A 94818-nucleotide genomic window follows, 5' to 3' on the forward strand; every position below is an offset into this window, starting at 1 on the left:
GCGCGGGCGACTCAGTCCTCGTCGTCCTCGGGGAGGTCGAAGTGGCTGCGGACGACTTCCTTGAAGTTGTTGAGGTGGTCGAACTCGTCGTCGTTGCTGCCGTCGTCGCCGGTGACTTCTTCGGTTCGGTCGACCATCCGCTTGAGTGCGGCGTGGAACGACGGCTGCTGCTGCCCGTTGGGGCCGGTGACGATGCTGTCCAGGTCGAGCGTGCCAGCACGGCGGTGTGCTTCGAGGTACCCCTCCGCGGCGGCGTTCAGGTCGATGAGCGCGTCGTGCTCGTCGTCGTTCGAGTCGCCGTTCGCGGCTCGGTCTGCGTCGCGGACGGCGTCGGCGAAGTCCTGGTGGAAGTCCTCCGGCTTCGGCAGTGGACGCACAACGCCGGCGGATGCTTCTGCGTGCTGCTGCTCACCGAACTGACCACCGTTGGTGCGGGCGTTCTCTCGTGCCGCGGCGGCCGCGGGCGTGATGTTCGTCATGCTCGTGATGTGTGCGGCAAGCGCGTGGGGTCAGTAGTTGCGGACCGTGGAGTCGTCGCGGCTGAGCTGCTCGGCGTGGGCGGCGCCGCAGGCTCCGTTCCACATGCTGCCGTTGTCGTAGACGACAGCGCAGGTCGGCTTCTTCCCGCAGACGGCGCACGTGGAAGCGGCGTACCGGCTGGCGTTCGGGATGCTGATGCCGTCGTCGTCGACCTCTCGACGGTCCGCAGCGGCGAAGAGGTCGGCGGCTTCGTCGTACGCGGTGATGTCGCTGTCATCGCCGAAGACCTCGGTCAGGCGTTCGGTGATGGTGGCGCGGTCGTCCTCGCTGGTGGCGTTGAACAGCGCGACGACGCGCTTGCCGGGGCTGTGAATTGCGCCGTTCACGGCGTCGAAGTTCCCATCCGTGCCGTCCGGGCGGATCGCACCAGCGGCGACGTCAGCACGGAGGTCCTGGAAGGAACCGTAGGTGGTGGCGTCGGCTCCGGGCCAGGCGTTGTCGATGACCTCGGCGAGGTCCCAGTCGGTGGTTCCGTCAGGGAGGGTGAGCGTGACGGCGACGCGTCGTTCCGTGGCGTAGAACCCGAGCTCGTCGGGGGCGTCGTCGTGGCGCTTCTCGGTGAACTTCCCGGTGGTGCTGCGGGGGTGGTCGTGTTCGTTGAACGTCGTCATGCCTTGACTGTGCGCGGCGCCCGCCCTCCGGCGCAGCTCACCTGGCCGCCTTCAGGGGATCAGCTCAGGCGCCGGCGTTGCGGAACTCGCGGACGGTGTTGACGAGAGCTGCTGCGGCGTCCTCGACGCCGTCAGCAGCAGCCCTCCTGGCATTGACAGCGTCCTGGAGACGGTCGTGACAGGACGGCTGCTCCGGCGTGCCTGCGACGAAGGTGCCGGTGCGGTCGAGCTCGTCGAGGTAGTCCTGGGCCGAGTCGCGGAGGTTCTCGAGGGCGAAGCCGAGCCGGGTCGGGTTCGTTCCGTCGCGGAGTTCACGTTCCGCGGCGGCGACGTCGGTGTCAAGGTTCTCGGTGTCCGGCAGCTGCCGGACGAACACGGCCCACCCTTCCGGGGCTGCGTTGTCGTACCGGAGCGGAACTCGCTGCATCAGGTACGGGTAGCCCTCCTCATCGAGTCGTGCGAACAGGGTCTGCACGTCCGGGTCGTTGAACGGGTCCGCGCCGGTGCCGATGACCTTCGGTTGCGGTTGCACCTCGACGCGGCCGCCTGGGGTGGGGGCGTAAACGACGCCGTCGCCGATGATGTCGTCGCCGAGGGTGCCGTCGTCGGGGACGAGGACTACCCACTGGTCGGCGGGGCTGACGCGGACCGCCGATCCGATGCCGTAGTTCTGGTCGATGTAGGCGGTGGCCTTCCGGAGGCCTTCCACTCCCCCGCCGAACTGCGATGCGTGGTGCATCACGTTCGCGGGCTTGCTGATGATGTCGTCCGGCGCCTGGCTGCGGTGCTGAGCGCCGAACTTCCCGTCGCCCATGCGGGCGGTCTCCCGGGCATTCTCCGCTGCTGAGTTCACGGTCATACTTGTGCTGTGCGCGGCGGTCAGATGTCGCCGCGGCGGCCGGCGTTGAACGCGGCGTCGAGCATCTGCCTGACGGTGGGCCCGTCGAGGTGCCCCTCGGTGACCTTCGTGTCGAGGCCGTCCGGCGTGGCGGGAACGTCGAACTTGGTGAGGACGGTGCGGAGCGCGGCGATGTCGTCCCCGTCGGTCGGGTGTCCGCCAGTGGCGCGGCCTGCATGGGTGGCCCCGAGGATGAGCTCGGCGATGCTGTCCCCGTCGATGTCGCCGGCGGCGATGTCGTTGTCGAGCGCGCCGGGGTGCTCGTCGCTCGGGTAGTGCGCGGCGAGGACGGCGATCGTCGCGTGCTGCGCGTCACCGTCGCGGGGGTCTGCGGGGAAGATCGTGTCGAACGAGACGTCCTCGACCTCGCCGTTGTCGTCCCAGCGGACGGGCACGTCCGCGGTCGGCTTGTCGAAGGCGACGACGGTGCCGTACGTGTCCACGAGCTCATCGGGGACGTCGTAGCGGACGCGGGTGCCGACGGGGAGGGTGTCGATGCTGTCGTGGAAGCGGCTCATGCTGACACTATGCGCGGACCGTGCACGGCGTCGTGAATGTCAGAGGCTGCCGGTGGGTCGGGCGACGTACGGCAGGAGTTGCCAGGGCCACCAGATTTCGCGTTCGACGACGCCGACGCGGCTGTTCGCCGCTTCGACCATCATCCCGTTCCCGGAGTAGATGCCGTTGTGGTATCCGCCTGCGGCGGTGCCGTCGGTGGAGTAGAACAGGATGTCGCCTGGCTGGCGTTGCGCGAGTGGGACGAGCCGGCCGATGGACTTGAAGTGGTTGTACTGCAAGACGACATTGTGTCCGCCGGTGGCGACGCCGACGCTGTTGTACGCCGCCATGACGAGGCCCGAGCAGTCGTAAGCGTTGGGGCCTGCTGTCGCGAACACGTACGGCTTGCCGACCTGTGCTCGCGCGTAGGAAAGCACCCGTGCCGCCTGCGACGGGGTCGGTGCCGGCTTCGTCGGGGTGAGAGTGGGAGGCTTCGTCGGTGCGGGCCGCGGCGCCGGCTGTTCGGGTGCCGACTGTGACGGGACGGGCCTCGGCGCCGCCGTCGGCTGCCGTGCGGGTCGCGCCGGCGGCGTGGTCGGCCGCTCGACTGGTGGGGTGGCGACGGCTGGTGGGTTCGACGGCGGTTCGCTGACCGGCGCGTTGTCGCTTCGAGGCGGTGTCGCGTGCACGGCCGGGAGAGCTGCTTCCGCGGCGGTGACGCGTTGGGTCTGCCAGGTCTGCCGTTCCTCGTCGACGGTGCTGTCGTGGAGGTAGGCGAGCTGCTCGAGGACCGTCTGTTGCTTCCGCTGCTGCTCGGCGACAGCGGTTTGCGTGGTCGTCGCCTTCGCCGTTGCGTCGGCGAGGGTGGTCTCCGCGGTGCGGCGTGCAGCGTTGAGTGCACGTTCTGCAGTGGTCGCCTGGCGCTGGAGCGCCGCTGCGGTGCGGCGGTCCGCTTGCGCGGTGGCGAGCCTGTCGGCGGCGTGTTCGGTGAGGCGGGTGGCAGCGCTGACACGGTACAGGGTGTCGTCGGCGGACCCCGGTCGGGTGATGAGGGCGCTGGTGACGCTGGTAGATCCACCGGTGCGGGTCATCTCGACGGTGAGCGCTGCCGCTTCCTTCTCGGAAGTGTCGGCTTCGGTTGCTGCGGTGGTGGCGCGGCGGGCGAGGGTGCGGGCACGGTCTTGCGCGTCTCGCTGCTTGCCGACGGCGACGGCATAGTGCTGTCCGGCCTGCTGCTCACCTACAGCTGCCCGGTCGGCGGCGTCCTGCAGGGTGTTCAACCGGGCGGTGAGCTCGGCCGTGGTGCCGGCCACGTCACCGGCGCTCTTGGCGACCTTGACCGCGTCCCACGTCGGCGCTGATGGTGCTGCGGATGCAGGTCCTGCGATACAGGTCAGCACTACGCCGACAGAAGTCAGCCCGACGAGCGCGAGGACGGTGGGGCGGGTACTACGGAAGTGCACGACGGAACCTATGCGACGAGTCGTGCACTCCCTGGGTTACTCGGCCAGCCGCAGCGACGCTGACGGGTAGGAGATCAGACGACCGTCGGCGCGGCGAACATCGACGAAATCACCGTCCGGTCGGTGACCGACAACGGTGCCGTACTCGTCTCCGAGTCCGTTGCGGACGATGGCGACGGGAGCGTCGAGGACGAGGGATGCCCGGTGGCGGGCACGCTTCGCATTCAGCGACGCTGCGTAGAGCCGTTCGATGTCGTCGTCCGAGATGCGGATCGCACCGTCACCCGTCTCGATGTCGACCGTGCCGTCATCGTTGAATCCTGCGAGGACCGGGTCGCCGTCGGTGCTGCCAACGTCGACGAACGCTGGAGCGTCGTTCGTGGGTTCCGCCGCGCGTGGGCTGATGTCATCTGCGGGGACGCTGCGGAGCACTCCGTGGTCCTCGTGGCCTGGCTGGTCGATGCGGACGACCGCCCACATGTCGCCGGGTTCTCCGTACGGTGGCGTTTCCACCGTTGCGGGCAGTCCTGCTGAACTGCTGTCCGCGTCGGAGCTGATGGTGACGGCGACTCCGTGGTCGAGGCCCTTGTGCAGGCTGCTCAGGTCCCGGTCGAACAGTCGGACACTGTCACCGCTGAGTGCGAGGTTGCGAATGGGGACGATCTGGATGTGGTCGTGCCGGTCACTTCCCGGGTCGTTGACGCGGACGTACGCGGTCATCTCCCCGTACTCGAAGCCGAGGTCGCCTTCGACAACTCCGACGACGGGCCGCTCGCCGTCTGCGCGCTTTCCGACGACTTCTGCACCCGGGTGGAACTCCGCCCCTTGGCCGAGTGCTGTGTCCCCATCGGGGCGGTGCTGCTCGGCGAACTGCCCGCCGACACCGCCTGGGGTGCCCGCCTGCTGACGTTTCTGGTTCATGCGTTCGGTCCTTCCATGACCTCGTCGTACGCGTGGCTCAGCGCCACGTCGAGCAAGGCACGTCCGTTGCGGCGTGCCCGCTCCTCGGCGTCGTGCCAGGCGGCTGAGTTTCGGATGGCGATGAGCGCGTTGTCGCTGCCGCCGGCTTTCTCGACGAGGCGGTCCCAGTCGCCGTCATCGAAGCCGAAGTGGTCCGGGTCGTCCTCGATGCGGTCCTGCACTTCGAGGATGTCGGAGTCGGGGCCGAGGATGCCGAGCGCTTCGCGAGCCCCACCGATGGCCGCGGACGCTTCGGCGAGCGTCCAGTCGTCGTCCCCGGTCGGGCGGTCGTAGGCGTCGGCGACGGTGATCTGTACGAGGTCGTCGTTGATGACGGTGACACCGTCGCGGGTGTGCAGGTCCTTGGTCAGCATCGCAGTCGCGGCGCTCAGGTCGGGGACTTCCTGCATCTGCATGTTCTCGTCGCGGGCGGCTGTGATCTGCCACTCCCCGAATCGTCGGCTGACCTCGAGCGTGTGCACCTTCGGCGCGTGCTCCTTGAGCGTGGCTCCGATGACGGACAGGGCTCGGTTGTCGGTCCGTCGGAGGACCCCAGCGAGTTCAGTCCGTGCATCGTCGAGTAGGAAGTCGTGCTTCAGCGTCGGCTTCGCCGGCGTCAGGGTCGCCTCCGCTTCCGGTCGGTGCTGCTCGCCGAACTTGCCGTCGTTCTTCCGGGCGCTCTCGCGGGCGCTCTCGGCGCCCGGGGTGATGTTCGTCATGTTCTACCTGTGCGCGGCGGGTGCCGGCGGTCCAAGCCGGTGGCGGTCGCGGTCGTAGCCTTGCTGGCTAGCGACCCCAGGAGAGAAGACGGGTGTGGATTTCGCGCTCCATCTCGCGGTGAACCTCGTCCGGGTCGTCGTCTGGACCGGTGGCGAGGGCGGCCGCAGTGGTGACGAGCCCGTCCCAGTAGTGCGGTGGGAGCACGTCGACGTCGGCGAACCCTTCATAGGTGCGTCCGACCATTCCGCGCGCCTCCTCGACGACCCGGTCGCTGTCGATGCCGTACGTGTGGGTGCGGCTGTCTGCGTTCGACGTGCCGTTCATGATGTCGTCCCAGATGATCTGGCGCGTCTGTTCGAGGTCCTCGTCCGTTCCACCGTCGGAGATGAGGCGCGCGATGAGGCCGGTGGATGCATCGATGTAGGCCTCGCCCTTTGCGACGGTATCGGGCGTGTGCACGGTGGCTGTGACGCGGACTGCGGAGGCGGTGTCGAAGTCGTTCGGGTTGTGGCTGACCGGGGCTCCAACGAGCGCGCTCTCACTCTCGGGGCGGTGCTGCGCACCGAAGCGGCCTGAGGTGGAGCGGGAGGATTCGCGGGCCGCTGCGGCGGTGTCGGAGATGTTGACCATGCACCGCATGTGTGCGGGAGGATCGGGAACGGACCGGCGGCGCTTTGTGCGCGGGGCCGGGCCGTTCAGGGGCGGGGTGTCAGAAGCGGATGCCGTACCGCTTGTCCGAGCTGCTGTAGTCGATGTCCGGGGTGAGGTCGACGGCGTCCATCCCGAGCCGGTCGAGGACTGGCGTGGTCTCTTCGAGGGAGATGTACACCGGGTCGTCCATGTCATCGCTGGCCCAGAGGGTGTTCCCGTCGGCGTCGGCGATTCGCTTCGGCGCCCAGTACGGGCTGCCCGGGCCGTCATTGGTGTCGTCGAGCTCGAGTTCCGCAGCCGAGGGGAACTGCTCCTTCACGATGTTCGTGGCGTCCTCGACGGCGGCGACGAACTCGACCTTGTCGATGTCGTCCTTCAGCGAGGAGATGTCGGCGAGGGTCGTGTTCGCAGCCTTCGCCTTGAACGCGGCGAGCTCGACAGCTGCTTCCGACCGATGTTGCTCACCGAACTTGCCGGACGTGTCGCGGGCTGATTCGCGGGCGGCGGCCGCGGCGGGGTTGAGGTTGGTCATGCCTCGGATGTGTGCGGGGTGCGACGTCACACCTGCCGGCCGGCGCGCCGGCCTCTCAGAACAGCTTCACGCCCGGGCGGATGACGCCGACGTTGCCCTTGGGGAGGGTGAGTTCCCCAAGTCGGTTGAGGTCGTGGCAGGCGTCGTCGAGGTCTTCGATGAAGTCGTACTCACCGTCGTCGGTCAGCGCTTCGACCTTCTCCCTGGACCAGAGGCGGAGGCCGTCTCGGTCGCGGATGTTCTTTGCTCGGTACCGCAGGTTTTCACCCGGCTGCTGGATCTCTTCGAGTTCCAGTTCCTCAGCGTCTGGGAAGCGGTCCTTCACGACTCGCGTCGCGTCGCCCTTCGCGACCTCGAAGAGAGTCGCGGCCAGGGAACCCTCGAAGGTGCGGAGCTGTGCGACGAACTCTCGGTGGCCGTCCTCGTCGGTCCGCTTCGCGGCGGCGACGACCTTCTTGTAGAACAGGTCGAGGTTGCTGAGTTCGCCTGCCGACAGCGAGGGCTTCGGCTGTTGCAGGGTGACGGCAGCCTCGTCGCGGTGCTGTTCGCCGAACTTCCCGTCGCCGTGCCGTGCGTTCTCGCGTGCGTTCTCGGCCGAGTTGCTGATGGTCATGCCCGGCATGTGTGCGGGCGTTTCAGCGGAGACGGATGGCGTTGCGCGGGTGGTCGCGGAACCCATCGGCCGGGACGGTGATGGTGTTCTCGTCCAGGTCGAGCATGGGTTCGGTGATGCGGAACTCCCAGGGCTGCGCCCGCTCCCCCGGCTTCCGGTCGTCTGAGTTCCACAGGACGGTGCCGTCATCGGTGCGCACTGCGGTGGGGACGAAGTGCGGCTCGGAGGACGAGCCCCAGTTTCCCAGCTCGAGCGTTGCAGCTGTGGGGTACTCGGTGCGGATGGTGTCCCCGATGACTGCCCGGGCGAGCTCGCTGCGCGCTTTCGTCATCGCGTCGGTGGCGCGTTTCATCGCGTCGTAGGCGACTGTGAGCTTGGCTGTCTCGCCGCTGTCGAGCATGTCGCGGATGTCTTCGAGCCGTTCGGCAACGTCGATGGTGAGATGCGTCGCGGTCTCGTGCGCCGGCGGCTGGGCGGAGGCCAGAGCGATCGTGTCCACCTCCTGCTGCTTCTCGGTGAACCGGCCGCCGGTGGCCCGTGGGTGGTCGTGCTCGTTGAACGTCGTCATACCGTGCTTGTGCGCGGCACGTCCCGGCCCGGGTGGAGGTTTCGGCCAGCGCTTCGGCCGGGCCACAGCAGCTTCCGCTGGTGACGATCGAACTGTTCGTGGATGACCCGGCATGGGTGGCATACGCACTCCAGGGGCATCGGTGGGAACACCTCGATGAGGTCTGGGACCTCGCGGAGGTGCTTCTGCGTGTACTGGTCGATTGCCGTGGTCCGCTGGTGGGCGTCCTCCGGCTGCTGACCCCACCACGGTGGGATGGGGCCGGAAGGCCCGGTCTTGCCCGACTCGGCCAGGTACGCATCAAGTTCAGCGGCTGCTGCGCGTTCACGAAGCCGGTTGAGGAACTGGGTGCTGCTGTCGCCGCGTCGGGCGGCGTCAGCTTCGAGGCGGGTGAGAGCTTGCGCCATCTGGTCCGCTCTCCACCGTGCAGACCGGATCTGTGTGAGCCGTTGCTCCTCACGTACTGCGGCTGCCGCCTTCGCTGCGTTGTAACGGCGGTCTGCTGCTGCGGTGAGTTCGATGACGGTCCTGGTGTCCGCGGGGGCTGGCGAAGGTCTACGACGGACGCCGTCGAGGTATCCGATGACGTCGGCAGGTGTGGCCAGCGCTCCTTCTGGGGCGCACCAGTGCCCGCGGAGGGTCGCCTCACGGAGGGTGGCGACGTCCCGGACGTAGTCCCCGCCTGGTCCTGCGAGCGTCGGGAGGATGTTGGGGCAGTTGGAGCACCGGAACTCCCGTTCGCCGAGCCAGCTGGTGCGGTGCGGTGCGGATGGGGCGGTGACGCCGCGGGCTGCTTTGAACCGTCGTGGCTCCCCTGCCCCGCGGATGGTGTGACCGGCCTGTGTGACGAGGCACCGACCGCAGTGGACGGTGCCGTGTTCGTCGGCGTCCCAGGTGACGCTGTACTGGTCGCATTCGATGCAGCGGTGGATGCCCCATCGGACGGCGGCGTCCTGTGGTGCGGTTGCTTCCGGTGCCCATCGGAGGTCACCGTTCAGGACTGCGGCGACGAACGTCTCGAGTGGCCTCCGGTCGGTGCTTCGTTGCTGGGCGGCGACGGTGATGTCCGGGTCGGTGTCCTTGACACGGACGTGGAGGGCTGGAACCTGTCGGAGTTCGGCGGGTGTGGCTCGTCTGGTCAGCCAGTAGCACTCGATGCCTTCGGCGGTGTACCGCTGCTGCCGGTGCTGGTAGCCGCCTTCGACCTGGCCGGAGAGTTGCACCTCGAACGCGATACGACGACCGTCTCGTTCGACGAGGACGTCGGCGATCCAGCTGCGATTGTCGGCGGGGACTTCCGCTCGAGCGTTCCAGCCGAGGTTGGTGGCGACGGTGATGATGGCCGCTTTCACCTGACGGTGCTCGGGTGTCTCGCCCTTGTGCTCGGCGTCGCAGTTGACTTTGGGTGCGTGAGCGAAGAACTGCGTGCCGAGTTTGGAGGTCTTCGCGTGGCCGTCTCTACCGCATGAGAGCACTGGCCACGGTTTCCGGCCTTTGTACGCCGCCCAGTCGTCGGCGCTTACCTTCGTCGCAACGACTTCGTCGCCGTTCACGGTTGCTGTCAGCGGCACCGCTCATCCCCCGCTCGTATCCGGTGTCGGTCAGGATCGTAACGACGATGACCGACACCGGATGCGGGACCTACTGGCTGGCGGTGATCTGCACGCGGACGGTGCGCTCGTGTCCGTTGCGGAGGAAGACGACGTCGGCTTTTGTTCCGGGGTCGGTGCCGCGGACGGCGGCAACGAGTTGCGCGGCGGATCCGATTCGCGCCCCGTTGTAGGAGACAATGGTGTCCTCGTCGCGCAGGCCGGCGCTCTTCGCCGGGCTGCCGTCGGCGACGTCGGTGATGCGCGCGCCGAGCACTCCGGCGGTTTCGTCGGTGACTTCCGCACCGATGTGTCCGTGGAGGGCGACGCCTGTCTTGGCGATGTTCCGTGCCACGGTGACGGCGATGCCGGCGTCGATGCCGTACTGGCGGCCTTCCGGGTCGGAGTCCCGTCCGGTGGTCACGCCGGAGACGGCGATGCCGACGAGTGCGCCGCTGTCGTTGATGATGGGGCCACCGGTCGCGGTGGGGTCGTCTTCCGTGGTCAGGCGGACGGCGCTGGTCCAGGTGCCGACGCCGACGGTGCCGGTGATGGTGTTCACCGATTGTCGTGGTGACGCGACGGCTGTCGTCGCGGCGTTGTTGTTCTGGCCGATGACGGCGACCCGGGCGCCTGCCGCGGCGTCGCCGCTGGTGGCGGTGAACCCGACGACGTCGAGCCCGCGGACGCGGAGGACGGTCAACCCGGTCGTCTGGTCTGTGCCGACGAACTCCCCGGTGAGGGTGCGACCGGTGGACGTGGTGACGCGGATGGTGCCGCTTGGGCTGCGGACGACGGCGTTGGTGGTGATGACTGTGCCGTCCTTGCCGATGACGGTGCCGGCGCCGCGGCTGGTGACACTGTCGCTGCTGTCGACGGTGATGGTGACGGTCCGCTGCTGCGCGTCAGCGATGGTTCGTTCGAACGTCGCTTCGTGCGACACGACCGCGGGTGCCGCGAGGGGGACGGTGCCCGTGGAGCCGATGGTGACGCCGGACGCGACACCGAGGGCGAGGAACGCGAGTGCGAGACCGGCTTCACGGCGTCCGAGTTCTCGACGCTTCGGCGGAGCTGGCACGGTGTCAGCTGCGGGCTTCTCGTCGGGCACTGTGGGCGCAGGCCAGGCGATGTCAGCGGTGCCTGTCCACGCTGCCATGGCGGGCGGTTCCGGCTCGTCGCCGAGGCCGGGCCAGGCACGGTCGGCGGTCTCCCGTCGCCAAGCTGCCGCCGTTGATGGCTGCTCGAGAGTCGGCTCGTCGTCGTGCTGCTCGCCCGGCGCCTCGGGTTCGTCGTCACTGACGACAGTCACTGGCGCCTCAGCCTCGACTGCAGTGTCAGTCGCCACCTCGTCTGCGTTCGAAGGAAGTTCTACTGCGGCGGACGGGACATCCTCGGTCAGAGGCTCCGCATCCGGTTCCTTCTTGACCTCCGGCGCCGGCATGCTGTCTTCGGACGGCACGACGACTGGCTCATTCGTGACGGCCGGCTCCCGCGCGCTCTCACCGGTTGATGCCGCGTCCGGCGCGCTCTTCTTCACCGTGGTCCGCTTCCGCTTCCGCTTCGACGTCGGGGTGGTGGCGGGTCGGTCCTCGTGCGCGTCGTCGGGGGCCTGATCGGTCATCTGCGGGTGGTTCCTTCCGTCACCGGACGGAACTGCCCGGCTACCGGCCGCAGATGCGGCGGAACGCGGTCAGCGGATCTGCGTGAAGGTGAGGTTGGACGCCCACCAGGGGGTGCCGCTGGTGGGGCTGATGTTGGTCGTGATGTGGGGCCCGGCGGTGCTGTCGGGGGTGAATGTGATCTCGTGGCGGAGGTACGTCCACGTTCGGTACTTGTCAGGCCACGCCTGCCCGGCGTAGTAGTACATGTTCTCCACGCCGTCGTTTGTGTACCGGTTACCCCAACGGACGCCGAGATTCATCGCGCCGGAGTCGGGCACCTCCGGTGGTGCAAGGAACCATCCAGCGATGACCCACGTCTGCTGCTTCCCTGGCGTCATCGGCGCCCATCGGGCAGGGTCTCTCATCCCCGCGTCCAAGCCGATGCGGACCGCGGTCGGGCCAGGCGTGCCAGCGGGTCCGTCCTTCTGATCGACGACCCGGTTGAAGTCGTCCACCGTGATTGGAGTCGGGAAGACCTGGCGCAGCGTCGGCACGGTGTTGACGAGGTCGGTGACGGTGGCCCGTGTCGCGCAGGAGGGCAGCTTGATGGTGGCTGCCGGCGCTTCCTCAGTGGCGGTACTTGCTGACGTGGAGACGAACGTCTTCCCGGTTGGTGATGTTGACGCGGCGACCCATCCGTCGGTGCACGCGGTGGCTCGGACCTTGCTGCCTTCCGTCGCGTCGTAGGCGACGCCGGGAGGCGGTGAGCTCAGGCTGTCGTAGTTGATGAACCCACCGCTGTTCGCTGCGTCGGCTTCGATGACGCGGACGGCGGCCAAGTCCTTCTGCGCGTTGAGGTCCTTGCTGCGGTCGATGAACCCGGTCACGGCGAATGAACCGCCGACGAGTAGGACGAGGCTCACGGCGATCGCTGCGATGACCAGGATCGGGTCCGTCGCTGCACGGTCGGTGAGGACCAGGCGGGTCAGCCAGGTGCTGCGGTGCCGCCGCATCGGATCTCCGTTCGCCGAGGCTTCGCCGGCGGGTGCCAGCAGGCGTTGGAGATGCGGCGGATGCGGCAGCTAGTGCCCGGTCTGCTCGAGTGCGGCGGTGAGGTCGTCTCGGAGTTGAGCTGCCTCATCCGGGTCGAGACTGAGGTGGAGGGTCGTGCCCCACTTCACCTGGATGAGATGGCCGCCGGCCGGCAACGGCGACGCAGCCACGCTCGCGGGCCTCTTCGGGTGCTTCGTCTCGGAGAATGTGATGGACGCCATGCGTTCAGGATGCCTGGTTCGGGTCGTGGGCCTTCCACCAGACGGCAAGCTCGTCGTGGAACTCGACGTGCCGCCACGTCCAGCGGGCACCACGAAGGCCTCCGCCTTCCCAACGGACGAGCGCGGAGTAGAGGTTCCGGCCCTGGAACACTTCCCGATTGACCGCCATGACGTCCACGTGCTTCGTTTCCACGGTGGCACGGAAGGTGACAGTCACCTCCCGCTGTCCACCTTCGGGCAGACCGCGAGGTTCCTCGTGGCGGGATGTTGGACGGTACGGCGTCATCGTCTGGAACGCCACCTGGTCCCCGCTGATCAGCGCAGCGTGCACGACTTCCAGGGGGACGTCATTGAGGATCCGCTCGACGTTCGGGGTCAGCGATGCGTTGAGGTCCACGCTCACTTGTCAGCCCTCCTCGTTGAACGATCGGATGGTGCGCTTGAAGGCTTCGATGTCAGCGAGCGCCTTCACAAGCTGCTTCTCGAGCGGGGACTTGTACGTCTTCTCGACGAAGAGGTACTGCTGCGCTGCGTCGGTGAGACGTGCCCGGTGGTGGGAGGGCGTGTCGGTCCACACCTCGACGATGCCACGCTCACTCAGTGCGGTGAGGGCCTTGTCGAGGCGGATGTCGATGGGGAAGAACGGCTCCCCGAGGCGGTGGCGAGCCATCAGCACCTCGACGATGAGGTCCTGCTTCGTGGGGAGGTTCTTGAAGTCCTTCGCGGTCAGCTTCGTCGGCGCGGCGACCGGTGTACCGATGTGGTTCAGCATGCTCGTCCTATGCGCGGGCTACTCCTTCAGCAGTCGCTGCTTGCGCAGCTTCTCCTTCGCGGGACTCAGACGGTTCTCCTTCGCGAGGATCACCCCGCAGGCGGGGCAGCCCTTCCACTCGCTGTGCGCTCGAGGTGCCTGTTCGAAGGGGGCGTCCGGGTGGCTCCTGCAGGTAATGAGCACCTTTGAGTCGTCGTCGACGTAGATGACGGACGAGTAGTCGTACTGGCCGTCGTGCAGGGTGGTCACGAACTCAACCCAGTGGTCGCCTCGCTCCGACGCCGATGCGTGACGCCCGCGCGAGCAGTCGGGGCAGCCGGCTCCCGCCTTGTGCTTGTCGGCGCGTTGAGTGAACCAGCCGTGACCGGCGGTGCAGAAGATCGTCACCGGGTCCTTCCCCGCGGTGGTGAACGACGACTCGTCGTACACGTACCGGTATCCGTGACGTTCGCCAGCCTTGGTCGCGAACGTCTCGAAGCGCGATTGCGCGGAGGCGCCACGGCGTCCGCTGCAGTCGGGGCAGCCAGCGCCTTCCTTGTGTTCCTTCGGCGGTTGAGGGAAGAGCCGCTGGTGTTCGTTGCACCAGATGGGAATGGGTTCCTTGTCGTTCACGAAGTGCTTCCGCGCCTCGTCGTACCCGTACCGGTCACCGTGGACGTCGTGCGCTCGACCGAGAAACGCTTCCCACCGGGCGTCCGCGTCCTGCGTTCGAAGTTTCGGCCCTTGCTCTTCACCCATGCCGCCATCATCACGCCGACAGGGCGTGATGGGAACGATTCAGAGCGCTCGGTGGGCGGCGAGTCGGGCGATGACGTGAACGGCGTGGCGGAGGAGGTTCCCGATGTCTGCCCGGGCGGTGTACGCGTCGGGTGCGCTGCGGGAGGTGCGGTCGAGGATGGCGTCGACGCGGCGGGTGACAGGGCCGGCGGGCATGGTGTGCTTGCCGGTGAGCAGGAACTCGTTGGCGCGGGTGAGTGCCTGCAGCCAGTCGAGGATGAGGTGGTCTTGGCTTCGGAAGCCGGAGTCGTAGCCGCGGCGGAACGCGACGAGGAGCGGGTTCACCGGATGCGCGGTGGGGCGCGCGTACTCAGGTCGGGGTGCGAACTCGAACCCGTCCGCGGGGCGCGGGAGACGTGCTTCTGAGTAGTCGTAGTCGATGTGGACGTACGGGGCTGGGTCGTCGTTGAACGTGTCCGGGTGCACGGAGGCGAAGATGCTCACCTGCGCCCTATGCCGTAGGTATCCGGTCTGCAGAGAGGAACGACTCGATGGCGCGCAGGTGATGCGGTTCGAGGCCTGGGCTCGTCGCCCATGACCCGTCGGTGACGACGGGGAGGAAGCGGATGTGATGGGTGTCGGCGTACTCCTCGAGCTCTTCCTGCCACTTCCAGAGCTCGTCGTCGAGGACGACGAAGTCGGTTGGGCCGTGCTCGTTCATGTACCGCACGATGCGTTCGGCTTTCCACCCGTGGGTGAGTTCGCCGAGGCCGTTGCGGCGGGGCTTCTTGACGAAGTCACCGCCGTGCAGGCCGCGGATCAGGCTGGTGAGCCGGACGATGTCGTCCGGTTGTTCCACCCAGGTGGAGTGCCACACCCAGTCGGCGCCGCTGTCTCTGCGGATCCGGTCGAGGGTTCGCACCACCGTCGGTGAGAACGTCACGTTGATGTGGGTGCGGAACTGGATCCGGTTCCGCTCGGTGCGGAACGTCTGCTCCCGGTACGTTTCGTCGGGCCATGCGTCTCGGACGCGGGGTGCTTTGAGAACGAGGTCGATGTCGCCGAAGATGCGTGCCGGCCGGCGGTCCCGCTTCCGAGGCATGAGGGCCCTCCCTTCGTCGTGTCAGCAGATGCTGATGCGGCGACCGGGGTCAGGAGTAGTTCGACAGCAGCCCGAAGCCGGCGTCGACGATGGTCGCGAGTGCTGGCTCGTGGGTGAGGTTGAGGTGGCCGTCGTCGTGCAGGGCGATGAGCCTGGCGGCGGCGAGCATCATCGCCCGGTGGTCGTGGTCGGCGACGCTGACCGCAGCAGCGGCGATGAGTTCTGCGTGCCAGGTTGTGAGGTCGGCGACCTGCGTGTCGAGGATGTCGTCGCCGTTGCCGTTCAGGTGCCGGTCCTCCTCGGCGGGGACGGGGAAGCAGTCGGTGATCGCGTCGCTACGGGGCATGCCGGAGCTATGCCGTCAGCGTCGGCCGGGGTGCGCTCCGCCCTTCCACGCGCCGCCGTGCTTCGCAGCGTGGAGGTTCGCCGGCTCGTGGTCGGCGGGCTCGTCGCACACCCAGCCGTGCGGGCCGTCCATGCCGCAGGTCGGCTCGGTTCCCTCGTGCTCGGCGATGATGGCGGCGATGTCGGAGCCGAGGTTGTACGAGGCGCCGCTCGTGAGGCGCTCCTTGATGGCGGAGAGGGTCGTCGCCTCGGCGCTTGACGATTCAGACCCGAGGACGTCGAGGGCGTCGTCGGCCTGCGCGTAGAACCGCTCCTTGTAGTGGTCCGGTTCCGTCTCCCACGTCAGCGTCCCCGGGCTCCGGAGGCGGTACTTCGCGTACAGGCCGGCGGCGAGACGTTCACGGGTCGCGTCCGTGACGGCGATGAGGTGCGGCATGGTGGGGTCCTTCCGGGACGGTGCGGTCGGAAGGTCTATGCGCGGACGTTCGTCGGGTCGTCTGGCGGGTGGTCGAGGTCGTGCTGTCGTTCAAGTTCGGCCGCGCGGCGGTGGAGTTCGTCGCGGAGCCTGCGTTGCGCTTCGAGGTCGTCGAGTCGGACGGCGTGTACTTCAGCGCGGACGGCGATCATCGCGGTGATGGCTTCGTCGTTCGGTCCGTCACCTCGGTCGTCGCGGTTGATGGCGGCGCAGAGTCGGCGCTTCGCGTCGTGGAGCAGGTCGTACAGCGTCGACGGGTCGGTCATCGGGGAGACCGTGTCCCACCGCTGTTTGAACCGGGCGGCCGCCTCGCGGATGACGGCGATGTTGGAGCGCGGGACAGCAGCGGCTTCCTCGCGCAAACGCGCAGCCGCTGCCGGGTCGGCCGTTTCGATGTGAGTGGCGAGCCGTTCCACGATGGCGTCGAGAACGTGAGACGCGACCGCGGGGTCAGTGACCGTGCCGACGGTTCGTTGCATGCGTCCTCCTTGGTGCAGCGTACGACGTATCAGTGCTCCGCGGCCCCGAGGACGGTACCGACGTCCGGGTTCTGCCGGAGCTCCTTGGTGAAGCCGAACAGCATCTTGCTGATGACGTCGCGTGCGTCGTCGCGGGCGGCCATGATGTTGACCTGGTCGTTGAGGTCGCCGAGGAACCCCTGGTAGGTGTCGAGGAGACGACGGGCGGCGGCGTCTCGGGTGATGAGGCGTTCGACCGCGCTGACAGCGGCTTCGTCCTCGGGTCGGTACGAGTCCTGCACGGCGGTCTCGATGAGCGCCTGCCCGTGGCGCAGGGCATCGCGGTCGCCGTCGCCTGCGGCTGTATACGCGCCGGTCATGCGGCGGTGGCCGTCGGCTGCTGGTTCTCCGGTGCGGCTTCGAGGAGGGCGATCAGCTGCTCGAGCGTGTCGGCGGTGTACTTGCCGTGGTAGACGCTGACGTTGAGGTCGCGGAGCCGGTGGGATGCGTCGATGACGCGGGCTCGGGTGTTGTACTCGTCGAGGGAGTGGATCTTCGCCTCGGGGCGGCGGTCATCGTTGCGGTGCCCGCCCTCGATGCGGAAGCCGTTCGGGTACCGCTTCGTGCGGACGATGCGAGTACCGACAGCGGTGACGACGTCGTCGAGGTACTCGTACGCGTCGGGGCTGTAGTTACCGATCGACGCGTCGTCGCGGCGGGCTCGGATCTTCACCGGGTCACCGGGTCGGTAGGTCGGGGTCTGCATCGTTCTGCTCCTCAGGTCTGCTGATGTTGGTCTGGTCAGGAGACGGCGACGGCGCCGTCCGCTTCGAGAACTGCGACGACCTGTTCGAGCGCTTCGACCGACCGGTTCCGCAGGACCGGTCCGGAGACGCCGAGGTTGTGCAGGCGGCGGTGGACCGCGGCGCGGCGCTCGCGGAGCTCCCACTCCTCCACCGTGTAGATGTGGCCGTACATCGGGTAGAGCTTGTCGTTGAGGGCGCCGGTGTCGACGCGGTAGCCCTTCGCGTCACCGGGGGAGCTGACATGGACGATGGTGCGTCCGACGGAGGTGACCGTGGCCTCTCGCCCCTTGGTGTTGTTGCTGGTGGTGACGATGACGGGCTGGCCGGTGGTGAACTTCTTCGGGGCGGTCATCGGGGTCTCCTCGTGGCGGCGGCCGCGGTTCGGCCTCTCGACGCTCCTATGCGCGGAGGAGGTGCGAAGTTGTGCGGGCCACCGCTGCACCGCAGTCAGGCGGTCGGCGTAGGGGGCTGAAGGATGGCGCGGGAGAGCAGGTCCGCGGCGGCGTTGAGGTTCGCGTCGCCGTACGCGGCGAGCACGGCTCGGATGGCGGTGAGTGTGTCCGGGTGGCACAGGCGGATGATGAGGGCGGCGTCGGCGGGGTCGATGTCATCGCCGACCATGCCGGCGAGGTCGACGGTGGCGATGCCCGGGTCGTGGCCTTCGTCCTGCACAGCGGTCCACGCCTGGTGGCGGTGCGGGGTGAGGTTGCCGAGGGCGAACAGCGCTTCGGTGCGTCGGCCGCGGCCGACAGGCTGCGCCTTCCAGCAGTCGCACTCCCCCAGCTCGTCCGCTGCCGTGTTGGTGGCGCAGTCGTCGCCGTGTTCGGCGTTGGCGATGCGGCGTGCGAGTTCGTTCCGCTCCTCCGTCACCCGGCGGACGGTGGCGCGTTCCTCCTGCCGGGACTCGTACATGTCGTCCCGGTTCTGCTCGAGCTCCTTCGCGTGTGTGAGGAGGGCGGCTTGGTCGAACCCGGACACGACGTTGAGCGCGCGGACGTGGTCGCGTGCCTGCTGGACGAGTTCGCCTCGCAGCTGGTCGCGGTGCTCTGCGATGGCGGTCACGTCGGTGAGGACGGTCTGGATGTCGGATCGGAGTAGCGGTACGCCGGCGGCGGTGCTGACGGTGTCGTCGGCGTCGATGCTGCCGCCGAGCCAGTCGGCGACGCGGTCGTACACGTCGGTGTTGTCACGCATGGGGTGGTCGGTCCTGTCGAGGTCAGCGGATGTGGGCGAGGAGACGCTTCAACTGGTCGATGTCCTCCTCGTAGACACCGGTCGGGTCGGTGGCCGCCCACCAGCTGTCGATGACGGCGTTCACGGCTGTGGCCCGCTCGGCGGTCGGACGCGCACCTGCTGGAACGTCGGAGAGCAGCAGGTTGCGGGTCAGTTCCTCGGTGGCGGTGTCGTCGTCCCAGTGCACGGGGGTGGTGTGCGGCAGATCCGGGTTCTTGTTGAACCGGTCGGCGCGCTGCCAGATGTCGGCTGGTTCGAGGACCGTTCCGGTGATGGGCAGGCGTCCAAGCCGGACGCGCTGCCCCTTGGCGAGGACGAGGTCGTTGGCGTTCAGGCGGATGCTGAGGTGCTTGTAGCCGACATCGACGGTCTCACCTTCACCGTTGACGGTGCCGGTCTCGTTGTGCAGATCGGTGTTGCCGGAGCCGATGAAGGTCACTCGCATGCCGTCCTGGAAGGTGCGCATCGGGGTCTGCTCTCGTGTCGTTGTCGGGTCGGTCACTCGTCGTCCTCGTCGGCGTCCGTGGCGGCGTCGGGGATGAGGCGGATGGCGTCAGCACGCCAGCAGTTGCACTTCGGGTCCTGAGCCATGTGCCCGAGTTCGCAGTCGTCGCCGTGCCACGCCTGCTCGAGTGCCGCGCGGAGCACCTTCCGGAGAGCGTCGTTCTCAGCACGGAGCGTGTCGGCGCCCTCCGTCTCGACTTCACCGTCCGGCTCCTCGTCGAGGACACGGGTGATGGTGGAGATTGCCTCGTCGTACCGGTTGATCTTCCGGAGGAACTCGACGTCGAGTGTCCTGTCCGAGTTGGTGTGCATCGCCTGCGCGACGAACGCCCGACGGCCGAGCGCGCGGGGAAGGACCTGCGCATCGTTCCGGAACGCAGCAGACTGCTGCAGGTCCGCGGTCTGGATGCTGGTCACGTCGCCGTCGTCCCAGAGGACGATTGTCCGGTGCACTGGTGACCGGTCGTCGTCCTGCACGTCGCTGGTGACCCCGTTGGGCTCGTGCTGGCCGAGGGTCACACGCTGTCCTCCGGCGAGAACCAGGTCGGTGTCGGGCACGACGTGGTCGCCGCGCTCACCGAAGTCCACCATCGTCATCGTCTCGGCGGCGGTGTCGCACACGACTCCACGCTCCCGGTGGAAGTCGAGGCCCAGGCTGGTGCCGACGTAGATGACGGTCATACCGAGTTGGAACGTACTCACGATCTCCTCTGTGCGCCGCGACGGTCACGGCATCTGACGGGGTCTATGCGCGGTTGCTAGCGGTGGTGGGATCGGTTACTTCGGGGCGCCATCGACGTACCGTTCCGCGGCCGGGTGCAGCCGCCAGACGTAGTCGTCGAGGTAGACCAGTCGGTGCTCGTTGAGGCGCCAGAGTAGCTTCGCGGCGTTCATCGGCATGGTGCCGCCGAGCGCGCCCTGGTTGCTGGTTGCGCGGAAGCGGGTGCGCGTGCCCCAGGCTGGCGAGTCGGGCCACAGCAGTTCCGCGAGCTTCCGCGGGGCGATGCTGTACGTCGCTGGCGGCCGGCCGCTGGCGCGCATGTCGGCGACGATGAGGCGGATGGCTCGGTCCTGCGCTGCGGTGAGCTTCACTACTTGGACCGCTTGTCGGTCTGCTTCTCGAGCTTCTTCATGCACGCGGAGCAGTCGTCAGGCGCCGGGGTGAACCCGCCCATGTGCGCCTCGAATGCGTCCGCGGGTGCGAACATCGCGAGGTACCGGCCGCAGAGGCTTCGGGCGTCGTGTCCGTAGAAGTGGTACTTGCGGGCTTCGGCGAGCTTGGCCCACCCCTTGTCAGCTGCTGGCGTGGTGTCGGTCATGCTTTCCCTATGCGCGGATCTGCCGCCGACCGTGTTCAGCGCGTCGCCGTCAGAGGACGGTGGTCGCGCCGGATGCGACGAGCATCGCGATGAGGACGCGTTTCGCGCCGGTGAGGTCCACGACCTGCATGAGGTGCTTCTCCACCCGGTCCTCGTGTCCTTGCGACCAGTCGGATCGGACCATGTTGAGGATGAGCTCGGCGATCATCGGGTTGGTGTTCGGGGCGATGTCGTGGAGGGTCTTCGCGCCGGCGGTGAGGCCGGCGTCGGTGATGACGGTGACGTTGTACCCGTCGATGAGGTGCGTCTTCACGAGGTCGCCTTCTTGCGGTTGGTGAGGATGCGACGCAGTTCGTCGCGTGCGGTCGTCGGCAGGATACGAGTGGTGAGCCGTTGCTGCCCGACGGTGCCGTCCTTCTTGATGATGAGGCCGGTGCCGTACCACCACTGCTCAGCGTCGTTCTCGAGTGCGACGAAGTTGAAGGCCTGCATCCGCTTCCCGCCGTCGGAGACGGTCTCGAACGGTTCGACGCGGACGAACGCGTGGTCGTACGCGAAGCCGCTGCCGGTGATGGTCGGTTCGGTGCTGCCGTCGGTGCTCACGCTGCGGCCTCCTCGTCGGTGTTCGCGCGACGCTGCTCATCACGCTGCTCCACCTCAGCGGCGAGCTGCCCGACGAAGCGGTGCAGGGTCAGGCTGTCGGACTTCTCCGCGACTGCGCTCGCTCCCTCGAGCATGCGACGCTTCGCCCAGACGACCTCTCGCTCCACTTCATCCGCGGCCCGCCGAGCGACGTCGAGGAGCAGCTCGTAGAGGGCGTCCCCATCGATGCCGCCCTTGGCGATGTCCGCGGCTCGGCGCTCATCGATGCCGTACCCAGAGCTGCCTCCGCCAGGGCTCAACCGGAACAGCAGGGAACTCCCGACCGCGTCCCTCGCGACCCGCTCAACGACTGGGTTCTGTTCCGGCAGTGGGTACGGCATCGGCTTTCCTTCGGTTGGGGGTGGTGGGCCACTCCCCCTATGCGCGGACGGTCGTCGTCGTGGGCGGATGTCGCCGCAGCCCGCCATGATGAGCACATGCCCCTCGTGCCCGAAGATGTGTTCTCCGCCGTGATGGTCGCCCTCGAGGGGAAGTACCCGGATCTGCTGCACCCGGACCCGTTCTATGTCCAGCTCGCCGAATCCGCTGCGGACCTCGTCGACCCGGACGTTCCAGGTGACGACATCACCGATGACGATGAGGACACCCGGTGGGCGGCGGACTTCCTCGCCGTGAACGGCAACTTCATCCGCGACAACGTCGCCGAAGACGCGACACCGGACCAGTTCGTCGTCCCGGACGTACCCGACCTCATCGACGAGGACGCCCGAACGCGGGAACGGTTCGACAAGCAGCTGTGGACCGCGGTGCAGGACCTCGGGTTCGAAGACCACGAGGTGGATGACCCGACGGAGGACATCGACCACGTCGAGGTGCTGTTCTCCGGCGACGGGCTGCCGACGATTCGGTACGACGAGGACCTCGTCGAGGAGACCACGGAAGTGCTCCTCAAGGACGGCGACCGCAGCCCGGAACGCGTCCGGTTCATCCCGAAGGGTGTCTCCGACGAGGCGACCATCCGCAGCGTCGTCCGCGCCATCCAGGAGCTGGTCACGGTCGCCAGCCGGTGAATGACGAACCGCCGCCGTCCCGGTGTCGGGGCGGCGGCGGTTCGGTACCGAGGGGGTGGGTCAGAACGAGTCGTCCTGGTCGTCCGGCGCGGGGACGCCAGCGAACGGCGGGACCGCTGCTGGCGAGGACTGCACCGTCGGGGTGGCGGCTGCTGGCGCCGGCGCGGGGGCGGTGAGGACTGCGGGGCGGTCGTCCGTGGCAGTGCGGAGGAACCCGTCCACCTCGTAGCCGATGCGGGTGACGACGTCGGTCTGCTGGTCGAGGGTGTCGAGGTACTGGTCGAGGACCCCGTACGTCTGCGCGTGACGGAGGTCGGCGAGGTTCACGACGACGTGCTTCTCACGCGGCGGGGCGACACCGATGGTGCGGTGCTCATCGACGGTGAGAGCTGGGACGTGGTCGGCCGGAGCCGGAGTGAGAGCTGCGGAGCGGATGGCGAGCAGGTCACGGACGGTGAGCTCGACGGTGGCGTCGAGGGAAGCGAGGGTCATGGGAGCCTTTCTGTTCTCCCCTGACCTATGCGGCGGTTCAACCCGCCGACGCCGCTCGCCGGCGTGCTCGCATCCGACGCAGCCGCACCTTTGACGTGGGAGCCACGTAGAAGTGGCCGCCGTACCCTGCTGTGTACGAGTGCGCGTGCGTGCGCTTGTCGACCCCGCAGTACGCGCAGCCATCCGGAGTGGGCGCCTGCTTCGGGTGCTCCTCTTCCAGGTGGACGAGGAACTGCTTCACAGCCCGACGTTCACCCCACGCATGCGGCTTCGGCGGGACGACGTCGAACGCGCTGGCAACCCTCGGGCAGAGGTGACAGGAGAACGTGAAGCCGCCTCCGAACTGCTCAGGAACGATGCGGCCGGGCAGGCGGGTGAACGTCATCGAACAGCCTCTCCAACCACTCGGAGATGGCGCGTCTTGATGGGGAGCGTGTGCAGCCCGTGCGGCGGGCTGACGTACGCCCAACCGGGCTTCGACCGCCGGTTGATGACGACACCGGAGTCGCCGCCGAACACACGCCGCACGGACGGAGCGGTGCCGACGTACTCGACCGCGGCCCCGGTCGGCAGCGGCGGTTCCGGCGCCGCGGGCTTCGGCGCCTGCTCGACTCGGCGGAGCTGCCTGGTCAGCATTCGGACTGGCTTCCCGTGGCCAGAGACGGACACCCACACCGTGTTCCATCCGCCGGTGAGGAGGTGTCCGGTCGTACCGGCAAACCATCGCAGCCGGGACGGCGCCGTGCCGGTGTCACCCTCGCGGAATAGCAGCGGCCGGTACTCCGGGAAGAACCCGTCGGTCAGAAGGTCAGCGGTGGTCACAGTGAGCCCTATGCGCGGACGGCGACTTGTGCCAGGTGCTCTGTGGCCTTCTCGAACGCCCGGCCCGGCCAGTCCTGCCCGCAGGCGCAGAACACGCCGGTCTCGTATCCGGCGGGTCCTTCCGTCCACTGGCGGTGCTGCGCGAGTCGTGCGGCGACCTCCGGCCACGGGTGCAGGTGCTTCCCGACGGTCCGGATGTCCCGCTCGAGGTCGTCGATGCGTCGGAGGTAGACGCCTCCCTGCCATCGAGGTTCCTGGTTCGTGACAGCGATGTCGTACTTCGTGACGAGCTCCCCGACGGCGATGCCGAGGTCGAGGGCGTCGTTGAGGTAGCAGTCCATGTCGAAGTCGTCCGGCGCGGCCTCGGAGGGCACCGGCCCGGTTGGTCCGGTCAGCGACGCGACCTGCGCGTTCAGTCGTGCGTTCTCCGCGCGGAGTTCCCGCATCTCCTCCTCGAGCTGCTCCTCGGTCGCGGCGCGGGTCGAGTCGGCGTACCGGCGCATCTTCTCTGCCTGCCGGGCATGCGACTCGAGTTGCCGGAGCGCTCTCCGCTGGTTGCTGATACGTCGGTGTTCCGGGGTGTCGTCGGCGGGGATGAACTCCTGCGTCGGGGCGGGGTTCCCGCCGGTTTTCCAGACGCGGTCCCGCTGCTCGGACTGGTACTCGGTCGCCTGCGCGATGGTCACCGCCCAGAGGTCCGGGTCGTCGTCGGTGCGGTGCCGCAGCTCCGCGAGGAGCGCGTCGAAGAGGTCCGCGGGGATGACGACTTCGTCGTCCTGAGCGCGGGTTGGGCGTCGCTCGCCCAGCTTCGGCGGGGGAAGGTAACCGGCCTCGGTGACGGCGCGAGCCATGTCGAGGAACGCTTCCGAGGACGACGCCGGGTACTTCGTGATGTCGGAGTTGGGCTTGGCCTTCGCGCACGTCTCGGTGAGGATGCCGTGGAGGGCGATGACGGCGTCGTGGTGCGGGAACCGGCGGGAGGTCATGCCGACCCTATGCCGCGCCTGGAGCGGCGGCGCTACTGCTCGACTTCGCCGGTGAGCGGGTCGACCTTGGTGATGGGGTCTCCGCGGAGGGCGCGGACCTTGGTGACCTTGTCGATGACGTTCGCTGCGTGTTCGCCGGGGTAGAGCAGTTCTCGTTTGCCGTGTTCGGCGGCCGCAGCGCCGGACGGGAACAGCGGCACGGTGGTGGTGTACTCGGCGGCTTCCGGCGCGACGGTGCCGTTGCTGATGCCGACGCGGACGGCGAGAAGGTCCTCGGGGTGTCCGGAGTGGGCGAGCCACCCGGAGCACAGCTCGTTCTGGTTCCCCTGGTGGCAGCCGAACGGGACGAACGACTGCTCGTACGTCTCCCCGTCGTAGCGGGTGAGCTTGTCGTATTCGTCAGCAGCCCACACCCCGGACGGTACGTCGCACCGGTACGGGCATGACGCGCATGGCCGCGGGCGGGGCTTCATGGGCTGGTCGGTCATGCGTCCACTCGCCGGTACGCCTTCTGCGCCTCGTGTGCGGCACGGTGCACCACCTCGAACTCGGCGGCGAGTTCCCGGCCGGCGTCGGTGATGGCGAAGTTGAACTTCTTGTCGTCGCCGGGGATATCGGTCTTGGTGATGAGGCCCGTGAGGACGAGCTCGTCGATGGCGGTGCGCTGCTCGTCGCCGTTGTAGAGCACGAAGCTGACGAGCGGCTTGCTCTGCTGCGCGAGACGGCGGAGGGTGGACTGCTTCGCGTGGACGATGTTCTCCTGGTGCTGCTTCGCATTCACCGAGTCGATGGCGCGCTGCAGGGTGGCAGCTGCGGCCTTCACCTCGGCGGTGATGTCGCCGATCTCGGGGTCGTCCTGCGGGAAATCGCCGAGCCGGTCGAGGACCTGCGTGGTCTTCTCCGTCGCGGTGCGCAGCGGGTAGAGCAGGTCGTTGACGTCGATGGCGATGCGGTCGGTGAACATCAGCAGGGGTCCTTCCTCAGGGTTCCAGGCTACGGCCCGGCTACGTCACCCCTATGCGCGGACGTTCACCGGTTCTGTGCGACCACCGCCCTAGGCGACCTTCCGGACGAGCGACTTCGGCGCGGTGAGGATGCCGGCGTTGTTGTCGAGGCGGATGCGCCACGACTGCCCGGCCTCACCAGCCTCACGTTCGATGGTGCCGGTGACGCCGTTGTACTTCGAGCGAGGCTTCACGATGATGACCTTGTCATCGGGCTCGATGGTGGCGCCGACCTGCACGTCCACCTTCGGCTGGAACGCGCCGGGTGCGCGGAAGATGTGCTTGTACGGCATGCGGATGCCCTCACCGGTGACGTCGCGGATGATGACCGCGGTCTTGTCGCCGCCGCGGCGCTTCGACGGCTGCACCTCGATGAGCAGGCCGGTGAACTGCTTGTACAGCTCCGCGGGGCGGACGTGCTCGCCGACGAGAATGGCGCCGTCCGTGCGCAGCCCGGTCCGCTTCGACGCTGCGATGGCCTTCTTCAGCAGCGCGTCCCGTTCGGTCTCCTTCGCGGACTTGCCGTCGCCGTTCACCCGGGCGAGTTCGACGAGTCGCGCAGCGAAGAGGCGCTCGGACCGCTGATCCCAGATGTGCGCACGGGTGTTCTTCTTCTCGATGAAGATGCCCTCGTGGCTGCCGATTCGGACGCGTTCACCGGCGAGGAACTCCCCCTCGGTGCGGTCCTGCATCGCCTCCACCTGCGAGAGAGCTTTCGCGACGGCCTCGTCCCGCTTCGCTGCGTGCGCCGGGTTGTGGCCGGTGGTCCCGCCCTTGTAGCCGAGGCTGGCGGCGACGGACTTCCATACCGGGCCGTGCTTCGCGGCTGAGCCTGCGACGACGTGCGCAATCTCGTGGAGGACGACCTGTTCGACCGCGTACTCGTCAGCGGACTCAACGAACGCCGGCGACATGGTGATGGTCTTCGTCCGGTAGTGGCAGGCGCCGAGCCGCTGCTGCGCCCGGTCGAACTCGAACGTGTACCCCTTGTGACTGATGTGCTTCTCGATGAGCGTTTCAGCGAGGGTGCGTGCTGCGGTGAGGTCCATGGTGTTCGACGTCCAGTCTGCCGGTTCGGTGCGGTGCTGCTGGACCTATGCGCGGACTCTGCCGGAGCCGGTGCGACTGTCTGCGGTGCGGGAGAGGATGCACGTCATGACCGATGGACAGGGCGACGAGGGGCTGGCGGGGATGCGAGCTGAGCTACGAGAGATGAATCGGCGCATCAACGAGCAGCCGCAGGTGTTCACCGAGGTGAAGGACCGGGACCTGGTCACGTTGATGGACCAGTTCGCCGGTTCACTTGAGTTCCATTCGATGCTCGTTGCAGCGCAGCTCATGCGAGAGGTGTCACGCCGGAATCTCTGGGACGCGGTCGTGGAACGACGCGCCGCGCTGCTCGCCCGGGCCGTTGAATCAGCGGACCCGGAGAAGCTCCGCCAGCAGGCGAAGGCGTCGTTGGACCGCTTCCGCGACGAGCATTTCCCGGTGGACCCGGACCTGTTCGACGAGCCGGACGGACCGGCCGCGGAAGCCTGGAACAGCTACATCCAGTTCTGACCCGGTCAGGACTACTTCCGCAGGTGCCGGCGGACGGCAGCGACGCCCAGCGCCACGGCGGGTGTGACCTTCTCGATGAGGTCCGGGACCTTCTCCGCGGCGGCCTTCACGTCCTCGACGGACGGCAGCGTCATCTCTTCCAGCAGCCACGCCGGCTTCGCCGCGGGGTCAGCTGCGGCAGGGATCTGCTCAGCGGCGCCTCGCGCGACCTCCACCAGGGTGCGGAGGTCGGCGGAGACGACACCGCCCCTCCAGGTGAGGAACGGATCGTCGTCGAGGGTCCGGCGGTACTCGGTGATCCCGGCGAGAAGTGCGTCACGTTCCGCGCGGACGGAGGCGAGCTGACGGGCGGTGGTGTCGGTCATGCCGGCCCTATGCCGCCGCTGTTGCCGGTGGTGCCTGGTTACCCCAGGCATCCCATCCGTCTCGGCCTCGCCGTGCGAACATCTCGAGCTTGCGGGCGTTCGGGTACATCCGCTCAAGCGCTTCGTGGACGTCGTCGGGTTTCCTGCTGTGCTCCTGCCGGGGCGCGAGAACGACTTGCCGAACCGCTTCGTCGTGAAGTGGCAGCGGTCGGCCCTTGCGAACGCGTGAGGCGGCGAGGACGAACTCTGTCGTCGGTTTCACCGTTGACGGCCGCACCCCCTGCGCTCCGACCGGTGTTCCGTCTCGTCGCGTCTTCACCCACACGAACGCGACCCCGCGGAACGTGAGCCCCCACGAGGTGAGGCACTCCATGGCGAAGTCCAGCCGCGGCCCAGTTGCCCACATGAACAGCAGCCCGCGAGGGGAAAGCCGGTCCGTGATGCCGGTGAACTGGAGCAGCTCCTCGTCGGGCATCGTGTCGTAGTGCTTCGCCGCTGCCGCCGGCTTCGTCTGTGACCCGTGGTACGACCAGGGCGGGTCGGCGAGGATGACGTCGTAGCGCCCGTAGTCGGCGTACGTCATGCGGCTGCTCGTGCGTCGGCGCGGAGGATGTCTCGACCACGCTCAGTGGGCTTGACCTCGAGGAGCTGACTGCCGGGCGTGCGTGCGGGCGCCTCGTAGACGAGGCCTCGGCCGAGGAGGACTCGCATCGCGTGGCTGCGAACGACTTCGGGGAACACCGTCGGGGCGGGGTTGGGGACCGCGTCGGACCATTCGGCGATGCGGTGGGTGAACTCCCGGGGGATGTAGAACACACGGTGTTCAGCGGCGAGGGTGAGGATACGGTGCTGGTAGTCGCTGATCGTCGTCGTCATGCTGGTGGCTATGCGTCGGACGGCTCGGCGGCGGCTCGCTCCGCGAAGTAGGTTTGCCACTCGGCCCAGGTGCGGCCGTTGACGGTGATGTCGTCTACGTGCTGGCGGGCCATGGCGAGTGCTTCCTCGCGGGTGTCCCAGCGGTACTGATGCTGCTGGAACCGTTGCGGCCACCCCCAGTTGCCGGCGCGGGAGAGCTGGTTGCTTTCCCCGCCGTTCATGACCGCCCATCCGCCCTGTCCGTTCTCACGTCGGGGTCCGCGGAAGGTGACATCGACGGTGAAGTGCCGGAGGTCGTGGTACGCGTCCTCATCGGCGAACGGGTCGGCACCGGCAGGGAACACCTTCGTGCCGGACAGGATCTCGACGTGCTCGGTCATCGCGTGCCCTCGAGTTCAGTGAGGCGAGCGGTGAGGTGGGCGATGAGCTGCTCGGATGCGTCGATGCGGATGGCGGCGGCTTCGAGGGCGTTGGCTGCGTGGTGTCGCGCGAGGCCCTTGTCGGTGCGGACCTCGTTGGCGACGCGGCGGAGGTCCTTCGGTGCGGTGAGGGAGCGGGTCAGCCAGTCGATGTGGAGCGCGGGGATGGGCATGGTCGTCCTATGCGGGCTGGACGATGCGTGCGATGCGCAGCGGGACTCGGTGGCGGTGGGACACCTCGACGCTGTTCCGTGACGGTTTCCACCGGGTCAGCCCTGCGGCGCGTGCTTCGACGGCTGCGGGGTCGTCGGTGAGGTGGTTCTCGAACTCGACGAGCATCTCCTGGCACTGCGCGGGTGTGTACGTGCCGTCGCCCCAGCCGGTGCCGACGAGGTTCGCCGGACCGCGGATGTTGTTCTGCCAGTCGATGACCGTGTACCAGAGCGTGTTGCGTCGGAACGGCGCTTTCCGGGTCAGGGCGGTGAAGTGTTCGGAGCTGGCGATGACGTCCCAGAGGAACCGGTCGTCCGCGAACTTCACCCGGTCGCCGACGGACGGGCGGGGTGCTGTGGTGTCGGTCATACCGGTGCACATGCGGCGGGCCCGACGCAGCAGGAACTACTCCCTGCTGCGTCGGGCCCGTTGCGGTGTTGCCTGCTTACTCGGTGGTGGCCGGTCCCCGCGCCTCGAGCTCGGACAGCTCGTCGATGGCGTCGTACAGCGCCGTCTGAGCGGCGTCGGCCACTGCACGGGCGGCTTCGAACTTCTTCTCGGCGTTGAACGCGTCGTCGCTTGCGGCGATGGCCGTCTTCTGGGCCTCGGTGTAGGTGTTCTTCGCTGCCGTGGCGGCGCTGACGGCCTTCACCTCGGCGGTCTTCGCCAGAGCGAGGACCTTGTCCGCTGCGGGTACCGCGGCGACGGCGGCCGTGTAGGCCTTCTTCGCCTTGTCAGCGGCGGACTTCGCCGATGATGCAGTCGAGGTTGCCTTCTTCAGTGCGGCCTGCGCGGAGGTGTTCGCCTTCACCGTGGAGCGGTACGACGACAGTGCGCGGCTGGCCGATGTGCGAGCAGCGGCCTTGGCGCTGTGGGACGCGTGACGGTTCTTGAGCAGCTTGTCGTAGCGGCTCTTCGCCTTCGTGTAGGACGACTTCGCCTTCGACTGGGCGGATGCGGCCTTGGAAGCCTTCGACTTCGCGGTGGTCACGGCCTTCGCGGCTGCTGCGGACTTGGCGTTCGCAGCGTCCGAGGCCTTCTTCGTGCTGGCGACCTTCGCGTGTGCGGTCGCGGCGGTTGCGGCTGCTGCGGTGGTGGTCGAGTGGGCGGCCGCAGCGTCGCGGGCTGCCGCGTTGCTGTCGGCGAGCGCTGACGATGCGTCGAACGCTGCGTCCGACGCCTTCGAGTCAGCGTCGGCGGAAGCAGCGGCCGCAGCCTCTGCCTGTGCCTCTGCGGCGTCCGCCGCGACCTGCGAGTCGGCGACCTTCGCCTGCGCGGCCGCGAGCTCCGCTTCGTACGCCGGGTCGCCAGCGCCCGGGGTCTCGGTGCCCGGCGTCTCCGTGCCGGGGGTCTCGGTGCCCGGCGTCTCCGTGCCGGGGGTCTCCGTGCCCGGGGTCTCCGTGCCGGTGCCCGGGGTCTCCGTACCCGGCGTCTCCGTGCCCGGGGTCTCCGTGCCGGTGCCCGGGGTCTCCGTGCCGGTGCCCGGGGTCTCCGTGCCGGGCGTCTCCGTGCCGGTGCCGGGGGTCTCCGTGCCCGGGGTCTCGGTACCCGGCGTCTCGGTGCCGGTGCCCGGGGTCTCGGTGCCCGGCGTCTCGGTGCCGGTGCCCGGGGTCTCGGTGCCGGGGGTCTCCGTGCCGGTGCCCGGGGTCTCGGTGCCGGTGGTGGGGGTCGTGCCGCTGGTGCCGGTGTCCTGGCTGGAGGCGGGAGGGGTGTCGAGCTCCGCGGCGTTGGCGGTGCTGATGCCGGCGCCGGTGAGGACGGCGGCGAGGGTGAGGGTGGCGACGCCGTTGCGGATGGTCCTGCCGCGGCTCGTTTTGTTGTTTGACATGCTGGTGATATATGCGGCGGAGGGCCGTTTCTTGCGATCTGCCGTGTCGGACTGGTCAGTCGGCGTCGAGGCGGTTCGTCCGCTGGTGCTCAGCTAGGAGCGCGGCGCCTGCGTCGGTAGGGACGGCCTTCTCAACGCCCTTCCACCACCACTGCACGTCGACGAGCCCGAGGTCGATGAGCGCCTGCATCGTCTTGCTGTTGACGGGGACTCCCGCTGCGAGGTCCGGCTTGCCGTTCGTCACCGACTTCGGCAGGCGGACCATGTCGCCCTTCATTGGTCGGAACACCTGGCCTGCCGAGACACGGCGGAGCAGCTTCCACTGGGCCGGCGTCGGCTGCTGCACGCCCCCGGGCAGGATGGCTTCAGCGAGTGCGGACGCGTTTACCGCAGGACGTCCACCCCGTCCTCGTGGCGGAGCGCCTCGGCCCAGATGTGTTCCGTGAGCGACTGGTCGAGGTGGTCGATGACCGTCCCCGAGGTCAGCAGCTTCACGAGGGCAGCCGCCGGCGCAGGAACATCTCGTGCCACCCGATCGCCCGACGCCGTCATGAGAGTCGCCCACTGCTCGCCCCGGTAGTCGTCGGTGCTCGCGGTGAACGGTGCCCCTGCACCACTGCGGAGGGTTCGCAGACGTTGCCGTGCGGCGATGACGCGGCTGAGGGTGGTCATGCGATGTGGCCTCCAGCTGCATCAAGGCGCGCCTTTCCGTCCCGGATCTGTCGCCCGACGAACGTGCCTGGGTACGCCCCGCCGTGTCGGTGAGCTGCGACGACTCGAGCGACGGCCGTGCGGACCCGGTACTCGACCTCATCCTGCGCGGTCTTGAGCGGGACCGTTGCAGCCGCGTCATCCGCTGGTGCCTCGTCGTCGGAGACGGCGGTGGTGATGCGCGCCCCGACCGCCATCGCGTATCGCTGGATGATGCTCTGCGTCGGGTCAGCGTCATACGCCTCGAACGCGGTGACCGTCGTGGTGCTGACACCCATGCGGTCTGCGACCGTCTCGACGGTGAGTCCGCGCTTGATGCGGAGTGCGATGAGCGCTCGGAGGGTGGACTCCGTCGAGCTGATGAGGGCGTCGGCGCGGCGGTCGAGGTCGGAGTCAAGCGTCTGTCCGGCACGGTGCATGGCGTTGACCATGTGCTGCTCGACCGAGGCGAGGCCGCGGGCGTAGCCGGCGTCCCAGGGGTCGCCGGCGGACTTGCCCGGTTCAGGTGCGCGGATGTGCGCACTGGCGGCTTCGATGCCGGCGATGGCGTGGCGGATGGCGTCGTGGTCGCCGGCGCGGAGCCGGTCGAGGATGTCGGCGATGGCGGGTGCGTGCTGCGTGGTCATCGGAAGCCTTCCTGAATGGCGTCGTCGAGGTGCTGGCGGCAGTAGACGACGTAGTTGTACGGGTTCGCTGCGACCTGCTGCTGTTCCGCGTATGTGAGGACGCGGACGGGTTCACCGCAGGTCTGGCAGTCGAGTGTCGGGTCGTCGTGCATGAGGTTCCTCATCGTGGGCGGTCAGATGCCGAGTCGTTCGCGGACGGTCAGCGCCGAGGTGTGGATGACCTGAGCGGTGGGGTTCTCTCCGATGAGACGGTGCAACAGGCTCGGGCCGTTTCCACTGGCGAGGATGGCGCGGCGGCGTTCCTGCGGGTTGTTGCCGATCGGGCTGATGGCGGCGGTCACACGGTCGATGCGCGTCTGGTGCGCCTCGGTCGGGGCGCGACCCTGGGCGTAGCCGGCCAAGGTGCGTTCGCCGCATCCGACTGCACGGGCGACCTGTCTGCGGCTGAGGCCGGACAGGTTGATGAGGTGCTGCACCTGCGTCGTCACATCGTCACCAGTGTGACGATGACGCCGACGATGACGACACCGGCGAGGATGCTGAGACCGGTCATCTCGCGGCGAAGGTCAGCCTGCTGCTGCGGTGACGGCTTTGCGCCGGCCTCGATGGCCCGCTGCACGAGCCAGGCCTTCCGTGCTTCGGAGACGGGCTTTGAAGGTGTGCCGAGGGACTGCGCCTGCGCGCGGAGCCACGCCAGGCGACGGGGGTCGGTGCTGTCCATGCTGGGGCCTATGCGCGGACGGACGCCGAAGCCGCCCACCGCAAGGCCGGGTGGTCGGCCACGATGTCGGCGGTGGGGACGGCGCTGCACTCGCCGGTCCAGGTGGCCGTCAGGCGCCACCACTGGTCGTGCTGCTTCTGGAACACGCTGCCGGTGCGGGTGGTGGCGACTGACCCGTTGACAGCGGCGTCGAGGTCGTCTGCGGTCGCGGCGGTGCCAGCGGGAAGGAGGGTGAGCTGGGCGGGGTCCGGTACGGCTGAGGCTTGGCTGCCCGGCTGGTCGCTGAGGGTCACCCAGCCGGAGCGGGTGAGCGCCGCAACGGTGGGGATGCTCGTGGACTGGTCGATGGCGAGCTCGCCGACGTTCTGGTGCATGTGGACGCCTATGCCGGCTGCACCCAGCTGGGCCCGGTGCTTCCGCCCGCTCCACCTGAGGAAGCGTCGAAAATCCGGTCCGACCGGGGGTTTCTCCCGTCAGCCTTCCCGCTTCCGATTCCCGGGGGTGAGACACATAGGGAGAGGGGATGTATATGCCATAGGGAGACTAGGGGAAATACATCTACTACTACCTACCTATCTTTACCTAATGAATAAGTCTGTCTGTCAAGAGGGGCCCACTGCCCCTACTTCCCCGGAACGACGCGGATGCCGGTGACTTAACCGTCCCGGCCGTTCGGTGAGCAGAACCGGGTTACGCGGAAGCGAAAGGGGTCGCTCGGACTGGTCCTGCTTGACCGTCGCAGATTTCCGGTACGGTCGACGCTTCCGACCTCGGAGGTAGATGTGTGGTTCAGCAGGCGGCGTTCGCCCGAAGTGTCGACCGCTGAACCGTTCGGGCCCGCCCCTACGCTCAACCCTGTGCCCGCTCATCTGACAGCCGACGACGTCCGTGGTCGCATCCGCACACAGCTGTTCCGGGCAGACCACGCCAACCGGTTCGCCGATGCGACGTTCCGGTACGCTCGGCCGTTCTCCGACGGAATCGTCGTCGGACTGTGTTTGGACTTCCCCGACGACGTCGTCACCGTGACGGACGACAGCCTCGACGGGCTGCCTTTGACCGTGGACGAGCTGTACGCGTACGGGCAGCTGAACACCGACAAGGAACCGGTCGACGAACGCCGTGAGGTCATGCCAGGGATGCACCTCGTCGCCGGGGAGTCCTTCTTCACCGCGGCGAAGGCCGCGAACCTTCCCGGCGTGCTCGGTGCTGCACCATTCGGGACGTTGTTCACCGTCCCGCAGCGGCACCTGCTACTCGCTCTCCCTATCGCTGACGAGCGGACTCTGCCGATGGTGGAGCACCTGCTGGGCGCGACGATCCAGGTCATCACCGGCTCGCCGGCACCCGGCGGGGTCCTCTCCGCCGACGTCCACTTCTCCCGCGGTGGAGAGGTCACGAAGATGACGTCCGTCGGCGATGACGGCCGTGTGGTGTTCGCAGCTGACGCGCGCCTCGGTCAGGCGTTCGAAGACGCGCTCAGCAGCCGCTGACCCTCCCTGTGGGAGGCGAACAGCACCTCGGTGAGTTCCCGCTCCGCGCGACGGTGCGCTCGCTCTGCGATGCGTTCCAGCCGACGGGCTTCCTCGGTTGCCGCCATCGCGTCGAGGTACGCCCGTTCGGTGGTGTTCCGGCGGTCCCGCAGCTCCTCCACGGTGACCTCCCCGCGGTCGTCTTCAAAGTGGTCTCGGCTGAGCGAGCACCGGCATGCTTCGTCGGTGCCGGCGGTCGTGTGCGACTGGTGCAGTTTCATCGGATGGTCCTACATGCCGTTGCGGACGAGGGTGTTCCCGGCCTGCTCGAGGTACCGGCGGGCGGTTCGCAGGTCCTCCAGCGGGGACCCGTCGAACCCTCCACGGATCCTGCCGGTGAACACTTCGGCGAGGGTGTACATGGACGCTGGGCTGACCACTGCGCGTTCACGTCCGGCAATCGCTGCGTCTGCGCTGCGGAGCGCAGTTGCGGCGGCGAAGAAGTCGTGAGCGATGCGGCCGGACCAGTGGTGGCCGATGCTGTCGAGGTGGGCGGCCTGCTCGGCCAGGCTGAGTGTGGTGTCGGTCGGCATGATGTGCTCCTGGTGCGGCAGTGGTTGGTGTGCACGATGCCTATGCGCGGACGTCCGGCGCCGAGGCGTTGCTTGACTGGTTGTTGCTGCAGTCGTCGGGGTGAAACAGAAAAGCCCCGGTCAAGACGATGCGCGTTGCTTGACTGGCGGTTGCTCAGAGGTCGAGGTCGAACCCGCTGATGGCATCGCCGATGCCTTCTGCGATCCCGCCGACGACTTCGACGACGCCGGCGAGGAACTCCCCCACCCCGTCAAACGGTCCCGACGCCGCGGCCTTCTTCGCCTCTTCCTTCGCAGGCTCCGTAGCGGCGTCCACGGCTGTCTTGTCGATACTGACCATGCCTGTCGTCGATGCGACGAACGCCCCGCCGACAGGACGTCAGCGAGGCGTTCGGAGATGGTTCGGGTCAGTCGCCCCCTGCCGGGAGCACAGCGGGCGTGAACCAGGGCCCTGGCCGCCCAGCAAGCATGTCTTCGGCCATGATCTGCGCGAAGGCACGGTTGATGGCCCAGCAACGGTCATGGATGAAGTCCGGTGCCCAGCCGACGAGCTCCTGCTCGGCAGCTTCCATGGTCTTGGCGTAGAGCTGCTTCTGCCGGCGGATCTGCTTGTCGCATTCCCGGCAGCGGCCGTACTGGACGGCGAGGAGCCGCCCGTGGCGGTCCTGTTCGACCTTCTTCGCCCCCATCAGACGCCGACGTGGCTGATGGTGGTCCGGTGAAGGTCGCTCGGATCGATGATGTCTGAGTCGTTCATGACGCGGGCGGCGTCGAAGTTGTCGTTGAACGCTGCGATGATCTGCTCGCCGACGGTGAGCTTCCAGGGGAGGTTCTCCGCGGGGGCCTCGGTGACGGTGATCGCGGCGTCATTCATCGCCTCCGCCTCGATGACACGGCGGATGGCTTCCGCGGACAGGTCGGCGCACGGGCCAACGGTGACGATGAACGTGCGGGGCTCGTCGAAGGTCTTCACTTGGCGGCCTCCTCAGCGACGACGACGGAGATCGTGGAGTCGACGGCGAGATCCCGTGACAGGGCCTCGTACACGTCCTGCGCGACGAAGTCAGCGCCGCCCATGGTGCGGACGGTGACGGTCAGCGTGTGCTCCACGTACGTCCGGTCGAGCTCGTCAGGTCGCATGCGAACGACGGCGCCGCTGTCCCAGGTGACGGTGTACGTGCCGTCGTCGTGAGTGTCGGTGATGGTCCCGGCGTTGTTCGGGGTGAGCTGGTGTTGCGTGTACAGCGCGATGCTGGGGTTGCTGAGCACGACAGGGGTGCCGTGGTCCGGGCGGTGGTTGAGCAAGGTCGTCCTTTGGGGGTCGGCGGGCGGGTGCTGACCCTATGCGCGGACGTGGCGTCAGCGGAGTGCGGCGAGGACGGTCGTGTCGAACGTGTTGGAGTCGGTGACTGACAGCGTGGCGGGGGTGGTGCCGGCTGCTGCGGTGTACGCGAAGTTCCAGGTGTGCGTGGAGCCGTGCGGCAGGTACTCGTTGCAGCCGGGGTTGCCGGCGATGCTGGACGTTTCGTAGATGGGCGCCATCTCGTTGCCGTTGCTGTCGTACGCCTGGATGTAGGTGCCGTCCCCGCCGGAGCAGGAAAGGTCGACAGCTGCGGAACCGGAGACGGTGTAGCTGGTGTGCACGAGGATGAGCTGCTGACCGGCGTCGGCGGCGAGGGTGGTGCCGTCGATGGTGGGGATGCTCGGTAGCACTTCCGCTCCGGTGACGGTCATCGTTGCTCCGCCGACGGTGAACTGCGTGTTCAGCGGCAGGACCTCCGGAGTCGGAGTCTCTGTTGGCGTCGGCGCTGAGACGACGTCCTCCTCGGGGGTGGGGGCGTCGGTGGCTTCCTCGGAAGGTGCTGCTGCCGCGGCGGCAGCAGTGGGCGACGCTGCCGTCGGCGCGCTTCCCTTGCCGGCGTTCATGGCGAGTGCGCCGATGATGCCTCCAAGGCCGAGGAGGACGACCACTGCGACCGCTCCGATGACGATGAGGGTCCGCTTCGACAGCGTCACACCGGTGCTGCGTGGGCGGTTGTCGTCGGGCTGCTGGTCGTCAGTCACAGCAGGAGAGTTTAGGGATGCTCACAGGTCCGCCGGTACGCCCACATCCGAGGGGCGTACCGGCGGGCGAGGTCACTCCTGCGCTGCGACGGCGGCGGCGATGCCGAACTGCGGCTGCCGGCCGAACTGGTGGTCGTGCGGCGTGAACCAGAGCGACAGGATGCTCTGCGCCATCACGACGGCATGTTCGTGCTGGGTGATGGTGTTCGCGCCGAGGGCTCCGAGGTTCTCCATGGAGATCCGGACCTTCTGACTTGCGTCGGTGATGGTCTGCTCGATGGCGGTGAGCAGGGCCGGGTTCCCGGCGGTGATCTGGATGAGGTTCCGGTCGGCGACGGCGCGTGCTCCGCGGGCGTCGTGGTCGTCGTCTTCCCGGCCGACTTCTCCGCCGTGGCAGGTGACGATGTCCCATCCGCTGCTGGAGACGACGTTCGCCGTTTCGACCTGCTCGTGGTTCTCGCGTCGGAGGATCTCGTCGCCGTTGTACCAGGCGCCAGGGGTCGCGCCTGCTCGTACCGCTTGCAGGGTGACGACGGCGAGTTCCATCTGGTCGAGCAGCGGCATGCTCCGCCACTCGCCCGGGTCGAAGTCGGTCACGAGAGAACCCCTTCTTCGGTGAGGCGACGCTCGATGTCGGCTCGTCGCTGCTCGTCCTCGAGGCGCAGCCGCTCCGCGCGCTCCGCGTTCCACCGCTGCTCCTCGATGGTGGCGCCGGTGAGCAGGTGCGGGACTGTGAACACGTCCGACTCGGGGATGAGGACGGGGCCGCCGATGTTGCGGTAGTCGGGCGAGTTCCGCATGGACACAGCTCCCTCTCCGTGGTTCTCGGGGACCTGCCACGTCTCGGTGTAGCCCCACTTCCCGGACTCTTTGAACAGCTCCACTTCGACGGTGAGTTGGTCGGTCATCTACTGGTCCTCTCGCCGGGTTTCCGGGCACCGGTCAGGGCCCTGCTGCCCCTATGCGCGGAGTGAGCCAGCTGAGGTGTGAGAGAGGTGTGTGCGCTTCGTTAGCTGCTGATGTTGGTTTGAAAGCGGGGTGACGTCGGGACCGCCGCAACGGCCGGGGTTGGGCTCTTACGCGATCTCGATGAGAAACGCTCTCTGCTGCTCGGCGAACTGCTGAGCGGCAGCGAGTGCGGTCGCCCGGTCGTTGCTTGCAAGATTGCTCGCCGGGTAAGCCTGCGGCCCGGAGCACATGACGCCCCATTTGATAGCTCCGGTTGCTTCCCGGATTCCGAAGAAGTACATGACAGTTCGGCCCAGCCCGTCGTAGTCCGTGTTGGCCTCGTCCACCAGGGAGTTCATCGCTGGCTGCTGCTGGAAGCCGTTGCTGACGTCTCGAACCGTCGCCGCTCGTTCGGCGGTTTTCGCCTTGATCTCCGCGATGATCGCGTCGGGTACCGGCTTGTCGGAGCGGACCTGCACCTGCTCGCCGGACGCGAGTGTGTAGACCGTCGTCCGGTATGTCGGTCGTGGTGTCGGCGTCGCGCTCTTCGTCTCGGCGACTGTGGACGCTGCGAGAGGCCCGCTTTCGTTGGACTGAGCACAGCCGGCAAGGGCGGCGGTGACGGTCATGGCGGCGGCGAGGAAGATGACGGTGCGTCGCATACTGCTCAGCCTAGGGGTGTCGAGAATCACTTTCAGGACACCAGTTCGGGGTGGTTTGTGACCCGCAGTCGCTGGCGCCGGCCGGGCGCTTTCTCAGCGTTCTCGGGCGCATCAAACCTGCTGCGCCGCAGTGGTCCTCGTCAGGTGCTGCGGACCAGTCAGCGAGCTCCGGACCGGACCTCGGAGGGTAACGGCGGGCCGGGCACCCTCTACGCTGACGTGAACATCGACGTTGGAGGGGCCATGGGGCTGCTGGATCGACTGCTCGGCCGGGACCGGAAGCCGGAGCAGGCAATCGACGAGCCGGCGCCGGGTATGGCGGACTTCGACGCTGAACGGCGCCGCGCTGAAGCGGCCGGTTCGTTCGACGGGAAGCACTTCACCGAGTGGGCGCCGGTCGTCGACGAGCTGCGGAAGGACGGTCGCACCGAGGAGTCGTTGGCGCTGGCGTACCGGTGCATCGACGCGACGGAAGCGCAGGACGCCGTCGACGGTCACGGCATCGCACCCGGCTACTACTGGGACGCCGCAGTGGCGCTTCGAGCGCTTGTCCGGCATGACGAGGAAGTGGCCGTCCTCGAGCGGTACCTGAACCGTGCCGGCGGTCGGAACCCGAAGTTCGAGGACCGACTCCGGACTGCCGCGGAACTCCGGGACGCCGCCGCGAACGCAACCGACCCGGCATGCCCCACGTGCGCGACGGTGCTCGATGCGCCGCCGAAGAGCCGCGGGAAGTGCCCGTCGTGCGGGCAGCAGCTGGTGATGCGGACGGTCGCCGGTCAGCGGGTGGCGTTCACCCCGGAGCAGGCCGCCGAGCAAACAGCAGCGGACAAGGCGGCGAAGCAGCGGGCGAACTTCCTGAAGCGGCTCGGCTACTTTGACGTCACTGAGGAAGGCTGGGACCGCACGCAGCAGGAACTCACCGGCCAGTTCGGTACCCCGGCGAAGGACGGCGACGTGTACTGGCGGCTCGCGAACGAGGCAGCACTCCGGTACGAGCAGACCCGCCAGTGGGCTCTCGGCATGCGGGTCCGGAACGACATGGCGAAGTTCAACGTCGAGGAGGGCCGCGATTGGGTCGGCTCTGCCCGTCTCGCGGCGCAGGACGCAATGCGGGACCTGCAGGAGTACGACGACGCGAAGCAAGCGATGATCCTCATCGCCTGCCCCTGCGACGTCTGCCAGGCGGACCACCTGACGGTGAAGCCGCTCGGGACGTTCGCCGCGGCGTGGCCGCTGCCGCACGCGGACTGCAGCCGGCCGCCGTGCCGGTGCCGCATCCAGCGGCAGATGTACTGAACTTCAGCGGCTACACGGCGCGGACGGTGACCTCGAGACGGGTGCCGTCGTCGAATGTGAACTCCACCTCCCCGGAGCCCTGCAGCTTGTACGCGACGGCTCCCGCCGGACGGGTGTCGAAGATGTGCTTCTGGAGTTCGTTCTTCTGCATGCCCCTCCTATGCGCGGGCGGACCGCTACAGTCGCGGGGTGACGAACCCGCAAACCCAGCGGCAGCCCCCGTCGCACAGGGGTTGGACCCGCCGACTCTACGAGTGGGCGTCGGCTCAGCCGTCTGGGCCGCGGGTGAATCGAGCCCTCAGGATCGCCATCGCCGCCGTTTGCATTGGGGGTACTATCTTCGGCCTGTCGAACTGGCACGGCGCTTGGACCTCGCTGCAGGACCATCTCGCCACTGGGGACTATTGCCTCGACCTGGCAGTATTCGAGGATGACGTGGCGGCTGCGGAGACGACCGCACTCGGATTCGCCGGCATAACCTTCGCCGTTCTGCCGATCGTCCTGTTCAGCGAGTCAACGGCGGATCTGCTCAGTCTGCTCTTCATCATCGTGAGCACATATCTCGGCTTTGCTCCTGCGGGTTGGAAGCCGGGGCTCGAAGGGGCGCATCGCGTGGCAGCAGTAGTCACGCTCGGTGTCATCGCCATGTTGGTGATCGTCATAGCCCACCTCTTCCGGCGCGCGACCGCGGCCGACGCAAAGAGCAGCCCTCCGCCTGGGCGTGACCGCGGCTACTTGGAGCGGCTCTGGCAAACTTGGCCACTAATCGTCTTGGCGGCCGGGACGATTGTCTTCGTCGCAGTGGCCACCCCACTCCTTCGGCCGTTCAGCTCCACAAACGAGGTTGCAGTGGCCACCGTCAAACAGCACCTCAGCGACTTGCAGAAGGACGCCGACACGACGATGTGCGGTGGTGGCCGTACGGAGCCGGAGCCGGGCCCGTCGAAGGGGTGACCCCGTTCAGTTGTCGTGGTTGAGCGGCGGCTTGTGGGCGAGGAGCAGCAGGAGGGTCAGTTCGCGGGCGGCGGTGACGCTGCTGCTGCGGATCCAGGCGACGCCGGAGGTGTCAAGATAGTCGTTGACTGCGGTGAGCGCGTCCCCGTCGCTGTGCCCGGGTTGCCCGCGGACGATGTGCTGCAGACCCAGGTGCTGCCGGGCGACGAGCTGCCGGGTGTGGGAGCGAGTCAGATCTCCCGTCCGGTCGAGGTCGGCGGTGATGCGCTCGCGAAGGTTCTCGACGGCGGTGAGGTACACCGGTTCGCCGTCGTGGAAGTAGGCGAGGACACCCGGGTCGGGTGGTGCGATGCCGGCCTCAAGGCCGGCGACCAGGTGGCGGTACTTGCCGAGGAGGGTCCGCCATTCGGTGATGGCGAACGACGGTAGTTCGGGTTCGAATTCAGCGCGCAAAACGTCGACCAGTCTCTGCTGAACCTCTGACTGGCGCAAGCAACCGGGTTGCGGCGCCGACGGCTACTGCTCCTCGGTGGTGAGCAGTCGGAGGTACCGGGTGAGGACCTTCTCGGCGTGGTCGCGGGCGTCGGCGCCGAAGTGGTTGCGGTCGCCGCGGCGGATGGCGGCGAGTTCCATCGTCAGCAGGAACGGCAGGCCTTCACGCTCGGGGCCCGCGGTGCGCCGGAAGTTGATCAGGTTCTGGTTCGGCTGGTGGGTGGTGGTGATGTCGAACTTCTCCCGCCGCTTGACGATGGTGTCGTGGCCGGCGCCGGTGGTCTTCGGGCGGGCGAACCGGTCGGAGCAGAGGGTGCAGAAGTGCGGCTTCGGGTCGCTGTTCGGGATGCGGGAAGCGAAGATCATGCGCTGTTCCTATCGGTTGCGGGGCGGGTTCGTCGAGGACGCTATGCGCGGACGTCAGCGCGACCTGCTGCGGTGAGGAATGCGACGTAGCGGGTGAGGACGAGGGTTGCGTGCGCTACCGCGTCCGCGCCGTGTCGGTCTCGTCCGCCACCTCTGATGGCGTCCAGTTCTCCGAGCACTGCCATCGCTGGAGTGTCACCGGAGTTGGTGAGAGCGGTGCGGAAGTCGTTGAGGATCGTGTTCGCCGGGTTGGCGGTCGCGATGACGTACTTGTCGCGGCGGACCAGCTTCGTGACGTGGGATGTGGTCGCTCGTGTCTTCGGCTCTGCGAATCGTTCCTGGCAGAGCAGGCAGCGGTGCGGTGCCGGGTCGGCGTTGTGGATGCGGGAAGCGAGAAGCACGAAGAGGGGTCCTGTCGGTGGTGCGTGGGCGTCCGCTCCTATGCCGTCGGCGCCGGTTCGGTCTCACCGCACCCGCGGCTCTGGTCGCGCCCCGCCGCATGGTCGCGCAGTGTGATGCTGCGCAGACGATCCGATGGCGGTGCGACGGACCCGGTGCTGGTCATCGCCGCGGTTGCGGTGTCGCTTGTGCTCCTCATCGGTGGAGCGCTGACCACCTCGAGTGTGGTTGCGTCGTCGAAGCGGAACGCCGCAGCGTCATCGTTGGTGCAGGTCCGGGTCGCCGAGGAGTCGGCTCGGCTTCGCACCGGTTCCTACACGGCGGACCGGTCCGCGCTGCAAGGAGTGTCGTCCTTCCCCGTGGAGGGGGCGATCACCGGCAACGGCAACTGCTTCGGGGCGTTCACCTCTGACGGCGCCGGCGGGTACCAGTACATCGACTCGGGGCGGTCCGCTGCTGCCGCTGTCCCCTCACCGTGGCCGGCTGCTGCACCTGCTTCCTACCCGGCGGATTGCTTCTGGCCGACCCGGCCGGCAGCGCTCACTGCGTCCCGGGTGACGAACCTGGTTCCGAATCCCACCGCAGCGACCGCACCGGACGGCTCTGCGAACCTCGGCTTGGGGCTGAACGCGAAGGTCACGTCGGTGTCCGCGGCGACGACTGCCGGGACCGGGTTCCAGGTCGCCCCGACTGGCGGCTCCAACGACACCGCACTCACCTTCGGCGACCAGGCGGCGAACACCATGCGCCTCAGCATGCAGGCCGGCCGCACGTACACGGTGTCTGGCACCGTCATACTGTCGGCGGCGCAGACCTCGACGAACCTGCAGGGGGCACGTGCTCGCGGGATCTCCGTGTTCGCCACCGACGCGCTCTATTACATGCAGAACTCGGCGCAGGCGCCGAACAAGCCGGGCACGTACCGGCTGTCGCTGACGTTCACCCTTCCGGTTGCAGCGACGAACGCGTTCATCCGGTTCTACAACGGCTCCGACAGCCCCGGCGACACGCTCACATGGTCCAACCTCTCGTTGACGGAGTCAGCGGCATCAGTCGAGTTCGGGGATGGCAGCTCCCCCGGCTGGGCATGGTCGGGTGAGGCGAGCAAGTCCATCAGCAGCGGGCCGGCCCTCGGCGGGTAATCGCCTCGCCGCATCCGTTTGAGGTCATGCGCCGCTTCTTCCGGTCTGACCGGGCCGCCACAGACCCGATCCTCGTCATCGCCGCCATCGCGGTGTCGCTCGTCTTACTCGTCGGCGGTTCGTTCACCGTGTCGGCGCTCATCGCGAACGGGAAGGACCACAACGCCCGCCAGGACCTTGCCACGATGGTCACGTCGATGCGGGCAGGGTTCCTCGAGCAGGGCATTAGCAGTTACCCCGGCGGCGGCACGTACCTGCGCGACGGGACCACGGTGTACGGCTTCTCCCCCACCGCGGCGAAGACAGCAACACAGCTCGCGTCATCTCTGTCGGACACCACGACGGCAACCGCGACGGCGATGTGCGGGACGTCGTGGACAGTGTTCGTCAAGTCGGGCACCGGGTCGTGGTTCTGGCAGAACAGCGGCTCCGCAAAGCAGCAGCAGGTTCCCTCGCCGTGGCCGGTGTCGGCGCCTTCCGGGTACCCGTCCGCGTGTTACTGGCCGTCGGCGGCGATCGACAGCACAACAGCTGCTGGTGCTGGTACACAAGCGACGCTCGACACAGCGCGCGGCACCGCGATGACGCTCGGAGTCTCGTACGCCGGGCAGACGTGGGCTCGCATCGCCAGCAACGACACGTTCACCGAGTCAAAGATGGCCCGCAGCTTCGTCATGGATCCATCCACCCTGGTGCAGGGCAAGGAGTACGTCGCGGACTTCCCAGTCGCCAACGACGGCCCAACCGACGTGTGGGTGGAGACAGACTGGGTGGACGCGCTCTTGGTCTACAACCGCATCCCCGCCGGTTCGACCGGAACTGTCCGGGCCCTCGGCGTCCCACAGGCCGGCGCTGTCTACGGTTCCACGTACCGCTTCGCCGACCTTTCCCCACAGTCGGGCGTCGCAGCCGGCGTGCTCTTCCAGGCGCCCACAATCCGGGCACTCAGGTAGCCGGTCCGCCGCATCCTGCTGAGGTCATGCGCCGCTTCCTCCGGTCGGACCGGGCCGCAACGGACCCGATCCTCGTCATCGCCGCCATCGCGGTGTCGTTGGTGCTCCTCGTCGGCGGCGGCTTCACAGTGTCCGGGCTCATCGCGAACGCGCAAACCTCGAACGCCAAGCAGGATCTCACCCGTGTTGTCGTCGCCGAACAGGCCTTGCAGGCCGCCGGCTCCGCGTACAGCAGCGAGCTCGCTGCGCTGACTGGCGGGCCAGTCGGTGCGACGTTCTCAGAAGCGGTGACACCGGGGCTTCGAGCGTCATCGGACTGCTTCGCGGGGTTCGCGACCGCACGGAACGGGCAGACGTTCATGGTGTCCTCCGCGCGGACCGCGCCGACTGTCGTACCGTCACCGTGGCCGTCGTCCGCACCTGCTGGATACCCGCCGAACTGCTCGTGGCCGTCTTCAGCTGCTGACGCAGTCACCTCAACGACAGCGAACCTCGTCACCCCCACCGTGCCGACCGCGGCGACGCCGTTCGAGTCAGAGTGGGGCGGCGCTCCGGCCGGGACGGTGACGTTCCGGTCCGACTCCTCCATCGACCGTCCGTACCAACGGAACACGTTCACCGCCGACGCGTGGAACGACGGGCACGCTGTTGTCGCAAGCCCCCGCGGCGCCGGCGGCGTCACGTGGAAGCCGAACACGAAGTACACCTGGTCGGAATGGGTGCGCCCATCAGTGGACATCCCCGGGTACTCCCCGACGATGTTCGTCTACGGCAGCGCCGGAGGGTCGTTCTCGAACGCGGGCAGTTCAGCGAGAACGATTCCCGCGAACGTGTGGACGCAGCTGACGTTCACGTTCACCACCCCGGACGTCGCAATCAACGGGGTGTGGCCGCAGTTCCGCGTCGGCTTGCCCGCCGTCACCTCCTTCAAGGCCGGTGTCACCCTCGACGTCACGAAGGCGATGCTCACGGAAGGCAGCACCCTCTTCACCTACGCGGACGCATCAACACCGGGTTGGTCGACCACCGGCAGTGGAGGAACTCTCGTCGCGCAGGGCCCCGCGACCGCGCAGTAGTCCGCCGCATCAGCATCATCCGTGCGACGTTTCCTTCACGCTGACCGGGCCGCAACCGACCCGATCCTCGTCATCGGCGCCATCACCGTGTCGCTGGTGCTGATGACCGCGGGGACGTTCACGTTGCGGGGTCTGCAGCTCCGCGCCGCGGACACGGCGGCGAAGGCGAACCTGTCGTCGGTGGCGTTGGCGGAAGCGGCGACGTTGAACCTCACCGGCGTGTACACGAACGCTGTCGCGTCGCTGACGTTGGACGGGAAGCAGACGCTCGCCGTGGATCCGGGCACTGCTCTGGTAGCTGGGAACGGTTGCTTCGCCGGGTTCTCCCCGACACCGGCGGGCAAGTGGTTCTACGTCACCTCGAAGGCAGGCGAGCCGGCACCGGTCGGAGCGCCATGGCCCACTACCGCGCCGTCGGGGTTCCCGTCCGGCTGCACCTGGCCGACCGCCGCGCCGCCGGCCAGCTAGTCAGCAGGGACGACGCGGGCGACAACTGCGCCGTCGCGTGTGACTTCGACAACACCGCCACCTTCGACGACCTCGAGCAGCCGCTCCCACTGAGCGGGCCCCTCGGCTACGTCAACGGTGTCAGCCGGCGCCACTTGGCTGAGTGCGTCGCGCCGGGTCAGCCACCACTGCTCGACGACGGCGAGAGTGGCGAGCGCTTCCGGGAGCAACATCGTTGTCCGCTCCTCATGCGGGAACACCGGCTGTTCCGTCAGGTGCTCGACGATGCGACGCCGGTCCAGGAACCGGTCGTGCACGTGCGGAGCGACCGCGGCCGCGATGTCTGCAGCGACTTCCCGGGGCGGGATGACCGTCTGCTCCCCGTCGGCGTCGCTGAGCAGCGGCACGTCCGCGAGGACGTCGGCGAGGTGGGCGGCACTGGGCATGGTGGTCCTTCCCGTCTGCGGTGCCGTCCCAGTATGGCGGGGCGGGCGCGGTGAGTATGCGCGGGCCGGGTCAGTCGTCATTGAGCGGCGGCGTCCACGCGTACAGCAGTCCGTGCTCGAACCGCTTCGCCTCGGAGGCGCTGGCGGCCGGCACCCAGCCGACTTCGCACCCATCCACCCAGGCGGTGACCGCGGAGGCTTGCTCGGCGGTGACGCCGGTGGAGCGGTCTCGGGCGGCCTTGCGTGTGAGGCCGAGTTCCGTGACAGCGACCCAGGCGCGGAAGGTGGAGTGGGACAGGTCGGTACCGGTGTCGAGGTGCTGGCCGAGGCGCTTGCGGAGGCCGCCGCCACTGGCCGCACGGCCGGCGTACACGGGCTCCCCGTTGCGGAACCAGCAGTAGACGCCTGGGTCGCGTGGGATGAGCGTGTAGTCCTGGCGGAGTTCCTCCGGTGTGTACCGGTCCGCGTCGATGACGGTCCGCCAGTGGTATCCGTGCGGCCCGTCGGGCACCCGCTCATCGGCGAGCATGTCAGCTGGGACGGTGCCGGCGATGAGCTGCCGGATGAGGTCCGCCTCCCACGACCCGGGACGGCCGGCGAGGAGCTGCTCGACACCGCCGACGTTCGCTGCGACAGCGGTGAGCACCGACGCGGCCTCAGCTGCGAAGTCAATCGGCTCCTGGGCGCCACCCCGGCTGCGCGTCCGACGAGCAAGGTCGGTGAGGGTCCGCACGGCGTCGACGGCTGGGTCGAGGGTCATGCTGGTCAGTTTGGCCCATCGGCACCCGAAGTGGGACATGAGGAGTTGACCGCAGTTCAGGTTCGATGGGTGGGTGACTTCTCCTGCACCTGGTTGGTACCCAGATCCCGCTGGCACCGCTCAGGCTCGGTTCTGGGACGGTGCCGCGTGGACCACGCAGACGCAGCCGTTCCCGGCCCCTTCGTTCAGTGCGCCCGCGCAGCAGCAGCAGCAGCAGCAGGTGGCGCAGCCCACCGTCACCACGACCACGTCACCGTCCGCTTCCACCGCGAAGGTGCAGCGCTACTACCTGTCGAACCTGCTTCGGTGGCGCTACTGGCAGTTCACCGTGCTGGGATCGCTGGTCATCGGAGTGGTGCTGACGGTGATCTTCGCGCCTCTCGGCTACCTGTTCTTCGTCGTGCTGCCACTGCTGGCATGGTTCTGGCTGCGAGTGCAGATGGTCTGCCACAACTGCCGCCGCCGTCTCGCGGTCACGAAAATCGACGGGCAGCTCGAGCAGTGCTCGAACTGCTACCACCCGACCGACAACGCCCTCCGTCAGGCTGAGTGACAGCTTCCCCCACGTCGGTCCTGCCGGTCAGTGCAGGGGCCGCACGGTCAGGTACCGGGCAGGGACCTCATCAGCGAGGACGACCCGGTCGTGGCCGACGTAGAACGGCACACCGTCCGTGTGGGCGGTGACGGCGTCCACTTCGAGCAGCAGCGGGTGCGGTGCCTTCCGTCGGCCGGCGTCGAGGGCGAGGTCTGCGTCCGTGGTGAGGTGCACATACTGGCGTCCCATCGGCTGCAGCCCCAGCCTCTGGCCAACGATGAGATTCACCGCGGCGGGTGACGTCGCGTGGAACAGCGGCCCCGTCGGGGTGTACGGCTGCTTGACGATGCGGTCTGCGACGGAATGGCCGTACTGAGCACGGATCCGGTCCCCGTCGATGGCGAACCGTTGTTTGTCCGACTGGGCGATGACCCGGCGAATGTCGTCCTCAGTCGCCGGCTGCTTCGACGATTGCAGCGCGGCGACCAGGTCGCGGAGCGGCACCGACCCGTCGGCGGCGAGCTCGAGGCCGAAGTCTCTCGGGGCGTGCCGGAGGGCGCGGCTGAGCGTCTTCGACAGGCGGACGTCGGCTTTGTTCACGGTGGCCACGGGGCCTCTATGCGCGGTCCACCCCGTTGCGCTGCGGTTGGAATCGCCGGTCCGTGTCGAGAGTGCGCACCCAGAGCTGCTCCTCGATGCTCCAGTCTTCTGTGTCAACCTGGTCAGGATTCCGAGTGCGGAAGATCTGGATGAGCCCCCGTCGCAATGCCGGAACGACGTCCGCCGGCCGGTCGTAGGACTCGTCGATGAGGTAACCGAGGACCGCGAGCGCTGCGTCTCGCGTCAGGTTCGGGTTGCCCGTTAGCGCGACAGCTGTCTCAAAGGACATCGGTTCCGCGGCTCGCGCGTTGAGAGCTTCGGCGGGAAGTGATGCATTCCGAAGTGCCGCTGCTTGAACCCATTCCTCTGCGTCCCAAGCAAGTCTTGCAAGTGCGTCGGGCGGCGTCCCCTCGTTTCCTGCGACCGCTGCGCGGACACGCGTCGTGGGGTCGGCGGCGTTTCTGAGGAGGATGGCAGCCGGAGCGTTGACTCGACTGCACAGCATGTATCGGACGTACTCGGTGTCCTCAGCCATGCGGAGCACGATGTCGTCAGGCGTTGTCGGGTTCAGGGCGAGCGCACCACGGACGCTTTCCTCCGGGTCACTGGCGAGCAGATCGGCCACTTCCGCCGTCAATCGAGCGTCCGATGCGACCGCCCACCGGTCTTTGCTGTTCTCAGACTCTGCATGCCGCCGCAATTCAGCGTCGGGCAGCGTCACTAGCTCGTCCTCGTAGCGGGGCATGGGTTCCCTTCGTCGAAGGAAGCGTACCGACGGAATGAGCTGCTGAAGGCCGGAACTGACGCACACCGTGGTCAGGCAAACGCGTTTGGGGACCCGCCCCGGGTCAGGTTCTCGCGATGGCCTTGTCCCAGCGTTGCCAGAACGCCCGCTTCGTATCGACGTACCGGTTCGACACCCACCAGTACCCGCCGCTGTGCACGTGGACCCCGACTGGGTACCAGCGGGCGGGCAGTCGCGGCGGCCGCCCGGTGCGGCGCAGCAGGACACGAAGAGCGGTGTAGCGGCGCTCCTTGAGTTTGCCCGGCGTGGCGGCCGCCATCAGCTCCACCAGCCGAACCGTGCGGCGAGGTGCGCGGTGCGCGCTTCGATGAGGTGGCGGAGCGGGCCCGGCTCGCCGAACGCGTGGACGGGGTGGTGGCAGGTGCGGTCGGCGCCCTTGTCGTAGTCGCAGGGTTCGTCCATACGCCACCAGTCGGGGTCGTCGGTCGGTGAGCAGCGGCTGATGGTCCACGGGGCGTCGTCGATGGTGGCAGGGCGGACCGAGGTGATTGTCTCGTCCCGGCCGAGACGCATGGCGGTCGCGATGTGAAGGTCCCTTGCTTGCTCTTCGCTGACGGCCAGGTAGTGGCGGCGCTGCTCACCCCAGCCGTGCTGGTCGCTGAACACCACATAGGGGACGCTGTTCCACCGTTCGGCCGGCATGTTCACGTTGCGGTGCGGGTGGCCGTCGTGGAACGCCGGGTCCGTGCAGAACACGCCGGCGTATTCCGGGTGCGGGGCTAGGCACACTGTCTGGGTCGAGGTGTTCGTGGTCACTGGGTGTCCTTCGTCCGAATGACGTCGAACACGTTGATGGCGTGGGCGGCGTCGCGCATGTCGTGGTGGTCCTGGTCGGGCAGGTGCAGTCCTTCCGCGGTGGCCTTCCTCGCGAAGTCCCGCCAGGAGCGGGTGTCGTCGCAGAACGCGCACTCCCCGAACTTCGGCAGTCGCTTGCCGGTGTGGTCGGAGCACTGGTCCGCGTGGTGCCGCATGCGGGCGGCGAGGGTGAACGCGACGTCACGCCATCCGGAGACGCCGACGCCACGGCTGCTCTTCGCCTGCGCGACGACCGTTCGGTACTCGGTGACCGCGGCAGCATCAGTGCAGTACGGGCAGTCCCTGGGGTCCGATTCGTCTTCCAGGTCCCCGTACGGGTCGTTGTGGATGCTGCACCTGTCGGAGCCGAGATTGACGGCGAGGGTCTGCGCGAGACGTTGCCAGGACGGGCCGGCCATCAGTTGTCGCCGTTGCGGAGCCGCTGGTGGAAGTCGATGGTCGCCTGCTCGACGAGCACCGTGCGGTACGACTGCCACTGCCGTTCGCGGCCGTCGTCGTGCTGCACGGCAAGTTCGATGTCTCGGCTGCCGTACGACTGCGCCCAGGAGGACGGGTTCTTCTCGAAGATGCCGGTGACGGTGCCGGTGCCCTCCCGGGATGCGCGCGGGAACTGCTCGCTGGCGTTGTGGACGCGGGCGCCGACGGTGATGCCGTTGACCTCGTCGATTGGCTTGTACCCGGCGTGCTCGAGCTGCTCGGCCACGGGTCGTGAGAGGCGTTCCGTGAGGGAGGCGGTGGCGTAGTCGAAGTCGCTCATGCTGCCCCTATGCGCGGACGTCAGCGGCGTCGCGCGGTTCCCACTGGTCGAGGAGGTGCAGTTCCTGCGAGGCGCGGCCCACAGCCCACGCGTCCGGGTTGTTCGGTCCGAAGCGGTGGGCGCGAAGCGAGATGAGCGATGCGACGAGCTCGTCGGTGACCAGCGAGAAGTTCGCGGTGAGCAGCGCTTCGTAAGCGGTGCTCACGGTCACCGCTGCGTCCGCGTCTGACGGGTGCTCGGTGAGCGCATCGGCGAGGCCGTGGAGGTGAGCCAGGAGGCGACGCTGCTCGGCGTTGCGGGACTCCGGGTGCAGGGCGCCCCAGTTGTGGTACTTCGGGATGTCGTCGTTCACGGTGCGCTCCTGCTGCGTCGAGTTGGTCACGGTGTCCCTATGCGCGAACGTCGGCCGGGTACGTGAGCGCAGACGGGTGGACGGTGTTCCATCCGTCGGGGTCGTCGTCGAACCGGACCTGCAGCAGCCAGCCGCCGGCGCCGGAGAGGACCTGCACCGGCTTGACGATGACGCCGGAACGGCCGTCGAGTTCGACGCGCATCCGCTGCTTCGCCGGCACCTGGTACCGGTCGCGGACCGCCTGCATACTCATGCGTCGACCATCTCACGGCACTGCGGGCAGAAGTCGAGCCCGGACGCCTGCATCGCGACCTTCTTCGTCTTCGCGTAGGCGTGCGTGTCGTGCTCGTCGCAGGTCACGATCCACCGGCGGTCGTCATCGACGGCGACGCCAAGCGCTTCGACGTTCGCCACGGTGATGGGCACCCCGGTGGCGCGGCTGATGCGGCTGATGTACAGCGTCGGGGCGGGGCCGGCTGCCCGGCAGGCGTCGCAGAAGTCAAGGCCGGTGGAGGTCATCGCAGCCCCCTTCGTCCGGGTGAAAACGAGCGTGCCGTGCGGTTCGCAGACGGCGACCCAGCCGTGGTCCCCGTCAGCGTCGATGCCGAGGTCCTCAGCGCGACCGACCGTGAGGACGGTGCCGGTGACGCGAGAGGTGCGCTGCACGATGCTGTTCATGCTTCCTCTATGCGCGGAGCGTCCGCGTTCCGGGGTTGCTGTCGGGGACGAGACGGCTCGGGTCCGTCCCGCCCCCACCCTGCTTACTTACCTCCGGCGGCGCGCTTGCGGTCGCGGTTCTTCGCGCGGAGCGTCTTCAGCTCGTCCTGGTGGGCGGCCATGTCCTCAGTCCACGAGTAGTCCTTCACGTACTTCGCCAGGCCCTTCTCGCGGATGAGGTCCTCCTGCACCTCGACGGTGGTGCCGTGGAAGTGGGCGAGGGCTTCGAGGTTGGTGCGGAGCTTCCCGGCGATGGACGCCTTCCGCTGTCGCTGCTCATCGGCGCGCTCGCCCTCGGTGCCGTCGTACGGGTAGGCGCCCTTCTTCTGGGTGGCGGCGTCGGAGAGGATGTCCACGACCATCGACACGGATCCGGACGTGACCGAGGTGATGTTGTCGGCCTCGTACCCGTACGTGCCGTACGTGGTGAGCCCGTCGGGGTGGCGGACGGTCTTCGCAGCCTTCTTCGCAGCCTTCTCTGCGGCGGCCTGCTCGCGGGCGGTGCGGCGGGCGTCACGCTCCGCCTTGTCACGGGTGACGATGCTCGACGGCTTGCCGAGGACCGAAGCCGGAGCTGACGGGTAACATATCGTACACGCGAGCTCCCCAGCTGCGTCCACGATCTCCGCCTCGTCGTGACCGGAGTACTGCGGCAGCCACTCCCACGACGTCGTCGGGAACGTGGTGCTGCACGCGAGGGTCCTGTGGACGTGCCCGCCAACGTTGGTGACGATGAACGCACGCGTCCACTGGCGTCGCTGCCACTCCGTCTCCAACGGCAGCTCCCTCGCACGGATGGCGTCGCGCTGCTGCTCGAGCTCCTCGATCGCTTCCTCGTACGACGGGATGCTGCTCGCGGAGTAGTAGCGGGGCTCCCGACGCATGCGGGCGAGTTCCTTCTCGCGGGCATCGAGCTTCTGCATCACGTCGGTGCGCTCGGCGTAGTAGCCGGCGAGTTCGGTGTCGATGTCGGTCGGGGTGCGGGTGCCAAGGTCGCTCATGACTGGTCTATGCGCGGACCGTCAACGAATCGGGTGACGTGGGACAACGTCGTCAGGTTCGAACATGGTCGGGTCGAGCACCCATTCGTCTTCGCCGCGGCTGTGGAAGCGTGCGAGGACCATCGTGTTCAACGCGCCGATCTCGTAGACGCGTGCGCCCGGGTACCCGATGTTGGTGAGCCGTGTCGCGAACCACTGCGCCTGCTCGAGGTTGTCTGTCCAGGACATGCCCCGTGAGGTTTCGTCGGTCGCCCCGCGGTACAGGGTGATCAGTTCCGGCAGTTCGGCGGTGGTGGCTGGGGTGGTGTGGTTGAGGTACTCGCCGTTGTCGAGGACGGTGCCGAACAGGGTCAGCCACAGGTCGGTGCTGAGGGTCCGCGCCGGCCATTCCGCCATCGTCCACGCCGCTTCCAGCCCTGCTGCTATCTCCGCTGTGTCGGTCAGCTGCTGCGTGCCCACCGCGTTCGCCAACGCGACCGGGTAGTCGTTCCGTCCGAGGCGTGCTGCGACGTCTGCCCACTTCGTCGTCATGGGGTCCCTCCTGGTCGACGGGGATCGTAACGTCGACCAGGAGGGGTATGCGCGGCGGCGACAGGGCGAGCGCGACCAAGCCGCGGCACGGGTCCCAGTACTCTCGCCAGCATGGGGAATTGGAAGTGGACCGGCTTCGTCGTCGCCTTCGTCATCGCCGCAGCTGGCGTCGCCGTCGTCCTGGGTATGACGGCACCGGAGTCAGGGCCTTCGGACGAGGCTGACGACCCGGTGACGGCATGCATCGAACGCGCGATCGCCAAGCTCGACGGTGTCACCGACGACACCCTCTACGCCAACACCGTCGCGAGAGTCACACAGACGTGCAACGACCGGCTCGGCGACTAGCACCGCGCACCGTTCCTCACCCTGTGCCAGGTAGTGGCGACGCCGGCCGAGTCGCAGCGGTCCCTCCTAGCCGACGGCGCTCGTTTCGCCGACCAGAAGGGAACGGCTGACGGTCTACGCGGCGAGCGCGACGGATCGGCGGGACCACACCCAACCGGGCTTGCTCTCGAGTTCGCGGACGACCGCCATCGGCAGCTGTGCGGCGAGCGCCTGCCTGCGCCACGTCTCCACACGGTTGCCGAGCGGCACACCGGCTTCGGTGACGTAGCCGCGAGGCACGCGGGCGTGGCCGTGCTCGACGACGAACGCGTCGAGGGCGGCGAGCGCCTGGTCGAGCTCCCATGCCGCTGGCTTCGACCAGGTCCACCCGGGGATGGCGTTCAGGCCGGCGACCATGTCCGGGTGCAGCGTTTCGGGGCGGTCCTGCAGGTTCTTGACGACGAGTCCGAGGCGCATGCCGTCTGCTTCGACGTGCAGGTGTGGGACGCGGGCGTGACCGTGCTCGGCGGCGTATCCGGCGATGCGGTCCAGGTTGCGTCGCATCGTCGGCGACAGTGGCCGCAGACCGGTTGCCATGACCTTCTTCGGCTTCGGTGCGGCGTGCTTCTTCCGCGGCGGCGTCGGTGTGGTGGAGCGCTTGAAGTTGTTGTTCCACTTCCAGCCGGGGATGGTGTTCAGCACGTCGATGCGGTGCTGGTCGAGCTCCCCGCGGGCGTACGCGGTGCGTCGACGTGACGCCCAGCGGTTGAGGACGTCCGAGTAGGTGCGGCAGTCGGGATGCTCGGCGACGTACGCACGCAACTCCTCGACGCGGGTGTCGAACGTGTCGTTGACGAACGAACCGTTCCACTCCCAGCCGGGAAGCGCTTCCAGCTTCGCTGCACGGTCCGCGGACAGCTTCCCCTTCCGGTGCAGGGCACGCTGCGTCGTCACCCACCTGCCGATGCTGGCCTGAGCGTCATCGCTGCTGCGCCGCGGCAAGAACGACGTGCCGGTCCGAGCGACGATGCTCTGCAGCTGGGTGAAGTTCTTCTCCCATGTGGCGGTGTTCATGTCGGCTTCCCATGACCAGTGCGGCACCGCTTCGAGGATGGCGATGTGCTCGTCGCGGATCCAGTTGTGGGTGCCCTTCCCGCGCTGCCGGTTCTGGTACATGGCCCGCTGGCTCCGCACCCACTCGCCGAGGTTCACGCCGGTGGGGGTCAGCATCGACATCGGCATCTGCGTGTGCCCATGCTCGTGCGCGAACAGCCGCAGTGCACGGACCCGCTCCTCGAACGGGTCCTCCCCGATGCGTCCGATGGTGCCGTCCTCGCTGACGGTCCGGTTCCGCTTCGACGCACGCCACACCCACCCGGGCCGCGCAGCGAGCGAGTCGTGGCGTGCCTGGGACATCTCGCCGCGTGCGTGGACCCGCCGCCACGTCTTCACCCGCTGCCCGAGCGGGAACCCGTCAGCGGTCACGAACGCCTGCGGCACAGCAGCGTGCCCGTGCTCGGCGACGAAAGCATCGAGGATCGTCAACTGCTCCTCGAACGAGAGTTGGTTCTGCGGGGTGGCGGAGGCCTTCATCTGAGTCATGAACGCCCTATGCCAGGCACTCCCAACCAGCTGGGAGGAACGTCTCACGCAGCCGCGGCGGTGTTCTCCGACAGGGCTTCGCGGCCGGCGAGGACCCGCTTCGCTTCCGCCTTGATGCGGCTGATCACCTCGAACTCGGACAACTCATCCGCGCAGATGGTCTCCGTGTGCCCGCCGAGCTTCCCGATGTCGGAGAACGCGAGCCAGACGGGCAGGTTGAGGTCCTTCCTCCACCACCGGTGCACCGCCGTTTCGACTTCCAACGCGTCCGCGCCCCGCGCGAAGTCCTCGCGGAACACCAGGGTCCACCCCTGGCCGGCGAACGCCTGAATACGGCGGTCGTTCGAGCCGGTGATGCCGACCTTGTATGCGTTGAGCAGTGGGTGCTTGAGGAAGTAGACAACACCGCGTCCAAACTGGTCGAAGCCCCGCTTGCTGCAGGCAAGGCATCCCTTCCCCTTAGCGTGCACGCGCCCGCCGACGGTGGCAGCCCAGGAATGACCACACGTCCTGCACCGCCACCAGACGGAGTCGCTGGTCCGGCAGAACGTCTCGCTTGGAGAGGCTGCGTTCTTCACGTAGTCCCACTCGTCGAGGAGGCCTGGGAACTGCGAAGCGAGGTCGTTGACGCCCTGCACAACACGCTTGTTGTTGCACACGCCGCAGGACTTCAAGCCGGCAACCTTCCGGGCGGCGGACGCGGACGTCGGCTGGGCGCAGCCCGTGCACACCCACCAGTACTTGTCGTGCGTCGTCGGGTTGATGTCCGACGGCGAGAGGGGTGCGTTCATCGTCGGGTGCCAGTCCCGCGCGAGGTCGGGGTGCAGGTCGGCGAACGACGCTCCAGGTGATGGCTGTCGCTTCTTGGCGCTGGCTCGAGCACGTTGGCAGGTGCCGCATCCCGAGTTCCGCAACGCTCGGTTCTTCACCGTCGCGTTCCAGGTGTGCCCCTCCGCGCAGCGCCACTGCACCATGAACGGCGCACCTGCGGAGACGTCACTTGGCGTGACCCCTCCGGCATCCAGCCACTCGGCTGCGAGATCCGGTCGAAGATCAGCGAGGGAACGCCCCGGCTGGGGCTTGCGGGGCGCCTGCGTCGTGCTCATGCCCAGCGCTATGCCGCAGCCTCACGACCAGCCGGGACCGTCCGCCATCCGGCTGCTGCCGACCCCGCCGCATAGGGCCAGACGTCATCAGAAAGGACACCCCGTCATGTCGTTCCTCAACCCGTTCAACCAGCCGCAGGAAGCCGGCCAGCTCGGCGTCGATTTCGAGGGCCACCTCGAGGTAGGCCTCGGTGGTGGGCTCTCCATCGACCTCGAAGACGGCGGCCTCGAGTTCAACGGCTTCGACCTCGACTGACCTCGCGGATCCACCTGGCTCCGCGCATAGACCTGCCATGAGCATCGAGAAGCGCACCGCAGTTCCGCAGCCGAAGTGGGGCTACCCGTCCTCCGCCGTCGGCGCCGGCGTCATCGAGGTCGGCAAGGGCGAGAGCATCGGTCAGATGCGCAACTCCGGGAAGACCATGAAGCGGTACCCGGTGTACCTCGACGATGAGCTCATCGGCACCGTGCAGTCGTCGGAGCGTCGCGGCGAAGCGAAGTCCGGCATGGGGTCCCGCATCGTCCGCGTCACCGGCTGGCCGACCTGCTGGACGTTCCGGGACGTCGGCGGCCACTCCGGCGGCGCGTGGGCTTACTGCGACCAGCGCAACCAGGCGGTCTACCAGCTCGTGGGCCGTGTCGTCGAGCAGCGCCGGAAGCAGGCGTAGCGGCCACCGCCTGGTGCCGTACCGTCAACCGCAGAACCGGAAGGAGCCCGCTGTGACCGACAGCACCGTCGACACCGCCCTGGCGCACCACAGCGTCTGGCAGCACAAGACGAAGCCGATCACGCTCCTCATCGAGGAGGCGTTCCCCGACGACGACTACGTCCACGTGCAGAACCACCGACGGACGGTCGTGAAGCGAATGACCCTGACCGGCCTTCGCCGCAACTACGCACCGACCGGACAGGTCGAGAGCGCCGAGGAGACCGCCGCTCGGCAGAACGCCGCTACGGCGCCGTAAACCGTAGCCGTCCGCGCATAGCAGTGGGGACCCGCCGCATCGGTGAGGCTGAGGACGGCGCTCGCCGCCGTACTGTCGGACCAGGACCCTGGGGAGGACCCACCGTGGACACGAACACCGCCGCCGCTGTCGTCGAGCTGCCGTACAAGTCCGTCTGGCGGCACAAGCGGAAGCCGCTCACCCTCGTCGTGAACGTGGTGTGGCGGGATCGCGGCGAGATCCAGGTGCTGACGGACGACCGCGAGCACCTGAAGTGGCTGTCGATCAAGGGGTTCACCCGTGACTACGAGCCGACAGGGCAGTTCGAGACGTCCGATGGACACACCGTGGATTCCCTCGACGATGCGTAACGACATCCTCGCGCGGTTCCGCAGCATCGACTTCGTCATGGTGGGTCTCGACCCGGACCGGGTCAGCACTCGCGTGTTCTGCGACGACACAGGGGAAGTCCTCGTCGAGGTGGCGCTCGAATCACGGATGACGCAGTTCGACACCGTCGCCGTCCTCGGGCAGGACACCATCGAGGTGATGATGGAAGCCTCCTACGCGCCGGCGCATGCTGCGCTCGCGACGGAGGCGCTGTCGCTGTACACCGACCAGTTCGAGGTGGTCCGCCGCGACGACGGGTGGGTGCTGCTCGACCTGATCGCTCAAGCGGATGTGCGTTCCGTTCTCGGCTCCGACGACTGGTCGGCTCGCTCCGAGCTGCGAAGCGCTGTCATCGACGGTGGACGGCTCGTCCGGTACAACGCCGTGGAGCTCGAGCAGCCTGCTGCACGCGCGGTGCCTGCCCTCTGATGGATCACCGCAAGAAACGGCCGCAGCGCCGGAAGCGCCGCCGCGCGAAGAACCAGCGTCCCCGGTGGCTGATCCTGCTGGACATCTTCGCGTTCCCGCTGACGATCATCGGCCTGGTCCTCGTGCTCACCGGATTCGCCCTCAACCTGCCGCAGGACAAGCCGGCGCTCGACGACAACACCCGGCTGCATCAGTCCGGCACGCAGGTCGTCGGTCGTGTCGCGATGGTGGAGAAGGAGCACCACCGGTCGAAGCACGGCGACTACGACGTGTTCACCCCCTTCGTGACGTTGCCGGTCCACGGCGCCGTCACCACCGTCGAACTTGACGCGTACGCCGTCATCGACCAGCCGACCCTGTACCGCGAAGGGAAGCAGTTCCCGATGCTCGTCGCCCCGCACGTTCGCAGTGACCGCGACATCGGAATCGCCGACCAAGCATCCCGGGAACGCCTCGCCGGCGCCGTTCGCGGCGACATCATCCGTGGCAGCGTCGGAGCGGTCATGCTCCTCATCGGTGCCCCGTCGGCATATATCGCCTTCCGGACCGCGTCGAACAGGAAAGGGCGGCCGCGAACCAGTGGGCCGCGAATCGGTGACGGCGACACCCTCGCCGTGAAAGACACCACCATCCGACGGAAGAAAGCGAACCGTGCATGACTGAGCCGACGACCACGACGAAGCCGTGGTTCCGAGACAGGTACACCTGGAAGTTCCTGGGCGGCGCAGTACTGTTCCTCGCCGGCTTCGTCATCGCTCCGATCTTCGGTGTTGTGTCCATCTTCGGCGGTGTGTTCGGACTCGTCGCCGACAGCTACGACATGCACGCTGACTCGCACCTGCGCAGCATCAGCGAAGTCACCACGGGGACCGTCACCGACATCGACGTCCGCCACTACTCCGGCGCAGGCAAGACCGGCGGTCACACCGAATGCATCCCCATCGTCAAAGGTGAGGCCAACGGCTCACCCCACACATGGGAGCTCACGAAGTACCCTGCCTGCAACGACTACTACACAGTCGGCGAGCGGCTGCAGGTGATGTACGACCCGGCCGATATCGACCACGCCGGCGTCCGCTCCGACAAGATCCTCGCCACCTACCGGCACAACATCGGCGTCGACGTTCAGGTCGGGCTCATGGGCCTGGGGTTCAGCGCTATCGGCTTCGCCTGCTGGACATGGCTCCTCCGCCGAGAGAAGCGGAAGAAGAAGACGGAACGCGCCCAGCCCAGGCCCAGCTGACGAGGCGCAGACCGCCAACCTCCGCGCATAGAGCAGACATGAGCATCAAGATGAAGCCGGTCGTCCTCCCCGACGTCGGCGCCGGCGCCGCCCGCGGCCACAAGGTCGCGCTCGCGAACCCGGAGACGCTGGGCCTCAGCCGCCACCTCGAAAAGCCGCTTCAGCAGTTCGACGTGTACCTCGATGGTGCTCTCGTCGGTCAGGTCCGCAGCGTGGAGCGAACCGAGGACATCAAGGCTGCCGGCGCCCGGTACGCCACGCGCACGAAGCACAGCATCGGCTGGCAGTACAACCGGCCCGGCGTCGCTCACCGCACCTACACGGAACGCAGCCGCGTCGCGGCGGTCCTCGACCTGGTCAACACGGTCCTCGCCGAGCAGAACACCATCCGCTGACCGAGGCAGCCTCTGCGCATAGGCGCAGTGTGAGCAACGACGTGAAGATGACCGCGGTGCGGCCGCCGGCGTGGTCCGACTGGGACTGGAAGACCCGGAACCTCGAACACGTCCCCGTGGTGACCATCGGGCCCCGGCAACCGAAGGGACACGGCTCCAACACGAAGAAGCCGCTCGCGGCGTTCGACGTGTACATGGATGGTGACCTCATCGGCACCGTCGAGTCGTTCGAGCAGTCCCACGACCGGAAGCCCCGAGGACTCCGGTACGTGACGTCGCGGACGTACGGCATCGCCTGGGAGTACCGCCCGGCAACCCGCGACAACCCCTACGCCTCCTCGCTGGCGAGCCGGCAGCGCAACGAAGCCGTGTACGCCCTCGCACTCGAAGAACTCGAGGAACGCCAGAAGTAGTAGCCGCCGAGGCGAGCAGCCCAGCGCCCGGGTTGGCGACGAGCTGCTCACCTCGCCACCAGCAACGGACACTGGCCGCGCATAGGGGCGGGCGTGACCCACTCGGAACTCCTGCCCACCCTGTCCCAAGCGTTGACGCTCGTGAACGGTTGGGCGGCACCACTGACCCGCCATCACTTCGTCGCAGTCGCTGACGGCAGCGTCGGCTACGACGTGGACCCTGACGTGAATGGGTGGGAGCCACTCCTCGACACCGGCAACGCGAACCTCGCGTGCCTGCTGACCGCGCTGCTGTCCACCGGCGCGGTTGCTCACCTGCAGCAGACGCTGCAGACCGCCATCACCATCCTCACCGAGACAGGCGACGAGGCAGACCCCGCCGTCCACCTCGGCTGGGTGTCGGCACGCGAAGTGCTGACCATCGCCGCGAACCTCTGACACTGGGAGCCCACCATGCCGCAGCCGACTGACACGTCCCCCGAGCCGGACCTCATCCTCGAACGCTTCCTCGACGGGAGCCGGGGGCCGATGCCGGACATCGACCGGAACTTCACCCGCGACGACCGCGACGACCTCCGTCAGAGCTTGAACGACCGGTTTGGGCAGCCGACGTCGTGACCGTCCGCCGGTACGTGTCCCCGCTGCGGTACCCGGGCGGGAAGGCGGCGATGACGTCGTGGCTGACGGACCTGTTCGCGCAGCAGGTTGGGGACCTCCCCGTTGAGGTGTGGGTGGAGCCGTTCGCTGGCGGCGCCGGCGCAGCACTGACGCTCCTCGACCGGGATGCCGTCGACGAGGCGTGGCTCATCGACGCGAACCCGGGCATCGCCGCGTTCTGGGAGACGGTCGTCGCCGACGGGACGGTGCTCGCCGACCTGGTGGAGCGGACTGTCCCGACCCTCGACCTGTACGACGCCAGTCGTGCCATCCTCGAAGCGCCTGAGGAGGCGGACCGGTTCCGGCTTGGGTTCGCAGCGTTCATCGTCAACCGGTGCTCCCGGTCCGGCATCGTTGCGCCGACGTCGGGCCCAATGGGTGGGCGCACCTCGAACGGTGACTGGTCCCTCGGCGCCAGGTTCACCGCTGATGCGCTCGCGGACCGGATCCGGCACGTCCACTCGATGCGTGACCGGCTCCGTGTCCACCATGGCGACGGCATCGCCTACCTCGAGGAGCTCGGCGACTCCGGCATCGAAGATGAGGTGCTCGCGTTCGTCGACCCGCCGTACATCCGTGAGGGGAACCGCCTCTACGCCAAGGGTCTCGACCAGGCAGGGCATCAGCGGCTCGCCGACGCACTCAACAGCACGCCGGCGCGGTGGGTGCTCACCTACGATGACGAACCCGTCGTCGCCGACACCCTGTACCCGGATCGCCGCGTCCTCGCCTACGACATCCGCAACACCGCCAACAAGGCGCGAGTCGCCCGCGAGTACGCCGTCTTCTCCGACAACCTCGACGTCCGTGGCCTCAGCACCCCACTCAACGGACTGCCGGCGACATGGGTCCGCGAACACGCAGCGTGAGCGCCCGTCCGCGCATAGTGGTGGCATGACCGACACCGCCACGGCTCCCGCGACCACGCTCTTCACCTACGAGCCGCACGTCAACCTCGGCTACATCGTCTACGCGAACTTCGGGCACGTCGGCTCGGTGCAGAAGCGCGACGACGGGAAGTGGTGGGCCCGCCCGAACTACACCGACCCGCAGACGCCGTGGCCGACCCGGAAGGCCGCCGCAGCAGAGCTTCACCGCATCAACGGCTGACGGCCCGTCCGCGCATAGACGCGGCATGAGCGACACCATCGACGTCCCCGCCGGCATGTGCGACGGCCGCTGCCTCTCCGCGTACGACATCGGCCTCAGCGGCTACGGCGTCGCCATCTCCGACCCGTGGTGCACCATCCACGGCTCCGACGACGCCATCGAACAGTCGCTCGTCCGCGACGTCGAGAACATCACCGGCAGCATCAACAAGGGGTTCAACCCGTTGGCCGGCCACCGCCCGTACTCGGAGCAGCTGGTCATCGCGCAGGAGGCGCTCGCCGAGTTCCGTGCGGAGCGCGCTGCCGCATCTGCCGTAGGTGACCTGACCGCTGCCGACATCTGAGGAACCATGCCTGCGTCGACCGACAACTACTCCGTCCGCTGCCCGTACTGCGGCGCCGAACCGACCCAGCGATGCGTCTCTCGCACCGGCCGCCGTGCTCGTCTCCACGATGACCGGATGGCAGCCCGAGGAGCGAAGTGGCGTTCCTCGGACCAGGTGTACGTCGTCCTTCGCGACGACGCCGACAACGGCCTCACGACCGGTGACCTGGTCGTCGGCCTGCCGTACTGGCTCGACGAGCTGACGAAGGTCACCGTGAAGGCGAATCTCACGAACCTGGATGGCTTCACGCCGGTGAACCAGTCCCGGGACAACCTGCACTCCATCGGTTGGGCTGACGACAACCGTGCCCGCCAGTTCAACATCCCCGCCCTCGTCGAGGAAGGCCGCGCCGACGTCGCGAAGCGAAACGCCGCGGAAGCGGACCGCACCCGGAAGGCTCGAGCAGCAGCACGAGCTGCGAAGAAAGCAGCACGCGCCGCACAGGCCTGACCCTGATCCGCGCATAGGGCTGCCGTGACCACCGCGCTGACCGCCACCTGCCCCACCTGCGGGTCAACGCAGGGGAAGGCCTGCCGCGACGGCGGAACGCCGACAGCGCCGCACCCTGCACGGCGGGAAGCGCTCGACAACCTCCGGACCGTCAGCCTCTCGGTGTTCTTCGTCATCCGCGACGTCGGACCGCTGCGCCGTGGGGACCTGGTGGTCGGCGAGCAGCCGCACGCCGGCAGCCCCGGTGTGAAGGTCCTTCGCCGCCACGGCGACGAGTCGAACCTCCCCCGCATCATCCACGCTTCCGCGGCCGTGTGGGTCGGCTGGGCGGCCGAGTTCAACCCGAACCTGTTCAACCCGAACGAAGCCTTGGAGGCGTTCCCCGTATGACCATCACCGAACTGCTCGCCAACGACCGCGCCGCACGAAACGCCCGCGACGACGGCGGCATCGACGGCTTCATCAGCTACGTCGACGACCACGCCGACCGCATCATCCCCGCACTCGACGATGAAGCCCTCGACTTCATCGAAGAGGCGAAGGAGCTCGTCCTCCTCCGCCAGCTGCCCGGCAACAACGAACGTCCGACCCTCACCGCCGCGGCCGCGGCCTGACCGGAGCACCCGCATGGACCTCATCACCAACCTCCGCGACGCGCAGGCCCTCCTCGAGGACCTCACCGTCAACCACAACGACGCCGGCAACACCACCGATGACATCGCCGCACGCACGAGCCTGGTGAAGACCCTCGCCCACCCAGAAGTCATCCGCGTCCTCATCCACCAGCTCGAAGACGCCGTGAACCAGCTCGAACACGCCAGCGGGCGCATCGACTCCACCGACGAGCCGGGCGCCATCCACTACGCACACGCGCTCGCGATCACCCTGCTGCGCCGCGGCACCATCGACGGCTGACCCGGAAGGAACCCCATGCCGAAGAGCACCATCATCACCTGCCCGCACTGCCACGCACCCGCCGGCACCGACTGCACCACGAAGGCGGGGAACCTGACGCGGATGCCGCACCAGACCCGGTGGGATGCGCTCCGCGATGCCTTCCGGTCCCGCCCAGCGGTGTACCGCCTCCGCGAGAACGACCCGCGGTTCGAACTGGCCGCCGAAGACCTGCTGCTGTGCACGCCCTACCCGTACGACGGGAAGCAGACCGTCCTCCGCCGCCTCTCCGACGGGTACGTCCCCGAATGCAACCAGTACAACGCCAACCTGGAGTTCGTCGCCTTCGCCGACGAGTACGGACTCGAGCAGTCCGTCGTTGAGGGAGCGACCCGGTACCTCAGGCAGGCCCGACAGGACCACGACTGGACGATGCGACGGATCTTCCAGGGGGTGTTCGTGTGAGCGTCTTCGACGGGTTCTTCGATGGCCTCGGCTTCGAGGAAGAGATGACGCCGGCCGAACATCACGCGATGGACCTCGCCATCGCCGACGACAACCTCATCATCGAGCTGCGGGACGCCCGAATCCGCCGTGGCCTCACCGAAGACCAGCTCGGCGACATCCTCGGCGTCAGCGGCGAGAAGGTCCGGGAGTTCGAAGGGCTGCAGGCTGCCCCGACACTGGCGACCATCCGCCGCTACGCGCACGCCCTCGGCGTCAGCATCAGTCACACCGTCACCGACCGGCAGGAGAGCCTCCCCTTAGCCCCTTCCAGCGAGGCGCCAGCCGGGTCAGCTGTTAGTGGCGGACCGGGCCGCTGAGTTCACCTTCGCCGCGAACGCTCGAGCGTCTGCTTCCTGCTTGATCGGGAACGGCACACCGAGGTAGTAGGTGTCCGCTTCGATGGTCAGAAAGCCGGTGCCTTTCTGCTTCCGGAAAGCAAGCGCGAACACTCCGATGAGGACGATCCTCGTCGCGGTGATGCGACGTTGAGCGTCAGCACCGACAGCAACTTCCGCGCGAGCGCCGGCTACGGGTTCGCGACGCGGATGGCCCTTGTCAGTCCAACCGAGCATGCCATCGCTGAGGGAGACACCTGCGAACTTCCCGGTCTCCCGCTGACGCCGGTTGAGTTCGTCCATCCGGGCAGACGCTTTCGCCGCGCGCTCGCCTGCGCCTGCCAACCACTCCTTGAACGCCATCCCCTGAGCGTAGTTACTAGTACCGCCGACACGTCGATGGGTAAGCCGGCGCGTAAGCTCTTCTGCTCGTGGGTTTCGTGTTCCTGGTTGTCGTTGTCGGTGGTGCTGTCGGTTTGACGCGTTGGCAGCGGTCGCGTTCGGTTGAGGGGCCGACTCTCGCCACGGGGTCTGTCGCCGTACCGGCGTTGAAGCCCGCTCGTGAGGCGATGGAGCAGGCGATTGCTGACCGTCGTCGCGACGCCGCGTAGCCACACGTGACGCCTACCGGTCCGCGCATAGGACGGGTGTAGCCGTCCCCGAACTTGCGAGGAGCACCCTGATGGCCGAGACGATGAGCAACCTCGAGCGGTACCTTCACCGGTCCAACGGCATCCACTTCATGCTGCGCCGCAAAATGGTTGCTGCCTACCCGACGGATACCGCGATCACCACGATGCGGGCCCTGCACGCGGACGCTCCGGAGACGCACCTGTCCACGCGGGCACGTGCGGACCTCGCAATCCTCATCGAGAACGAGGACGCGGACATCCGACCGGTGCACGCCTGAGCAGCACCGCAAAGGTTGGCGAGGTTGGCGCATACCGCGGTATGCTCGGGTTGTCGAAGTTGGCACCCGGAAGGAGCCGATGATGCGTGCACTGGAACGCCGCGAAGCGGAGCGTCGCCGCGAAGAGCTCGAAGACTTCGGTGAGGCGCTGCACGTCATCCTCCCCGCAATCGACATGAGCGCCATGAGCGCCCTCGCCAAGCCCGGAGCCATCGCGGCGCAGGCTCTGTCCGCCGATGCCGCGCGTCGGCTGCGGTTCCTCACCCTGTTCTTCGATTCGGTAGACGTGCCCAACCTCGATGCGGTTCTCGAGCACACCGACCCGGCTCTGCTCGCGAAGCGTCTGTCTCGCACCATTGGCCAGGGCAGGTCCGACGCGGCCGCAGCGGTCGGTCCGGTGTTCACCGCGGCCGGCCTCGCGGAGTGGAAGGACGTGTCGAAGGAGGCGCTGCGGAAGGCGCAGAAGGCCGGCAGGCTCCTCGGGTTCAAGAGCCGGGACGGGGTGCTGCTGTACCCGCAGTTCCAGTTCAACGAGTACGGCGACTACCTCCCGCACCTCAAGGACGTCCTCGCGGTCATCGACCCGCACCGAGTCGATGATGGCAGCAGCGCCGTGTGGCTCAACCGGCCGTACCCGTCGCTCGACGGGCGGACCGCCGCGCAGGCACTGCATGACGGTGACACCGACAAGGTGCTGCACCTCGCACAACAGATCGGATGGGTGTGGCAGGAAGCGAGCTGAACCATCAGGACTACGCGCTGACCGACCCGCGTGAGGACCTGGCCTACTCCGGGTTCCCGACGCGGGAAGCGCCGGCGAAGATGTTCCGGGCGAAGGCGAAAGCAAACGGCGCCTGGTACTTCGCATCGTCCCCGAAGGGCGGAGTCGGCGCAGGCCGATTCGACCTGACAGACCCGCGTGGCACCTGCTACTGGGCGTCGGACGCAGCGACCGCGCTCGGAGAGCGCCTCGGCCCGGACATGCTCGCGGCCCCTGGCACGATCCCCGCCTCGTTCCTCGAGCCAGCCGAGGTAGCTACCGCTGACGGTGCTGACGGTCGGTTCGCCGACCTCGGCAACAGGCGGGCAGTAACCCACTTCGCAGTCACCGGTGAACTCAGCAAGACCGACGACTACGCACAGGCGCAGCGGTACGCGACGACGTTCGACAGCGCCGGTCTCGCCGGCATCTTCTACGCCGCCCGGTACTCCGGCGACCAGTCACCAAACGCCATCGCTGTCTTCGGCGACAAGGGCCCGGACACCAGCCGCCAGGTGGACGCCGACACCATCCCCGCCATCGACGTCGCCCGCAGCATGGGGCTCACCATCATCGGAGCCCCCTCGGACGACCTGGCAGCGGCGTTCGACGTCGTGAACCCGTCCGAGACACCGGCACCCAAGAAACGGCCGTAGCCATAGGGCTGTTCGCCCGGCCGCCGCATAGACCTCAGCGTGCAGACGTTGACGTGGATCCTCATGCTCGCCGGCGGTGTCGGCCTCGGCGCGGCCGTAGCTGGTATTGGGCTCGCAGCTGTGTGGGCGTTCTCGAACGACCTCGCTGCCCACTCGGTTCGGAACCTCCGCCGCCGAATGTGGGGTCGGCGCCTGCTGGTGCCGGCCGCCGTCGGCGCGGTGTGCGCGGCGACTGGCGGTGTGGTCCTCATCCTGCTCCACTCCGTGCCGCTGCCAGCAGCGATGGGGTCCACCGCGGCGGCGGCGCTCGTGTCCGCGGTAGCCATCACCATCACGTACGCGAACGGTCGCACAGAAGCCGGTTCCGTCCGCGCATAGAGTCATCGACCAGCCCGGTACGACTTCGAGGAGACAGACGATGAGCAAGCTGCAGGACGCGCTCCGGGAGCACCGCATCTTCAACGCGTACGAGCTCGCGAAGGCGTACAAGGCGGCGACCGGTGACGCACCGGCGTTCATCACGTTCAGCAAGGGCGGCAGCAGCTGGGCGTTCTCCGGCCACCACGTCCACCGCGCCGGGTTCCTCACCGACCCGGAAAGCGGGCACCCGCTCGACCGGAACAAGCGCTTCAACGGTCGGACCGCATCCGGTGCTTCCCTGGCCGAAGCCGCCGCGTGGGCGGACGCCCGCTACGGCGTGACGGAGTGGGTGAAGCTCCCCGGTTTCACCGGCCACCTCTTCCCGAAGCCGATGGCTGACTGGGCGAAGCAGGTCGCGAAGACCGAACCGGCGAACGGCAACTGAACCCGAGCTCCTGGTCGCACCGGCCGCCGCACGCAAGCCGAGACAGGTCCGCGCATAGGAACGATGACGCCCAGCACGCTCGTTCGTGAGCGTCGAGGCGACTCCACCTCTCATCGCCACCGGAAGGCTCACCGTGAGCAAGACGAAGCGTTTCATCCGCTCCACTGAGGAAGCGAAGGCCGCGCCGGTCGGCACCATCGTGCTGCTCAGTAGCGAGTCGACCGAGGGGCGCCGTATCGCGTCGCAGAAGCACGCCGGCGGCTGGTTCATCTCCTCCGGCTGGGAGGGCTCCGACGCGGACAAGAACATCCGCGGCGAGGTCCTCGTCTGGGGCGAGGTGAAGGCCGGCCGTCAGGTCACCGACGTGAACGACGCACCGGCACCGACCATGGCGGAGACCGCCGAAGTCGTCGCGTACCGAGACCGCATCGTGCAGAACCTCACCGCGCACGCCACCCACCTCGGCTACCAGCACGCCGACGAGGAACACATCAACGGTGTCCTCGACGCAGCTCAGCGGGTCGAAGAAGGACTCGTGTGAGCATGCGGTACTTCGGCAACAACACGTCCGACTGCGCAAACTGCGGACACCGCATCAGCAAGCACGGCGACTCCGGATGGACCCACACCCTCACCGGCCGCGCCATCTGCCCAACCGTCACCTACGCGTCACCCACCCTCGCCTAGGAGGAGCCACCCATGCCCGCCACTGTCCACGGCCGAACGCTGACCGAAGCGGCCGCGCGCACCATCGCTGAAGCTGTCCCGACCAACATCGACACCGGGTACATCTTCCCCGCGAAGGCCGCCGAGCGTCAGCTCATCATCGACACGCTCACCTCGGAGCTCCTCGCGGCGTCCGCGGTCAGCGCAGCCGGCGGTGACGGCAAGAAGGCGCTCAGCATCGCAGCGGAGAACACCACCGACACCGTCATGAACGCCCGCCGGTCCGCCCAGCCCAGCACCCGCGAGACGTTCCAGAGTTCCCTGCTCCGGAGTGTTCAGCGTGTCCTCGCCGCACCTGACCCCGACTGGTACGAACGTGCCGCCTCGCCGCAGCCCCGCGCATAGGTCAACCATGCCCGTCAACGACTCCGACCTGTTCCTGTCCTTGCCACGCCGTGCATCCGCGCCGGCGCCGCGGGCAGACGTCCACCTTGCGGAGGAACGGCAGGCGAACCTTCGCCGGACCTGGTCGGAGCACATCGGTCCGGTGACCGTCGGTGATGACGACTTCGAGGAGTTCTACGAGGAGGCCGCCCGTCTCGACGCTGCCGTGTACGCGTTTCTGCCACGGCGGGTGTGGATGGCGGAGTACGCCGATGGCACCGCGCGGAACCTCGGCACCGGCGAGGTGGTTCCCCTCAGCCAGGTGCAGCACCTCCGCCGGTACGGCGGCCAGCCTGCGTCATGGACGACCGGTGTGCCTCCGGTCACGTCGGAAGGCGACATCGAGCGGTACCACGAGTTCGCTGCGTTCACGGAGAACGCCGGTCGCCCCGTGCTCCTCGCCGGACACGACATCGACGGTCGAGGGCTCGAGCTTCTCGACGCGATTCGCCAGGTCGCCGCCGCCGGGTACGACAAAGTCGTGGTGAAGGTCACGAAGGCCAAGCACGGCCTCACCACCCTCGACGTCTCCGACGGCCTCCTCGACGATCAGGCCCTCACCAGGAAGCTGTACGACGAGCTCGACTGGGTGCTGATGTCGCACGGCGGCCGCGTCAACGCGTTCCTCGTGCAGGGATTCGTCTCGATGCGGTTCGAGTACCGGTTCTTCATCGTCGACGGGTTGCCGGTCACCGGCGCCGGCTGCATCGTCGCGCACACCCCCGCGAACCACCGTTGGGAGGCGTTCGACACCCGCGTGCAGGAGTACCGGTTCGACCCGACGAGCCCTGTCATCGAGGATGACGCGCTCGTCCGCCGGCTGACATCGTTCGCGGTGAAGGTCGCGAACCAGTGGAAGCGGGAACGTCCTGACCTCGGCACCGCCGTCATCGACGTCGCCCTCGACGAGCAGGACGAACCCCTCGTCGTCGAGTTCAACGGCATCCTCAACGCTGGCCTCTACGCCTCGGACCCGCGAGCGGTCACCGTTGCCCTCGCCTCGAACCCGGCCCTCCCCGACGTGGAGCAGCCGATCAAGATCTCCGGCGCGATGCCGCTGCGTCTCGACAGTCCCGTCGACAGTGCCGGGGAGCTCCTGACGTCTCTGGTGGACGGAAACGGGTGAAGCCGACGGCTGCGGAGCGCATCGCCGGGGAGCTCGGGAGTGACGCACAACGAGAAGCGTGGCGCCGCCTCGGCGTGAACGCACCGCCACAGGCGGGCCCGTTCACGTTCGACGGTCAGTGCACCGCTGAGGACTGGGCGCCTGGCGCCGGCCACGGCATCGGCTGCTCACGCTTCGCCGGCCACCCGCTCCCGCACGGCACTCCCACGGGGCGCACCTGGACCGTTGGCCGGCCGCCGTCTTACCTACCGCGTTCCCGATGACCTTCCCCCGCGGGCAGGTCCCGTCGGCGCCGCTCCGGTTCCCTCTCCCGAAGCTTCCTGGTGGTGACCCCGTCGCGGGGCACCCACGCTTCTTGACGGACGCCCTGCCAGCCGGTCTGCACGAGCACCGCGATGTCGGAGCGGCGGACAGCGAACACGGGCAGCCGCAGATCACCGAGCCCTGGGTAGTGCAGCGTTGCCCACACCGGCGTCGGTTCAGGCAGCTCCTCGTGGTCACCCCACTGGTCTTCCGGCAGCGTGTCGGGGACGGCAAGGGTGCGCTCCGGATGCTCCGGCGGATGCCACGTGTACTTCGGGTCCGGCATCACTCCATCATGCCCGCGCGGCACCGGTCGGTGCTCTTCGGTACGGTCGCTCGTGCGGGGAAGCAGCAGGGGCGCGCGGGGTGAGCGCGCAGTGACCGTCCGCGGGATGACAGCGGCGGGTCGTTCTGGTTCCGGGAACACACCGTGGCTCCGGTTCGCCAGCACCGGCGGTCTACAGCGCCGACGGGGTCGGCTGCGTTTGGGGCGACTTTGGGGAGAGTGACAAATTTGCACCTACCCCAAAGTCGGCTCAAACTACGGCCGGAGGAGCGGGTGGCGGGCCATCATCACCAGCCCGGTGAGCGCCGACGCCCCGCCGAGCACGGCCCCGCCGACGAGAATCCCCCAGCCCGCGTCATGGTTCGGTGTTGAGGTCGTCGGGCAGTGGATGGCGCTGTCGAAATAGGGCTTCGGCCGGCACGGACCGTCGCTGACTGTCGTCGTGTGCGCCGCCGCAGCACCGCTTGCAGCGATGAAGACGAACAGGCCGATGATGAGCAGCAGAAACCCACCGCCGAGCATCGCCTTCCGCTGAGCGGCAGGATCCGGCAGTGCCAGTCCGTCGCCGTGCTCCGCATGCCAGGACTCGTAGAACGTGCGAAGCCGGCCGTCATCGGCGAGGACGGCGGCAGCGGTGTCGTCATTGAGGAACCAGCCGAGGCGGCGGCGACCGTCTTCGTTCGCGAACGTCTCCCGGAACTGCTCGAACCCCTCACCGTGCACGGGGACGAGCGTATCGCTGCCGATGGGCCGAATGACTCTCGGCTCGGCTATGCCGATCGAGGAGTCGTGTCAGACGACTCGAGCTGACTGGTGACGCTGGTCACGCTGGTGAGGAGAACCCTCTCGAGGGGTCGAATCCCCGCAAGGGCTGCTGTGTCCTATGAGCGGCGGGGCAGGGTGAGTGCGGCGAGGGCGGCGGCGGTGAGGCCTGCCAGGATGAGCGCCGCGGCGCCTGCCGTTCCCCATCCGTCCATCGCGTTGGGGTGGCCGGTGAGCACGACGTGCGTAGCGATGAGTGCGCCGATGGTGACGCCAAGGATGGCGATGGCGAGCGCCGCGGCGACGTATCGGTTGACGGTGGGGCGCCTGCGCGTCGGACGGTTGGTCGTCATGGTCTGCTCCCCCAGGGTTCTGCTTCGACGTTCGGCGTGGACAGATGCGGCCGAGCTACGCGGCCGGGGTGTTGAACGCGTCGGCCAGCGCTTGAGCGTCCTCAGCAGTGAGGGCCCAGGCGACATCGGTGTCAAGTGCCCACCATGCCTGGGTGGGGCGGGAGTACTCGTCGCCGCGGAACACCTGCGGGAAGCGGCTCGGGGCGGTGGCACGGAACGGGCGAAGGAAGTCGCCGCCAGCTGCCCAGGCAAGGAACTTGTCCCACTGCTCGTCGCCGGTGGCGGGGTGCGCCACAAAGTAGACGTCGCGCGTGACACCGTCGACGGTCAGCGGGCGGACGGTCACCTCGACGCGGTGTGCGCGGATGCGCTTCAAGGACCGGAAACTCTCCCCGTTTTCGAACTCCGCAGAGCCCATGTAGTCGAGGGCCCATGTCTTGTCGAAGCCGGTCTTGTGCTCGGCAAGCATCGGCTCCTGGCGGGCCAACCGCTGGATGAGGGAGAAGTCCGACATGAGGTAATCCTTCCGCAGGGAGGTGAGGTCTACATCACCTATGCGCGGAGGATGTCACTGTTGTGCGGAGACGAGAAGACCCCGACGCTTGGGGGGAAGCGCCGGGGTCAGCCGCCGGTGCCGTTGGGGGGAACCGCACCGGGGCGACTCCCATCTTACGTGCGGCCGCCGCGGAGTGAGACACACCTGTCGTCTGTTCGCCCTCCGCGCACAAGCCGCGGCCGACAGCCGCGCGACCGCCGCCAGCCGCCAGCCGCGCGTCAGTAGAGCATGAACTGGCCGTCGTGGCTGAAGGTGAACGTCTTCCCCGTTCGTGGGGAGACGAACTCGAAGAACGAGTTGTAGTTGTCAGCGTCGTACGCGAGTTCGGACGCTGATGCTGCCGGCGCGACGTTGGCGAGGTTGACGGTGATGGTCACGGTGCGCTGTGCGCTCAACGCCGTGCCGGCCGCCACGATGTCCACGCGCATCCCGGTGGCGTTCAGGTCCTGAGTTGCGTAGTTGTGATCGAGGTAGTGGGCGCTGTACTTCCCGGTGTCCGTCATGCGGTTGCTGACCACTGAGTCGCCAGCGAGGTTGAGGTTCGCAGCGACAGCCCATTGGCAGAGGGCGGATCCGGTGAGGTTCACGCGGATGGTCAATGTCGATGCGGTGGCCGCGATGACTGCGCCGGCGTATTGGTCCGTGTACACCTGCGCCGTGTACGTGTCGTACGGCAGCGGCGGGCATTCCACTGCTGCGTTGTACGGCGCTGGGGAGCTCGGGTCAGTGAGACCCGCGGCGTAGGCGGAGGCGGGGATGCTGCCGGTGAAGATCGTCGATTGCTTGCTGGAGCGGAAGAACTTCGCGCCGGTGCTGGAGGTGGCGGCGGCGACCCAGCCGTCGGTGTTGGCGTTGACGTTGATGGCGACGCCCGGGGTGGTGGTGAAGCCGACCTTCGACTTGTCGAGTCGGTCGCCGTTGAGGTTCGTGTCACCGGAGACAACGCCGGCCGCGGTGATCCCCCATGCGAGGTAGGAAGATCCGTCGGCTTGCGTCGCGGCTTCTGCTGTTGCGATGAGGGCGAGGTCGTTCTTCGCATTCGCGTTCTTCGCGTTTGCGATGACGCCGGAGACGGTGAATGAACCGCCGACGAGGAGGACGAGCGACACCGCGATGGCGGCGATGACGAGGATCGGGTCCGTTGCGCCGCGGTCAGACTGGCGGCGGCGGAAGGGAAAGAGGCGCACGCTTCCGCAGATGCGGCGGAGAGCCCCGTCTGCCGGCCGGACGCTACCCCTCGATCTGTTCGAGGAGGCGGCGAAGGTCGAGGACGGTGAGCTGCGCCCCGCCGGTCTCCCCGGGCAGCGGCACGAGGGCGTGGTCGCCGAGGCGGGTGGCCTCGTGGAGCCAGACGCGCAGGTTCCCGACCGGGTCGGAGCCGACGTCGGTGGTGTCAGGGAACAGTGCGAGGAGCCTCGCCGCTGCGTCCGGGATGAACGTCGGCAGGAGGACGCCCGCATTGTCGAGCGCACGTTCGAGGCTCTCCCGGGTGAGGCCCGGCATGCCGAGGCCTGCAGCGACAGCGGCCTGTGCTGCGGCCTTCGCCTCGGCGAGGGCACAACCGGTGGCGATGCGGATCTGTTTGACGATGGGGACAAGGCTGACGTCGGGCATGGTCGGGCTCCTTCGGTGGGGTGAGACACCGTCCCTATGCGCGGTCAGCGGGAGACGGCTGCCGTCCACCGCTTCAGGAGGCGGCGGAAGCCGGTGTCACGCCACCAGGCGGGGTCCACACGCCCGGACGACATCCCACCATGCGCGAACCGTTCCACGAAGACTGGCGCTTCCGCGTCGGCGAGCTCGACGCCGGTCTCCGCGGCGAACGCCTCCTCGAGCAGTGCCATCATCGCGGTGACGTCAGTCGGCAGCGGAACGTCTTCGAGGCGGTCCCGCATCGCCCGCCACAGCCACGGGTCGCCGCGAAGACCCCACTGCTGGGGTTCGTCGAGGAACAGGTGCGCAACCGTCATCGGATGAGCCATGCACCGCAGGGTACGCATGCACTGCGTGTGCGCGGCATCGCGGCTGATGGTTCACAGGCCCGTGAGACTGCCGGGGAGGATGAGGGCGAGGTTGTCGTCGAGGCGGATCACGTCGTTGTCGAGGAGCTGCCAGATGGCTTCCCGAACGGTGCGTTCGGTCGTGTCCGGGTGCGTAATGAGCAGTGCCGGCAGCAGGCTCGGCTTGACCGGCGCGTGTTCGATGACGGCGGCGTGCACGGCGGTGAGGAGACGGGAAGCGGCGTCGAGCTCCGCCTGTTCTGCAGCGATTCCAGCAGCGGTGACGGGCAAGGCGATGTTCCTGTTCCACGACGTGAGCCGCCGACGCGAAAGCGGCGTCGGCCAGCAGTGGCTATGCGGCGAGCACGCAGTCGGCCTCTCGCTCCAGCGTTGCAACCCGGCTGGCTTCGGCGGCGATGCGGCTGATGATTTCGAACTCGGACAGCTCCGTCGCAGCGATGGTCTCCGTGTGGCCTCGGAGGCCGCTCATGTCGGCGGCGGCAAGCCACACCGGCAGGTTCAGGTCGTCCCGCCACCAGGTGTGGACAGCCTTCTCGACGGAACGGGCTGCAGCCCCGGTGGCGAACTGGCGGCTGTGGACGACTGTCCAACCAGCACGGACGAACTTCGACAGGCGTCCTGAGCCTTCCCCGGCGATACCGACCTTGTGCGCGTCAAGGTCCGGGTGGTGCAGGAAGTAGACGACAGCCGGGGCTGCCGCGTTGAAGCCGTACTCGGCGCAGGTGGGGCAGCCGCCGACGGGTGTCTTCGCACGGTCGTTCACCCGTGTCGGCCACTCGTACCCGCAAGCACTGCACACCCAGTTGACCCGGTTCCGTGCCCCTGGCTTCACCATTGACGGCATCAGGTCGCCGTTCTTCGTCGGGTGCCACTCCTTCGCCAGATTGGGGAAGAGGTCCTGCAGCGACTCCCCTGCTTTCGGTGTGGACCGGCTCGCGCCGATGCGCAGTTTCGCGCATTCGGAGCATCCGCTGCCTCGGGGGCGGGTGCGGCTGCCGACAACGCTGGGCCACTCGTGGCCGCAGACGTGGCACCGCCACTCCGCCCGGAACACCGAACCGACGTTGACTGCCCAGGGGGTGACGTCGCCGTTCTTCGTTGGGTGCCAGTCAGCGGCGACATCGGGGCGGAGGTCAGCAAGGGACTCACCGGGAGCTGGTGTGGCTTGCTTTCGTGCTCGGTCCTTCTCAGCACATTTCGAGCACCCGGTTCCTCGAGTGCGGTTGTTCACCGGCGCCGGCCACTCGTGAGAGCAGGTGCCGCACAACCAAACAACCTCGGTCCCTGCTGCCGGCTTCACATCCTGCGGGCGGAGGTCACCGTTGCGGCTGGGGTGCCACTCCGCGGCGACGTCAGGGTAGACGTCGGCGAGGGACTTCCCCGGGGTCGGTGTGGACCGTGCTCTGCCGATTTTGACGCTGGCGCAGGGCCTGCATCCTCGGCCGATGGAGCGGGCTGAGACTGTGGTCGGCCATTCGTGACCGCACTTGGCGCACCGCCATGCGGCGTAGAAGCCTGACCCTGACGAGACATCTCCCGGGCCAACATCACCGTTTTTCGTCGGGTGCCAATCTGCCGCGATGTCGGGGTGCAGTTCGAGCAGTGAGCGGCCTGGTGCTGGTTTCCGCGGGCGGGGTGCTTTTCGGTTCGTTCCCATGCCGGCGCCTATGCCGGCTGTGCCTCGCGTGCGGGGAGCTCACGCTGTGGTGGGGCTTCCTACGTCACGTCATGCGGTCTGCTGCTGTCAGTTCTCAAGAGAGGTGAGACTGGGTGAGGGAGTCCCGGTGACGCTGACGCGCCGCCTGACGCTGCAGAGTGCAGAGCGCGGCGAGGGATGTAGCGGCGCCCCGCTGCCGGAACGGCCCGCGCATAGGCCGGAACATGACCACGAACACGGCTGACCGTCAGCACAGCGCGAACATCCTCACTGTCGAACTGCTTCCCGGGGTGCTTTTCCTCACCCTCGACGCCCTCGCGTGGGGTGCCGGCGCGCTCGGGTGGGAAGCCGCTGCGCTCGCCCTGCTGTTTGGGGCGTTTGGGCTCCTCCCGACGCTGCTGGTCGGCGCCGCGTTCGCGTACCTGTTCAAGGTCGCGGCGGCAGCAGCCGCACCGCAGACCCCACTGCTGCTCACCCTCTCCTGGGTCCGGGCGTGCACCATCGCCGGCGGATACGCCCTGGTCGGGTTGATGCTGGCATCGACGGAACTCATCTCGAAGCCACTCGCCGCGGTCTCCCACTGCGCCCTCATCGTCGGCTGCATCACGCACATCGTCGCGGTGCTCCTCGACCGCAGGGCTGCCCGCGCATAGGCGCAAGCCGCCCGTCAGGCGGGAACATGGGTGGAGGCTCTCCTCCCCGGAGTCGAGTACGTCGAACCTGTCGGCCGCTGACCGTTCGGCCGCATCGGCACGAGTGACCGTGCTGTCCGGTACCGTCGTCGGCTGGAGGGGGAAACGATGAGCGACAGCATCAACTCGTGGGGTGGCACAGCGACGAAGACGGCGGCGAAGCCGTTGTTCGTCGCACGGCGTCCGCGATGGCAGGTTCTGATGTGGCAAGTCATGGGGTGGGGATTCATCGCCACAGCTGTCATCGGCGGTCTCTCCGATGTCCTGTCCGGGGAGCCCGACGGGTGGGCGAGCTTCGGGTTCTTCCTGTTCTTCTTCGGTGGTACTGGGCTGCTGTGCCTGCTGCTCGCAGCAGCACTCGACGGCTCCCGGGTTCATGGGTACGACCAGCACCTCGACGTGCGTGTCGGCCTCGGGAAGTTCCGTCGCGTCAACGCGGACGACATCGCCGTGCTCAGATTCGGTTCGCAATCCAACGGCGGGCCGACGTTCTACAGCCTCACCGGCTGGAACGAACGGCGGAAGAAGCTGTTCATGGTCTTCACCGGGTACCGCGGGTACCAGGAGTTCACCGCGTGGCTCGCTGAACGCCGGCCCGAGCAGTGGGCCGACTGCGAATCCCTCGGGTTCCCCCGGTAGCAGCCCGCCCGTCGTGCTGCGCCCGGCATAGGACGCCGCATGACCCGAGACATCACGACGCCGACTGTCACCATCCGCGAGCTCCGCCGAGCGCAGAGCGAGGTGGATAACATCACCTGGCGGATCCGCAGCAACCGTGCCGACTACCTCGACGCTCGCCTCACCGTGCAGCGGTCCTGGCTCCGCCGAACCCGCAGCTCCCTCGTCGTCCTCGCCGCCGTCGGGACCGCACTGGCCATCGGGCTCCACCTCGTGCACGTCCACGGCTGGACCGATGACACTGCCGGCGCAGTCATCCTGCCGTCCCTCGTCGGCGCCGGCGCCCTCATCGCGTTCGGCACGCAGCTCTCCGCTCGCGCTGACGCCCGTATCGACGCGGCATACGCGTACAAGCGCCTCCGTGAACTGCGCGGTGAACTCCCCGCAGCGACTGCTCGTCGCGACTGGGCGGCGCGTTGGCATGAGCTCGTGTCGAACACGACCCCCGAGCAGATGGCTGCAGGCGGCATCGTCGTCCTCGACAAGAACGTGGTCCGGTGACGTCTCGCCTGCTGGCGGTGCTCGCCATCGAAGACATCGAGCAGCTCAGCCACTCCGCGGATAGGGCTCGTCGTGAACGCCACCGCTGAGTACCAGTCCATCCTTCGCCACGCGTCGGACGTTGAAGCTCTTCGGGTGCGGCAACGAGACGCCGTCGAAGCCGCCGGCAACGCAGCACATGACCTTCACGCCGTGCAGGGTCAGCTCCGGACGTGGTCCACCGTGCAGGCGATGACACCGTTCACCGCGGTGGGAGCAGCGATCGCTGCGGTCATCATCGGCCTGCTGCTGACGTCCGTCCTTCCCGGCGGAACACTGCACGTCGGCGCGCTCACCCTCCTCGCCATCGGCGGACCCATCACAGTTGGCGCCGTCGTGTTCCAGGTCGCATCCGCCCGCGTGGCACGGCTGCGGCACGAGACGATGAACGCCCGGTCCGCGGTGAACCTCAGTGACATCGCGGTCCGCGACGCGGAGAAGCGTCTCGAGGACGCCACCGACGGCTACTGGGCGAGGAAGCGACCCACCAACTGACACGAGTACCCAGCCAGTGACGTCGTCCTAGCACAGAGACATCATGTTCTTCTCCCCGCGTGCTCGTGCTCACCGTCGGAACCAAGCAGCGATCGTCCGCACCCGCCGGCACACCATCCGCAACGCAGGGGCGGACCTGGACGCGGCCCGACGCGACGTACGAGCGGCACGGCAGCGGCTGCTGTCTGCGTCCACCGCAGAACACGTCGCCCGCGCACAGCACACTGCAGCCCTCGCCGACCGGGCAGCATCCCGCGCCGTACGCCTTTCCGTGCTGTTCCCCCTCATGCTGCTCGTCGTCGCGCATCTTCCTTTCGCGCTCCTCGCCCTGATCGGGGCTGACACCCTGACCCGGCAGTACTGGCTCGTCGTCGGCCCGTCCGTCGGCCTCATCGCAGTCGTCACCGCCGGGCTCATCGTCGACGCACAGCGGACGCTCCGCAGCCGTCGCCGGACTATCCGCAAGCACCTCGTTGAGCTGCACGAAGCGTCCGAGGCCCGACGGGCAGCAGCGGCCGCCATCCGCGACGCGGAGGCAGCCTTCGACAACGCTGCATCTCGCCTCAAGGCTGCGAAACAGCGCTGAAACGAGTGGTCCGCCACCGTCCCACGGGAACCGTCGACGGCCGGTCGGAGCGTCGCAGCACAGAAGAAGGCATGCACTCCGACATGAACGTGAACCTCCGCGCCGCCCGCGGCCTCGTCACCACCGCGCACGCCACCCGCGACGAGCAGCAGAGCGCCCTGGCGTCCCTCGACCGCGACATCACCCGGCAGGGCCACTCCATCCGCCGAGCCCGCCACGCGAAGCGGTTCATCCCCGGGGTGTTCGCCGTCGCAACCATGACCACCATCGCCGCGATCCTCTGGACCCTCGACCGAAACGGACAGCTGACCGTCACCGGCACGTGGCAAGCACTCATCGCGCTCGGCTGCGTCGGTGCCCCCTGCATCGCCGGGTTCCTCACCGCTGAGGTCCTCGAACTGCGGCACACCGCCGCGGAGAGCCACCTCGAGCACCTCCTGACGAAGCGTGACAGCCTTCAGCACCTGCTCACGCGGATGAATCTCACCGTCGCCGAGTCGGAACACGTTCTCGCCCAGCATGAGCGGGGAACCGCCTCGTGATGATGCTCCGGTTCCCCCGCCTTCGCCACGCCGGCGTGCTCGCAGGAGTCGCCGGCCTCGTCGTCACCATGGGATCCCCCATCACGGCCGCGAGCGCTGCACCGTTCCGCTACCCAGACGACTACGTCGCGTCAGCGGGCACCTCCACCGACGCTTGGGTGCGCATCACGCGCTCCACCCAGCAGCTGACCGTCGGAGACGTACGTCCGGTCACGACAGCGCGCGACAACTACGACGTGACCACCCCCAAGCCGACACCGACCGCGTCCGCAACACCGGCGCCATCAGCAACCGCGTCGCCGTCAACGACGAGCACGACCACGCCGACCCGGACCGCAGTGAACGTCGCCGGCGCCGGCGAAGACGGGAAGACCTACGAGTACGACGCTGCATCCCCCGGCCCCATCGGCTGGCCCTTCCCAGAAGGGGCTCCCATCTCGTCATCGTTCGGAGCCCGACAGGTCACGAACTGCTCCTTCTGCTCCACCTTCCACGACGGCATCGACTTCGCCCCCGAGTACGGCACGCCCATCCACGCAATCGCCGCCGGAAAGGTCACCGTCGCCGGCACCTACTACGGGTACGGCCAAGCCGTCGTCATCGAATCAGACATCGACGGCATGCAGTTCGAGACGGTGTACGGCCACATCGCCACCGGCACCATCGACGTGCACGTCGGCGACAAGGTCGAGTTCGGCGAGACCTTCGCAGAAGTCGGCTCCACCGGAAACTCCACCGGCCCGCACCTACACCTCGGCATCTCCGTCCACGGACAATGGGTCGACCCGCTGAAATGGCTCAACGAGCACGCCGGGAAGGGCTGACCTCTCCCGCTCGCATCAGCGTCGACGCATAGGCCTCGGCGTGCACCGCAACACCATCGACGTCATCCAGGACGCATCCGCAGACCGCAGCTACTACCGGCAGCGTCGCATCGTGGTGACCATCGCTCTCGGCATCATCGCCGTCTCGGCGGCGGTTCTCGGCTTCGTCATCGATGACCCTGCGCTGCTCGGGAAGCTGTTCCGGTACGTCGCCGGCGGTGTGCTCTTCCTCGCGATCGCGAACGTCATCACCACCACTCTCGACCTGCGCAACATCCAGCAGGTCATCGACGATGCGGAAGCCGGCGGACTCCACTGACACGCAACGCGGCAACGCGGCAACGCACAGCCGATAGAGTCTCAACACGTCGACCAGGGGGCACAGATGCCGGCACCGAAGCGAGCACGCTTCCACATCGGACCAACGGGGCCGGAAGCCTGCCCGTCCGGCTGTCCTCGGGGGTGGGACGACGGGCAACACTTCCGTTCTCACCTCGCCGCCCAAGAAGCGTTCGAAGCGGATCCGTCCGCCTTCCCACCCATCTTCCCAGTGGAAGCACCCCCACGAGAGCAGCGAACCTGGGAGGACATCCTCGCGGACACGGAGCAGTTCGAGTCGTCGGTCCGTCGCTACCTCCTCACTGAGCTCTACGAGGGCGAGCGCACCACCCAGACCATGATCGCTTCCGTCCGTCCGGACCTGGCGTTCGATCACGTCGTGGAACAGCTGACCACCGTCGACCCTGCGGACCTGCAACGTCTCGCCGAATCACGTCAGCGTCTCGCTGAGAAGGTACGAGACGGCACTGATTGGCAGTTCGTAGCCGACACGATCACGTCGCTCCGCGACCTATCGCAGCGATACCGCTCGAAGGCCACCTTCGACGCCTTCTCCCGCTGGTATGAGGAGCACGCGGTCGGCGAGCCCGAAGTTCTCGCTGAGCTGCACCGGCGAGCCCTTCGCATGGTGCACCGGTCCAGCTTCCTGAGGGCACTGGTCGGGGGCGCGCGAGTACCTGACGTCGCGGCCCGCGCATGGGAGCAGCGGTGGGCTGCCGGCAACCCGCACAAGTGGTCCCGCGAAGGCGTCCTTCATCAGATCCGAGGCGTCGAACAGCAGCTGGAACGACTGGCACGTCATGCCGTCCCAGACCAGGTAGCGAACGAGTTGGGGTTCCCGGATGCTGCGGCTGCGTTCGACGACTTGCAGGGTCGCCGTCGGCGGCTGATGTTGACCGTTGCGCAGCGCGGCCGAGCAGTGTTCGACGTCGCCGACGGCGTCGCGAAGGAAACGGGAGTCTTCGACGATGCGAAGTGACAACGTGTTCACCCTCGACGGTGACACGGCGATGCGGGTCGTCGAAGCGCCGAGGTGGGGTGCCGCGTTCGCGGACGCCCTCGACGAACATGTCGCGCAGCACGGCGTGCCGCAGCAGATCTCGTTCTTCGCCACATGGCAGTCGGACCCGGACGGTTCCACCTTCGAGCAGCACCGCCGCCCCGCAAAGCTGGTGCTCCAGTCCGTGCCGCGGTACGACGACGACCTCGGCCGGTGGACGAACATCCATCGCCTGGGCTGGTGGGACCCGGAGGACAAGGCGCTCGATGACCTGTTCCAGACAGTCATCGACGGACGTGCTGGTCGCACCGACCAGCTGTGGGCACGGATCCCTGGGTCGGCGAAGTACGAAGCAGCGTTCGTGCACATCATCCCGGAACGGCACCCCACCAGTGACCTGCGGTTCAGTGACATGAGCGACCGGCACCGCCGGTCCGTCGAGAATGCGCAGGCCAATCAGCAGGTGCTTGACCTCGACCGGGGGAACCAACTTGATGGCCGGGCCATCAGTCAGGCGCTCCGCAACTCAAATCTCGGCGGACGGCCGAACCGTTTGGGGCTGAACGTCGGAGAGCTCATCACCGCGATGGAGAGCACCCTCCTCGGCCCCGTCCTCACCTACCCGCGCGGCATTGCGTTCTTCAGCCTCGACGAAGACCGGCGCCCCGTCGTCGATGAGAACCTGACCACGACCTACGTTCGCGGCTATCACCTCGTCCAGCTCGGCACGGATGCGTACCGGTGGTGGACCGGTACGTGGCACGGTGACGCAGACAGCGACGGCAACGAGTTCGGGTCACAAGCGCGGTTCAACCGCATTGCCGATGAGGACACCACGAAGCCCGTCCCCATCGACGCACCGATGACGTTCTGGACAACGAACACCCCCGACGCTGCCCGCATCGAAGTCGGGTTGCATGCCAGGAGCCGACAGTTCGGACCGCACCACGTACGGGTGTTCCAGCCGGAGAACCCGAATCTCATCGAAGCGCAGTGGCCGGCGCCGTCCGCCGCTGACGCTGCAGCGATCGTCCGCACACTGCTCACCGACCGGTACGGTGCGGACGAGCACTGGCCGGAGTACCTCACCCGTGAAGCGCGGATCCTCGACGGCATCCTCCGCTCCCACGGCGCGATGACCATGTCCGCGACGAGCCTCGCCGACCGATTCCGCCGGTACGGCGTCGCGACCATCACCAGCGTGCGGCGTGCCGCGGACGCCGCACGTAGAGAGGATGAGGCGCACCCCATCCGGGCGCTGTTCAAACGTCGGTAGCCCCTCGCGCTGGGATCCGCGCATAGGCCCAGCATGCACATCCGCATCTACGACCCTGCCATCGCCGAGCACCGTGACTCCACCCGCGACTACGTCGTCCACGAGATGACGACCGGTTTTCGGGACTACGAGTACGGGAAGCCCGAGCACGGGAACCGTGAGTTCTACGTCGACCAGGACAACGGCCTCGTCGTCCGCGACATCGCCCGGTACGAAGCGTGGGTGGACACCCTCATCACGAAGCCGGCGCCGCCGCGGGAGGACGTGCGATGACCGCACCGATGACCGTCGCGAAGGTCCGTGAGGCGTGGGATGCGTTGACGGAACTCGGTTCGCAGGCGCTCGACTCCGTGCCGGCGGAAGGCCGCGCTGCCGTGCAGGCTGACATCGACACCGTCCGTGGGGTTCTGACCTTCGCCCGCGGCGCCGCTGAGGCATCTGCCGCCCTCGATGGGGTGCAGCTCGCCGTCTGCTTGCCCGAGGAGAGTCCCCGGTGACCGAGCGGGAGACGCTGACGACGCGGCTCGTTTACGAGACGGAGCACCAGTCCACGACGACCGGTCCTGCACCACTTGACCGTGACAGCATCGCGCTCAAGGCGCTGGACTACTTCGGTTACATCAACCCTGGCGGCGGGCAGAAGCTGCTCCGCATCAGCGTCGGCGACACCGACTACGACGCCGCAGGTCAGCGCATCATCGCCACAGCCCCGTCCCCGTCGGCGGACGAGCAGCTCGAGCAGGTGCGGTTCCTCCTCGCGGACCTCCGCGCCGGGTACCCAAACCCGACCCCGTTCGACACCGCCGCCGTCGTCATGGGACGGCTGGACCGCATCCTCAACCCGAACCAGGACACCGCCACGTGACCGAGCAGAACGAACCCGAAGCAGTCGCCGACCCCGCGCCGGTCGCCCTCGACCGTGACGTCGCCCGGGCCGCCATCGTGGCGTTCATCGACGCGCACCGTGCGGAGCGACGCCTGTACCCAGAGACATACGCGGACCGGATGGCGGACTTCCTCGACCAGGCGCACCGCGACGGGGTCCCGAAGGCGTTGAAGCAGCTCCGGAAGGAACTCCCGAAGTGACCGGCAACGGAGACGACGTCGCCTGCGGTCTCTGCGGCGAGTCGCAGGCAGCCATCCGCGCGTCCCAACGCACCGACGACCCCCTCTACTGCTTCGACGGCGACGCGGAGTACCCGACGCACCGGTTCACCAACCGGGTGCCGTCGGGAGCCGCGGTGACCGGGTGGAAGCGGCGCGGGGCCGCCAGCAGCCACGCAACCGCATAGGGACGGCATGACGCTCCCAACGCCCCGTGCAGCCGCACTCGAGCTGCTGCGCACGGGCAACCCTGCTCGCGGCGGGCGCTTCCCGGTCGCCGTCCCCACGACCGAGGGCCCCACGTTTGACGTGTCGGACATCGCCAGCCGGATGGTCGAGGACGCCCGCGCGGCGGTCGACGCGGCTCTGGACCGGGCCGGGCTGTGACGCACTGGGTGGACCGCGCCGTCGCCGCGGAGGCCGAAGTCCTCCGCCTTCAGGCCGTCGTCGACGACCTCACCGTGAACCCGCGAGACGAACATCACACCCTCGACGAGCTCTACCAGTACCGCATGCTCTACAACGCGTTCGCGGTGAACGCGTGGGCGGCCGCCGACACGCACCCGGTCGTGAAGTCGTGGACCCACGCCGATGGGGAGCCGTGCTTCGGCGGCGGCTGGTTCATCGTCGTCGCGACCCTCCCAACCGGGCAGGTGTCCAACCACTACCGGGCCGAGCACTGGGACCTGTTCCGTATCCCCGAGGGCATCCCACCCATCTACGACTTCCAATCGCCGGCGATCGCCGCTGACCGGATGCTCGCCTCCCTCCGAACGAAGGAACACACCCATGACGCGTAAGCAGTCGATGTGCACCGATGACGCCCTACAGGAGTTCATTGACTCCCCCGACATCCCTGAGCGTGACAAGCCTGCGATGCGGGCGGAGCTCGCTGAACGACTCGCACCCGAAGCGGCAGCGTTCGGCTGGCTGCAGAACGGTGTCCTCCACTTCTCAACGCTCGACGACGCAGCGGACGCGGTCAGCCGCGGCGACGGCAGCCGGCAACTCGTCAGGATCCGCGGCGCCGTCGAGTTCCTCACCATCACCGGCGAGCACACGGTCGAAGTAGACGGCCGGCGAAACCGCGAGCGGACCATCCGCCCGACTGGCACGTACGCGCAGGCAGGAGACCTCCCCGCATGACCATCGCAACCTCGCTCCGCGGAGACGAGTCCGGGCACATCGTCGTCCGCATCCCAGTGTCCCTCCGCACTGAACGGGTGCACCCAGCCATCAGCCGGGAGTTCTTCGTCACCGGAGTCGGTGACTGGGAACTGCTCGCTCACACGCTTCCCGAAGCGATACACGACGCGGTCGCCCGGGACGCCATCGCCGAAAGGCTGTACGGCGAATCGGACCTCAACACCGTCATCGGCGACACTGCCGTCCACGACGAGGCGACGGACACCTACGTCATCCCGCAGCCGGCCCCCACCCCCGCATCGGAGGCGTACCGACTGCGAGCCGCGCTCGAGGAGGTTCGCGACGACCTCGACGGGCTCTGGGTCAACGCCGGTGACAGCACCCCGGTCGGCGAGTACCTGCAAGCGTTGCACGGCCGAGTGGCCGCACTCCTCAGTGGAACGACTGACCGGACCAATCGATGAGGGGCGGGCCGGCAACGCCGAACGATATGCGCCTCGTCGACGAGTTCCGCACCGCCATCACCAAGGGTGGCACGGCGGTCGCCGAACTCGAGATCCGCAGCAACCCGGCGTTCTTCCTCAAGATGCTCCACGACGAGCGCCGCGCACGATTGCGGGCAGAGGAACGCGCCAACGTCACGGAAGCCGCGGCCGCCGGCCAGGAGCCGCCGCATGACGTCACCACGGTCGGGGAACTCCTCGGGTTCGCCGGCGGCGCGTTCGGCCGGGACAACTACGGCCCGAACGAGTGCGTCGCGGTACTCACCATTGACGGTGAGCCCGGCGCAGTGTTCCGAACCGCACCCCGCGAGTACACCGCGGTCCTCGTTGGCGAGGAGCTCCGGAACGCCGTCGCCGCTGACCTCGCAGACACCGACGGGATGCTCCGGCGATGACCCGCATCGGCATCCCCGAGCAGGCAGAGTTCCAGGACCTCACCGCCGCCGAGCACGGAGCTTTCATGGAAGCGCTCGACGCCGCGCGGGATGTGCTCCCTGCAACCGGCACCATCCCGCTCGAGGTGTTCATCGCCCGGGTGCGGGAGACCACCGGCTGCGGGGAGCCGCAGGCCCGGCACGCCCTCCACCACCTGCAGGCGAAGCATGAAGCGCTGTACCGGTACGGCGTTGGGGTCAGCCGGTCTGAGTCGCGGCGCACGGCATAGGAGCGGACGACCACCGCATCAGACCGTCAGGAGCAGCCCATGCGGAACCGTGCCCAGGAGTACAACCACCTCGCAGACCATCTCCGCGACGAGAACACCTTCGTCCTGATCGGGGACGCCATCCCGGACCTCGCTGATGCGTTCGAGGACGCCTCCTTCGTCGTCGCGATGGCGGAGTACTACACCCGACCCATCGCCGACGGCGGCCCTGCAGACCTCACCGCCGAGGAACGTCTGACCCGGCTCCGAGCCATCCTCCTCGGCGACGAGCAGTACGTCTCCGAGGAGGAGATCGACCCGGACTTCCCCGAAGACGACATCGTCCGCGGATAGGACCATCGTGACCACGTTCGCACTGACCGCTGCTTCCCTCCACGTGCGCGCCCGGGAGCTCCGCGACTGGCGCACCGGCGGACACAACCTGCCGTCTGGGCTCGCGTCCGCGCTCCTCGACACGGAACGGCTCCTCACGGAGACAGCGGCGAAGTTCGACACTGTGACCGCTATCGCGGACGGCGACCCGAAGGCAGCACTCGTCCGTGTCGCGGAACTGTCGCAGGAGCGTCGCACCGGTGGATGGCCGCTGCTGTCCGGGAAGCTCATCCTCCACACCATCGGCAGTGACGCACCGTTCGACAGCGGTGAGTAGCCAGACCGGCTTCCGCGCCACACCGCGCATAGGACAGCCATGACCACCTCCCTCACCGCGAGCCGACGCAAGTTCCTAGCCGGCCTCGAGCACCTGCTGTTCGATCCGGAGGACTCGAAGAAGGTCGGCGAGCGCGACCACCTCCACAAGATCCTCGAGCACGAGCTCTGGATCTTCGGCGAGGAATACCACTTCATGAACAGTGAGCGGGGCCTGACGCAGATGCTGCGCACGCACCTCCAGCTCGAAGGCCTTCCGAACGGCAAGGTCGAGCCAGTCAAGCGCTGGGACGGCAAGTCGGGTCGCGTCGATCTGCACGTGGCAGCCAAGTCTCAGGAGCACGACCGCGTTCGGCATCTCGTGGTCGAGCTGAAGGCACCCGACGTTGTCGCCGGGCGCAAGGAGCGCGACCAGATCGAGGACTACGTCAACGTCGTCGTGAGCACGCCGGCCTTTGCCAGCGAGCGCGCGAGGTGGGATTTCATCCTCGCCGTGACTGACTACGACGAAGTGATCGAGAACTCGTTCAAGAGCGACAACCGCGAGGTCGGTCTCGTGCTCGAGCCCGAGCAGAAGCCGGGCCGACCCGCTGTGCGTGCCTACGTCCGTCGATGGAGCGACATCATCGCTGAGAACAAACGTCGCTTGGATTTCGTGACGAGCTCGCTCGAGTTCGACCCGTCACTTGCAGAGGGGTTGGCGTTCATCCGGGAGGAGTACGCGGAGATGATTCCCGAAGATCTCACAGCGGACGAATTGGACGACTCGAAGGCGTAGCGCTCTGCTTCCTAGTTCCGTTCGAGACCATGACGTCGGCCATCGAGTAGGTCCTTGACGTGGCGCTTGGCTGCGTTGATGTCTCGTGTCGGAGTGGACCGATCGAAGACGAGCAGCACCGAGAAGCGGAAGCTGCTCGTGTCGACTCGGCGCAGTTTGACGATGCCGTCGTGTCCGTTCGTTGTGTAGGTGCTCTGACGCTGCGGATGCTTCCCGCAGCGTCCGCCTCGCCGACGTAGCGCCGACCATGGGCATGAGGGGCGTGGCGCACGCTGCGAGCCCTGAGGGACTGGTTACGACCGTTGCGGCCATTGACATCTCGTCAATTGTCACTGGTCCGCTAGGACGAGTGAACGCCCGGCACGGGCCGAGGACCCCGACCGGTGCGGAGCGGGCGTGATCGCTCACGGTTGAGGCTCATGCGGTGCGTCTGGGTCGACGTCGCGGCAGTCATGCACCCTCCGAACTGGTACAGAAAATGCCCGGTCAGGACACCGTCGTCTGGGTGCCGCCCGCGCCAGAGGATACGGTCGGGGTCGTGAGGGGATACGGACTGGTTCAACCGCCGCGATAGCCGCGCCATCTCAGGGCTACGCAGGTTCTTAAGACAGCCCCACCGCACTCGAAGCGGGCATCGAACAGGTGAAGACCATGCAGTTCGGCACGGTCCTCACTGCCGACGCCAGAGGCCGCCGCCTCACCGGGCCACAGCGGCTCATGCGTACCGGTGGGGCATTCCACTTCGTCAACGAGGTCGGGACCGGTCTGAACGCGTACGACATCGACGTGACCACCATCCGCGACGTCGTCGTCCCGCCGTACGAGACGAACCGATGACAGCGACTGCGAACGACCGGCTCCGATGGGCTGAGGGGTACCTCGACACCCTCGACCGGGCCCTCGCCGCCGCGGAAGCTGATGTCCTCGAGCTTCGTGCGCAGCACGACGAAGCTGCGAAGGCGTTCGTGGACAGCGGGCACTCCGCGACGTGGCGGACCCGATTCCTCACCGGCGCCTCCCGCCGGCACCTGTACGCCGAGCACGTCGCGCTCCCCCGAGCGCGCCGGAACCACTGGGCTGCAGTGGAACGCCGGGACCGGGCCGCGGCCGCCGTCAGCACCACCCGGTAGCGTTCCCCGCATGGGGGCGAGCAGGCGGCAGACGTACCCGTTCACGCCGCGGTCCGCGACAGCGCTCACCGTCGGCGACATCATCCCCGTCGAGAGCGACACCGGCTCTTGGGCGTGCCTGCAAGTGGTCGAGCTCGCCCCGCGGAAGCGTTCCTACTTCATCATCGGGTTGCTCGACTGGCGCGGACATCACATGCCGACCGCCGACGACGTCGCCATCGCTGCACCCCTTCGGCGAGCGCTGACTGGGGTGGAGGTCTTCACCGAAGGTGGCCTCACAGTCACCGGAAACGTGGCGCCGGCCGACGCCGGGCAGGAGAAACACCTCGACCCGGGTTACATCGGGAAGCGGACGTCCGTGTGGGGTTGGCGGGCAGCCATCAATAAGGCGAAGCGGCACGCTGACGGGTTCGACGTCGCATAGACGTCGACATGACAGCCAACGCCAGCACCAAGTCCCGTCCATCGAAGTTCGCGTGGCTCTCTGCGCCGGCCGCCGTCATCGGTTGCTGCGCCCTCGTCAGCGCCGGGGTGCTCGTCTGGCAGCTCCTCACCGGGCATGACCCCGTGTTCGGGCAGGTAGCGCTGCTCGGCACCGTCCTCGCCTTCGCCGCCACCGCGCTGACCCGCTGAACCGGCATCGACGGCATAGGCCTCACATGACCGACACCACATCGACAGCGGTTGAGCGGCGGCTCCCGCCTGTGCTCCGCCCCACCGACCTTCTCCCCGAGGATGACGGGCCCATCGTCATCCCGTCTCAGGCGGAACGGCGTCTCCTCGAGGAGGAGATCCGTTCCTGGAAGGTCGGCGGTGAGCTCCACGACAGGACAGCGAACGCCCGGTCGAGCATCGCGTGGAACGAGCACGTCGAGCAGTGCGCGACCCTGCTCCGCCCTTGCTCCCCGGGACGACCGGGAACCTTCGTGGCCGGGTACCGCGACGGTGAGGGCACCATGGCCGCACGGCTCCTCGACTACTTCATGGCTGACGAGTACCTCGGCCTCGACGAGTTGGCACCCGGAACGACGTTCATCGCTCGGCGGAACGGGCAGCGGACCGAGGAAGTGTTCGTCGTCGTCGCGGACAAGGCCGGCGCCGTAGCGTTCCTCGTCCCAGCGACCGGCAGGAAGTACCGCGAGGAGGACATCGACGAGGAAGGCTTCCGCGGCGCGTTGAACCCGCCGCAGCCGAACCGACCGGTCCCGTCGAACTGACGCCTACTGGCCGCCGAACTCCCGCTCCCACGACACGTCGAGGATGAGGCGGGGACGGAGGACACCGTCGACCTTCACCAGGCGACTCCGGCTACCGGAGCTCATGCTGCGAGTGGACGACGCCGGCTCCTTCCCGACCTCGTGCAGGACGACCGTGTCCGTGCCGCCGCGGAACAGCGTCCACCCGGTTCCCTCGAGGAACTCGGTGACCTCCTGGTCAGTGGCGTCCGCAAGCGGCAGCGCTTCGACGGTGATGGTCTTCTGGAACGTGGTCGTCGGCATGAGCTTGTCGCTTCCTGTCGGGGCTGGTGCTGACTCTATGCGCGGACGACCCGCTGGTCGGCGCGGTCTCGCATAGGGCCGGCATGGTCACCCTCGACGACTTCCCGCCCGGTCATGTGCCGACCGTTCCCGAGCTGTACCGGAAGAAGCTCGCGACCGTGCAGGAGCGGAACAAGAAGGGCGACCCGACCCACTACCGGCTGACCCCGGAAGGGCAAGACCTCATCACTCAAGCGATGCTCCGCAACGCCCGCAACAACAAGGAGAATCGACCGTGACCGACCTGACCGCGCTTCGCGCTCGAGTGCAGCACCTGGGCCGCATCGCGAAGTGGTGCACAGCGCTGAGCCTCACTCTCCCGACGCTGCTGATCCTCGCCGCGGCAGCCGTCGCCGGCGTCGCCCTGACCACATACGGGCCGACGGATGCAGCAGTGGCAGCCGTCGCCGTTGTCGTGGTCTTCGCGGGAGTCGCCTACATCGTGTTCCGCATCCTTCGCAGCGGTGCGCAGGGCGCGCTCGCGGAAGCGGACGACGTTCGAAGCGCCATCGCCGCCGCGCTCGCGCCGACGAACGCCGGCAAGCCGTCTCTGACGCAGCGGTTCCGTGACCGGCAGCGCACCGCCCGGGCAGCACGTGAAGTCGGTCGGCGCTCAGTCGAAGCCCGGAAGGCGGACGCGCAGCGCAGCACCCGCGGTGACGACGGCAACACGCTTCTCAGCTCGCTGCTGACCGTCTTCGATTCGGCGCCGCACCGTTCCCACACGGACAGCAGCCACCACTCCCCATCCGCGCACTCGTCGTACGACCACGGTTCGTCGTACAGCCACTCGTCGTACGACCACGGCTCGTCGCACAGCAGCTACGACTCCGGCTCGTCGTTCAGCGACAGCGGCGCCAGCTTCTGACGGCCCAGCTGCCGGCACCCACCGTGCATAGGGCGGACATGACCACGACCATCAACGTCCTGCACGCCATCGTCCACCGTCGTCTCTGGTTCAACCTCACCCTCGCCGTGCTCACCATCGTCGCGTACGCCGCGCAGATCAGCGTGCATTCCGCAGGCATGAGCAGCTTCTGGACCACGGCTACATTCGGCGTCTTCCACAGCGTCGTGTTCGGAGCCTGGTTCATGTACCAGCCGAAGCGGAACAGCTCCCGACACCGACGCACGGCAGCATGAAAGCCGCCGCGCTCCTCCGCGAACTGCACGCCGCAGCGGCTGCGGACACGTCTCCGGAACCGGTCCGCGGGGCGCTCCTCCGCGACCGCACCGGCGAGCACGACGGGCCGCTGCAGGTCCGCAGCATCAACTATCGGTCGCACCACGTGTCCGTGAACCACGTCGATGACGACCCGGTGACGACCCGTTGGACGGGAACGTGGGCGGGACTGTGGGAACGGTTCGAGCTCGTCAGTGAGTCACTGGGTCAAGATGCTTGCGCGATGATCAGCTGAGATTCAAGCGCAGCGGACGCTGACCGCTTCCCCCGTTGAATGAGCGCGGGCCGCTTGTCCTCGTTCTGCCACCGAGCCCCTTCTGGGGCTGGACGTCTGTCGTTGCCCCTTGGCAGCATGAGCGCTATGGAACTGAAAGGCCGTGACGGGACCGCGACCCTCACCGATGACCACATCGAGTTCAGGTTTGCGTTCAGCGTCCGCAGCGCCAAGATGACCAAGGGCGTGCGGATACCACTGGCGAAGGTGGAGTCCCTCGAGTACGAGGACCACCAACTCCGTGTGCGCGCTAAGGGCTGGTCACGCACCCCCGAGCCAAAACGGGACGGGCTGACGTTCCTATTCAACCGCGATGGTTCCGGCGAGGCATTTGCGGACGCGGTTTCCAACGCGACGGGTGTTCCCTTTACGGACCTGACCACGGGCGACGTGCAGTGGCGTCAGGAGCAAAAGGAGCAAGCGCGTCGAGAGAGCGAGAACCAGCCGGAACGTCGTCTCATCGCACCCGCCGGCGCCTTTCAGGGGTACTACTTCGAGGGCAGCAAGCTCGCGCACGGGTCGCGCCGGTGGCGTATGGCAGGCGCAACCGCGACGGTGGACGGCACGGTATCGCAACGCTCCTCGACCGGGCGGACGCTCGGGGGTGCGCTCGTCGGTGGTCTGCTCGTCGGAGGCACTGGCGCTGTTGTCGGTGCGGTCGCCGGGTCCGGCATGAAGAAGGACACGTCCAATCGGTATCTCACGATCGCTACCTCCGACGAAACCATCGTGGTGCCGTTTCCGTCGGCCCTTGAGCGGCAGGCGTGGGAGTTCGCAGCGCGCATCAACTCCTGGGGTCGTTGACAGTTCAGACTTCAAGCGCACCGCTTGGCAGGTCGCGGGAGAGCTACTCGTCTGAGGTTCAGGCGAAGACGACGCCAGCTGCTTGTGCCTCCTGCAGGAACGCGAGGACCTCGTCCGCGTCACGGCCCATGATGTAGCCGTTCCGGCGGACGTCGAGGTGGAAGTCGAAGTCGATGAACGCGCGGACGCTGACGAGGTAGCGGGGCAGGAACGACTCGTGCTCCTCCTGCACCTTCGCCAGGAACTCGTCCGGGTCGCGGCGGAGGATGTCCACGTCGGTCTCCTCGTCGTCCTGGCAGCCGCAGTCGCACTCTCGCGCCTCGACGGTCTGGTCGTACGAGTCGACCCAGATGAACCCTTCGATGATGGCGTGCTGCCGGTCCTGCCGGCCGATGTACGCAGCCAACTGCAGCAGCGTCTCGTGCGGCAGGGTCGCGACGTTCTCCGGGTCCGGCGCCTGGTAGCGGTTGTCGTCGGGGATGACGGAGAGGACCCCGTCGGTGATGAGCAAGCGTGAGTTCATGCACGACCTATGCGCGTTCGGGTTCTCCGGCTGCCGGCACCATCCGCGCATAGGTCCTTCGACCGCAGCCCCCGACAGGAGCGACCCGCATGTTGAGCACCGACCTGGACGAAGCCCTCACCCGGCTTCGCGCTGAGGCGACCGTCTCCCACAAGGGCCCCGACGACACCGACGAAGCGTTGCTTCGCCTCGCGGCGGACAAGCTCAGCCGCGGCTTGCCGCTCGGCAGCAGCAACGTCTCCGCAGCCGTCGCCCGGGTGCTCACCGAAGTTGCCACGCTCCTAGAGCAGCACCCGCCGCTCGTCGAACCGCGCGTCGGTGACGAAGTGCAGCGGAAGGGCACCCTCGTCTCCGGGCTCGTCTGCGCCGTGGACTGGCCCGGCCGGACCGTCAGCCTGAACTACCGCGGCGACCCGCCGTCCGTTGTTCGCCGCCGCCTGTCGTTCGCGGACTTCCACAGGCAGTTCGAGGTGCTGCCGTGAGCGGTGTCCTCCACGAGCTCCGGCAACACGTCGCGATGTCGTCCGCGGACTGGTCACAGACGCGGTCCGACGCGTGGATCTACGGCGTCATCGTCGGCTGGGACCTGGGGCCCGACGACGACCCCGTGTTCGACGAACCGGCCATGCCGGACATCGCCGCCCGCTTCAACCTCACCGATGAGCAGGTCACCGAACTCCGGCGTCTCCACGACGAGTTCGAAGCGCTCCTGCGGCGCGGCGACGAGCGCCCACCTGCGAACCAGCACACCAACACAGCCATCCCCTTCGACTCCCGGAAAGCAGCGCCGATGCCTGGCCCGAACCCGTCCCGTGTCTTCACCGTCGACGACCTGGAGAACCTCCTCAAGCCGACCGAGCACGGTCAGTACGCCGAGAAGGGCTACAACGACGACTTCAACGACGGTGTCCGTGCCGTCATCGACCTGTTCGAGGACCACCTCCCGTCGCCCCTCATCCACGGTGAGCAGTGGACGCTCACTCTCCGCCGGGAGGGTGAAGCGTGAGCGCCGAGTACGTCCGGAACCGGTACAAGGTGGACTACAAGCGTGGCGAACGTCTCATCGTCGAGGGGCGTCCGGGGACGCTCGTGTCGTTCCCGAAGCAGTACCTCGGGGTCCGGTTCGACGGGGAGACGTTCACCTCGCCGGTCCACCCGACGTCGCAGGTGCGGCGGCCCGGCCAGCCACTGCCGACGACGTGCCGGGAGTGCGGCGCCTGGTCGGAGTCCGACCACGAGTGGTGCCTTCGCCTCGCCGGGCTGGTCCCCGCATGACCGCCGGCCTTGAGACGGCGGACGCGCATCAGCAGCTGGCGCTGTCGATGGAACGCGTGATCAACGCGAGGCGGGAGCTCCTCGCCGGTCTCGACGACCTCGTCGCCGCATCCCACGTCCTCGACCGGCACGACCTCATCGGTGAAGACGCCGAAGGCATCCGCAGCGACGTGTTCCTCGCCACCACCGGGCTGCCGCTGGTGCGCAGCATGGTCGTCGCCACCCTTTCCACCCGCATCAGCGGCCACCGAACCCACACCACCCCAGGAGCGGACCACCCATGACTGCCGACGTGAACGACACCCTCGCGCGGTACCGCCGGGACCGGGAGCTGTGCGCCCGCACTGCACAGCACAACCTTGACGCGGTCACCTTCTACGACAAGGAGATAGCGCGCCTCGAGCAGGACCCGTCCGCGGTCCCCGCGGCGCCGACGGAGTCCCGTGACGACATGGCGGCCGCGCTCCGCGAACTGCAGCACCGCCGCACTGCCGCGTTCTCCGCTGGGAACGGGCTGGGCCTGTCCTCGAAGGACCAGCTGGCGCTCATCACCGAAGCGACGACCGCCGACGACATCGACCTCCTCAACGACGCGCTGCGGATGCTCGACGAGTTCAGCAAGACGGTCGCGACGCTGCACACGGACGTGTGGCGTGAGTTCGGGAAGGGCCGCTGCAGCGTCTGCGGGCGCACGGCGAAGCAGAACGCCGTCATCGGCTACGACTGCGCGACAGGCTGCTGATGGGTGAGCAGACGACGCTGACCGTCACCGTCACGCCCGACCTCGGCGTCGGCTACTTCCGACTAACCGACCACGACGTTGCCGTCACGCGCGACGTCGGCGGCGGCCTCCTCGTGGACTACGACGCAGTCGGCGCCGTCGTCGGCGTGGAGACCCTCACCCTCGACGAGCACATCTCCCCCACCGTCCTCGCACTCCTCACCACGAAGAAACCCGCATGAGCGGCCACACCCTGTCGTTCATCGACGACGCCACCGGTCGGTTCAGCACCTGGCTGGACTCCACTTACCCGGACGGCATGCACGAAGA

At 67.8% G+C, this 94818-nt stretch carries 178 protein-coding genes and 1 pseudogene (1 of these 179 cut by a window edge); 83 read left to right on the top strand and 96 right to left on the bottom strand.

The features are described from left to right. Positions 1-11: 11 nt before the first annotated feature. The 13 genes from DEJ19_RS18475 to DEJ19_RS18535 form a co-directional block, all read right to left on the bottom strand. On the bottom strand, positions 12-479 hold the full coding sequence (locus tag DEJ19_RS18475) for a hypothetical protein (protein ID WP_111232307.1): 468 nt from the start codon (positions 477-479) through the stop codon (positions 12-14). 30 nt (positions 480-509) lie between these two features. Then, positions 510-1151, bottom strand: coding sequence for a hypothetical protein (locus DEJ19_RS18480; RefSeq protein ID WP_111232306.1), 642 nt, complete (start codon positions 1149-1151; stop codon positions 510-512). A 64-nt stretch (positions 1152-1215) separates the two neighbouring features. After that, a complete protein-coding gene (locus DEJ19_RS18485; protein ID WP_146250570.1) occupies positions 1216-2004 on the bottom strand; it encodes a hypothetical protein in 789 nt (262 codons plus the stop codon). Between the two features lie 26 nt (positions 2005-2030). Continuing rightward, positions 2031-2567: a hypothetical protein gene (locus DEJ19_RS18490; RefSeq protein WP_111232304.1), complete on the bottom strand. Its 537-nt coding sequence runs from the start codon at positions 2565-2567 to the stop codon at positions 2031-2033. A gap of 39 nt (positions 2568-2606) precedes the next feature. After that, positions 2607-4010: a C40 family peptidase gene (locus DEJ19_RS18495; RefSeq protein WP_146250569.1), complete on the bottom strand. Its 1404-nt coding sequence runs from the start codon at positions 4008-4010 to the stop codon at positions 2607-2609. Positions 4011-4046: 36 nt separating this feature from the next. Continuing rightward, positions 4047-4931: a hypothetical protein gene (locus tag DEJ19_RS18500; RefSeq protein ID WP_111232302.1), complete on the bottom strand. Its 885-nt coding sequence runs from the start codon at positions 4929-4931 to the stop codon at positions 4047-4049. Then, complete coding sequence (locus DEJ19_RS18505) at positions 4928-5689, bottom strand: hypothetical protein (protein WP_111232301.1); 762 nt, start codon at positions 5687-5689, stop codon at positions 4928-4930. Before DEJ19_RS18505 ends, DEJ19_RS18500 begins: the two co-directional genes overlap by 4 nt. A 67-nt stretch (positions 5690-5756) precedes the next feature. Beyond that, positions 5757-6320 carry a hypothetical protein gene (locus tag DEJ19_RS18510; RefSeq protein ID WP_111232300.1) on the bottom strand — a complete coding sequence of 188 codons (564 nt, stop codon included), beginning with the start codon at positions 6318-6320 and terminating at the stop codon, positions 5757-5759. Between the two features lie 79 nt (positions 6321-6399). After that, on the bottom strand, positions 6400-6873 hold the full coding sequence (locus DEJ19_RS18515; protein ID WP_111232299.1) for a hypothetical protein: 474 nt from the start codon (positions 6871-6873) through the stop codon (positions 6400-6402). Between the two features lie 55 nt (positions 6874-6928). Then, entirely contained in the window at positions 6929-7486 is a 558-nt protein-coding gene (locus DEJ19_RS18520) for a hypothetical protein (protein WP_146250568.1), read from the bottom strand. Positions 7487-7508: 22 nt separating this feature from the next. After that, entirely contained in the window at positions 7509-8054 is a 546-nt protein-coding gene (locus DEJ19_RS18525) for a hypothetical protein (protein WP_111232297.1), read from the bottom strand. Next, positions 8051-9625, bottom strand: coding sequence for a competence protein CoiA (locus tag DEJ19_RS18530; RefSeq protein WP_284176616.1), 1575 nt, complete (start codon positions 9623-9625; stop codon positions 8051-8053). Before DEJ19_RS18530 ends, DEJ19_RS18525 begins: the two co-directional genes overlap by 4 nt. A 70-nt stretch (positions 9626-9695) precedes the next feature. After that, positions 9696-10952, bottom strand: coding sequence for a S1C family serine protease (locus DEJ19_RS18535; protein WP_181441453.1), 1257 nt, complete (start codon positions 10950-10952; stop codon positions 9696-9698). A 112-nt stretch (positions 10953-11064) separates the two neighbouring features. On the opposite strand from DEJ19_RS18535, the gene DEJ19_RS18540 reads away from it, so the two are divergent. Beyond that, complete coding sequence (locus tag DEJ19_RS18540; protein WP_181441452.1) at positions 11065-11256, top strand: hypothetical protein; 192 nt, start codon at positions 11065-11067, stop codon at positions 11254-11256. Between the two features lie 77 nt (positions 11257-11333). Here DEJ19_RS18540 and DEJ19_RS18545 read toward each other — a convergent pair whose 3' ends face one another. From DEJ19_RS18545 to DEJ19_RS18645, 21 genes are all read right to left on the bottom strand, one after another. Beyond that, positions 11334-12257, bottom strand: coding sequence for a hypothetical protein (locus tag DEJ19_RS18545; RefSeq protein WP_111232294.1), 924 nt, complete (start codon positions 12255-12257; stop codon positions 11334-11336). Positions 12258-12326: 69 nt separating this feature from the next. Then, the gene (locus tag DEJ19_RS18550; RefSeq protein ID WP_111232293.1) at positions 12327-12518 is read right to left on the bottom strand and encodes a hypothetical protein; all 192 of its coding nucleotides are present in this window, start codon (positions 12516-12518) and stop codon (positions 12327-12329) included. 4 nt (positions 12519-12522) lie between these two features. Beyond that, positions 12523-12915 carry a hypothetical protein gene (locus DEJ19_RS18555; protein ID WP_284176617.1) on the bottom strand — a complete coding sequence of 131 codons (393 nt, stop codon included), beginning with the start codon at positions 12913-12915 and terminating at the stop codon, positions 12523-12525. 9 nt (positions 12916-12924) lie between these two features. Next, entirely contained in the window at positions 12925-13290 is a 366-nt protein-coding gene (locus tag DEJ19_RS18560; RefSeq protein WP_111232291.1) for a hypothetical protein, read from the bottom strand. An 18-nt stretch (positions 13291-13308) separates the two neighbouring features. Beyond that, on the bottom strand, positions 13309-14028 hold the full coding sequence (locus DEJ19_RS18565) for a DUF723 domain-containing protein (protein WP_111232290.1): 720 nt from the start codon (positions 14026-14028) through the stop codon (positions 13309-13311). Positions 14029-14067: 39 nt separating this feature from the next. Then, a complete protein-coding gene (locus tag DEJ19_RS18570) occupies positions 14068-14511 on the bottom strand; it encodes a hypothetical protein (RefSeq protein ID WP_111232289.1) in 444 nt (147 codons plus the stop codon). Positions 14512-14518: 7 nt separating this feature from the next. Further along, the gene (locus DEJ19_RS18575) at positions 14519-15109 is read right to left on the bottom strand and encodes an HAD domain-containing protein (protein WP_111232288.1); all 591 of its coding nucleotides are present in this window, start codon (positions 15107-15109) and stop codon (positions 14519-14521) included. Positions 15110-15158: 49 nt separating this feature from the next. Then, a complete protein-coding gene (locus tag DEJ19_RS18580) occupies positions 15159-15455 on the bottom strand; it encodes a hypothetical protein (RefSeq protein WP_111232287.1) in 297 nt (98 codons plus the stop codon). A gap of 15 nt (positions 15456-15470) precedes the next feature. Continuing rightward, positions 15471-15890 carry a hypothetical protein gene (locus DEJ19_RS18585; RefSeq protein ID WP_111232286.1) on the bottom strand — a complete coding sequence of 140 codons (420 nt, stop codon included), beginning with the start codon at positions 15888-15890 and terminating at the stop codon, positions 15471-15473. A gap of 35 nt (positions 15891-15925) precedes the next feature. After that, the gene (locus DEJ19_RS18590) at positions 15926-16408 is read right to left on the bottom strand and encodes a hypothetical protein (protein WP_111232285.1); all 483 of its coding nucleotides are present in this window, start codon (positions 16406-16408) and stop codon (positions 15926-15928) included. A gap of 29 nt (positions 16409-16437) precedes the next feature. Further along, positions 16438-16767, bottom strand: a complete 330-nt coding sequence (locus DEJ19_RS18595; RefSeq protein ID WP_111232284.1) for a hypothetical protein — start codon at positions 16765-16767, stop codon at positions 16438-16440. Then, entirely contained in the window at positions 16764-17153 is a 390-nt protein-coding gene (locus DEJ19_RS18600) for a beta barrel domain-containing protein (protein ID WP_111232283.1), read from the bottom strand. Before DEJ19_RS18600 ends, DEJ19_RS18595 begins: the two co-directional genes overlap by 4 nt. Before the next feature lie 35 nt (positions 17154-17188). Continuing rightward, the gene (locus DEJ19_RS18605) at positions 17189-17545 is read right to left on the bottom strand and encodes a beta barrel domain-containing protein (RefSeq protein WP_111232282.1); all 357 of its coding nucleotides are present in this window, start codon (positions 17543-17545) and stop codon (positions 17189-17191) included. A 95-nt stretch (positions 17546-17640) separates the two neighbouring features. Further along, positions 17641-18387 carry a hypothetical protein gene (locus DEJ19_RS18610; RefSeq protein WP_111232281.1) on the bottom strand — a complete coding sequence of 249 codons (747 nt, stop codon included), beginning with the start codon at positions 18385-18387 and terminating at the stop codon, positions 17641-17643. Between the two features lie 22 nt (positions 18388-18409). Then, positions 18410-18928, bottom strand: a complete 519-nt coding sequence (locus DEJ19_RS18615) for a hypothetical protein (RefSeq protein ID WP_111232280.1) — start codon at positions 18926-18928, stop codon at positions 18410-18412. Beyond that, entirely contained in the window at positions 18925-19632 is a 708-nt protein-coding gene (locus DEJ19_RS18620; protein ID WP_146250564.1) for a hypothetical protein, read from the bottom strand. The genes DEJ19_RS18615 and DEJ19_RS18620 overlap by 4 nt, the downstream gene beginning before the upstream one ends. A gap of 75 nt (positions 19633-19707) precedes the next feature. Beyond that, complete coding sequence (locus DEJ19_RS18625; RefSeq protein WP_111232278.1) at positions 19708-20022, bottom strand: hypothetical protein; 315 nt, start codon at positions 20020-20022, stop codon at positions 19708-19710. Further along, positions 20022-20249 (bottom strand): hypothetical protein, encoded by a 228-nt coding sequence (locus DEJ19_RS18630; protein ID WP_111232277.1) that lies wholly within the window; start codon positions 20247-20249, stop codon positions 20022-20024. The genes DEJ19_RS18625 and DEJ19_RS18630 overlap by 1 nt, the downstream gene beginning before the upstream one ends. Before the next feature lie 49 nt (positions 20250-20298). Next, positions 20299-20562 (bottom strand): hypothetical protein, encoded by a 264-nt coding sequence (locus tag DEJ19_RS18635; protein ID WP_111232276.1) that lies wholly within the window; start codon positions 20560-20562, stop codon positions 20299-20301. Next, complete coding sequence (locus tag DEJ19_RS18640) at positions 20559-20852, bottom strand: hypothetical protein (protein WP_111232275.1); 294 nt, start codon at positions 20850-20852, stop codon at positions 20559-20561. Before DEJ19_RS18640 ends, DEJ19_RS18635 begins: the two co-directional genes overlap by 4 nt. Further along, a complete protein-coding gene (locus DEJ19_RS18645; protein ID WP_111232274.1) occupies positions 20849-21232 on the bottom strand; it encodes a hypothetical protein in 384 nt (127 codons plus the stop codon). Before DEJ19_RS18645 ends, DEJ19_RS18640 begins: the two co-directional genes overlap by 4 nt. 96 nt (positions 21233-21328) lie before the next feature. Between DEJ19_RS18645 and DEJ19_RS18650 the strand changes: the two genes are divergently transcribed. Continuing rightward, the gene (locus DEJ19_RS18650) at positions 21329-21922 is read left to right on the top strand and encodes a hypothetical protein (RefSeq protein WP_111232273.1); all 594 of its coding nucleotides are present in this window, start codon (positions 21329-21331) and stop codon (positions 21920-21922) included. A gap of 60 nt (positions 21923-21982) precedes the next feature. On the opposite strand, the gene DEJ19_RS18655 is transcribed toward DEJ19_RS18650, so the two are convergent. From DEJ19_RS18655 to DEJ19_RS18685, 7 genes are all read right to left on the bottom strand, one after another. After that, the gene (locus DEJ19_RS18655) at positions 21983-22414 is read right to left on the bottom strand and encodes a hypothetical protein (protein WP_111232272.1); all 432 of its coding nucleotides are present in this window, start codon (positions 22412-22414) and stop codon (positions 21983-21985) included. A 37-nt stretch (positions 22415-22451) separates the two neighbouring features. Continuing rightward, positions 22452-22799 (bottom strand): hypothetical protein, encoded by a 348-nt coding sequence (locus DEJ19_RS18660; protein WP_220035273.1) that lies wholly within the window; start codon positions 22797-22799, stop codon positions 22452-22454. Then, the gene (locus DEJ19_RS18665; protein ID WP_146250562.1) at positions 22796-23050 is read right to left on the bottom strand and encodes a hypothetical protein; all 255 of its coding nucleotides are present in this window, start codon (positions 23048-23050) and stop codon (positions 22796-22798) included. Before DEJ19_RS18665 ends, DEJ19_RS18660 begins: the two co-directional genes overlap by 4 nt. A gap of 194 nt (positions 23051-23244) precedes the next feature. Then, positions 23245-24222, bottom strand: coding sequence for a hypothetical protein (locus tag DEJ19_RS18670; RefSeq protein ID WP_111232270.1), 978 nt, complete (start codon positions 24220-24222; stop codon positions 23245-23247). 32 nt (positions 24223-24254) lie between these two features. Beyond that, positions 24255-24710, bottom strand: a complete 456-nt coding sequence (locus tag DEJ19_RS18675) for a DUF6283 family protein (protein ID WP_258377325.1) — start codon at positions 24708-24710, stop codon at positions 24255-24257. Then, positions 24707-25186, bottom strand: a complete 480-nt coding sequence (locus DEJ19_RS18680; RefSeq protein WP_111232269.1) for a helix-turn-helix domain-containing protein — start codon at positions 25184-25186, stop codon at positions 24707-24709. Before DEJ19_RS18680 ends, DEJ19_RS18675 begins: the two co-directional genes overlap by 4 nt. Positions 25187-25276: 90 nt before the next feature. Further along, positions 25277-26275 carry a SprT-like domain-containing protein gene (locus tag DEJ19_RS18685; RefSeq protein WP_111232268.1) on the bottom strand — a complete coding sequence of 333 codons (999 nt, stop codon included), beginning with the start codon at positions 26273-26275 and terminating at the stop codon, positions 25277-25279. On the opposite strand from DEJ19_RS18685, the gene DEJ19_RS18690 reads away from it, so the two are divergent. Beyond that, on the top strand, positions 26274-26786 hold the full coding sequence (locus DEJ19_RS18690) for a hypothetical protein (protein WP_111232267.1): 513 nt from the start codon (positions 26274-26276) through the stop codon (positions 26784-26786). The genes DEJ19_RS18685 and DEJ19_RS18690 overlap by 2 nt on opposite strands. An 11-nt stretch (positions 26787-26797) precedes the next feature. Here the strand turns inward: DEJ19_RS18690 and DEJ19_RS18695 are convergent, their stop codons facing one another. The 14 genes from DEJ19_RS18695 to DEJ19_RS18760 form a co-directional block, all read right to left on the bottom strand. Beyond that, positions 26798-27151: a hypothetical protein gene (locus tag DEJ19_RS18695; RefSeq protein WP_111232266.1), complete on the bottom strand. Its 354-nt coding sequence runs from the start codon at positions 27149-27151 to the stop codon at positions 26798-26800. Positions 27152-27158: 7 nt separating this feature from the next. Continuing rightward, positions 27159-27734, bottom strand: a complete 576-nt coding sequence (locus DEJ19_RS18700; RefSeq protein WP_111232265.1) for an MT-A70 family methyltransferase — start codon at positions 27732-27734, stop codon at positions 27159-27161. Then, positions 27731-28027, bottom strand: coding sequence for a hypothetical protein (locus DEJ19_RS18705; protein ID WP_111232264.1), 297 nt, complete (start codon positions 28025-28027; stop codon positions 27731-27733). The genes DEJ19_RS18700 and DEJ19_RS18705 overlap by 4 nt, the downstream gene beginning before the upstream one ends. 8 nt (positions 28028-28035) lie before the next feature. Then, positions 28036-28407 carry a hypothetical protein gene (locus tag DEJ19_RS18710; protein WP_111232263.1) on the bottom strand — a complete coding sequence of 124 codons (372 nt, stop codon included), beginning with the start codon at positions 28405-28407 and terminating at the stop codon, positions 28036-28038. Continuing rightward, positions 28404-28619: a hypothetical protein gene (locus tag DEJ19_RS18715; RefSeq protein WP_111232262.1), complete on the bottom strand. Its 216-nt coding sequence runs from the start codon at positions 28617-28619 to the stop codon at positions 28404-28406. The genes DEJ19_RS18710 and DEJ19_RS18715 overlap by 4 nt, the downstream gene beginning before the upstream one ends. Before the next feature lie 7 nt (positions 28620-28626). Further along, positions 28627-29028: a hypothetical protein gene (locus DEJ19_RS18720; RefSeq protein ID WP_111232261.1), complete on the bottom strand. Its 402-nt coding sequence runs from the start codon at positions 29026-29028 to the stop codon at positions 28627-28629. A gap of 76 nt (positions 29029-29104) precedes the next feature. Then, entirely contained in the window at positions 29105-30487 is a 1383-nt protein-coding gene (locus DEJ19_RS18725; protein WP_181441451.1) for a hypothetical protein, read from the bottom strand. 55 nt (positions 30488-30542) lie between these two features. Next, positions 30543-30833 (bottom strand): hypothetical protein, encoded by a 291-nt coding sequence (locus DEJ19_RS18730; RefSeq protein ID WP_146250560.1) that lies wholly within the window; start codon positions 30831-30833, stop codon positions 30543-30545. A 38-nt stretch (positions 30834-30871) separates the two neighbouring features. Further along, entirely contained in the window at positions 30872-31159 is a 288-nt protein-coding gene (locus DEJ19_RS18735) for a hypothetical protein (RefSeq protein ID WP_111232259.1), read from the bottom strand. Next, positions 31156-31824: a helix-turn-helix domain-containing protein gene (locus DEJ19_RS18740; RefSeq protein ID WP_220035272.1), complete on the bottom strand. Its 669-nt coding sequence runs from the start codon at positions 31822-31824 to the stop codon at positions 31156-31158. Before DEJ19_RS18740 ends, DEJ19_RS18735 begins: the two co-directional genes overlap by 4 nt. Continuing rightward, entirely contained in the window at positions 31821-31976 is a 156-nt protein-coding gene (locus tag DEJ19_RS18745; RefSeq protein ID WP_181441450.1) for a hypothetical protein, read from the bottom strand. The genes DEJ19_RS18740 and DEJ19_RS18745 overlap by 4 nt, the downstream gene beginning before the upstream one ends. Positions 31977-31997: 21 nt before the next feature. After that, the gene (locus DEJ19_RS18750; protein ID WP_111232258.1) at positions 31998-32312 is read right to left on the bottom strand and encodes a hypothetical protein; all 315 of its coding nucleotides are present in this window, start codon (positions 32310-32312) and stop codon (positions 31998-32000) included. Further along, on the bottom strand, positions 32309-32545 hold the full coding sequence (locus DEJ19_RS18755; protein WP_111232257.1) for a hypothetical protein: 237 nt from the start codon (positions 32543-32545) through the stop codon (positions 32309-32311). The genes DEJ19_RS18750 and DEJ19_RS18755 overlap by 4 nt, the downstream gene beginning before the upstream one ends. Before the next feature lie 8 nt (positions 32546-32553). Then, positions 32554-32919 carry a hypothetical protein gene (locus tag DEJ19_RS18760; protein ID WP_111232256.1) on the bottom strand — a complete coding sequence of 122 codons (366 nt, stop codon included), beginning with the start codon at positions 32917-32919 and terminating at the stop codon, positions 32554-32556. A 483-nt stretch (positions 32920-33402) separates the two neighbouring features. Between DEJ19_RS18760 and DEJ19_RS18765 the strand changes: the two genes are divergently transcribed. Then, positions 33403-34038: a hypothetical protein gene (locus DEJ19_RS18765; protein WP_111232255.1), complete on the top strand. Its 636-nt coding sequence runs from the start codon at positions 33403-33405 to the stop codon at positions 34036-34038. Here DEJ19_RS18765 and DEJ19_RS18770 read toward each other — a convergent pair. From DEJ19_RS18770 to DEJ19_RS18815, 10 genes are all read right to left on the bottom strand, one after another. Further along, the gene (locus tag DEJ19_RS18770; RefSeq protein WP_111232254.1) at positions 34005-34298 is read right to left on the bottom strand and encodes a hypothetical protein; all 294 of its coding nucleotides are present in this window, start codon (positions 34296-34298) and stop codon (positions 34005-34007) included. The two genes, DEJ19_RS18765 and DEJ19_RS18770, sit on opposite strands and share 34 nt — an antisense overlap. A gap of 9 nt (positions 34299-34307) precedes the next feature. Next, a complete protein-coding gene (locus DEJ19_RS18775) occupies positions 34308-34610 on the bottom strand; it encodes a hypothetical protein (protein ID WP_111232253.1) in 303 nt (100 codons plus the stop codon). Between the two features lie 154 nt (positions 34611-34764). Continuing rightward, a complete protein-coding gene (locus tag DEJ19_RS18780; protein WP_111232252.1) occupies positions 34765-34950 on the bottom strand; it encodes a hypothetical protein in 186 nt (61 codons plus the stop codon). A gap of 67 nt (positions 34951-35017) precedes the next feature. Continuing rightward, entirely contained in the window at positions 35018-35299 is a 282-nt protein-coding gene (locus DEJ19_RS18785; RefSeq protein WP_111232251.1) for a hypothetical protein, read from the bottom strand. Then, a complete protein-coding gene (locus DEJ19_RS18790; RefSeq protein ID WP_111232250.1) occupies positions 35299-35583 on the bottom strand; it encodes a hypothetical protein in 285 nt (94 codons plus the stop codon). Before DEJ19_RS18790 ends, DEJ19_RS18785 begins: the two co-directional genes overlap by 1 nt. Continuing rightward, positions 35580-35915 carry a hypothetical protein gene (locus tag DEJ19_RS18795; protein ID WP_111232249.1) on the bottom strand — a complete coding sequence of 112 codons (336 nt, stop codon included), beginning with the start codon at positions 35913-35915 and terminating at the stop codon, positions 35580-35582. The genes DEJ19_RS18790 and DEJ19_RS18795 overlap by 4 nt, the downstream gene beginning before the upstream one ends. 54 nt (positions 35916-35969) lie before the next feature. Continuing rightward, complete coding sequence (locus DEJ19_RS18800; protein ID WP_111232248.1) at positions 35970-36674, bottom strand: hypothetical protein; 705 nt, start codon at positions 36672-36674, stop codon at positions 35970-35972. Positions 36675-36746: 72 nt separating this feature from the next. Further along, positions 36747-37271 carry a hypothetical protein gene (locus tag DEJ19_RS18805; protein ID WP_111232247.1) on the bottom strand — a complete coding sequence of 175 codons (525 nt, stop codon included), beginning with the start codon at positions 37269-37271 and terminating at the stop codon, positions 36747-36749. Further along, entirely contained in the window at positions 37268-37582 is a 315-nt protein-coding gene (locus DEJ19_RS18810; protein WP_111232246.1) for a hypothetical protein, read from the bottom strand. The genes DEJ19_RS18805 and DEJ19_RS18810 overlap by 4 nt, the downstream gene beginning before the upstream one ends. 168 nt (positions 37583-37750) lie before the next feature. Then, entirely contained in the window at positions 37751-38284 is a 534-nt protein-coding gene (locus DEJ19_RS18815) for a hypothetical protein (protein ID WP_146250558.1), read from the bottom strand. 219 nt (positions 38285-38503) lie between these two features. On the opposite strand from DEJ19_RS18815, the gene DEJ19_RS18820 reads away from it, so the two are divergent. Continuing rightward, the gene (locus DEJ19_RS18820; RefSeq protein WP_284176618.1) at positions 38504-39583 is read left to right on the top strand and encodes a hypothetical protein; all 1080 of its coding nucleotides are present in this window, start codon (positions 38504-38506) and stop codon (positions 39581-39583) included. Between the two features lie 10 nt (positions 39584-39593). On the opposite strand, the gene DEJ19_RS18825 is transcribed toward DEJ19_RS18820, so the two are convergent. Beyond that, positions 39594-39734, bottom strand: coding sequence for a hypothetical protein (locus DEJ19_RS18825; RefSeq protein WP_181441449.1), 141 nt, complete (start codon positions 39732-39734; stop codon positions 39594-39596). Between the two features lie 38 nt (positions 39735-39772). Between DEJ19_RS18825 and DEJ19_RS18830 the strand changes: the two genes are divergently transcribed. Continuing rightward, positions 39773-40537, top strand: a complete 765-nt coding sequence (locus DEJ19_RS18830; protein WP_146250555.1) for a hypothetical protein — start codon at positions 39773-39775, stop codon at positions 40535-40537. A gap of 6 nt (positions 40538-40543) precedes the next feature. Here the strand turns inward: DEJ19_RS18830 and DEJ19_RS18835 are convergent, their stop codons facing one another. From DEJ19_RS18835 to DEJ19_RS18845, 3 genes are all read right to left on the bottom strand, one after another. Then, the gene (locus DEJ19_RS18835) at positions 40544-40990 is read right to left on the bottom strand and encodes a hypothetical protein (protein ID WP_111232242.1); all 447 of its coding nucleotides are present in this window, start codon (positions 40988-40990) and stop codon (positions 40544-40546) included. A 63-nt stretch (positions 40991-41053) separates the two neighbouring features. After that, positions 41054-41395: a hypothetical protein gene (locus DEJ19_RS18840; RefSeq protein ID WP_111232241.1), complete on the bottom strand. Its 342-nt coding sequence runs from the start codon at positions 41393-41395 to the stop codon at positions 41054-41056. A 41-nt stretch (positions 41396-41436) separates the two neighbouring features. Next, positions 41437-41796: a hypothetical protein gene (locus DEJ19_RS18845; RefSeq protein ID WP_111232240.1), complete on the bottom strand. Its 360-nt coding sequence runs from the start codon at positions 41794-41796 to the stop codon at positions 41437-41439. A 114-nt stretch (positions 41797-41910) separates the two neighbouring features. On the opposite strand from DEJ19_RS18845, the gene DEJ19_RS18850 reads away from it, so the two are divergent. The 4 genes from DEJ19_RS18850 to DEJ19_RS18865 are packed head-to-tail and all read left to right on the top strand — an operon-like array spanning position 41911 to position 45433. Further along, a complete protein-coding gene (locus tag DEJ19_RS18850; protein WP_111232239.1) occupies positions 41911-42936 on the top strand; it encodes a hypothetical protein in 1026 nt (341 codons plus the stop codon). Positions 42937-42962: 26 nt separating this feature from the next. Beyond that, positions 42963-43889 (top strand): hypothetical protein, encoded by a 927-nt coding sequence (locus DEJ19_RS18855; RefSeq protein WP_111232238.1) that lies wholly within the window; start codon positions 42963-42965, stop codon positions 43887-43889. 26 nt (positions 43890-43915) lie between these two features. Then, on the top strand, positions 43916-44965 hold the full coding sequence (locus DEJ19_RS18860) for a hypothetical protein (protein WP_111232237.1): 1050 nt from the start codon (positions 43916-43918) through the stop codon (positions 44963-44965). 21 nt (positions 44966-44986) lie between these two features. Next, on the top strand, positions 44987-45433 hold the full coding sequence (locus DEJ19_RS18865) for a hypothetical protein (protein WP_111232236.1): 447 nt from the start codon (positions 44987-44989) through the stop codon (positions 45431-45433). Here DEJ19_RS18865 and DEJ19_RS18870 read toward each other — a convergent pair. Together DEJ19_RS18870 and DEJ19_RS18875 are read right to left on the bottom strand one after the other, a co-directional pair. After that, complete coding sequence (locus DEJ19_RS18870) at positions 45430-45858, bottom strand: hypothetical protein (protein WP_111232235.1); 429 nt, start codon at positions 45856-45858, stop codon at positions 45430-45432. The genes DEJ19_RS18865 and DEJ19_RS18870 overlap by 4 nt on opposite strands. 70 nt (positions 45859-45928) lie before the next feature. Further along, complete coding sequence (locus DEJ19_RS18875; RefSeq protein WP_181441448.1) at positions 45929-46618, bottom strand: GIY-YIG nuclease family protein; 690 nt, start codon at positions 46616-46618, stop codon at positions 45929-45931. A 73-nt stretch (positions 46619-46691) separates the two neighbouring features. Here DEJ19_RS18875 and DEJ19_RS18880 point away from each other — a divergent pair, with 73 nt between their 5' ends. After that, the gene (locus DEJ19_RS18880) at positions 46692-47171 is read left to right on the top strand and encodes a DUF2510 domain-containing protein (protein WP_111232234.1); all 480 of its coding nucleotides are present in this window, start codon (positions 46692-46694) and stop codon (positions 47169-47171) included. Positions 47172-47198: 27 nt separating this feature from the next. Here the strand turns inward: DEJ19_RS18880 and DEJ19_RS18885 are convergent, their stop codons facing one another. From DEJ19_RS18885 to DEJ19_RS18935, 11 genes are all read right to left on the bottom strand, one after another. Further along, positions 47199-47762: an RNA 2'-phosphotransferase gene (locus tag DEJ19_RS18885; RefSeq protein WP_181441447.1), complete on the bottom strand. Its 564-nt coding sequence runs from the start codon at positions 47760-47762 to the stop codon at positions 47199-47201. Between the two features lie 7 nt (positions 47763-47769). Next, positions 47770-48498, bottom strand: coding sequence for a hypothetical protein (locus DEJ19_RS18890; protein ID WP_111232232.1), 729 nt, complete (start codon positions 48496-48498; stop codon positions 47770-47772). Between the two features lie 103 nt (positions 48499-48601). Further along, complete coding sequence (locus DEJ19_RS18895) at positions 48602-48826, bottom strand: hypothetical protein (RefSeq protein WP_111232231.1); 225 nt, start codon at positions 48824-48826, stop codon at positions 48602-48604. Then, positions 48817-49314: a hypothetical protein gene (locus tag DEJ19_RS18900; RefSeq protein ID WP_111232230.1), complete on the bottom strand. Its 498-nt coding sequence runs from the start codon at positions 49312-49314 to the stop codon at positions 48817-48819. Before DEJ19_RS18900 ends, DEJ19_RS18895 begins: the two co-directional genes overlap by 10 nt. Further along, positions 49311-49772 (bottom strand): hypothetical protein, encoded by a 462-nt coding sequence (locus DEJ19_RS18905; protein ID WP_111232229.1) that lies wholly within the window; start codon positions 49770-49772, stop codon positions 49311-49313. The genes DEJ19_RS18900 and DEJ19_RS18905 overlap by 4 nt, the downstream gene beginning before the upstream one ends. Continuing rightward, a complete protein-coding gene (locus DEJ19_RS18910; protein WP_111232228.1) occupies positions 49772-50131 on the bottom strand; it encodes a hypothetical protein in 360 nt (119 codons plus the stop codon). Before DEJ19_RS18910 ends, DEJ19_RS18905 begins: the two co-directional genes overlap by 1 nt. 7 nt (positions 50132-50138) lie before the next feature. Beyond that, a complete protein-coding gene (locus tag DEJ19_RS18915) occupies positions 50139-50513 on the bottom strand; it encodes a hypothetical protein (protein WP_111232227.1) in 375 nt (124 codons plus the stop codon). A gap of 7 nt (positions 50514-50520) precedes the next feature. Then, positions 50521-50736 (bottom strand): hypothetical protein, encoded by a 216-nt coding sequence (locus tag DEJ19_RS18920; RefSeq protein ID WP_111232226.1) that lies wholly within the window; start codon positions 50734-50736, stop codon positions 50521-50523. Next, positions 50733-51161, bottom strand: coding sequence for a hypothetical protein (locus DEJ19_RS18925; RefSeq protein ID WP_111232225.1), 429 nt, complete (start codon positions 51159-51161; stop codon positions 50733-50735). The genes DEJ19_RS18920 and DEJ19_RS18925 overlap by 4 nt, the downstream gene beginning before the upstream one ends. Before the next feature lie 83 nt (positions 51162-51244). Beyond that, on the bottom strand, positions 51245-52201 hold the full coding sequence (locus DEJ19_RS18930) for a hypothetical protein (protein WP_111232224.1): 957 nt from the start codon (positions 52199-52201) through the stop codon (positions 51245-51247). A gap of 21 nt (positions 52202-52222) precedes the next feature. Beyond that, positions 52223-52732, bottom strand: a complete 510-nt coding sequence (locus DEJ19_RS18935; RefSeq protein WP_111232223.1) for a hypothetical protein — start codon at positions 52730-52732, stop codon at positions 52223-52225. A 111-nt stretch (positions 52733-52843) separates the two neighbouring features. On the opposite strand from DEJ19_RS18935, the gene DEJ19_RS18940 reads away from it, so the two are divergent. After that, positions 52844-53080: a hypothetical protein gene (locus DEJ19_RS18940; RefSeq protein WP_111232222.1), complete on the top strand. Its 237-nt coding sequence runs from the start codon at positions 52844-52846 to the stop codon at positions 53078-53080. Positions 53081-53194: 114 nt separating this feature from the next. Here DEJ19_RS18940 and DEJ19_RS18945 read toward each other — a convergent pair whose 3' ends face one another. Both DEJ19_RS18945 and DEJ19_RS18950 read right to left on the bottom strand, forming a co-directional pair. Next, on the bottom strand, positions 53195-54661 hold the full coding sequence (locus DEJ19_RS18945; RefSeq protein ID WP_111232221.1) for a helicase associated domain-containing protein: 1467 nt from the start codon (positions 54659-54661) through the stop codon (positions 53195-53197). A gap of 44 nt (positions 54662-54705) precedes the next feature. Then, entirely contained in the window at positions 54706-55767 is a 1062-nt protein-coding gene (locus DEJ19_RS18950; RefSeq protein ID WP_111232220.1) for a zinc-ribbon domain-containing protein, read from the bottom strand. 106 nt (positions 55768-55873) lie between these two features. Between DEJ19_RS18950 and DEJ19_RS18955 the strand changes: the two genes are divergently transcribed. From DEJ19_RS18955 to DEJ19_RS19050, 21 genes and pseudogenes are all read left to right on the top strand, one after another. After that, positions 55874-56023 (top strand): hypothetical protein, encoded by a 150-nt coding sequence (locus DEJ19_RS18955; RefSeq protein WP_181441446.1) that lies wholly within the window; start codon positions 55874-55876, stop codon positions 56021-56023. 37 nt (positions 56024-56060) lie between these two features. After that, entirely contained in the window at positions 56061-56435 is a 375-nt protein-coding gene (locus tag DEJ19_RS18960; protein WP_111232219.1) for a hypothetical protein, read from the top strand. 52 nt (positions 56436-56487) lie between these two features. Continuing rightward, positions 56488-56733 carry a hypothetical protein gene (locus DEJ19_RS18965; RefSeq protein ID WP_111232218.1) on the top strand — a complete coding sequence of 82 codons (246 nt, stop codon included), beginning with the start codon at positions 56488-56490 and terminating at the stop codon, positions 56731-56733. A 104-nt stretch (positions 56734-56837) separates the two neighbouring features. Beyond that, a complete protein-coding gene (locus DEJ19_RS18970; RefSeq protein ID WP_111232217.1) occupies positions 56838-57083 on the top strand; it encodes a hypothetical protein in 246 nt (81 codons plus the stop codon). After that, entirely contained in the window at positions 57076-57531 is a 456-nt protein-coding gene (locus tag DEJ19_RS18975) for a hypothetical protein (RefSeq protein ID WP_111232216.1), read from the top strand. Before DEJ19_RS18970 ends, DEJ19_RS18975 begins: the two co-directional genes overlap by 8 nt. Continuing rightward, positions 57531-58190: a hypothetical protein gene (locus DEJ19_RS18980; protein ID WP_111232215.1), complete on the top strand. Its 660-nt coding sequence runs from the start codon at positions 57531-57533 to the stop codon at positions 58188-58190. Before DEJ19_RS18975 ends, DEJ19_RS18980 begins: the two co-directional genes overlap by 1 nt. Beyond that, a complete protein-coding gene (locus DEJ19_RS18985) occupies positions 58187-58774 on the top strand; it encodes a DUF3592 domain-containing protein (protein ID WP_111232214.1) in 588 nt (195 codons plus the stop codon). Before DEJ19_RS18980 ends, DEJ19_RS18985 begins: the two co-directional genes overlap by 4 nt. A 38-nt stretch (positions 58775-58812) precedes the next feature. Then, positions 58813-59169 (top strand): hypothetical protein, encoded by a 357-nt coding sequence (locus tag DEJ19_RS18990; protein WP_111232213.1) that lies wholly within the window; start codon positions 58813-58815, stop codon positions 59167-59169. Positions 59170-59198: 29 nt separating this feature from the next. Next, entirely contained in the window at positions 59199-59582 is a 384-nt protein-coding gene (locus DEJ19_RS18995) for a hypothetical protein (protein WP_111232212.1), read from the top strand. Positions 59583-59675: 93 nt separating this feature from the next. Further along, positions 59676-60020: a hypothetical protein gene (locus DEJ19_RS19000; protein WP_111232211.1), complete on the top strand. Its 345-nt coding sequence runs from the start codon at positions 59676-59678 to the stop codon at positions 60018-60020. Between the two features lie 15 nt (positions 60021-60035). Next, on the top strand, positions 60036-60200 hold the full coding sequence (locus DEJ19_RS19005; protein WP_111232210.1) for a hypothetical protein: 165 nt from the start codon (positions 60036-60038) through the stop codon (positions 60198-60200). Continuing rightward, positions 60197-61108 carry a DNA adenine methylase gene (locus DEJ19_RS19010; RefSeq protein ID WP_111232209.1) on the top strand — a complete coding sequence of 304 codons (912 nt, stop codon included), beginning with the start codon at positions 60197-60199 and terminating at the stop codon, positions 61106-61108. Before DEJ19_RS19005 ends, DEJ19_RS19010 begins: the two co-directional genes overlap by 4 nt. Before the next feature lie 25 nt (positions 61109-61133). Next, positions 61134-61349, top strand: coding sequence for a hypothetical protein (locus tag DEJ19_RS19015; protein ID WP_111232208.1), 216 nt, complete (start codon positions 61134-61136; stop codon positions 61347-61349). Positions 61350-61374: 25 nt separating this feature from the next. Further along, the gene (locus tag DEJ19_RS19020; RefSeq protein ID WP_111232207.1) at positions 61375-61692 is read left to right on the top strand and encodes a hypothetical protein; all 318 of its coding nucleotides are present in this window, start codon (positions 61375-61377) and stop codon (positions 61690-61692) included. A 6-nt stretch (positions 61693-61698) separates the two neighbouring features. Then, positions 61699-61809 (top strand): annotated as a pseudogene (locus DEJ19_RS22035) (zinc finger domain-containing protein); the annotation flags it as partial. Beyond that, entirely contained in the window at positions 61810-62184 is a 375-nt protein-coding gene (locus tag DEJ19_RS19025; RefSeq protein ID WP_146250553.1) for a hypothetical protein, read from the top strand. It begins immediately after the preceding pseudogene. 24 nt (positions 62185-62208) lie between these two features. Next, positions 62209-62574, top strand: coding sequence for a zinc finger domain-containing protein (locus DEJ19_RS19030; protein ID WP_146250551.1), 366 nt, complete (start codon positions 62209-62211; stop codon positions 62572-62574). After that, positions 62571-62798, top strand: coding sequence for a hypothetical protein (locus DEJ19_RS19035; RefSeq protein WP_111232204.1), 228 nt, complete (start codon positions 62571-62573; stop codon positions 62796-62798). The genes DEJ19_RS19030 and DEJ19_RS19035 overlap by 4 nt, the downstream gene beginning before the upstream one ends. Before the next feature lie 13 nt (positions 62799-62811). Continuing rightward, positions 62812-63099 carry a hypothetical protein gene (locus tag DEJ19_RS19040; protein WP_111232203.1) on the top strand — a complete coding sequence of 96 codons (288 nt, stop codon included), beginning with the start codon at positions 62812-62814 and terminating at the stop codon, positions 63097-63099. 15 nt (positions 63100-63114) lie between these two features. Beyond that, positions 63115-63543 carry a zinc finger domain-containing protein gene (locus DEJ19_RS19045; protein ID WP_111232202.1) on the top strand — a complete coding sequence of 143 codons (429 nt, stop codon included), beginning with the start codon at positions 63115-63117 and terminating at the stop codon, positions 63541-63543. Next, positions 63540-63902: a helix-turn-helix domain-containing protein gene (locus DEJ19_RS19050; protein ID WP_111232201.1), complete on the top strand. Its 363-nt coding sequence runs from the start codon at positions 63540-63542 to the stop codon at positions 63900-63902. The genes DEJ19_RS19045 and DEJ19_RS19050 overlap by 4 nt, the downstream gene beginning before the upstream one ends. On the opposite strand, the gene DEJ19_RS19055 is transcribed toward DEJ19_RS19050, so the two are convergent. After that, a complete protein-coding gene (locus DEJ19_RS19055; RefSeq protein ID WP_146250549.1) occupies positions 63873-64283 on the bottom strand; it encodes a hypothetical protein in 411 nt (136 codons plus the stop codon). The genes DEJ19_RS19050 and DEJ19_RS19055 overlap by 30 nt on opposite strands. Before the next feature lie 319 nt (positions 64284-64602). Between DEJ19_RS19055 and DEJ19_RS19060 the strand changes: the two genes are divergently transcribed. From DEJ19_RS19060 to DEJ19_RS19100, 9 genes are all read left to right on the top strand, one after another. Further along, a complete protein-coding gene (locus DEJ19_RS19060; protein WP_111232199.1) occupies positions 64603-64830 on the top strand; it encodes a hypothetical protein in 228 nt (75 codons plus the stop codon). 82 nt (positions 64831-64912) lie between these two features. After that, positions 64913-65572 (top strand): hypothetical protein, encoded by a 660-nt coding sequence (locus DEJ19_RS19065; RefSeq protein ID WP_181441445.1) that lies wholly within the window; start codon positions 64913-64915, stop codon positions 65570-65572. Next, complete coding sequence (locus tag DEJ19_RS19070; protein WP_181441444.1) at positions 65554-66246, top strand: RES domain-containing protein; 693 nt, start codon at positions 65554-65556, stop codon at positions 66244-66246. The genes DEJ19_RS19065 and DEJ19_RS19070 overlap by 19 nt, the downstream gene beginning before the upstream one ends. Positions 66247-66285: 39 nt before the next feature. Next, complete coding sequence (locus DEJ19_RS19075) at positions 66286-66624, top strand: hypothetical protein (RefSeq protein ID WP_146250547.1); 339 nt, start codon at positions 66286-66288, stop codon at positions 66622-66624. A gap of 40 nt (positions 66625-66664) precedes the next feature. Then, entirely contained in the window at positions 66665-67051 is a 387-nt protein-coding gene (locus DEJ19_RS19080; protein ID WP_111232195.1) for a hypothetical protein, read from the top strand. A gap of 133 nt (positions 67052-67184) precedes the next feature. Then, positions 67185-67592, top strand: a complete 408-nt coding sequence (locus DEJ19_RS19085) for a hypothetical protein (protein WP_146250545.1) — start codon at positions 67185-67187, stop codon at positions 67590-67592. Beyond that, a complete protein-coding gene (locus DEJ19_RS19090; RefSeq protein WP_181441443.1) occupies positions 67589-67738 on the top strand; it encodes a hypothetical protein in 150 nt (49 codons plus the stop codon). The genes DEJ19_RS19085 and DEJ19_RS19090 overlap by 4 nt, the downstream gene beginning before the upstream one ends. A 12-nt stretch (positions 67739-67750) precedes the next feature. Further along, positions 67751-68122: a hypothetical protein gene (locus tag DEJ19_RS19095; RefSeq protein ID WP_111232193.1), complete on the top strand. Its 372-nt coding sequence runs from the start codon at positions 67751-67753 to the stop codon at positions 68120-68122. A 7-nt stretch (positions 68123-68129) separates the two neighbouring features. Next, positions 68130-69287, top strand: coding sequence for an ATP-grasp domain-containing protein (locus DEJ19_RS19100; RefSeq protein ID WP_111232192.1), 1158 nt, complete (start codon positions 68130-68132; stop codon positions 69285-69287). Positions 69288-69528: 241 nt separating this feature from the next. On the opposite strand, the gene DEJ19_RS19105 is transcribed toward DEJ19_RS19100, so the two are convergent. The 9 genes from DEJ19_RS19105 to DEJ19_RS19145 form a co-directional block, all read right to left on the bottom strand. Next, positions 69529-69876 (bottom strand): hypothetical protein, encoded by a 348-nt coding sequence (locus DEJ19_RS19105; RefSeq protein WP_111232191.1) that lies wholly within the window; start codon positions 69874-69876, stop codon positions 69529-69531. Positions 69877-70131: 255 nt separating this feature from the next. Further along, complete coding sequence (locus tag DEJ19_RS19110; RefSeq protein WP_111232190.1) at positions 70132-70599, bottom strand: hypothetical protein; 468 nt, start codon at positions 70597-70599, stop codon at positions 70132-70134. Positions 70600-70757: 158 nt separating this feature from the next. Continuing rightward, positions 70758-70991 (bottom strand): hypothetical protein, encoded by a 234-nt coding sequence (locus DEJ19_RS19115; RefSeq protein ID WP_111232189.1) that lies wholly within the window; start codon positions 70989-70991, stop codon positions 70758-70760. A gap of 55 nt (positions 70992-71046) precedes the next feature. After that, entirely contained in the window at positions 71047-71505 is a 459-nt protein-coding gene (locus DEJ19_RS19120) for a hypothetical protein (RefSeq protein ID WP_111232188.1), read from the bottom strand. Positions 71506-71765: 260 nt separating this feature from the next. Then, entirely contained in the window at positions 71766-72734 is a 969-nt protein-coding gene (locus tag DEJ19_RS19125) for a hypothetical protein (protein ID WP_111232187.1), read from the bottom strand. 43 nt (positions 72735-72777) lie between these two features. After that, positions 72778-73161 carry a hypothetical protein gene (locus tag DEJ19_RS19130; protein ID WP_111232186.1) on the bottom strand — a complete coding sequence of 128 codons (384 nt, stop codon included), beginning with the start codon at positions 73159-73161 and terminating at the stop codon, positions 72778-72780. 44 nt (positions 73162-73205) lie between these two features. After that, a complete protein-coding gene (locus DEJ19_RS19135) occupies positions 73206-73529 on the bottom strand; it encodes a hypothetical protein (RefSeq protein WP_146250543.1) in 324 nt (107 codons plus the stop codon). A 51-nt stretch (positions 73530-73580) separates the two neighbouring features. Next, a complete protein-coding gene (locus tag DEJ19_RS19140; RefSeq protein WP_111232184.1) occupies positions 73581-73838 on the bottom strand; it encodes a hypothetical protein in 258 nt (85 codons plus the stop codon). Between the two features lie 61 nt (positions 73839-73899). Further along, positions 73900-75225 (bottom strand): zinc-ribbon domain-containing protein, encoded by a 1326-nt coding sequence (locus DEJ19_RS19145; RefSeq protein ID WP_111232183.1) that lies wholly within the window; start codon positions 75223-75225, stop codon positions 73900-73902. A 224-nt stretch (positions 75226-75449) separates the two neighbouring features. On the opposite strand from DEJ19_RS19145, the gene DEJ19_RS19150 reads away from it, so the two are divergent. The 29 genes from DEJ19_RS19150 to DEJ19_RS19290 all read left to right on the top strand — a co-directional run bounded on the left by DEJ19_RS19150 (position 75450) and on the right by DEJ19_RS19290 (position 89387). Next, positions 75450-75878 carry a hypothetical protein gene (locus DEJ19_RS19150; protein WP_111232182.1) on the top strand — a complete coding sequence of 143 codons (429 nt, stop codon included), beginning with the start codon at positions 75450-75452 and terminating at the stop codon, positions 75876-75878. Between the two features lie 147 nt (positions 75879-76025). Continuing rightward, entirely contained in the window at positions 76026-76556 is a 531-nt protein-coding gene (locus DEJ19_RS19155; RefSeq protein WP_111232181.1) for a hypothetical protein, read from the top strand. A 39-nt stretch (positions 76557-76595) separates the two neighbouring features. Beyond that, the gene (locus tag DEJ19_RS19160; RefSeq protein ID WP_111232180.1) at positions 76596-77096 is read left to right on the top strand and encodes a hypothetical protein; all 501 of its coding nucleotides are present in this window, start codon (positions 76596-76598) and stop codon (positions 77094-77096) included. Positions 77097-77168: 72 nt separating this feature from the next. Next, positions 77169-77630: a hypothetical protein gene (locus tag DEJ19_RS19165; protein WP_146250541.1), complete on the top strand. Its 462-nt coding sequence runs from the start codon at positions 77169-77171 to the stop codon at positions 77628-77630. Positions 77631-77673: 43 nt separating this feature from the next. Next, positions 77674-78216, top strand: a complete 543-nt coding sequence (locus DEJ19_RS19170; RefSeq protein ID WP_111232178.1) for a hypothetical protein — start codon at positions 77674-77676, stop codon at positions 78214-78216. Between the two features lie 71 nt (positions 78217-78287). Beyond that, the gene (locus DEJ19_RS19175) at positions 78288-78758 is read left to right on the top strand and encodes a hypothetical protein (RefSeq protein ID WP_146250539.1); all 471 of its coding nucleotides are present in this window, start codon (positions 78288-78290) and stop codon (positions 78756-78758) included. Then, a complete protein-coding gene (locus tag DEJ19_RS19180) occupies positions 78758-79582 on the top strand; it encodes a M23 family metallopeptidase (RefSeq protein ID WP_111232176.1) in 825 nt (274 codons plus the stop codon). The genes DEJ19_RS19175 and DEJ19_RS19180 overlap by 1 nt, the downstream gene beginning before the upstream one ends. A gap of 40 nt (positions 79583-79622) precedes the next feature. Next, the gene (locus DEJ19_RS19185) at positions 79623-79901 is read left to right on the top strand and encodes a hypothetical protein (RefSeq protein ID WP_111232175.1); all 279 of its coding nucleotides are present in this window, start codon (positions 79623-79625) and stop codon (positions 79899-79901) included. Positions 79902-79967: 66 nt separating this feature from the next. Further along, positions 79968-80900, top strand: a complete 933-nt coding sequence (locus tag DEJ19_RS19190; protein ID WP_181441441.1) for a hypothetical protein — start codon at positions 79968-79970, stop codon at positions 80898-80900. Further along, positions 80890-82197, top strand: a complete 1308-nt coding sequence (locus DEJ19_RS19195) for a hypothetical protein (RefSeq protein ID WP_111232173.1) — start codon at positions 80890-80892, stop codon at positions 82195-82197. The genes DEJ19_RS19190 and DEJ19_RS19195 overlap by 11 nt, the downstream gene beginning before the upstream one ends. A gap of 33 nt (positions 82198-82230) precedes the next feature. Beyond that, on the top strand, positions 82231-82470 hold the full coding sequence (locus DEJ19_RS19200; protein WP_111232172.1) for a hypothetical protein: 240 nt from the start codon (positions 82231-82233) through the stop codon (positions 82468-82470). Further along, entirely contained in the window at positions 82467-82694 is a 228-nt protein-coding gene (locus DEJ19_RS19205) for a hypothetical protein (RefSeq protein WP_111232171.1), read from the top strand. The genes DEJ19_RS19200 and DEJ19_RS19205 overlap by 4 nt, the downstream gene beginning before the upstream one ends. Continuing rightward, positions 82691-83062: a hypothetical protein gene (locus DEJ19_RS19210; RefSeq protein ID WP_111232170.1), complete on the top strand. Its 372-nt coding sequence runs from the start codon at positions 82691-82693 to the stop codon at positions 83060-83062. The genes DEJ19_RS19205 and DEJ19_RS19210 overlap by 4 nt, the downstream gene beginning before the upstream one ends. Next, a complete protein-coding gene (locus DEJ19_RS19215; RefSeq protein WP_111232169.1) occupies positions 83059-83283 on the top strand; it encodes a hypothetical protein in 225 nt (74 codons plus the stop codon). Before DEJ19_RS19210 ends, DEJ19_RS19215 begins: the two co-directional genes overlap by 4 nt. After that, on the top strand, positions 83280-83489 hold the full coding sequence (locus tag DEJ19_RS19220; protein ID WP_111232168.1) for a hypothetical protein: 210 nt from the start codon (positions 83280-83282) through the stop codon (positions 83487-83489). Before DEJ19_RS19215 ends, DEJ19_RS19220 begins: the two co-directional genes overlap by 4 nt. Before the next feature lie 7 nt (positions 83490-83496). After that, positions 83497-83688 carry a hypothetical protein gene (locus DEJ19_RS19225; protein ID WP_111232167.1) on the top strand — a complete coding sequence of 64 codons (192 nt, stop codon included), beginning with the start codon at positions 83497-83499 and terminating at the stop codon, positions 83686-83688. Beyond that, on the top strand, positions 83685-84101 hold the full coding sequence (locus tag DEJ19_RS19230; RefSeq protein ID WP_111232166.1) for a WDGH domain-containing protein: 417 nt from the start codon (positions 83685-83687) through the stop codon (positions 84099-84101). The genes DEJ19_RS19225 and DEJ19_RS19230 overlap by 4 nt, the downstream gene beginning before the upstream one ends. Beyond that, positions 84091-84447 (top strand): hypothetical protein, encoded by a 357-nt coding sequence (locus DEJ19_RS19235; RefSeq protein ID WP_111232165.1) that lies wholly within the window; start codon positions 84091-84093, stop codon positions 84445-84447. Before DEJ19_RS19230 ends, DEJ19_RS19235 begins: the two co-directional genes overlap by 11 nt. A gap of 77 nt (positions 84448-84524) precedes the next feature. Continuing rightward, a complete protein-coding gene (locus DEJ19_RS19240) occupies positions 84525-84911 on the top strand; it encodes a hypothetical protein (protein ID WP_146250537.1) in 387 nt (128 codons plus the stop codon). A 26-nt stretch (positions 84912-84937) separates the two neighbouring features. Further along, entirely contained in the window at positions 84938-85345 is a 408-nt protein-coding gene (locus DEJ19_RS19245) for a hypothetical protein (protein WP_111232163.1), read from the top strand. After that, entirely contained in the window at positions 85342-85614 is a 273-nt protein-coding gene (locus tag DEJ19_RS19250) for a hypothetical protein (RefSeq protein WP_111232162.1), read from the top strand. Before DEJ19_RS19245 ends, DEJ19_RS19250 begins: the two co-directional genes overlap by 4 nt. 39 nt (positions 85615-85653) lie before the next feature. After that, positions 85654-85947 (top strand): hypothetical protein, encoded by a 294-nt coding sequence (locus DEJ19_RS19255; RefSeq protein WP_111232161.1) that lies wholly within the window; start codon positions 85654-85656, stop codon positions 85945-85947. A 7-nt stretch (positions 85948-85954) separates the two neighbouring features. Next, complete coding sequence (locus tag DEJ19_RS19260) at positions 85955-86263, top strand: hypothetical protein (protein WP_111232160.1); 309 nt, start codon at positions 85955-85957, stop codon at positions 86261-86263. A 39-nt stretch (positions 86264-86302) separates the two neighbouring features. Continuing rightward, complete coding sequence (locus tag DEJ19_RS19265) at positions 86303-87040, top strand: hypothetical protein (RefSeq protein WP_181441440.1); 738 nt, start codon at positions 86303-86305, stop codon at positions 87038-87040. Between the two features lie 651 nt (positions 87041-87691). Next, a complete protein-coding gene (locus DEJ19_RS19270) occupies positions 87692-87877 on the top strand; it encodes a hypothetical protein (protein WP_146250535.1) in 186 nt (61 codons plus the stop codon). Next, positions 87874-88170 carry a hypothetical protein gene (locus tag DEJ19_RS19275; RefSeq protein ID WP_111232158.1) on the top strand — a complete coding sequence of 99 codons (297 nt, stop codon included), beginning with the start codon at positions 87874-87876 and terminating at the stop codon, positions 88168-88170. Before DEJ19_RS19270 ends, DEJ19_RS19275 begins: the two co-directional genes overlap by 4 nt. 10 nt (positions 88171-88180) lie before the next feature. Next, on the top strand, positions 88181-88594 hold the full coding sequence (locus tag DEJ19_RS19280; RefSeq protein WP_111232157.1) for a hypothetical protein: 414 nt from the start codon (positions 88181-88183) through the stop codon (positions 88592-88594). A gap of 8 nt (positions 88595-88602) precedes the next feature. Next, positions 88603-88803 carry a hypothetical protein gene (locus tag DEJ19_RS19285; protein WP_111232156.1) on the top strand — a complete coding sequence of 67 codons (201 nt, stop codon included), beginning with the start codon at positions 88603-88605 and terminating at the stop codon, positions 88801-88803. 26 nt (positions 88804-88829) lie between these two features. Next, positions 88830-89387, top strand: a complete 558-nt coding sequence (locus DEJ19_RS19290) for a hypothetical protein (RefSeq protein WP_146250532.1) — start codon at positions 88830-88832, stop codon at positions 89385-89387. Between the two features lie 3 nt (positions 89388-89390). On the opposite strand, the gene DEJ19_RS19295 is transcribed toward DEJ19_RS19290, so the two are convergent. Then, on the bottom strand, positions 89391-89669 hold the full coding sequence (locus tag DEJ19_RS19295) for a hypothetical protein (RefSeq protein WP_111232154.1): 279 nt from the start codon (positions 89667-89669) through the stop codon (positions 89391-89393). Between the two features lie 83 nt (positions 89670-89752). Here DEJ19_RS19295 and DEJ19_RS19300 point away from each other — a divergent pair, with 83 nt between their 5' ends. The 5 genes from DEJ19_RS19300 to DEJ19_RS19320 all read left to right on the top strand — a co-directional run bounded on the left by DEJ19_RS19300 (position 89753) and on the right by DEJ19_RS19320 (position 91969). Then, complete coding sequence (locus tag DEJ19_RS19300; protein WP_111232153.1) at positions 89753-89947, top strand: hypothetical protein; 195 nt, start codon at positions 89753-89755, stop codon at positions 89945-89947. Further along, positions 89944-90576, top strand: coding sequence for a hypothetical protein (locus DEJ19_RS19305; RefSeq protein ID WP_111232152.1), 633 nt, complete (start codon positions 89944-89946; stop codon positions 90574-90576). Before DEJ19_RS19300 ends, DEJ19_RS19305 begins: the two co-directional genes overlap by 4 nt. Positions 90577-90614: 38 nt before the next feature. After that, a complete protein-coding gene (locus DEJ19_RS19310; protein ID WP_111232151.1) occupies positions 90615-90851 on the top strand; it encodes a hypothetical protein in 237 nt (78 codons plus the stop codon). Beyond that, on the top strand, positions 90848-91126 hold the full coding sequence (locus tag DEJ19_RS19315) for a hypothetical protein (RefSeq protein WP_111232150.1): 279 nt from the start codon (positions 90848-90850) through the stop codon (positions 91124-91126). The genes DEJ19_RS19310 and DEJ19_RS19315 overlap by 4 nt, the downstream gene beginning before the upstream one ends. A 126-nt stretch (positions 91127-91252) precedes the next feature. Beyond that, complete coding sequence (locus DEJ19_RS19320) at positions 91253-91969, top strand: hypothetical protein (protein ID WP_146250530.1); 717 nt, start codon at positions 91253-91255, stop codon at positions 91967-91969. Between the two features lie 58 nt (positions 91970-92027). Here the strand turns inward: DEJ19_RS19320 and DEJ19_RS19325 are convergent, their stop codons facing one another. Beyond that, entirely contained in the window at positions 92028-92492 is a 465-nt protein-coding gene (locus tag DEJ19_RS19325) for a hypothetical protein (RefSeq protein ID WP_111232148.1), read from the bottom strand. Between the two features lie 89 nt (positions 92493-92581). Between DEJ19_RS19325 and DEJ19_RS19330 the strand changes: the two genes are divergently transcribed. The 7 genes in view from DEJ19_RS19330 to DEJ19_RS19360 are tightly spaced (each overlapping or abutting the next) and all read left to right on the top strand, a layout consistent with a single transcriptional unit that may run on beyond the window. Continuing rightward, positions 92582-92974 (top strand): hypothetical protein, encoded by a 393-nt coding sequence (locus tag DEJ19_RS19330; protein WP_111232147.1) that lies wholly within the window; start codon positions 92582-92584, stop codon positions 92972-92974. After that, on the top strand, positions 92971-93498 hold the full coding sequence (locus DEJ19_RS19335; RefSeq protein WP_111232146.1) for a hypothetical protein: 528 nt from the start codon (positions 92971-92973) through the stop codon (positions 93496-93498). Before DEJ19_RS19330 ends, DEJ19_RS19335 begins: the two co-directional genes overlap by 4 nt. After that, positions 93495-93767 (top strand): hypothetical protein, encoded by a 273-nt coding sequence (locus DEJ19_RS19340; RefSeq protein ID WP_111232145.1) that lies wholly within the window; start codon positions 93495-93497, stop codon positions 93765-93767. The genes DEJ19_RS19335 and DEJ19_RS19340 overlap by 4 nt, the downstream gene beginning before the upstream one ends. Beyond that, the gene (locus DEJ19_RS19345; RefSeq protein ID WP_111232144.1) at positions 93764-94051 is read left to right on the top strand and encodes a hypothetical protein; all 288 of its coding nucleotides are present in this window, start codon (positions 93764-93766) and stop codon (positions 94049-94051) included. The genes DEJ19_RS19340 and DEJ19_RS19345 overlap by 4 nt, the downstream gene beginning before the upstream one ends. Next, positions 94048-94509 carry a hypothetical protein gene (locus DEJ19_RS19350; protein WP_111232143.1) on the top strand — a complete coding sequence of 154 codons (462 nt, stop codon included), beginning with the start codon at positions 94048-94050 and terminating at the stop codon, positions 94507-94509. The genes DEJ19_RS19345 and DEJ19_RS19350 overlap by 4 nt, the downstream gene beginning before the upstream one ends. Next, a complete protein-coding gene (locus DEJ19_RS19355) occupies positions 94509-94730 on the top strand; it encodes a DUF2283 domain-containing protein (RefSeq protein WP_111232142.1) in 222 nt (73 codons plus the stop codon). Before DEJ19_RS19350 ends, DEJ19_RS19355 begins: the two co-directional genes overlap by 1 nt. Continuing rightward, positions 94727-94818: the 5' end (the start) of a MazG-like family protein gene (locus DEJ19_RS19360; RefSeq protein WP_111232141.1), read on the top strand. It continues 571 nt past the right edge of the window; 92 of the gene's 663 nt are visible here — the first part of the coding sequence; the start codon lies at positions 94727-94729; its stop codon lies beyond the right edge, outside the window. Before DEJ19_RS19355 ends, DEJ19_RS19360 begins: the two co-directional genes overlap by 4 nt.

The organism is Curtobacterium sp. MCSS17_016, from assembly GCF_003234255.2.
GTDB lineage: Bacteria > Actinomycetota > Actinomycetes > Actinomycetales > Microbacteriaceae > Curtobacterium > Curtobacterium flaccumfaciens.

What these genes read in the sequence shown, in the direction of transcription:
- DEJ19_RS19100 (WP_111232192.1), top strand. Translation starts at nt 68,130, where the DNA reads ATGCCCGTCAACGACTCCGACCTGTTCCTGTCCTTGCCACGCCGTGCA.
- DEJ19_RS18480 (WP_111232306.1), bottom strand. Translation starts at nt 1,151, where the DNA reads ATGACGACGTTCAACGAACACGACCACCCCCGCAGCACCACCGGGAAG.
- DEJ19_RS19290 (WP_146250532.1), top strand. Translation starts at nt 88,830, where the DNA reads ATGACCGACACCACATCGACAGCGGTTGAGCGGCGGCTCCCGCCTGTG.
- DEJ19_RS18565 (WP_111232290.1), bottom strand. Translation starts at nt 14,028, where the DNA reads ATGGGTGAAGAGCAAGGGCCGAAACTTCGAACGCAGGACGCGGACGCC.
- DEJ19_RS18605 (WP_111232282.1), bottom strand. Translation starts at nt 17,545, where the DNA reads ATGACCGCCCCGAAGAAGTTCACCACCGGCCAGCCCGTCATCGTCACC.
- DEJ19_RS19315 (WP_111232150.1), top strand. Translation starts at nt 90,848, where the DNA reads ATGAAAGCCGCCGCGCTCCTCCGCGAACTGCACGCCGCAGCGGCTGCG.
- DEJ19_RS18780 (WP_111232252.1), bottom strand. Translation starts at nt 34,950, where the DNA reads ATGGTCAGTATCGACAAGACAGCCGTGGACGCCGCTACGGAGCCTGCG.
- DEJ19_RS19095 (WP_111232193.1), top strand. Translation starts at nt 67,751, where the DNA reads ATGCCCGCCACTGTCCACGGCCGAACGCTGACCGAAGCGGCCGCGCGC.
- DEJ19_RS19190 (WP_181441441.1), top strand. Translation starts at nt 79,968, where the DNA reads ATGCCGGCACCGAAGCGAGCACGCTTCCACATCGGACCAACGGGGCCG.
- DEJ19_RS19065 (WP_181441445.1), top strand. Translation starts at nt 64,913, where the DNA reads ATGCGTGCACTGGAACGCCGCGAAGCGGAGCGTCGCCGCGAAGAGCTC.
- DEJ19_RS18490 (WP_111232304.1), bottom strand. Translation starts at nt 2,567, where the DNA reads ATGAGCCGCTTCCACGACAGCATCGACACCCTCCCCGTCGGCACCCGC.
- DEJ19_RS19135 (WP_146250543.1), bottom strand. Translation starts at nt 73,529, where the DNA reads ATGGCTCATCCGATGACGGTTGCGCACCTGTTCCTCGACGAACCCCAG.
- DEJ19_RS18720 (WP_111232261.1), bottom strand. Translation starts at nt 29,028, where the DNA reads ATGACCGACACCACAGCACCCCGCCCGTCCGTCGGCGACCGGGTGAAG.
- DEJ19_RS19150 (WP_111232182.1), top strand. Translation starts at nt 75,450, where the DNA reads ATGACCACGAACACGGCTGACCGTCAGCACAGCGCGAACATCCTCACT.
- DEJ19_RS18505 (WP_111232301.1), bottom strand. Translation starts at nt 5,689, where the DNA reads ATGACGAACATCACCCCGGGCGCCGAGAGCGCCCGCGAGAGCGCCCGG.
- DEJ19_RS19310 (WP_111232151.1), top strand. Translation starts at nt 90,615, where the DNA reads ATGACCACGACCATCAACGTCCTGCACGCCATCGTCCACCGTCGTCTC.
- DEJ19_RS18525 (WP_111232297.1), bottom strand. Translation starts at nt 8,054, where the DNA reads ATGACGACGTTCAACGAGCACGACCACCCACGGGCCACCGGCGGCCGG.
- DEJ19_RS19250 (WP_111232162.1), top strand. Translation starts at nt 85,342, where the DNA reads ATGACCCGCATCGGCATCCCCGAGCAGGCAGAGTTCCAGGACCTCACC.
- DEJ19_RS18875 (WP_181441448.1), bottom strand. Translation starts at nt 46,618, where the DNA reads ATGACCCTCGACCCAGCCGTCGACGCCGTGCGGACCCTCACCGACCTT.
- DEJ19_RS19115 (WP_111232189.1), bottom strand. Translation starts at nt 70,991, where the DNA reads ATGACGACCAACCGTCCGACGCGCAGGCGCCCCACCGTCAACCGATAC.
- DEJ19_RS18960 (WP_111232219.1), top strand. Translation starts at nt 56,061, where the DNA reads ATGAGCATCGAGAAGCGCACCGCAGTTCCGCAGCCGAAGTGGGGCTAC.
- DEJ19_RS18610 (WP_111232281.1), bottom strand. Translation starts at nt 18,387, where the DNA reads ATGCGTGACAACACCGACGTGTACGACCGCGTCGCCGACTGGCTCGGC.
- DEJ19_RS18860 (WP_111232237.1), top strand. Translation starts at nt 43,916, where the DNA reads ATGCGCCGCTTCCTCCGGTCGGACCGGGCCGCAACGGACCCGATCCTC.
- DEJ19_RS18595 (WP_111232284.1), bottom strand. Translation starts at nt 16,767, where the DNA reads ATGACCGGCGCGTATACAGCCGCAGGCGACGGCGACCGCGATGCCCTG.
- DEJ19_RS19245 (WP_111232163.1), top strand. Translation starts at nt 84,938, where the DNA reads ATGCGCCTCGTCGACGAGTTCCGCACCGCCATCACCAAGGGTGGCACG.
- DEJ19_RS19080 (WP_111232195.1), top strand. Translation starts at nt 66,665, where the DNA reads ATGAGCAAGCTGCAGGACGCGCTCCGGGAGCACCGCATCTTCAACGCG.
- DEJ19_RS18695 (WP_111232266.1), bottom strand. Translation starts at nt 27,151, where the DNA reads ATGACCGACACCACCGCCCGTCAGCTCGCCTCCGTCCGCGCGGAACGT.
- DEJ19_RS18500 (WP_111232302.1), bottom strand. Translation starts at nt 4,931, where the DNA reads ATGAACCAGAAACGTCAGCAGGCGGGCACCCCAGGCGGTGTCGGCGGG.
- DEJ19_RS19200 (WP_111232172.1), top strand. Translation starts at nt 82,231, where the DNA reads ATGCACATCCGCATCTACGACCCTGCCATCGCCGAGCACCGTGACTCC.
- DEJ19_RS18520 (WP_146250568.1), bottom strand. Translation starts at nt 7,486, where the DNA reads ATGACCATCAGCAACTCGGCCGAGAACGCACGCGAGAACGCACGGCAC.
- DEJ19_RS18590 (WP_111232285.1), bottom strand. Translation starts at nt 16,408, where the DNA reads ATGCAACGAACCGTCGGCACGGTCACTGACCCCGCGGTCGCGTCTCAC.
- DEJ19_RS19025 (WP_146250553.1), top strand. Translation starts at nt 61,810, where the DNA reads ATGGCAGCCCGAGGAGCGAAGTGGCGTTCCTCGGACCAGGTGTACGTC.
- DEJ19_RS18815 (WP_146250558.1), bottom strand. Translation starts at nt 38,284, where the DNA reads ATGCGACGCACCGTCATCTTCCTCGCCGCCGCCATGACCGTCACCGCC.
- DEJ19_RS18655 (WP_111232272.1), bottom strand. Translation starts at nt 22,414, where the DNA reads ATGACCCTCGCTTCCCTCGACGCCACCGTCGAGCTCACCGTCCGTGAC.
- DEJ19_RS19005 (WP_111232210.1), top strand. Translation starts at nt 60,036, where the DNA reads ATGCCGCAGCCGACTGACACGTCCCCCGAGCCGGACCTCATCCTCGAA.
- DEJ19_RS19160 (WP_111232180.1), top strand. Translation starts at nt 76,596, where the DNA reads ATGACCCGAGACATCACGACGCCGACTGTCACCATCCGCGAGCTCCGC.
- DEJ19_RS18840 (WP_111232241.1), bottom strand. Translation starts at nt 41,395, where the DNA reads ATGATCTTCGCTTCCCGCATCCCGAACAGCGACCCGAAGCCGCACTTC.
- DEJ19_RS18870 (WP_111232235.1), bottom strand. Translation starts at nt 45,858, where the DNA reads ATGCCCAGTGCCGCCCACCTCGCCGACGTCCTCGCGGACGTGCCGCTG.
- DEJ19_RS18600 (WP_111232283.1), bottom strand. Translation starts at nt 17,153, where the DNA reads ATGCAGACCCCGACCTACCGACCCGGTGACCCGGTGAAGATCCGAGCC.
- DEJ19_RS19040 (WP_111232203.1), top strand. Translation starts at nt 62,812, where the DNA reads ATGGACCTCATCACCAACCTCCGCGACGCGCAGGCCCTCCTCGAGGAC.
- DEJ19_RS18550 (WP_111232293.1), bottom strand. Translation starts at nt 12,518, where the DNA reads ATGGCGTCCATCACATTCTCCGAGACGAAGCACCCGAAGAGGCCCGCG.
- DEJ19_RS19020 (WP_111232207.1), top strand. Translation starts at nt 61,375, where the DNA reads ATGAGCGACACCATCGACGTCCCCGCCGGCATGTGCGACGGCCGCTGC.
- DEJ19_RS19285 (WP_111232156.1), top strand. Translation starts at nt 88,603, where the DNA reads ATGACAGCCAACGCCAGCACCAAGTCCCGTCCATCGAAGTTCGCGTGG.
- DEJ19_RS18700 (WP_111232265.1), bottom strand. Translation starts at nt 27,734, where the DNA reads ATGACGTACGCCGACTACGGGCGCTACGACGTCATCCTCGCCGACCCG.
- DEJ19_RS18985 (WP_111232214.1), top strand. Translation starts at nt 58,187, where the DNA reads ATGACTGAGCCGACGACCACGACGAAGCCGTGGTTCCGAGACAGGTAC.
- DEJ19_RS18770 (WP_111232254.1), bottom strand. Translation starts at nt 34,298, where the DNA reads ATGAAACTGCACCAGTCGCACACGACCGCCGGCACCGACGAAGCATGC.
- DEJ19_RS19270 (WP_146250535.1), top strand. Translation starts at nt 87,692, where the DNA reads ATGCAGTTCGGCACGGTCCTCACTGCCGACGCCAGAGGCCGCCGCCTC.
- DEJ19_RS18630 (WP_111232277.1), bottom strand. Translation starts at nt 20,249, where the DNA reads ATGACCGACACCACGCCAGCAGCTGACAAGGGGTGGGCCAAGCTCGCC.
- DEJ19_RS18580 (WP_111232287.1), bottom strand. Translation starts at nt 15,455, where the DNA reads ATGCCCCGTAGCGACGCGATCACCGACTGCTTCCCCGTCCCCGCCGAG.
- DEJ19_RS18955 (WP_181441446.1), top strand. Translation starts at nt 55,874, where the DNA reads ATGTCGTTCCTCAACCCGTTCAACCAGCCGCAGGAAGCCGGCCAGCTC.
- DEJ19_RS19300 (WP_111232153.1), top strand. Translation starts at nt 89,753, where the DNA reads ATGGTCACCCTCGACGACTTCCCGCCCGGTCATGTGCCGACCGTTCCC.
- DEJ19_RS18745 (WP_181441450.1), bottom strand. Translation starts at nt 31,976, where the DNA reads ATGCACGACGACCCGACACTCGACTGCCAGACCTGCGGTGAACCCGTC.
- DEJ19_RS18850 (WP_111232239.1), top strand. Translation starts at nt 41,911, where the DNA reads ATGCTGCGCAGACGATCCGATGGCGGTGCGACGGACCCGGTGCTGGTC.
- DEJ19_RS19105 (WP_111232191.1), bottom strand. Translation starts at nt 69,876, where the DNA reads ATGCCGGACCCGAAGTACACGTGGCATCCGCCGGAGCATCCGGAGCGC.
- DEJ19_RS19350 (WP_111232143.1), top strand. Translation starts at nt 94,048, where the DNA reads ATGACTGCCGACGTGAACGACACCCTCGCGCGGTACCGCCGGGACCGG.
- DEJ19_RS18735 (WP_111232259.1), bottom strand. Translation starts at nt 31,159, where the DNA reads ATGACCACCCTCAGCCGCGTCATCGCCGCACGGCAACGTCTGCGAACC.
- DEJ19_RS19275 (WP_111232158.1), top strand. Translation starts at nt 87,874, where the DNA reads ATGACAGCGACTGCGAACGACCGGCTCCGATGGGCTGAGGGGTACCTC.
- DEJ19_RS19235 (WP_111232165.1), top strand. Translation starts at nt 84,091, where the DNA reads ATGACGCGTAAGCAGTCGATGTGCACCGATGACGCCCTACAGGAGTTC.
- DEJ19_RS19060 (WP_111232199.1), top strand. Translation starts at nt 64,603, where the DNA reads ATGGCCGAGACGATGAGCAACCTCGAGCGGTACCTTCACCGGTCCAAC.
- DEJ19_RS19355 (WP_111232142.1), top strand. Translation starts at nt 94,509, where the DNA reads ATGGGTGAGCAGACGACGCTGACCGTCACCGTCACGCCCGACCTCGGC.
- DEJ19_RS19280 (WP_111232157.1), top strand. Translation starts at nt 88,181, where the DNA reads ATGGGGGCGAGCAGGCGGCAGACGTACCCGTTCACGCCGCGGTCCGCG.
- DEJ19_RS18710 (WP_111232263.1), bottom strand. Translation starts at nt 28,407, where the DNA reads ATGACCGAGCACGTCGAGATCCTGTCCGGCACGAAGGTGTTCCCTGCC.
- DEJ19_RS18975 (WP_111232216.1), top strand. Translation starts at nt 57,076, where the DNA reads ATGCGTAACGACATCCTCGCGCGGTTCCGCAGCATCGACTTCGTCATG.
- DEJ19_RS18545 (WP_111232294.1), bottom strand. Translation starts at nt 12,257, where the DNA reads ATGCGGCGGCACCGCAGCACCTGGCTGACCCGCCTGGTCCTCACCGAC.
- DEJ19_RS18705 (WP_111232264.1), bottom strand. Translation starts at nt 28,027, where the DNA reads ATGACGACGACGATCAGCGACTACCAGCACCGTATCCTCACCCTCGCC.
- DEJ19_RS18810 (WP_111232246.1), bottom strand. Translation starts at nt 37,582, where the DNA reads ATGACCGACCAACTCACCGTCGAAGTGGAGCTGTTCAAAGAGTCCGGG.
- DEJ19_RS18585 (WP_111232286.1), bottom strand. Translation starts at nt 15,890, where the DNA reads ATGCCGCACCTCATCGCCGTCACGGACGCGACCCGTGAACGTCTCGCC.
- DEJ19_RS18890 (WP_111232232.1), bottom strand. Translation starts at nt 48,498, where the DNA reads ATGCCCCGCTACGAGGACGAGCTAGTGACGCTGCCCGACGCTGAATTG.
- DEJ19_RS19015 (WP_111232208.1), top strand. Translation starts at nt 61,134, where the DNA reads ATGACCGACACCGCCACGGCTCCCGCGACCACGCTCTTCACCTACGAG.
- DEJ19_RS19130 (WP_111232186.1), bottom strand. Translation starts at nt 73,161, where the DNA reads ATGCCCGACGTCAGCCTTGTCCCCATCGTCAAACAGATCCGCATCGCC.
- DEJ19_RS19035 (WP_111232204.1), top strand. Translation starts at nt 62,571, where the DNA reads ATGACCATCACCGAACTGCTCGCCAACGACCGCGCCGCACGAAACGCC.
- DEJ19_RS18990 (WP_111232213.1), top strand. Translation starts at nt 58,813, where the DNA reads ATGAGCATCAAGATGAAGCCGGTCGTCCTCCCCGACGTCGGCGCCGGC.
- DEJ19_RS18510 (WP_111232300.1), bottom strand. Translation starts at nt 6,320, where the DNA reads ATGGTCAACATCTCCGACACCGCCGCAGCGGCCCGCGAATCCTCCCGC.
- DEJ19_RS19255 (WP_111232161.1), top strand. Translation starts at nt 85,654, where the DNA reads ATGCGGAACCGTGCCCAGGAGTACAACCACCTCGCAGACCATCTCCGC.
- DEJ19_RS18740 (WP_220035272.1), bottom strand. Translation starts at nt 31,824, where the DNA reads ATGACCACGCAGCACGCACCCGCCATCGCCGACATCCTCGACCGGCTC.
- DEJ19_RS18665 (WP_146250562.1), bottom strand. Translation starts at nt 23,050, where the DNA reads ATGCTGACCAGGCAGCTCCGCCGAGTCGAGCAGGCGCCGAAGCCCGCG.
- DEJ19_RS18715 (WP_111232262.1), bottom strand. Translation starts at nt 28,619, where the DNA reads ATGCCCATCCCCGCGCTCCACATCGACTGGCTGACCCGCTCCCTCACC.
- DEJ19_RS18575 (WP_111232288.1), bottom strand. Translation starts at nt 15,109, where the DNA reads ATGCCTCGGAAGCGGGACCGCCGGCCGGCACGCATCTTCGGCGACATC.
- DEJ19_RS18910 (WP_111232228.1), bottom strand. Translation starts at nt 50,131, where the DNA reads ATGAGCGACTTCGACTACGCCACCGCCTCCCTCACGGAACGCCTCTCA.
- DEJ19_RS18660 (WP_220035273.1), bottom strand. Translation starts at nt 22,799, where the DNA reads ATGACGTTCACCCGCCTGCCCGGCCGCATCGTTCCTGAGCAGTTCGGA.
- DEJ19_RS18690 (WP_111232267.1), top strand. Translation starts at nt 26,274, where the DNA reads ATGGTGTTCGACGTCCAGTCTGCCGGTTCGGTGCGGTGCTGCTGGACC.
- DEJ19_RS18670 (WP_111232270.1), bottom strand. Translation starts at nt 24,222, where the DNA reads ATGACCTCCCGCCGGTTCCCGCACCACGACGCCGTCATCGCCCTCCAC.
- DEJ19_RS19195 (WP_111232173.1), top strand. Translation starts at nt 80,890, where the DNA reads ATGCGAAGTGACAACGTGTTCACCCTCGACGGTGACACGGCGATGCGG.
- DEJ19_RS18760 (WP_111232256.1), bottom strand. Translation starts at nt 32,919, where the DNA reads ATGCACCAGAACGTCGGCGAGCTCGCCATCGACCAGTCCACGAGCATC.
- DEJ19_RS19175 (WP_146250539.1), top strand. Translation starts at nt 78,288, where the DNA reads ATGCACTCCGACATGAACGTGAACCTCCGCGCCGCCCGCGGCCTCGTC.
- DEJ19_RS19330 (WP_111232147.1), top strand. Translation starts at nt 92,582, where the DNA reads ATGTTGAGCACCGACCTGGACGAAGCCCTCACCCGGCTTCGCGCTGAG.
- DEJ19_RS19205 (WP_111232171.1), top strand. Translation starts at nt 82,467, where the DNA reads ATGACCGCACCGATGACCGTCGCGAAGGTCCGTGAGGCGTGGGATGCG.
- DEJ19_RS18980 (WP_111232215.1), top strand. Translation starts at nt 57,531, where the DNA reads ATGGATCACCGCAAGAAACGGCCGCAGCGCCGGAAGCGCCGCCGCGCG.
- DEJ19_RS19325 (WP_111232148.1), bottom strand. Translation starts at nt 92,492, where the DNA reads ATGAACTCACGCTTGCTCATCACCGACGGGGTCCTCTCCGTCATCCCC.
- DEJ19_RS18725 (WP_181441451.1), bottom strand. Translation starts at nt 30,487, where the DNA reads ATGTCAAACAACAAAACGAGCCGCGGCAGGACCATCCGCAACGGCGTC.
- DEJ19_RS18925 (WP_111232225.1), bottom strand. Translation starts at nt 51,161, where the DNA reads ATGAACAGCATCGTGCAGCGCACCTCTCGCGTCACCGGCACCGTCCTC.
- DEJ19_RS18675 (WP_258377325.1), bottom strand. Translation starts at nt 24,710, where the DNA reads ATGACCGACCAGCCCATGAAGCCCCGCCCGCGGCCATGCGCGTCATGC.
- DEJ19_RS18920 (WP_111232226.1), bottom strand. Translation starts at nt 50,736, where the DNA reads ATGAGTATGCAGGCGGTCCGCGACCGGTACCAGGTGCCGGCGAAGCAG.
- DEJ19_RS19320 (WP_146250530.1), top strand. Translation starts at nt 91,253, where the DNA reads ATGGAACTGAAAGGCCGTGACGGGACCGCGACCCTCACCGATGACCAC.
- DEJ19_RS19155 (WP_111232181.1), top strand. Translation starts at nt 76,026, where the DNA reads ATGAGCGACAGCATCAACTCGTGGGGTGGCACAGCGACGAAGACGGCG.
- DEJ19_RS18905 (WP_111232229.1), bottom strand. Translation starts at nt 49,772, where the DNA reads ATGGCCGGCCCGTCCTGGCAACGTCTCGCGCAGACCCTCGCCGTCAAT.
- DEJ19_RS18645 (WP_111232274.1), bottom strand. Translation starts at nt 21,232, where the DNA reads ATGCCGTACCCACTGCCGGAACAGAACCCAGTCGTTGAGCGGGTCGCG.
- DEJ19_RS19170 (WP_111232178.1), top strand. Translation starts at nt 77,674, where the DNA reads ATGTTCTTCTCCCCGCGTGCTCGTGCTCACCGTCGGAACCAAGCAGCG.
- DEJ19_RS18475 (WP_111232307.1), bottom strand. Translation starts at nt 479, where the DNA reads ATGACGAACATCACGCCCGCGGCCGCCGCGGCACGAGAGAACGCCCGC.
- DEJ19_RS18785 (WP_111232251.1), bottom strand. Translation starts at nt 35,299, where the DNA reads ATGGGGGCGAAGAAGGTCGAACAGGACCGCCACGGGCGGCTCCTCGCC.
- DEJ19_RS18930 (WP_111232224.1), bottom strand. Translation starts at nt 52,201, where the DNA reads ATGAGCGACCTTGGCACCCGCACCCCGACCGACATCGACACCGAACTC.
- DEJ19_RS19145 (WP_111232183.1), bottom strand. Translation starts at nt 75,225, where the DNA reads ATGGGAACGAACCGAAAAGCACCCCGCCCGCGGAAACCAGCACCAGGC.
- DEJ19_RS19120 (WP_111232188.1), bottom strand. Translation starts at nt 71,505, where the DNA reads ATGTCGGACTTCTCCCTCATCCAGCGGTTGGCCCGCCAGGAGCCGATG.
- DEJ19_RS19180 (WP_111232176.1), top strand. Translation starts at nt 78,758, where the DNA reads ATGATGCTCCGGTTCCCCCGCCTTCGCCACGCCGGCGTGCTCGCAGGA.
- DEJ19_RS18650 (WP_111232273.1), top strand. Translation starts at nt 21,329, where the DNA reads ATGCCCCTCGTGCCCGAAGATGTGTTCTCCGCCGTGATGGTCGCCCTC.
- DEJ19_RS18945 (WP_111232221.1), bottom strand. Translation starts at nt 54,661, where the DNA reads ATGACTCAGATGAAGGCCTCCGCCACCCCGCAGAACCAACTCTCGTTC.
- DEJ19_RS18855 (WP_111232238.1), top strand. Translation starts at nt 42,963, where the DNA reads ATGCGCCGCTTCTTCCGGTCTGACCGGGCCGCCACAGACCCGATCCTC.
- DEJ19_RS18950 (WP_111232220.1), bottom strand. Translation starts at nt 55,767, where the DNA reads ATGAGCACGACGCAGGCGCCCCGCAAGCCCCAGCCGGGGCGTTCCCTC.
- DEJ19_RS19295 (WP_111232154.1), bottom strand. Translation starts at nt 89,669, where the DNA reads ATGCCGACGACCACGTTCCAGAAGACCATCACCGTCGAAGCGCTGCCG.
- DEJ19_RS19055 (WP_146250549.1), bottom strand. Translation starts at nt 64,283, where the DNA reads ATGGCGTTCAAGGAGTGGTTGGCAGGCGCAGGCGAGCGCGCGGCGAAA.
- DEJ19_RS18775 (WP_111232253.1), bottom strand. Translation starts at nt 34,610, where the DNA reads ATGCCGACCGACACCACACTCAGCCTGGCCGAGCAGGCCGCCCACCTC.
- DEJ19_RS19045 (WP_111232202.1), top strand. Translation starts at nt 63,115, where the DNA reads ATGCCGAAGAGCACCATCATCACCTGCCCGCACTGCCACGCACCCGCC.
- DEJ19_RS18560 (WP_111232291.1), bottom strand. Translation starts at nt 13,290, where the DNA reads ATGCTGAACCACATCGGTACACCGGTCGCCGCGCCGACGAAGCTGACC.
- DEJ19_RS18685 (WP_111232268.1), bottom strand. Translation starts at nt 26,275, where the DNA reads ATGGACCTCACCGCAGCACGCACCCTCGCTGAAACGCTCATCGAGAAG.
- DEJ19_RS18755 (WP_111232257.1), bottom strand. Translation starts at nt 32,545, where the DNA reads ATGGACAGCACCGACCCCCGTCGCCTGGCGTGGCTCCGCGCGCAGGCG.
- DEJ19_RS18935 (WP_111232223.1), bottom strand. Translation starts at nt 52,732, where the DNA reads ATGACGACGAAGTGGGCAGACGTCGCAGCACGCCTCGGACGGAACGAC.
- DEJ19_RS18825 (WP_181441449.1), bottom strand. Translation starts at nt 39,734, where the DNA reads ATGCAGAAGAACGAACTCCAGAAGCACATCTTCGACACCCGTCCGGCG.
- DEJ19_RS19345 (WP_111232144.1), top strand. Translation starts at nt 93,764, where the DNA reads ATGACCGCCGGCCTTGAGACGGCGGACGCGCATCAGCAGCTGGCGCTG.
- DEJ19_RS18940 (WP_111232222.1), top strand. Translation starts at nt 52,844, where the DNA reads ATGGGGAATTGGAAGTGGACCGGCTTCGTCGTCGCCTTCGTCATCGCC.
- DEJ19_RS19265 (WP_181441440.1), top strand. Translation starts at nt 86,303, where the DNA reads ATGACCACCTCCCTCACCGCGAGCCGACGCAAGTTCCTAGCCGGCCTC.
- DEJ19_RS18515 (WP_111232299.1), bottom strand. Translation starts at nt 6,873, where the DNA reads ATGACCAACCTCAACCCCGCCGCGGCCGCCGCCCGCGAATCAGCCCGC.
- DEJ19_RS18680 (WP_111232269.1), bottom strand. Translation starts at nt 25,186, where the DNA reads ATGTTCACCGACCGCATCGCCATCGACGTCAACGACCTGCTCTACCCG.
- DEJ19_RS19225 (WP_111232167.1), top strand. Translation starts at nt 83,497, where the DNA reads ATGACGCTCCCAACGCCCCGTGCAGCCGCACTCGAGCTGCTGCGCACG.